General features: G+C 62.3%; 94 protein-coding genes and 2 tRNA genes (2 of these 96 running past the window's edge). 52 read left to right on the top strand and 44 right to left on the bottom strand.

The window, feature by feature from the left end; genetic code table 11:
• From nusG to FPL22_RS14085, 9 genes are all read right to left on the bottom strand, one after another.
• Positions 1-431: the 5' portion of a transcription termination/antitermination protein NusG gene (gene nusG, locus FPL22_RS14125; protein WP_144353631.1), read on the bottom strand. The gene continues 145 nt to the left of window position 1, outside the view; the window shows 431 of its 576 coding nt (coding positions 1-431); its start codon is at positions 429-431; the stop codon falls past the left edge of the window.
• Between the two features lie 20 nt (positions 432-451).
• The gene (gene secE, locus FPL22_RS14120; protein ID WP_144353630.1) at positions 452-655 is read right to left on the bottom strand and encodes a preprotein translocase subunit SecE; all 204 of its coding nucleotides are present in this window, start codon (positions 653-655) and stop codon (positions 452-454) included.
• 10 nt (positions 656-665) lie between these two features.
• Positions 666-741, bottom strand: a tRNA-Trp gene (locus FPL22_RS14115).
• Positions 742-822: 81 nt separating this feature from the next.
• Positions 823-2,013 (bottom strand): elongation factor Tu, encoded by a 1,191-nt coding sequence (tuf, locus tag FPL22_RS14110; RefSeq protein ID WP_144353629.1) that lies wholly within the window; start codon positions 2,011-2,013, stop codon positions 823-825.
• Between the two features lie 61 nt (positions 2,014-2,074).
• Positions 2,075-2,150 (bottom strand) — tRNA-Thr (locus tag FPL22_RS14105).
• A gap of 96 nt (positions 2,151-2,246) precedes the next feature.
• Positions 2,247-2,966, bottom strand: coding sequence for a hypothetical protein (locus tag FPL22_RS14100; RefSeq protein ID WP_144353628.1), 720 nt, complete (start codon positions 2,964-2,966; stop codon positions 2,247-2,249).
• Between the two features lie 4 nt (positions 2,967-2,970).
• Positions 2,971-3,315 (bottom strand): ExbD/TolR family protein, encoded by a 345-nt coding sequence (locus FPL22_RS14095; protein ID WP_238991424.1) that lies wholly within the window; start codon positions 3,313-3,315, stop codon positions 2,971-2,973.
• A gap of 80 nt (positions 3,316-3,395) precedes the next feature.
• Complete coding sequence (locus FPL22_RS14090; protein WP_144353626.1) at positions 3,396-4,073, bottom strand: MotA/TolQ/ExbB proton channel family protein; 678 nt, start codon at positions 4,071-4,073, stop codon at positions 3,396-3,398.
• Between the two features lie 61 nt (positions 4,074-4,134).
• Positions 4,135-6,804, bottom strand: coding sequence for a tetratricopeptide repeat protein (locus FPL22_RS14085; RefSeq protein WP_144353625.1), 2,670 nt, complete (start codon positions 6,802-6,804; stop codon positions 4,135-4,137).
• A 121-nt stretch (positions 6,805-6,925) separates the two neighbouring features.
• On the opposite strand from FPL22_RS14085, the gene FPL22_RS14080 reads away from it, so the two are divergent.
• From FPL22_RS14080 to FPL22_RS14050, 7 genes are all read left to right on the top strand, one after another.
• Positions 6,926-7,522: a LemA family protein gene (locus FPL22_RS14080; protein ID WP_203235160.1), complete on the top strand. Its 597-nt coding sequence runs from the start codon at positions 6,926-6,928 to the stop codon at positions 7,520-7,522.
• Positions 7,523-7,545: 23 nt separating this feature from the next.
• On the top strand, positions 7,546-9,501 hold the full coding sequence (locus FPL22_RS14075) for a M48 family metallopeptidase (protein ID WP_144353624.1): 1,956 nt from the start codon (positions 7,546-7,548) through the stop codon (positions 9,499-9,501).
• Positions 9,502-9,508: 7 nt separating this feature from the next.
• Positions 9,509-10,393 carry a nuclease-related domain-containing protein gene (locus FPL22_RS14070; RefSeq protein ID WP_144353623.1) on the top strand — a complete coding sequence of 295 codons (885 nt, stop codon included), beginning with the start codon at positions 9,509-9,511 and terminating at the stop codon, positions 10,391-10,393.
• A 181-nt stretch (positions 10,394-10,574) separates the two neighbouring features.
• Entirely contained in the window at positions 10,575-11,993 is a 1,419-nt protein-coding gene (locus FPL22_RS14065) for a type IV pilus twitching motility protein PilT (RefSeq protein WP_144353622.1), read from the top strand.
• 30 nt (positions 11,994-12,023) lie between these two features.
• Entirely contained in the window at positions 12,024-13,103 is a 1,080-nt protein-coding gene (locus FPL22_RS14060) for a type IV pilus twitching motility protein PilT (RefSeq protein WP_144353621.1), read from the top strand.
• 11 nt (positions 13,104-13,114) lie between these two features.
• A complete protein-coding gene (locus FPL22_RS14055) occupies positions 13,115-13,525 on the top strand; it encodes a SufE family protein (RefSeq protein WP_144353620.1) in 411 nt (136 codons plus the stop codon).
• Between the two features lie 11 nt (positions 13,526-13,536).
• On the top strand, positions 13,537-14,430 hold the full coding sequence (locus FPL22_RS14050) for a TatD family hydrolase (protein WP_144353619.1): 894 nt from the start codon (positions 13,537-13,539) through the stop codon (positions 14,428-14,430).
• Here FPL22_RS14050 and FPL22_RS14045 read toward each other — a convergent pair.
• From FPL22_RS14045 to msrA, 6 genes are all read right to left on the bottom strand, one after another.
• Complete coding sequence (locus tag FPL22_RS14045; RefSeq protein ID WP_144353618.1) at positions 14,387-15,196, bottom strand: tRNA threonylcarbamoyladenosine dehydratase; 810 nt, start codon at positions 15,194-15,196, stop codon at positions 14,387-14,389. The two genes, FPL22_RS14050 and FPL22_RS14045, sit on opposite strands and share 44 nt — an antisense overlap.
• Entirely contained in the window at positions 15,193-15,996 is an 804-nt protein-coding gene (locus tag FPL22_RS14040) for an Hsp33 family molecular chaperone HslO (RefSeq protein WP_144353617.1), read from the bottom strand. Before FPL22_RS14040 ends, FPL22_RS14045 begins: the two co-directional genes overlap by 4 nt.
• Positions 15,997-16,048: 52 nt before the next feature.
• Entirely contained in the window at positions 16,049-17,611 is a 1,563-nt protein-coding gene (locus FPL22_RS14035; RefSeq protein ID WP_144353616.1) for an exosortase/archaeosortase family protein, read from the bottom strand.
• Complete coding sequence (locus tag FPL22_RS14030) at positions 17,611-19,431, bottom strand: hypothetical protein (RefSeq protein WP_144353615.1); 1,821 nt, start codon at positions 19,429-19,431, stop codon at positions 17,611-17,613. Before FPL22_RS14030 ends, FPL22_RS14035 begins: the two co-directional genes overlap by 1 nt.
• 104 nt (positions 19,432-19,535) lie before the next feature.
• The gene (locus FPL22_RS14025; RefSeq protein WP_144353614.1) at positions 19,536-20,267 is read right to left on the bottom strand and encodes a hypothetical protein; all 732 of its coding nucleotides are present in this window, start codon (positions 20,265-20,267) and stop codon (positions 19,536-19,538) included.
• A 105-nt stretch (positions 20,268-20,372) separates the two neighbouring features.
• On the bottom strand, positions 20,373-20,903 hold the full coding sequence (gene msrA, locus FPL22_RS14020; protein WP_144353613.1) for a peptide-methionine (S)-S-oxide reductase MsrA: 531 nt from the start codon (positions 20,901-20,903) through the stop codon (positions 20,373-20,375).
• 161 nt (positions 20,904-21,064) lie between these two features.
• On the opposite strand from msrA, the gene FPL22_RS14015 reads away from it, so the two are divergent.
• Positions 21,065-21,925 carry a CHASE3 domain-containing protein gene (locus FPL22_RS14015; RefSeq protein ID WP_162525318.1) on the top strand — a complete coding sequence of 287 codons (861 nt, stop codon included), beginning with the start codon at positions 21,065-21,067 and terminating at the stop codon, positions 21,923-21,925.
• Here FPL22_RS14015 and ettA read toward each other — a convergent pair.
• The 6 genes from ettA to FPL22_RS13985 are packed head-to-tail and all read right to left on the bottom strand — an operon-like array spanning position 21,912 to position 28,746.
• Complete coding sequence (gene ettA / locus FPL22_RS14010; protein WP_144353611.1) at positions 21,912-23,600, bottom strand: energy-dependent translational throttle protein EttA; 1,689 nt, start codon at positions 23,598-23,600, stop codon at positions 21,912-21,914. The two genes, FPL22_RS14015 and ettA, sit on opposite strands and share 14 nt — an antisense overlap.
• A gap of 41 nt (positions 23,601-23,641) precedes the next feature.
• Complete coding sequence (locus FPL22_RS14005) at positions 23,642-23,917, bottom strand: YkgJ family cysteine cluster protein (RefSeq protein WP_144353610.1); 276 nt, start codon at positions 23,915-23,917, stop codon at positions 23,642-23,644.
• A gap of 9 nt (positions 23,918-23,926) precedes the next feature.
• Positions 23,927-27,094: a DUF748 domain-containing protein gene (locus FPL22_RS14000; protein WP_144353609.1), complete on the bottom strand. Its 3,168-nt coding sequence runs from the start codon at positions 27,092-27,094 to the stop codon at positions 23,927-23,929.
• A 57-nt stretch (positions 27,095-27,151) separates the two neighbouring features.
• Complete coding sequence (locus FPL22_RS13995) at positions 27,152-27,625, bottom strand: peroxiredoxin (RefSeq protein WP_144353608.1); 474 nt, start codon at positions 27,623-27,625, stop codon at positions 27,152-27,154.
• Between the two features lie 16 nt (positions 27,626-27,641).
• Positions 27,642-28,013, bottom strand: coding sequence for a dUTPase (locus FPL22_RS13990; RefSeq protein WP_144353968.1), 372 nt, complete (start codon positions 28,011-28,013; stop codon positions 27,642-27,644).
• Between the two features lie 55 nt (positions 28,014-28,068).
• The gene (locus FPL22_RS13985) at positions 28,069-28,746 is read right to left on the bottom strand and encodes a hypothetical protein (protein ID WP_144353607.1); all 678 of its coding nucleotides are present in this window, start codon (positions 28,744-28,746) and stop codon (positions 28,069-28,071) included.
• 301 nt (positions 28,747-29,047) lie between these two features.
• Here FPL22_RS13985 and FPL22_RS17725 point away from each other — a divergent pair, with 301 nt between their 5' ends.
• From FPL22_RS17725 to FPL22_RS13955, 5 genes are all read left to right on the top strand, one after another.
• Positions 29,048-30,310 (top strand): hypothetical protein, encoded by a 1,263-nt coding sequence (locus FPL22_RS17725; RefSeq protein WP_162525317.1) that lies wholly within the window; start codon positions 29,048-29,050, stop codon positions 30,308-30,310.
• Positions 30,311-30,441: 131 nt separating this feature from the next.
• On the top strand, positions 30,442-31,731 hold the full coding sequence (locus tag FPL22_RS13970) for a UDP-N-acetylglucosamine 1-carboxyvinyltransferase (RefSeq protein WP_144353604.1): 1,290 nt from the start codon (positions 30,442-30,444) through the stop codon (positions 31,729-31,731).
• Between the two features lie 78 nt (positions 31,732-31,809).
• Positions 31,810-32,850 carry a Holliday junction branch migration DNA helicase RuvB gene (gene ruvB, locus FPL22_RS13965; protein WP_144353603.1) on the top strand — a complete coding sequence of 347 codons (1,041 nt, stop codon included), beginning with the start codon at positions 31,810-31,812 and terminating at the stop codon, positions 32,848-32,850.
• A gap of 104 nt (positions 32,851-32,954) precedes the next feature.
• Positions 32,955-35,372, top strand: coding sequence for a PAS domain-containing sensor histidine kinase (locus FPL22_RS13960; protein WP_144353602.1), 2,418 nt, complete (start codon positions 32,955-32,957; stop codon positions 35,370-35,372).
• Complete coding sequence (locus tag FPL22_RS13955; protein WP_144353601.1) at positions 35,369-35,818, top strand: response regulator; 450 nt, start codon at positions 35,369-35,371, stop codon at positions 35,816-35,818. The genes FPL22_RS13960 and FPL22_RS13955 overlap by 4 nt, the downstream gene beginning before the upstream one ends.
• 77 nt (positions 35,819-35,895) lie before the next feature.
• On the opposite strand, the gene FPL22_RS13950 is transcribed toward FPL22_RS13955, so the two are convergent.
• The 3 genes from FPL22_RS13950 to FPL22_RS13940 all read right to left on the bottom strand — a co-directional run bounded on the left by FPL22_RS13950 (position 35,896) and on the right by FPL22_RS13940 (position 37,558).
• On the bottom strand, positions 35,896-36,075 hold the full coding sequence (locus FPL22_RS13950; RefSeq protein ID WP_144353600.1) for a CsbD family protein: 180 nt from the start codon (positions 36,073-36,075) through the stop codon (positions 35,896-35,898).
• Positions 36,076-36,122: 47 nt separating this feature from the next.
• Positions 36,123-36,257, bottom strand: coding sequence for an entericidin A/B family lipoprotein (locus FPL22_RS13945; RefSeq protein WP_144353599.1), 135 nt, complete (start codon positions 36,255-36,257; stop codon positions 36,123-36,125).
• A gap of 200 nt (positions 36,258-36,457) precedes the next feature.
• Entirely contained in the window at positions 36,458-37,558 is a 1,101-nt protein-coding gene (locus FPL22_RS13940; RefSeq protein ID WP_144353598.1) for a serine hydrolase domain-containing protein, read from the bottom strand.
• A gap of 117 nt (positions 37,559-37,675) precedes the next feature.
• Between FPL22_RS13940 and FPL22_RS13935 the strand changes: the two genes are divergently transcribed.
• The 6 genes from FPL22_RS13935 (at position 37,676) to FPL22_RS13910 (ending at position 44,698) form a co-directional block, all read left to right on the top strand.
• Positions 37,676-38,557, top strand: a complete 882-nt coding sequence (locus tag FPL22_RS13935; RefSeq protein ID WP_144353597.1) for an MYG1 family protein — start codon at positions 37,676-37,678, stop codon at positions 38,555-38,557.
• Between the two features lie 31 nt (positions 38,558-38,588).
• Entirely contained in the window at positions 38,589-39,536 is a 948-nt protein-coding gene (locus FPL22_RS13930; protein ID WP_144353596.1) for an alpha/beta fold hydrolase, read from the top strand.
• A gap of 158 nt (positions 39,537-39,694) precedes the next feature.
• A complete protein-coding gene (locus FPL22_RS13925; protein WP_144353595.1) occupies positions 39,695-41,032 on the top strand; it encodes a glycosyltransferase family 4 protein in 1,338 nt (445 codons plus the stop codon).
• 21 nt (positions 41,033-41,053) lie between these two features.
• Complete coding sequence (locus FPL22_RS13920; protein ID WP_144353594.1) at positions 41,054-43,147, top strand: HAD-IIB family hydrolase; 2,094 nt, start codon at positions 41,054-41,056, stop codon at positions 43,145-43,147.
• Positions 43,148-43,204: 57 nt separating this feature from the next.
• Positions 43,205-44,113, top strand: coding sequence for a PfkB family carbohydrate kinase (locus tag FPL22_RS13915; protein WP_144353593.1), 909 nt, complete (start codon positions 43,205-43,207; stop codon positions 44,111-44,113).
• 3 nt (positions 44,114-44,116) lie between these two features.
• Positions 44,117-44,698 carry a mechanosensitive ion channel family protein gene (locus FPL22_RS13910; RefSeq protein ID WP_144353592.1) on the top strand — a complete coding sequence of 194 codons (582 nt, stop codon included), beginning with the start codon at positions 44,117-44,119 and terminating at the stop codon, positions 44,696-44,698.
• A gap of 75 nt (positions 44,699-44,773) precedes the next feature.
• On the opposite strand, the gene FPL22_RS13905 is transcribed toward FPL22_RS13910, so the two are convergent.
• From FPL22_RS13905 to FPL22_RS13890, 4 genes are all read right to left on the bottom strand, one after another.
• Positions 44,774-45,037, bottom strand: coding sequence for a hypothetical protein (locus tag FPL22_RS13905; protein WP_144353591.1), 264 nt, complete (start codon positions 45,035-45,037; stop codon positions 44,774-44,776).
• Positions 45,038-45,203: 166 nt separating this feature from the next.
• Positions 45,204-45,917 carry an SDR family oxidoreductase gene (locus tag FPL22_RS13900; protein ID WP_144353590.1) on the bottom strand — a complete coding sequence of 238 codons (714 nt, stop codon included), beginning with the start codon at positions 45,915-45,917 and terminating at the stop codon, positions 45,204-45,206.
• An 11-nt stretch (positions 45,918-45,928) separates the two neighbouring features.
• Positions 45,929-46,912, bottom strand: coding sequence for a GTP cyclohydrolase FolE2 (gene folE2 / locus FPL22_RS13895; RefSeq protein WP_144353589.1), 984 nt, complete (start codon positions 46,910-46,912; stop codon positions 45,929-45,931).
• A gap of 98 nt (positions 46,913-47,010) precedes the next feature.
• Positions 47,011-47,436 (bottom strand): 6-pyruvoyl trahydropterin synthase family protein, encoded by a 426-nt coding sequence (locus FPL22_RS13890; protein ID WP_415663372.1) that lies wholly within the window; start codon positions 47,434-47,436, stop codon positions 47,011-47,013.
• A gap of 187 nt (positions 47,437-47,623) precedes the next feature.
• On the opposite strand from FPL22_RS13890, the gene FPL22_RS13885 reads away from it, so the two are divergent.
• Entirely contained in the window at positions 47,624-48,415 is a 792-nt protein-coding gene (locus FPL22_RS13885; protein ID WP_238991421.1) for an MBL fold metallo-hydrolase, read from the top strand.
• 95 nt (positions 48,416-48,510) lie between these two features.
• Entirely contained in the window at positions 48,511-49,938 is a 1,428-nt protein-coding gene (gene pyk, locus FPL22_RS13880; RefSeq protein ID WP_144353587.1) for a pyruvate kinase, read from the top strand.
• Positions 49,939-50,002: 64 nt separating this feature from the next.
• Here pyk and FPL22_RS13875 read toward each other — a convergent pair whose 3' ends face one another.
• Positions 50,003-50,437: a Fur family transcriptional regulator gene (locus FPL22_RS13875; protein WP_144353586.1), complete on the bottom strand. Its 435-nt coding sequence runs from the start codon at positions 50,435-50,437 to the stop codon at positions 50,003-50,005.
• A gap of 144 nt (positions 50,438-50,581) precedes the next feature.
• Between FPL22_RS13875 and FPL22_RS13870 the strand changes: the two genes are divergently transcribed.
• The 14 genes from FPL22_RS13870 (at position 50,582) to FPL22_RS13805 (ending at position 76,421) form a co-directional block, all read left to right on the top strand.
• Positions 50,582-51,409 carry a DUF4465 domain-containing protein gene (locus FPL22_RS13870; protein WP_144353966.1) on the top strand — a complete coding sequence of 276 codons (828 nt, stop codon included), beginning with the start codon at positions 50,582-50,584 and terminating at the stop codon, positions 51,407-51,409.
• A complete protein-coding gene (locus FPL22_RS13865) occupies positions 51,406-52,227 on the top strand; it encodes a hypothetical protein (protein ID WP_144353585.1) in 822 nt (273 codons plus the stop codon). The genes FPL22_RS13870 and FPL22_RS13865 overlap by 4 nt, the downstream gene beginning before the upstream one ends.
• Complete coding sequence (locus FPL22_RS13860; RefSeq protein WP_144353584.1) at positions 52,224-52,997, top strand: prepilin-type N-terminal cleavage/methylation domain-containing protein; 774 nt, start codon at positions 52,224-52,226, stop codon at positions 52,995-52,997. Before FPL22_RS13865 ends, FPL22_RS13860 begins: the two co-directional genes overlap by 4 nt.
• A gap of 57 nt (positions 52,998-53,054) precedes the next feature.
• Positions 53,055-53,534, top strand: coding sequence for a hypothetical protein (locus tag FPL22_RS13855; RefSeq protein WP_144353583.1), 480 nt, complete (start codon positions 53,055-53,057; stop codon positions 53,532-53,534).
• Between the two features lie 77 nt (positions 53,535-53,611).
• Complete coding sequence (locus tag FPL22_RS18125) at positions 53,612-55,066, top strand: CobW family GTP-binding protein (protein WP_144353582.1); 1,455 nt, start codon at positions 53,612-53,614, stop codon at positions 55,064-55,066.
• A gap of 200 nt (positions 55,067-55,266) precedes the next feature.
• Positions 55,267-56,850 (top strand): cell envelope integrity TolA family protein, encoded by a 1,584-nt coding sequence (locus tag FPL22_RS13845; protein WP_144353581.1) that lies wholly within the window; start codon positions 55,267-55,269, stop codon positions 56,848-56,850.
• The gene (locus FPL22_RS13840; protein ID WP_144353580.1) at positions 56,847-57,908 is read left to right on the top strand and encodes an AAA family ATPase; all 1,062 of its coding nucleotides are present in this window, start codon (positions 56,847-56,849) and stop codon (positions 57,906-57,908) included. Before FPL22_RS13845 ends, FPL22_RS13840 begins: the two co-directional genes overlap by 4 nt.
• A gap of 29 nt (positions 57,909-57,937) precedes the next feature.
• A complete protein-coding gene (locus FPL22_RS13835) occupies positions 57,938-58,837 on the top strand; it encodes a DUF58 domain-containing protein (protein ID WP_144353579.1) in 900 nt (299 codons plus the stop codon).
• Positions 58,834-60,519 carry a vWA domain-containing protein gene (locus tag FPL22_RS13830; RefSeq protein WP_144353578.1) on the top strand — a complete coding sequence of 562 codons (1,686 nt, stop codon included), beginning with the start codon at positions 58,834-58,836 and terminating at the stop codon, positions 60,517-60,519. The genes FPL22_RS13835 and FPL22_RS13830 overlap by 4 nt, the downstream gene beginning before the upstream one ends.
• Entirely contained in the window at positions 60,516-63,098 is a 2,583-nt protein-coding gene (locus FPL22_RS13825; protein ID WP_144353577.1) for a VWA domain-containing protein, read from the top strand. Before FPL22_RS13830 ends, FPL22_RS13825 begins: the two co-directional genes overlap by 4 nt.
• Before the next feature lie 13 nt (positions 63,099-63,111).
• Positions 63,112-70,731, top strand: coding sequence for a tetratricopeptide repeat protein (locus FPL22_RS13820; RefSeq protein WP_144353576.1), 7,620 nt, complete (start codon positions 63,112-63,114; stop codon positions 70,729-70,731).
• A gap of 217 nt (positions 70,732-70,948) precedes the next feature.
• Positions 70,949-72,796 (top strand): 7TM diverse intracellular signaling domain-containing protein, encoded by a 1,848-nt coding sequence (locus tag FPL22_RS13815; RefSeq protein WP_144353575.1) that lies wholly within the window; start codon positions 70,949-70,951, stop codon positions 72,794-72,796.
• Positions 72,797-72,802: 6 nt separating this feature from the next.
• Complete coding sequence (locus tag FPL22_RS13810) at positions 72,803-73,537, top strand: LytR/AlgR family response regulator transcription factor (RefSeq protein ID WP_144353574.1); 735 nt, start codon at positions 72,803-72,805, stop codon at positions 73,535-73,537.
• Between the two features lie 160 nt (positions 73,538-73,697).
• Positions 73,698-76,421 carry a beta strand repeat-containing protein gene (locus FPL22_RS13805; RefSeq protein ID WP_144353573.1) on the top strand — a complete coding sequence of 908 codons (2,724 nt, stop codon included), beginning with the start codon at positions 73,698-73,700 and terminating at the stop codon, positions 76,419-76,421.
• 23 nt (positions 76,422-76,444) lie between these two features.
• Here FPL22_RS13805 and FPL22_RS13800 read toward each other — a convergent pair whose 3' ends face one another.
• Together FPL22_RS13800 and FPL22_RS13795 are read right to left on the bottom strand one after the other, a co-directional pair.
• The gene (locus tag FPL22_RS13800; protein WP_144353572.1) at positions 76,445-77,101 is read right to left on the bottom strand and encodes a response regulator; all 657 of its coding nucleotides are present in this window, start codon (positions 77,099-77,101) and stop codon (positions 76,445-76,447) included.
• Between the two features lie 11 nt (positions 77,102-77,112).
• Positions 77,113-79,113: a sensor histidine kinase gene (locus tag FPL22_RS13795; RefSeq protein ID WP_238991420.1), complete on the bottom strand. Its 2,001-nt coding sequence runs from the start codon at positions 79,111-79,113 to the stop codon at positions 77,113-77,115.
• Positions 79,114-79,245: 132 nt separating this feature from the next.
• Between FPL22_RS13795 and FPL22_RS13790 the strand changes: the two genes are divergently transcribed.
• Positions 79,246-81,183: a beta strand repeat-containing protein gene (locus FPL22_RS13790; protein WP_162525316.1), complete on the top strand. Its 1,938-nt coding sequence runs from the start codon at positions 79,246-79,248 to the stop codon at positions 81,181-81,183.
• A 12-nt stretch (positions 81,184-81,195) separates the two neighbouring features.
• Here FPL22_RS13790 and FPL22_RS13785 read toward each other — a convergent pair whose 3' ends face one another.
• The 5 genes from FPL22_RS13785 to FPL22_RS13765 form a co-directional block, all read right to left on the bottom strand.
• Entirely contained in the window at positions 81,196-83,460 is a 2,265-nt protein-coding gene (locus FPL22_RS13785; RefSeq protein ID WP_144230988.1) for a TonB-dependent receptor, read from the bottom strand.
• 126 nt (positions 83,461-83,586) lie between these two features.
• Entirely contained in the window at positions 83,587-84,471 is an 885-nt protein-coding gene (locus FPL22_RS13780; RefSeq protein WP_144230987.1) for a hypothetical protein, read from the bottom strand.
• A 12-nt stretch (positions 84,472-84,483) separates the two neighbouring features.
• Entirely contained in the window at positions 84,484-85,389 is a 906-nt protein-coding gene (locus FPL22_RS13775; RefSeq protein WP_144230986.1) for a hypothetical protein, read from the bottom strand.
• 52 nt (positions 85,390-85,441) lie between these two features.
• Positions 85,442-88,012, bottom strand: coding sequence for a hypothetical protein (locus FPL22_RS17720; RefSeq protein WP_162525315.1), 2,571 nt, complete (start codon positions 88,010-88,012; stop codon positions 85,442-85,444).
• Complete coding sequence (locus FPL22_RS13765; protein WP_144230985.1) at positions 88,009-89,781, bottom strand: hypothetical protein; 1,773 nt, start codon at positions 89,779-89,781, stop codon at positions 88,009-88,011. Before FPL22_RS13765 ends, FPL22_RS17720 begins: the two co-directional genes overlap by 4 nt.
• Before the next feature lie 166 nt (positions 89,782-89,947).
• Between FPL22_RS13765 and FPL22_RS13760 the strand changes: the two genes are divergently transcribed.
• A complete protein-coding gene (locus FPL22_RS13760; protein WP_144230984.1) occupies positions 89,948-91,078 on the top strand; it encodes a response regulator transcription factor in 1,131 nt (376 codons plus the stop codon).
• A gap of 90 nt (positions 91,079-91,168) precedes the next feature.
• Here the strand turns inward: FPL22_RS13760 and FPL22_RS13755 are convergent, their stop codons facing one another.
• The gene (locus FPL22_RS13755; RefSeq protein ID WP_144230983.1) at positions 91,169-94,000 is read right to left on the bottom strand and encodes a hybrid sensor histidine kinase/response regulator; all 2,832 of its coding nucleotides are present in this window, start codon (positions 93,998-94,000) and stop codon (positions 91,169-91,171) included.
• Between the two features lie 263 nt (positions 94,001-94,263).
• Here FPL22_RS13755 and FPL22_RS13750 point away from each other — a divergent pair, with 263 nt between their 5' ends.
• The gene (locus FPL22_RS13750) at positions 94,264-95,277 is read left to right on the top strand and encodes a WD40 repeat domain-containing protein (protein WP_144230982.1); all 1,014 of its coding nucleotides are present in this window, start codon (positions 94,264-94,266) and stop codon (positions 95,275-95,277) included.
• Entirely contained in the window at positions 95,277-95,564 is a 288-nt protein-coding gene (locus FPL22_RS13745; protein ID WP_144230981.1) for a GNAT family N-acetyltransferase, read from the top strand. Before FPL22_RS13750 ends, FPL22_RS13745 begins: the two co-directional genes overlap by 1 nt.
• Positions 95,565-95,587: 23 nt before the next feature.
• Here the strand turns inward: FPL22_RS13745 and FPL22_RS13740 are convergent, their stop codons facing one another.
• Genes FPL22_RS13740 through FPL22_RS13725 form a run of 4 tightly spaced genes read right to left on the bottom strand, consistent with a single transcriptional unit; the run spans position 95,588 to position 100,296 of the window.
• A complete protein-coding gene (locus FPL22_RS13740) occupies positions 95,588-96,670 on the bottom strand; it encodes a DUF481 domain-containing protein (RefSeq protein ID WP_144230980.1) in 1,083 nt (360 codons plus the stop codon).
• Positions 96,671-97,840, bottom strand: coding sequence for a GTP-binding protein (locus FPL22_RS13735; RefSeq protein WP_144230979.1), 1,170 nt, complete (start codon positions 97,838-97,840; stop codon positions 96,671-96,673). It abuts the gene before it with no gap.
• Entirely contained in the window at positions 97,831-98,916 is a 1,086-nt protein-coding gene (locus FPL22_RS13730; protein ID WP_144230978.1) for an alpha-hydroxy acid oxidase, read from the bottom strand. The genes FPL22_RS13735 and FPL22_RS13730 overlap by 10 nt, the downstream gene beginning before the upstream one ends.
• A gap of 24 nt (positions 98,917-98,940) precedes the next feature.
• The gene (locus tag FPL22_RS13725; protein ID WP_144230977.1) at positions 98,941-100,296 is read right to left on the bottom strand and encodes a tetratricopeptide repeat protein; all 1,356 of its coding nucleotides are present in this window, start codon (positions 100,294-100,296) and stop codon (positions 98,941-98,943) included.
• A gap of 198 nt (positions 100,297-100,494) precedes the next feature.
• Here FPL22_RS13725 and FPL22_RS13720 point away from each other — a divergent pair, with 198 nt between their 5' ends.
• From FPL22_RS13720 to FPL22_RS13685, 8 genes are all read left to right on the top strand, one after another.
• A complete protein-coding gene (locus FPL22_RS13720; RefSeq protein ID WP_144230976.1) occupies positions 100,495-102,852 on the top strand; it encodes a TonB-dependent receptor domain-containing protein in 2,358 nt (785 codons plus the stop codon).
• 63 nt (positions 102,853-102,915) lie between these two features.
• Complete coding sequence (locus FPL22_RS13715; protein ID WP_144230975.1) at positions 102,916-103,596, top strand: Fe2+-dependent dioxygenase; 681 nt, start codon at positions 102,916-102,918, stop codon at positions 103,594-103,596.
• Between the two features lie 119 nt (positions 103,597-103,715).
• Positions 103,716-104,555, top strand: a complete 840-nt coding sequence (locus FPL22_RS13710) for a helix-turn-helix domain-containing protein (protein ID WP_144230974.1) — start codon at positions 103,716-103,718, stop codon at positions 104,553-104,555.
• Between the two features lie 294 nt (positions 104,556-104,849).
• On the top strand, positions 104,850-105,314 hold the full coding sequence (locus FPL22_RS13705; RefSeq protein ID WP_144230973.1) for a flavodoxin domain-containing protein: 465 nt from the start codon (positions 104,850-104,852) through the stop codon (positions 105,312-105,314).
• Between the two features lie 310 nt (positions 105,315-105,624).
• Positions 105,625-105,840: a hypothetical protein gene (locus FPL22_RS13700; protein WP_144230972.1), complete on the top strand. Its 216-nt coding sequence runs from the start codon at positions 105,625-105,627 to the stop codon at positions 105,838-105,840.
• A 137-nt stretch (positions 105,841-105,977) separates the two neighbouring features.
• Positions 105,978-106,364 (top strand): hypothetical protein, encoded by a 387-nt coding sequence (locus FPL22_RS13695; protein ID WP_144230971.1) that lies wholly within the window; start codon positions 105,978-105,980, stop codon positions 106,362-106,364.
• A 9-nt stretch (positions 106,365-106,373) separates the two neighbouring features.
• On the top strand, positions 106,374-106,865 hold the full coding sequence (locus tag FPL22_RS13690; protein ID WP_144230970.1) for a Fur family transcriptional regulator: 492 nt from the start codon (positions 106,374-106,376) through the stop codon (positions 106,863-106,865).
• Positions 106,866-106,932: 67 nt separating this feature from the next.
• The gene (locus tag FPL22_RS13685; protein WP_144230969.1) at positions 106,933-108,342 is read left to right on the top strand and encodes a PepSY-associated TM helix domain-containing protein; all 1,410 of its coding nucleotides are present in this window, start codon (positions 106,933-106,935) and stop codon (positions 108,340-108,342) included.
• 142 nt (positions 108,343-108,484) lie between these two features.
• Here the strand turns inward: FPL22_RS13685 and FPL22_RS13680 are convergent, their stop codons facing one another.
• Together FPL22_RS13680 and FPL22_RS13675 are read right to left on the bottom strand one after the other, a co-directional pair.
• Positions 108,485-108,865 (bottom strand): hypothetical protein, encoded by a 381-nt coding sequence (locus FPL22_RS13680; RefSeq protein ID WP_144230968.1) that lies wholly within the window; start codon positions 108,863-108,865, stop codon positions 108,485-108,487.
• 94 nt (positions 108,866-108,959) lie between these two features.
• Positions 108,960-109,640 carry a YoaK family protein gene (locus FPL22_RS13675; protein WP_203235159.1) on the bottom strand — a complete coding sequence of 227 codons (681 nt, stop codon included), beginning with the start codon at positions 109,638-109,640 and terminating at the stop codon, positions 108,960-108,962.
• Positions 109,641-109,761: 121 nt separating this feature from the next.
• Between FPL22_RS13675 and FPL22_RS13670 the strand changes: the two genes are divergently transcribed.
• The 5 genes from FPL22_RS13670 (at position 109,762) to FPL22_RS13650 (ending at position 115,001) form a co-directional block, all read left to right on the top strand.
• Complete coding sequence (locus tag FPL22_RS13670; protein ID WP_162525314.1) at positions 109,762-110,901, top strand: copper-binding protein; 1,140 nt, start codon at positions 109,762-109,764, stop codon at positions 110,899-110,901.
• A gap of 46 nt (positions 110,902-110,947) precedes the next feature.
• The gene (locus tag FPL22_RS13665) at positions 110,948-111,298 is read left to right on the top strand and encodes a hypothetical protein (protein ID WP_144230965.1); all 351 of its coding nucleotides are present in this window, start codon (positions 110,948-110,950) and stop codon (positions 111,296-111,298) included.
• Between the two features lie 113 nt (positions 111,299-111,411).
• Positions 111,412-113,505: a TonB-dependent receptor gene (locus FPL22_RS13660; RefSeq protein WP_144230964.1), complete on the top strand. Its 2,094-nt coding sequence runs from the start codon at positions 111,412-111,414 to the stop codon at positions 113,503-113,505.
• A 148-nt stretch (positions 113,506-113,653) separates the two neighbouring features.
• The gene (locus FPL22_RS13655) at positions 113,654-113,887 is read left to right on the top strand and encodes a hypothetical protein (RefSeq protein WP_144230963.1); all 234 of its coding nucleotides are present in this window, start codon (positions 113,654-113,656) and stop codon (positions 113,885-113,887) included.
• Positions 113,888-113,999: 112 nt separating this feature from the next.
• A complete protein-coding gene (locus FPL22_RS13650; RefSeq protein ID WP_162525313.1) occupies positions 114,000-115,001 on the top strand; it encodes a threonine ammonia-lyase in 1,002 nt (333 codons plus the stop codon).
• A gap of 11 nt (positions 115,002-115,012) precedes the next feature.
• Here the strand turns inward: FPL22_RS13650 and FPL22_RS13645 are convergent, their stop codons facing one another.
• Positions 115,013-115,343, bottom strand: the 3' portion of a protein-coding gene (locus FPL22_RS13645; RefSeq protein WP_162525312.1) for a right-handed parallel beta-helix repeat-containing protein. The gene runs 1,946 nt beyond the window's last position; only the last 331 of its 2,277 coding nucleotides appear in the window; its start codon lies off the right edge, out of view; the stop codon is at positions 115,013-115,015.

The following is a 115,343-nucleotide window of genomic DNA, read 5'->3' as shown; positions in this document are numbered from 1 at the left end:
ATCTTAACTTCTTCGCCGAGCTCGTAGGACACCTTGGGCACTTCTTTGCCGTTGGCTTCAGCGATGCGGGCCTTGATTTCGTCGATCTCGGATTGACGCAAAGCGGCTGGGTTTTCACCGCCGACGAAATTGATAACACCGGCAACTTCCTTGACGAAATACCACGGCTTGTTGATCAGGCGCTTTTCTTCGAAGAGGCGCATCTGAATGAAGACGTAGCCCGGATACAACTTACGAGTCTTCGTGCTCTTCTTACCATTCTTGACCTCCGAAACGACTTCGGTCGGCAAGAGGACATCGAAAATATAGTCTTCGAGTTCTTCGGCCTTTTTGAACTTCTCAATGTAAGCCTTCACCTTGTTCTCCTGGCCGGAGAGGGTGTGGAGGGCGAACCATTGGGCGCCTACGGGCGTGGTCGTTTCAGTGGACATTGGCTGCAAAAGAGGCGGGGTTAGCTAACCCAGGAGGTGAAAAGATCGACGACCTGATAAAGGGCGAAGTCGCTGATGCTGGTGAACACGCCGAGGATGACCGCGGCCACAATGACCACGATAGTCGAATCCCGCAGTTCGGTCTTGGTCGGCCAGCTGGCTTTTTTAAGCTCATCGACCATTTCACCGAAAAACAAACGGGTGCTGCGGAACGGGTTCTTCATTTAATAAAAGTGGCAGGCGCGGAGGGAATCGAACCCCCAACCAACGGTTTTGGAGACCGCTACTCTACCAATTGAGCTACACGCCTGTGGGTTGGTTTTTAGACGACGCAGCCGAGGCCCCTTTTACGAGGCCTCGGCGGGCGTGTTCTAAACAGTGAACAATTAACTTATTCGATGATCTCGGTGACGCGGCCGGCACCGATGGTGCGACCACCTTCGCGGATGGCGAAGCGCTGGGTCGTCTCCATCGCGATAGGAACGATGAGGTCGATCTCGACGGCGATGTTGTCGCCGGGCATGATCATCTCAACGCCCTTGGGCAGGTTGACGATACCAGTGACGTCCGTGGTGCGGAAGTAGAACTGGGGACGGTAACCGTTGAAGAACGGGGTGTGGCGGCCGCCCTCTTCCTTGGAGAGAACGTAGATCTCAGCCTTGGCTTTCTTGTGGGGAGTGATGGACTTCTTGGCAGCCAAAACCTGGCCGCGCTCGATGCCTTCCTTGTCGATACCGCGGAGGAGGATACCAACGTTGTCGCCAGCCTGACCGGAGTCGAGGAGCTTGCGGAACATTTCGATACCGGTAACGACAGTCTCTTTGGTGTCCTTGAGACCGACGATTTCAACGTTGTCGTTGACCTTGACGATACCGCGCTCGATACGACCGGTGGCGACGGTGCCGCGGCCGGTGATCGAGAAGACGTCTTCAACAGACATCAGGAAAGGCTTGTCCATCTCGCGAGCGGGCTCGGGGATGTCCTTGTCGATCGCAGCCATGAGGGCGGTGATCGCGTCGTTGCCCTCGGGCTTGTTGTCGAGAGCGGCGGTGGCGGAACCACGGACGATCGTGGCGGCGTCGCCATCGAACTTGTATTTGCTGAGGAGCTCGCGGATTTCCATCTCGACGAGTTCGAGGAGCTCAGGGTCATCGATGAGGTCAACCTTGTTGAGCCAGACAACGATCTTCGGAACGCCCACCTGACGGGCAAGGAGGATGTGCTCGCGGGTCTGGGGCATCGGGCCGTCAGCAGCGGAGACCACGAGGATCGCGCCGTCCATCTGGGCGGCACCGGTGATCATGTTCTTCACGAAGTCAGCGTGGCCGGGGCAATCGACGTGAGCATAGTGGCGGTTTTCGGTCTGATACTCAACGTGAGCGACCGAGATCGTGACGATCTTGGAGGCGTCACGGACGGTGCCGCCCTTAGCGATGTCCGCGTAGGTCTTGACCTCGGCGAGACCCTTACGAGCCTGAACGGCAAGAATGGCGGTCGTCGTGGTGGTTTTTCCGTGGTCAACGTGGCCGATAGTGCCGACGTTAACGTGGGGTTTGGTGCGTTCGAATGTGCCTTTAGCCATGGTGAAATGTGATGAATTTTAAGGAGCCTGTCTGAAAATGTGACTTTAAACGTAAGTGACCTGGAGCCCAGAATCGGACTCGAACCGACGACCTCGTCCTTACCAAGGACGTGCTCTACCAATTGAGCTATCTGGGCAAACTAGGAAATGGTCAAAAAACGAGAAAAGGAGTGTGGACCGTGACGAGCCGTTTTTAGGCCGTCAACTGCAATCTTGGCTTTTTTAGCGGACCGTTACGGCCCCACTCTAAACGCGTAGAATCCCTCCGAAAGTCGCTCCCCAATGCGCACGTTTCGCTTCAGATGGGAACGAAAATATTCATCTATTTCATCAGAGCCCGAACTACTGGTGACAACCAGCTCACCCACCAAGCCGGCCCGCGAAACAGAGGCCAACAACTCGAGAGGCTGCCAATCACCGATTGGGAACGCGGCCACCGCAGCTAAATCCAAGGTCAGCACCACGCGACCCGTATCGACGGCGATTGTCTCAAGCTGTCCGAGGCGCGCCGGCAACGCGCGTCCAACCTCATCCGCACGCGCCATCACTAACGGCGCATAGGGTCTCTCCGTCAGCCGCAGGCCTTGGGCAGGACTGCTCGGCACGGGCACCGGGGCTGTAAATTTCAAAGAGCCTGATCGCGTGAGTTCCGCAGGTAGTGCCGCAAAGGGTCCGCCAACCCCCGGAGTGCTTTCCTCGGGCAACGCCGGCTCGTTGCTGCTCATCCGCGTGGGGATAAACATTGGCGTGGGATCATAGGCTGCCAGTTGCTCGGCGAGTAATTCAGCCGACATAGCCCGGCCGGTCTGCGCCAACCCCAACACAGGCAGCTTCGAGCCGTCAGTCGATTGATTCGCATCCGATGGAATCTGCAACCACGCCACTGCCGCGACCACAATGAAAGCCACCGCTCCACTGACCATCACCCAAGGGAATCGTTGTTTCGCGGGCATGCGCTTAACGAATAGGTTCGGCCGCGACCTGCACAAAAGCGAAGCCTGCCGCACGCGCCATATCGTAAACCTCGGTCAAATCCCGCGTGGTGAGCGTGGCATCCGCCTGCACGAGCAAACGCAATCCGGGCCGCCCCGCCGCACGGTTGATGAGATACTGGCGCAGCCCTGCGAAGTTAACCTTGGCACCCTCCACAAAAGCCAGGTCCGCACCTTTGATGGCAATGACCACATCGGTGGCGACCGCCCCTTCCAGCGCGTTGGCCATCGCAGGCACTTCAAACGCCACGCCCAGTCCCGGCGACAACACGAAGCGAGAACCGAACAGGATGAAAAACAGCGCGATCAAGCCTCCGTTAATATAAAACAAAAACTCGAATCCACGCGGGGGCCGGCGCAAGCGCGAAGAGAGATCCAGCGGTCGCGTGATCATGATTCGATCGAGATAGACGGATCACCGGCCGTGGACTCGCCGGCACCTTCACCCTTGCGATAATCCACCAGTAGATAGCGCATGATGTCGTTGCCCGCCCACTCGATGTCGCGCACCAGCGACCGCACGCGACCATGCAAAAAATGGTAGGCCAGGTGCGCCGGAATCGCCAGCACGAGACTGCCTGCGGTTGCCAGCAACGCCTGCCACATGCCCAGCGACAAGGCCTGCGCCGTCGCATATTGGCCACCTTGCATGAACGCATGAAACGTCGTGGCCATGCCCAGCACCGTGCCGAGCAACCCCACCATCGGCGCGATCTGCGCGATGGCAGCAATCGAGCCCAGACGACGCTCCAACGAGGGCAACTCCACGACCGCCGCTTCTTGCACCGCATAACGCATCCGCGTCTCGTCGTCGTGCGCGTGAATGAGCGCGGCTTTCACTACCGCCGCCACCGGCCCGGGAGTCTCCTCGCACAGCGTCAGGGCTTCCACGATGCGGCGCTTTGCGAGGGTGTTTTTGATGCCATCCACAAACGTCGTGGATTTGATCTGCCCGCGATGCAGGTAAAACGTGCGCTCGATAAACAGAACGAGAGTGATGACTCCCATCAGCAACAGCACCCACATCATGGGGCCGCCGCTGGTCAGAATACTGGGATCAGGTGACATGGTCGGAAAGGATCAGAATGAAGATTGCAAAAAGAGAAAGGGGCAAACGTCGAAACACGGCTCAGGGCTGGGGCTTGCCGCCAGCGCGGGTGTATACTTCACGCGCCAGCTTGGCGAAGGGCAGGTTCTTGCGAAGAATGATTTCGTAGGCGTTGCGGGCCTCCTCCAAATCACCGCGGTCGCGGCGCAAATCACCGAGTCGCAGCAAGGCCCGCGAGAGCCAGTAACGCCCCTTCGGTCCCAGTTTGGCTGCTTGCGTATCATCGAGCAAAAAGGTCGTGACCAGCGTCCACCAAACCGCTCCCGCCCGATCGAGATCCGGCGATTTCCCGTTGGTCGCCAGTAAATCACCGAGCTGGAATCCCGCTTCCACGCGCAGATCGATCGGCGCGGCCGGCAGGTCCTGCAGTCGCTCCAGAATCGTGAGCGCACTCTCGTAGTGGGAGACATCGGATGGCGTGATCTGGGCTCGATGGCAGGCGGCCAGAGCCAGCTCAGCCGAGAGCACTCCCGGATAGTCCACCGAGTTGTAGTTGTTTATCAGATACTCGTAGGTCAGGCGGGCGCGCGGAAAATCATTAAGTCGGCGGGCAAGATCACCCTGCTTGAGTCGCGCATAAAAAATGAGCTTCGAATCCTCGTAATCTTTCGTCGTCACCAACCGCTCCAGGATGCGATAGGCTTCCTTGTAGAACTCGTCCTGTCCGCGTTGCTCGGCGGTGAGGGCGGCACGATACAGCGCATAAGGCGCGTAACGATGCTGCTTGAACGTGTCGGCCAGTTCGATGAGCCGGCCTTGCGCCTCCACGAAGCGTCCGTTTTCAGCGTAATAATCCGCCTCGTCCAGATAGGAGTAAACCGCCGCATCCGCCTGCGGGAAATCAACGCGTAAAGCCGCCAAGGTCTTTAACGCCTCGTCGGGTTTTCCGAGGCGAAACTGCGCCTTCGCCTGCAATAAACGCGTGGCGGCCTCCACCTCGGAACGTTGCACCGGCTCGAGCCCTTGAATCAACCCCGGGAGTGCCGCGGCCAACGTCACGGTCTTCTGCGGTTCGTCGGCATCCAGTGAAAGCCTCGCTTGCAACCAGGCCATGCGTGCCCGCAACGACAGCGGCAACCCGTCCTGTGCGCTGCCGCTCGCGAGCAGAACGCGATTCACCCGCAGGTAAGCATCGGCATCGCGACCGGCCACTAGTAGCGCCGACGCCAGCGTCCACTCCGCCTGCCAGCGTTCGATCAAACCCAGTCGCGAGTCGGCCGCATATACGTCGAGCAAACGCGCCGCGTCATCCAGTTTCTTCGCTTCGATTTTCGATAACACGCGCTGCGCCATCAGCAGTCCGGCCGACACATTGGCCGGCACTTCGTTTAGCGCCACGGCATAAGCCTCGTCGGCCGCACCAAAATCCTCCGCGCGGAAATACGCCTCCGCCACCATCACGCCGAGGGACGCGCGCACTTCATCACCCACGGGCAACTCCACCCTCGCCTGCCCCGCGAAATCCGCCGCGGTGCGATAACGCAATTGCTCCCAAAACAAATCCGCCAGCAACCCAAGCGCCGCCGGCTTCAGATCCGACCCGGGAAATGCCGCCAGCAATGCCTTCGCATCCAGCTCGGCTTGATCCTGATTGGCTTGCACCAGAGATTTTGAAGACTCCGGTTTATTCAACACCGGCACGCGCTTTTCGGCCAGCCCGAGCTGAGCGCGCACCAGCAGCAGATCCGCCTGAATCGGCGACTGGGGCGTGGCCGTGATCAGTGAATTCAACTTCGCAAAAAACGCCGCATCCGCCGCGTCCCGCGCGAGCAATTGCAACGCGACCCGCTGCAGTGTCGCATCATTTGCGCCGGTGAGCAGCCCTTCGAGAGCATTGCGTCCTTCACTGCGTTGAGCTCCCGCGATCACCCCGAGCAGCAGGCGGAAATCATCCCGTGCCGCACGTTCGGCCGCCGGCAACGACTGCAGTTGTTTACCCAGATAATCCACCGCTTCCGTCGTGCGACCGCGCGCCGCCAGCAACACCGCATACTGACGGGCATAGGCGTAACCCACGCTCTTGCCCTTGTATTTATCCGCGCTCTGACGCGCCGCATTCAGCTGCGATTCGGTCGCCTCACCCATCGCCAGTCGCGAGCGTTCCCGAGCCAGCACGAAATGCGCGCGTTGGATATCAGACACCGCAACTTCCCCCGCACGCTGATAAGCATCGCGAGCCTTCGCCAAATCGCCACCCGCATCCGCCACCTGTCCTTGCAAAAAATACGCCCAGCCGCGGTCCGCCGCGACGAGGTCTTCCACTTTGATCGACGCCACCGCGGCCTTGGCCATATCCGTCCGCTTGCGACCCATCGCGATCAAACCCGCTCGTAACTGATAAGCCGCGTTTGGGGCGCCCGTGTAAAGTTGCAGGGCTTTTTCCGCTTCATCGGCACGGCCTTCGTCCAGACGCGCCGTCACCAATTCCAACACGAGCACGTTGCGCTCGGCACCCGGTGTCTTCAGCGAACTCAGCAGTTGCGTGTAAAGTCCCGCCGCTACCGAGGGGAAACCCAGTTCGAGCGCACGGCGTGCCGCGACGAACGATCGCAGTTCTCCACCGGGCAGGAGCGGCGTCTGCGCGACTGAAATCAGCGGCGCCACTTCGACGGGTGAATCATCGGCGCGCGACACCGCAGGTAGTGAAACCGCGGCGGCCATCATCACAAAAATCAGGGTTCGGAGCGACATGCGAAGACCTCAAGTTGCTCATCGTGCTGGAAACAATCAACCGCGTTGTAAATAGTTCCCGCTCGCACCTCGGCGCGCTCCACACACAGTGGGCGGCTCCACCTTAACCATAACTATCATCATGACCGCACTCATCGTTCTCGGCGTCCTGCTTCTCTTCGTGGTTATTCTCGGCCTCTGGGCCGTCGGCATCTACAACGGCCTCGTCGCCCTTCGTAATCGCTTTAAAAACGCCTTCGCCCAGATCGATGTGCAGCTGAAGCGCCGCTACGATCTGATTCCCAATCTCGTCGAGACGGCCAAGGCCTACATGAAGCACGAGAGCTCCACGCTCGAGGCGGTCATTAAAGCCCGTAACATCGCCGCCTCCGCCGCGCAAAGCGCCGCCGCCAATCCCGCCGATGCGAACGCCATGCGCAGTCTCGCCTCCGCCGAAGCCGGTCTCGGCGGCGCCCTTTCCCGCCTCATGGTCGTCTCCGAGCAATACCCCGACCTCAAGGCCAACCAGAACATGATGCAGCTCAACGAGGAGCTCACCTCGACCGAGAACAAGGTCTCCTTTGCCCGCCAGGCCTACAACGACAGCGTGATGAACTATAACACCAAGCGTGAAACGTTTCCCACCGTCATTCTCGCCGGCGCCCTCGGCTTCCAGCCCGCCGAGCTTTTCAAGATCGAGGATCCCACCGAGCGCAACGCTCCCAAGGTCCAGTTCTAACGACAGCCGCAGCTTGAGTTCGCATGGACTTCTTTGAAGCCCAGGCCCGCGCGAAGAAACACACGACTCGTCTCGTCGTGCTCTTCGTGCTGGCAGTGCTCGGCATCATCACCGCCGGCTATTTCGCCACGGTCACGCTGCTAGGGCAGGTCAACGGACGCGTTAATCCCCACGACTCCTACCCGGAGGCTTACGATCAGGTCGCGCAGTCCGGAAGCTGGTGGCAGCCGCAGATTCTTGCCACTGTCACGCTGATCACTGTCGCCGTCGTCGGCCTCGCCTCTCTCTATAAATGGTTTCAACTGCGCGCCGGCGGCACCGCCATCGCCGAGATGGTTGGCGGCACGGTCATTGATCCGCGCACGACCGATCCGAAGCAGCGCCAGCTGCTCAATATCGTCGAAGAAATGTCCATCGCCTCGGGCCTTCCCATGCCTGCGGTTTACGTGCTGCCCGACGAACAGGGCATCAACGCCTTCGCCGCCGGACTCACCACCAGCGACGCCGTCGTCGCGGTCACCCGAGGCACGCTGGAAAAACTCAACCGCGACGAACTTCAAGGCGTCGTCGCCCACGAGTTCAGCCATATCCTCAATGGCGACATGCGCCTCAACGTGAAGCTAACCGCCATCGTTTTTGGCATTCTCGTCATCGGCCTGATCGGCCGCGGCGTGCTTGCCGGCCTCGCCCGCGGACGCGTTCGCTCCTCCGGAAACGGAAAAAACTCCGGTGGTGGCCTGGCCTTCGTGATCGCCGTCGGCGTGGTCATGATGGCTCTCGGCTACATCGGTTACTTTTTCGGCCGGCTCATCCAGGCCGCTGTTTCGCGTCAGCGCGAATTCCTCGCCGACGCCTCAGCCGTCCAGTTCACCCGCAATCCGTCCGGCATCACCGGCGCTCTCAAAAAAATTGGTGGCTACGCGCTCGGCTCGAATCTCCAGTCCACCAAAAGCGAGCAAATCGGGCACTTCTTCTTTGCCCAGGGATTCCGCTCCATGCTCGGCGGCGCTTGGGCCACGCACCCGCCGCTCGACGTGCGCATCCGCGCCATTGATGCGTCCTTCGATGGCCGCTACTTCGAGCCGCCCACTGTTGTCGATGTCACTCGTCAAACTTGGAGCGATCAACGCTCCGCCACCCGCCCCGCCTCAGCGCAAAAAACCGCCCGGCCCGCGATCAACCCCGTCACGCTCATCGCCTCCATCGGTGCACTCGACGCGACACATACTTCCCGCGCCCAGACACTGGCCGACAACATCCCATCGCTTCTTCGAGACGCCGTGCGAATCCCGTCGGGAGCCGCCGCGCTCGTGTGCGGATTGCTTCTGGATGATAAAGACGAGGCCGTTCGCACGCGTCAGCATGAACTCATTCGCCGCCATGCCGGCGAAGAGATTGCCACCGCACTTACCCCGCTGGAAGCTGATCTGCGCACCCTTCCCCACGCCGTGCGGCTTCCCTTGCTCCTGCTCACGCCACCCGCGTTGCGCCAGCTTTCGCCAGCAGGTCTGGCCGGCTTCATCGAAGCGCTCGATGAACTCGTCCACGCTGACGGACAGGTCAGCCTCTTCGAATTCGCGCTGCAAAAAGTCCTCACGCATCACCTCGATTTAGCCGCCCATCCTTCCGGCAGCCGTGAAAGTTATTCGCCCTCCGACGTTTCGCCCGAGATCTCGGTGGTCTTGTCATTCGGTGCCCGCCTCCGTGCCGCCGATGAGAACGAAACCGCTCTCGCGTTCAGTGCCGGCGCCTCCGGCTTTTCCGGCCTGCATCCGCCGCTGGCCCTTCGCATCGCCACTCTCGACGATCTTGATGCGGCATTGAACAAACTCGCCCTGGCCTACGGCCCCGTGAAAAAACGCCTGCTCACCGCCCTCGCCGCCACCGTCTCCAGCGACGGACAAGTGGACCCCGAGGAAGCCGAACTGCTCCGCGCCCTCGCCTCCACGCTCGACTGCCCCATGCCTCTCGCGATTTAAGCGAGGCATGCAATGGGTATTCATCGGCGGTTACTTCGTGGTTTTTTTCGCACTGCTGATCGGCGGTGCACTCTGGCGCAAGAAAAGCCGGAAGACCCGCGCGCCCTTCCCTGACAATGCCAAGCTCCTGCGCGGCCCCGGTGAAACCTTGCGCCGCAAACTCGCCGAACTCGAAGAGCGTGAACTCAACGCCTTCATCCTGGCGTTCGCCATTCCGCTGGCGGTCGGCGCCTCGCTCGCGTGGATCGCCACACACCTCGACGGAGCCTATCAAATCACCGGACTGATCACCGCGGTCTCCGGGCTTCTCGTCAGTCTCATCTTCCTCACTCGCCGCCTCATCGGGGGCATCGACCGGTGGCGTAACACCTGGCTCGGCTACTTCGGAGAACGCGTCGTCGCCGAATCCCTCGAACCGCTCAAAGCCGCCGGCTTCCAAATCTTCCACGACGTCCCCGCCGGTGACGCGAAATCCCTTTTCAACATCGATCACGTCATCATCGGCCCGTCCGGCGTGTTCGCCATTGAAACGAAAACCCGCCGCAAGGGCCGCGCGCGCGCCGGTTTCGCCGAGCACCAAATCATCTACGACGGGCAAGTGCTCGCCTACCCGTGGGGTGAAGACCGCCACGGTCTCGATCAAGCTCTCCGCCAAGCCCGCTGGCTCGAAGACCACTTGGCCCAACTCATCGGCCTGCGCACGCCTGTGCAGGCGATTCTCACCTTTCCAGGCTGGATGGTCATCTCCCGCGCCCGGGGTGAAGTCGCCGTCCTCAACCCCAAGCAAATCCCCGCCGCAGTCACTTTGCACGCAGACCCGATACTCGACGCTCACCAGCTCGATCTCATTGGGCGCCAACTCGACGCACGCTGCCGTGACGTGGAATTTTAACTGTCCGCAAACCGCCTCGCCAGCGGCGGACGGGAACCATTTGCCGTCGTGTAGTTCCATGCCACTACACCCCCCGCCCGCCCTTACTGCGGCCAAGGTAAAAATCGTCCGCTCACGTTTTGGCTTTTCTACCGTGTGCGTATCGTTTCCCTCGTTCGCTCTACCCTGTTGATACCCTTTTATGAATAATGAAGTTCCCTGGATCGCTTCGCTGTGCGTGCAAGAACGTGTCATCGACGCCAAACTGGCCGGCCAGATCGTCGACTCCATGCCTGCCAACGCAGATGCGATGGTCTTTGCTCAAGCCGTCATCGACCGGGCCGGCATCACCGACATCGAGTTGATGACCCGCCTCGCCACCGAGGCCCAGGAACTCTCCGCGTCCGGCACCCAGCCGCCTTCCTTTCTCCCCAAGCCCGCTGTCAAAGCACCGGCGCCCTCGGCAGCCGCGACTGCAGCACCCGCACCCGTCGCAGTCCGCTCTTTGCCGCGGATGGATTTTTCCACCGTAAAATCGCTTCCCGACAACGCCCTGAAGCCGTTCATGCTCGAGCTCCTCGGCGCCGCCGACTCGGTCGGAGCCAGCGATCTTCATCTCTCTGCGGGTTCACCGCCCTACATCCGCAACCAGCGTGCAATCGAGTTTCTCTCCGACGTCACCCTCACGGCCGCGGATACGCTTCGCCTCAACACCAGTCTCCTCGGCGACGATCAGAAAAAGCTCTTCAGCACGCATCACGACTACGACTACGCGCTCGCGATGGAAGGCGGCCGTCGTATCCGCGTGAACCTTATGGAGCACAAGGAAGGCGTCAAAGGCACCTACCGCATCGTCCCCGAGACCATCCGCACTCCCGCCCAGCTCGGCTTCAAAAACCTCGCGGTCATCAAGCGCCTCCTGAGCTACCACAACGGCCTCATCCTGGTCACGGGCCCCGTCGGCGCCGGCAAGACCACCACGCTCAACTCCCTCATCGACGAGCTCAACCGCACGCGCGAAGACCACATCATCACCGTCGAGGATCCGATCGAATACCTCCACACCAGTCAGGGCTGCAACGTCACCCAGCGTCAGGTCGGCCAGCACACGTTGTCGTTTGCCAACGCCCTCAAGAGCGCCCTCCGCGAAGACCCCGACGTCATCGTCATCGGCGAACTCCGCGACCTGCCCACCATCGAGATGGCGATCTCCGCCTCCGAGACCGGCCACTTGGTCATCGGCACGATGCACACCAGCGATTCTGGCAGCACGCTGAACCGCCTGCTCGACGTTTTCCCGCCCAGCCAGCAGCCGCAGATCCGCGCGATGGTGGCGCAAAGCCTCCGCGGCATCCTTTGCCAACGTCTCCTGCCCGCTCGCGACGGCGGCGTCGCCCTCGCCTGCGAAGTTCTGGTCAACACCACCGCAATCTCCGCCATGGTCCGCGACTCCAAGACACAGGGCATCCCGAGCGCCATCGATACCGGCCGTCGCGAAGGCATGATCTCCATGGACAACGCCGTTCTGGAACTCTGGCAGGAAAAGAAAATCACCGACGAGGTCGCGGCCAACAACATCCTGAATCGCGTCATCCGCCAGCAGATCCCCGGCGCCCGCTAAGCCCCACCCCAACCTCAATTCCCTTTACCGATGCCTGCTGCGATTGACCAAATCCTCCGCGCCGTTCGCGCCCACGATGGCTCCGACCTTCACCTCATGGTCGGCCTTCCTCCCCGTGCCCGCGTCTCCGGCACCCTGATCACACTGACCGAATTCCCCGCCGTCACCGCCGAGCACATGGAGAAACTTCTCCACGAAATCTGTCCGCCCGTCCGCTGGGAGTTTTTCCAGAAGAACCACGACCTCGACTTCGCCTACGAAATCGCCGGCCTCGCCCGCTTCCGCGTCAACTACCTCCAAAACGCTTGGGGCATGGGTGCCGTTTTCCGCCAGATTCCATCGAAGATCCTGTCCTTCGACGATCTCCAGCTGCCCGAATCCATCAAGAAGCTCTGCACGCTTCGCGAGGGTCTCGTGCTCGTCACCGGACCGACCGGCTCCGGCAAGTCCACCACGCTCGCCGCGATGATTGACTACATCAACTCCACCTCGCGGCGGAACATCGTCACCATCGAGGAGCCGATCGAGTTCGTTCACACGAACAAACAATCGATCATCGCCCACCGCGAAGTCGGCGAACACACCGAAAGCTTCGCCGCCGCCATCCGTGGCGCGATGCGTTCCGACCCCGACATCCTCCTCGTCGGTGAAATGCGCCAGCTCGACACCATGCGTCTCGCCCTCGGTTGCGCCGCGATGGGCATCCTCGTCTTCGCCACGCTGCACACCAACAACGCACCGAAGACCATCGACCGCATCATCGATGCCTTCCCCGCCGACGAACAAAATCAAGCCCGCGTGCTCCTCGCCGGCGGCTTGCGCGGCATCGTCTCCCAGCTCCTCTGCAAAAAAATCAGCGGCGGCCGCGTGGCCGTCCACGAGATTCTCCTCCCCCACGACGCCCTTGGCGGCACCATTCGCAGCGGCAACATCGCCGCCATCCGCAACATCATCGAAGGCTCCCAAAACGAGGGCATGATCTCGATGGACGTTTCGCTCCGCAAACAATTCGAAGCCGGCGTCATCACCGCCCGCGAAGCCTACATGAAGGCTACGGACAAGACGCTCTTCGAACGCCACCTCGGCCCCGACACCACCGTTCACAATTGAGTGCAGGCACGATGAGCGTATCCGAAAAACAAGCACAGCTCATCGAGGACCTGTCCTTTATCGAAGACCGGCAGGAACGTCTCGCCGCCGTCGTTGACCGCGCCCGCCGCCGGCCGGTCTTCTCCGCCGACCTTAAAACCGAAGCCAATCGCGTCAACGGGTGCATCTCGCAGGTCTGGGTCACCGGTGAACTTGGCGACGGCGTGCTGCACTTCCAGTTCGATGCCGATTCGCCGCTGGTGAAGGGCTTGGTCGCCCTGCTCGTCGATCTCTACGAAGGCGGCACCCCGGCCGATATCGTCGCCACCGAGCCCGTTCTCTTCGAACAACTCGGCCTGTCGCGCGACCTCACGCCCACCCGCCAAAACGGACTCACCGCGGTCCGCGCCCACATCAAGGCCATCGCGCAGCGACACACCTGAGACCGGCTTTCATGTATTACGACGCGCACAACCACCTGCAGGACGAGTGGCTCGCGCCTCACCTTGATCGCATCGCGATCGCCGCCACCGATCTCCCGATTCGCACGATGGTCGTTAATGGCACCTGCGAAGCCGACTGGCCCCGCGTCTCCGCACTCGCTCAACGATTTCCTTTTGTTCGTGCGAGCTACGGCCTGCATCCGTGGGATGCAGGCAATCGTTCGCCCGACTGGCTCGACGCCCTTCGTGCCCGCCTGGCCGCTGAGCCGTCTGCTGCAGTGGGCGAAATCGGTTTGGATCGCTGGATGACCGACAGCGCCCGTGCCGACGATCCACGCCTCGCCGGTCTGCGTCGCGCCTCGCTCGTCGAGCAAACCGAAGTCTTCCTCTCCCAACTCGCTCTGGCCACGGCAGAAAACCGCCCCGTCACCATCCATTGTCTGCAAGCCTTCGGCGCGCTCGACGAATTACTCCACGCCCACCCCGTTCCATCGCGAGGTTTCCTGCTCCACGCCTACGGCGGCCCCGCGGAAATGGTGCCACGCTTCGCCCAACTCGGAGCCTACTTCTCTTTCAACGGCTACTTCCTCAAAGACACGCCAACCCCCATCACCTCGGCCAATCTAAATTGTAACTTATTAAGTTACAAACCTCCTAAAGCCTCTCGCTTGGAAATATTTAAAATCATCCCGATTGATCGCTTATTGGTCGAAACGGATGCACCTGCGATGCCGTTACCGCAGACGTGGCGCACGCATAAACTTCCGCCGGCCGCCGATGGTTCATCCGTAAATCATCCGGGCAATCTCGACGCCGCTTACGCCGCTCTCGCGTCGTTGCGCGGTCTGACGCTCGCCGAACTCACTGCGCAGGTTGAGCAGAATTTTCGCCGCCTTTTCGGATGATCAGCCCGACGGCCTCCTGCGCCGCCGCGAGGCCGAACGCCCCGGTCACCCACACCGCCGTTCCAAAACCGCTCGCACAATCGAGCTTCAGATTCGTCCCCGGCTCGGGCTCGGTCCCGCACGTGCCATCAGCCCACGGATAAACTGGCTTCTCCGTCGAATACACGCAGCGCACGCCGTAACGATGCCCTTCGCCTTTCGCGAAGCCATGATCACCACGCAGTTTTTTGCGCACGAGCCGCAGCAAGTCATCGCCGCCAGATTCACCGAGATCGCCCGTGCGAATCTGAGTCGCGTCACGCTTACCGCCTGCGCCGCCCACGGCCACGCAAGGCAGTCCGCGCTTCACACTTTCGGCAATGAGCAACGCCTTGTTGCCCACACGATCGATCGCATCGATCACGCAATCGAACTTCACCGCACCCAACATCGCCTCTGCCGTCGATGCCGTAAAAAACTCCGCCACCTCCGTCACCCGACACGCCGGGTTGATCAACTTAACCCGCTCGGCCAGCACGGTGATTTTTGGTCGCCCGATCTGTCCATCGAGCGCCGGCAACTGACGGTTCACATTGGTCACGCACACGTCGTCGAGATCGATCAACGTGAGCGCACCCACCCCGCTGCGTGCCAGACCTTCGACTGTCCACGAGCCCACGCCACCGACACCGACCACGCACACATGCGCCGCCTGGAGACGCTCGAGCGCATCGCGCCCCAGCAATCGTCCCACGCCGCCAAAACGCTCCGCCTGCCCGACGCTCATTTTTTATCGGCCACAAACGCCTCGAGCGCCTCACGCGTCACGGTATGACGCGCCGCGCAACGCGGGCAGCGGATCTCGATTTTAGCATCGCTCTCAAAAAGTGCGTCCGCGTCCTGGCGGAACAACGGCGCCAGCACTTCCAACATGCGGTGCTGATTGCATCCGCAGTGCCAGCGATAAACGCGCTTCTCCAGTTCGCCCAACTGCTCCGTCTTGGCCATGTCCGCGACCTGTTCCTTGGTGAGCGCTTCAAACCAGGCTTCGTCGTAATCGGGATGCGCCGCGACGAGCGCGAACTCTTCCTCGCCCGTCTGGAAAAACCGCGCCGGCCGCTGCTCGCTCTGACGGTAATACTTTTCCACGGCATCCAGCGGATCGCCGCCGGTGAACTCCACCGAGCTGCGACGCTTGGGTTGTTTGTCACGGATCACGTCGGTGAAAAATAGATTCGTCGGCATCACTTTGACGTTCTCATTGAACACGCGGCCCGTCACCGAACCATCCGCATTGTCGCCCGTCAAAAACAGGTTCACCAGCGGTTGCTGAAAATTGATCGTCCACGCCGTAAGTTCATTCCACGGACGGGAAACCGCGTGCAAAACATAGCCCGCGAGCGCCCGCTTGAACAAGGCGTCATGCTCCGGCGTCACCTTGATCGCCTGATCGGAAAGATGCAGGTAGTAATCGACGTAGAGCTGGCTGAAATCGACCTTGGTGAACAGCGCGTTGCGACTGCGCACAAACCACGTGGTCACTTCCAGACCGGAATTCGAGGGATTGATGGGCGTTGACTCAGGCATGCCCACACCTTTGCCCGTAACCCGCACTTGTAAAGCGGGCAACGCACTCCGGTCAGCGTCTGTCCGGCACCACGATCCGCGCGATTTCCTCACGAAAGAGTCGCTCGGCTTCCGCCTGATCCGACGCCCCCGCGATGGAAAACGCCATCACCTGGGCCCGCACGGTGATATTACGCCCGGTCACAATTTTCCACTGTTGGCCGAACCATTCCCAACGGCTCTTCGGCTCGACCGGCGGGATCGGTGAACGTCCTTCATCCGGATTCCAGACCACACGAAAAATATGCAGCAACCGTCCGCGCCGGCTGAATTCATAAGACTCGAACGGCAGTTCCAATTGTCCCACCTGCACGTTCACCGCAGCACCGCGGGCGACCAGCAAACCACCGGTCATCGGCATGCATATTTCCGGACTGTGAATAAAGGGAGCATTGCGTGCGCTCAAACCTCCGTCCCAGCCAATATAGTAGCCTGAACGGTCACCCAAACCCCTCGCACGCCACGACGCGGACTCGAATGAATCGGGCTTCAACATTTCCTGCGCGTAGGCATCGATCGGATACCGCTTGAATGCCTCCGCACTTTCCGGCCATTGCACGACCCAGCCGTGCGGAGGCGGCACAGGTTTATCCGCGCTGGCATACCAGCCGCGAACCCCCGCCTCAACCACCACGCACACGGTCAAAGCCAGCAGCGCCCCGCGCGCCTGCTTCCACGATAAAACCGGCCACTGCATAGGCGAACTGTTCACGACGACATCTTTCGAACGCCACGCCCAACCCAACACCGCAACAACGACCAACGTGCACACCAGCGCGATATAACCCGCCGGATCATGCCACGCATGCAACCGCTCCATGCCACCCGAATCGGTCACCCAGGTGAGCACCAGCGCCCGGAGAAAATTTCCCGTGATCGCCGCCAGGACGGCCATCACCAAAAGAACCCCGCGCCGCACCCAGCGCATCCGCGCCACTTCACCCACAAACCACGCAATCATGAGCGAGGTCTGCAACGAACGCAGTCCGCCACACGCTTCATCCACACCGACCGGACCACTTCCGATATGGATCGTCGCGCCGTCGGAATAAGCAGGCACGTTAACGAAGTTCAGCACCTCGGCGACGCCGGTGGCCAGCAACTCACGCAACGGCAGGATCACGGTGTTTTCCACGAACCCCGGCCACGGCACCACGGTGAAAACCAACGCCAGCGGACCCGCCGCGACGCGCATCCACGGGTTGCCGCCCGCCGCCCGCGCAGCCAGCAGCAAAAATACGTAGAGCAGTCCGGCCAGCACCCACAACAGAACCGGCCACAGAGGAAACGGCTCGAGAAGCAAACGCACCAACGCATAGCCGCCAATCGCTGCGCCGATTAACGGCCGGCGCCACGCTGCAGGCGGCACGAGTCCCGGCGCAGCCGCATTAGTGGACAACCGTTCCCACAACAACCAGCCCATCAGCCACGGCAGCGCCCAACCGTGACCCAGATCCGGAGCCAGCGTCCAAGCCTGGCCAAGGCTGCGACCGGCGATTGCCACGGTGAGCACGATGCCCGCCACATACAGGGCAGACGGCAGCCACGCCCGTGAGCTGATCGAGCCGACCGACATTACGGAGTCGCTTCCTTCGTCACCGGCGCCGCACCGGGCGGCTTCGGCTTGCCACGCGTGAGTCGCTCGATCTCCTGCGCCTTCAAATCGAGTTGGGCCACGATGACCTTGGCCTGCGTTACCAACGCCATCTCTTCGTTGAGCAACGCTTCAGGGCGAACCAACGCGAGTTGCTCACGCGCCGCGGCGGATTGCCCGCCCTTGGCGTAGATGAACGCGAGATAATGCGCACGCGCCTGATCACGACGCTCGGCGGGTTTGAGTTTCGCTATCAGCACGAGCGCATCCTGCGATTTATCTGTCAGCGCATAGACGAGCGCGCACGTGGTCGTGTAATTGGGATTGGACGGTTCGCTTTGCGAAAGACCCTCGATCGACAACTTCACCTTCGGGGCGACCGTCGACCCGAGCACGAGCAAATCCATCAACGCGGCATCGTGCTTCAACCGGTTTACACCGGGCGATTGCTGACTCCAAAGACCAAATATCCGCTGCAGCCCCGGACCATTTTTTTGGACGGAATAAACGCGCACCAAAGCTTCATGCGCCCAAGTCTGGCCGGGAAATCCACCGGCAATCGTAAGGAGCGTTTCCTCAACCTCCCTCGCCCACTTCCACGTCACGCCCACTTGGTAAAGCACGCGAAGCCCGAAGATATTATTGCGCGTTTGATCGAGAGCTTTTTTCCAATGTGTAAACCGCGCCTCTTCGCCGTGCAACTCACCGACGGTGCGGGATTCCAGAGCCAGACGCATCGCTCCTTCGGGCACGGGTCCAAGTGCGCCTTGATAAATCAGCTCACCCATTCCAGGCCAGTCCTGCAGCGCGGCGGCCAGATCCACGCGCACCGCCTTCATGGCAAAATTATCCTTCACATCAGCCGGCTGCGCATCGACCAAGCTCCGCGCCCGTTCAAATTGCCCCTGACTCAACAACCAACGCACCAGATCCGCCGTGCTGGCGGCGTTGCCCGTGGATTTCTCAACCAACGGAGGCAGCACTTTGTCCAAAGGCTTCTTCTCGGTCGCCATCAAGAGCGTCTGCAAGACGAGGTGATCGTTAAACTGCGCATTCGGCAGGCTCACCAATCGCTCGGACCAGGCGCGAGCCACGCCCAGATCGTTGCGACGGATGGAATCCTGCATCAGCTCCCGCAATGCCGCTGCTGCGAGCGCAGGTGTCTCCACCATGCCCGCAAGCTCCTGCCGCGCGCTTTGCGCCACCACCGGATCAGGATGCGACATCCGCACCGTCGCGTGCATCAACCGCACGTTGTCGCTCGAATCGGTTCGCATCAACGAAGCCAGCACTTGATCAGCCGTGCTGCCATTTCCCTCGATAATGGCGAACAACGCCACCGCCCGACGATAGCCTGTCGTATCGCGGAAGCTGACCGGCACAGCCGACAAGGCATCACGAGCCGTAAAAACATCCCCGAACTTCATCGCAGTGAGCGCGAGAGCAATCAGGGCTTCATGGTCGCCGGGGCGCAAAGAGACGACTTGCTGGCGCTGCTGGATCGATTCACGCCGGCCCAAAGCCTCGCTCATCTCAGCAATGGTCTTCCACACCTCGGGATCCTGCCGGTCGTTCCGAATCGCGACCTGCAACGCGACCACCGCCTTCGCCGGCTCGCCGGCCGCGAAAAACACCTTCGCCTGCCGGAGCGCCGTTACTGATTTGTAAGCTTTATAGCGCTGCTTGGCTTCCCGATAAACCGGGGGCAGCGCAAAGCCCACGGCAATCAAAACGCCCAAAATCAAAATCTTGCTGGCGACGCGTTTTTTGCGGCTTTTGCGCCGTTTGAGCTGAAGTAGCATTTAATTTTATATCACGCGCCAAGCAGGTGAAATCAAAGCACAAAAAAGCCACGCTGAACTTCCATAAGTTGCACAGCGTGGCTGAAACAGGAAACGAACGCGCTTTAGGCGGTCGCAACGGGAGCGGAGGCCGCACCCTTTTTGCCGTAGCGGCGCCAGACGAACAGGCCGGTGACGAACAGCGCACCAATGATCGCGCCATTGACGGCAGGCTCAGGCACGGTGGGCGAAAGAACATCGGATTCAAAGCTCACCCAGAACGCGAAGTCGGTAGAACCGAGATCAAAAAAGGTCGAACCGTTGCCCGAAACGAAGGCCGAACCGCCGGCATACGCGATACCGGGAGACAGCGGATTGTAGTTGGCCGAACCCACTTGGGCGATACCCGACGTTCCGGCATCGGTGCGATGGATCACCAACGCATAAACCTGTCCGGCATCCAATGCCGTGGAACCAATGCCGGGATTGGTAATGACATTGGCGCCAACAGGACTGAAACCAGAGTCGTTCGTGTAGGCGAACGAGGCAGAGGTGAAATCAACCAGCGTGCCCAAGGTCGTGCCGGTCCAAGTATAGATGGACGTCGTGAAAGAAGGCGTGGCGCCATTCAATACGTTAAACTGGATATTATAGGCAAAGACAGCGGCGGTGGTGGGCGCGATAAATGTCTGCGCATACCAATTCCCAGCGGCGATATCGGTGCCAGCACCGCTCCAATTACCATTCCAAGGGCTGCCGGGATAAGTGGATTGGCCGTAGTTGGTGATAATCTGGGCGTGCGCGGAAACGCTCAACAGAGCGGCGAAAGCGAGACTGGAAAGTTTCAAGAGTTTCATGGCCTTAAATCGATGTGTTGGAGATGTGCATCACACCCAGCCCATGGTCAATCAAATATAGGGTATATACCCTACAAATACTATTCATGGGTTATTTACGTTCGACTAAGAGTCTCTCAGACCAAGGTGTTTCACCACTTTATCGATCTTCGGTCGGATCACCATCTGGCAGTAACCTGCGTGCGGATTACGACGGAAGTAATCCTGATGATACGCTTCGGCCTCATAAAATTTCTCCAAGGGCGCGATTTGCGTCACGATTTTTCCGCCCCAACCGGGGTTTGCGCGTGCCACTGAAGCCTCGGCCGCCGCTTTCTGGCCTTCATCCGTGTAGAAAATCACCGAGCGATACTGCGTGCCCGCATCAGCACCCTGGCGGTTCAACGTGGTCGGATCGTGGATCTTCCAGAAGTGATCCAGCAACGCATCCAAGGTGATCCGCTCGGGATCGTAATCGATTCGCACGACCTCCGCGTGGCCCGATACCCCCGCGCACACTTGCTCATAAGTCGGGTTCGGCCGTGGTCCTCCCGCGTATCCACTCACCACGGCTTCGACACCGGGTAGAATCTCATATGCCGCCTCGGTGCACCAAAAACAACCGCCGCCAACAATCAGTGATTTAAGCGATGACATGAGATCAACGTGCGCGATTTACCTCCTGACGCCACCGTTTAAGCAGGATAAAAAACCGTAAAATCCGAATTTCGAATAAACCAGCGGCGAACCTGATGCGTGTTACTGATGTCCATGCCGCGAGCCCCTTCACGGCCTCTGCACAGATTTATTTCAATCCCATGAAAAACTCACGCCCCGTATTATTATCCCGCCCCGTGGTGATCATCGGCTTGATCATAGGTGTGACGCTCGCAGCGGGCACGGCGATTCTCTCGACAGTCTCCACACGTGAAATGGCTGCAGCCAGTATCCGCGTAACCCATACGCAAGCCACACTGCTCGAGATCAACCAGCTGCTGTCCTCACTTATCGATACCGAAACCGGCCAGCGCGGCTACATTCTTACCGGTCTCGAAAGCTACCTTGAACCCTACACGCGAGCAGCCGATGGCCTCGACAAACAACTCGACGGACTCCGCCAGCGTTTCGCGAACTCTCCGGAGCAACTGGCCACGCTTGATCGCATCAGCCAGCTGGTCGCCGACAAGAAAGCCGAGACGAGCCGCACCATCGAACTGCGTCGCGCCAATGCCATCGGCCCCGCCCTCCACATCGTCGACTCAGGCGCAGGCCTCAAAAACATGAACGCCCTGCGCATGGCCGTGCACGATTTGGAACAACGTGAACTCATGGATCTTTCGCTCAATTCGGCCTCGGTCAGCCGGCGCGCGGATTTCTTTCAAATCATCGGCCTCATCATGCTCGTCGCCGCCTGCGCGATGGGCGGAACCGGTGGCTGGCTGCTCATGCGTCGTGTGCACGAACTCGAAACCATGATCACGGTCTGCGCCTGGACGCGCCGCGTGAAATTCAACGGCCAATGGGTGAGCTTCGAGGACTACCTGCGAGCCCGCTTCAACCTGCAGTTCACCCACGGCATCTCCGAGGAGGCCTCCCGAAAACTAAAGATGGAGGCCATCGAACTCGTCGAAGCCGAGGCGCTGAAATACAAGGGGGCGCCCGTCGTCAGGCCCGCGTGAGCGGACGATACTTGATGCGGTGTGGCTGGTCGGCGTCCTTGCCCTTGCGCTTCTTGAAATCCTCCAGATAGGCCGAGTAGTTGCCCGCATACCAGTGGACATGGCTGTCGCCCTCGAACGCCATGATGTGCGTCGCCACACGATCGAGGAACCAGCGGTCGTGCGACACGATCACCGCGCAGCCGGCGAACATCTCCAAGCCTTCCTCAAGCGCGCGAATCGAGTTCACGTCGAGGTCGTTGGTCGGTTCGTCCAACAGAATCAGATTGGCACCGCTTTTGAGCAACCGTGCCAGATGAACACGGTTGCGCTCACCGCCGGAAAGCACGCCGACCTTCTTCTGCTGATCCGCACCGGTGAAACCAAACTGAGCGCAATACGCGCGGGCATTCATCTCACGAGGACCGAGCTTCAAGTTTTCCTCACCGCCGCTGATCGCCTCGTAAATGGTCTGCTCACCGGGCAACGAATCGCGCGATTGATCGACATGGGCGATCGTCACCGTCGGCCCCACGCGCAGTGAACCGCCATCGGCTGCCTCCACGCCGGTGATCAGTTTGAAGAGCGTGGTCTTGCCCGCTCCGTTTGGTCCGATCACGCCGACGATGCCGCCGGGTGGCAGCGAAAAATTCACGTCTTCAAACAGCACCTTTTCTCCGTAGGCCTTGCTGAGTTTCTGCGCCTCGACGACCAGCGAACCAAGACGCGGGCCGGCGGGGATGATGATTTCAAACTCACGTTCCTGCTCGGCGACGTTTTCCTTGAGCATCGATTCGTAGGCGTTGATGCGCGCCTGCCCTTTGGCCTGCCGGGCTTTCGCGCCGGAACGAATCCACTCGAGTTCGCGCGCCATCGCCTTCTGTCGGCGATCCTCGGTCTTTTGCTGCACCGTTGCGCGCGCATGCTTTTGCTCCAGCCAGCCGGAATAGTTGCCCTTCCACGGAATGCCGTGGCCGTGATCGAGCTCGAGGATCCACTTGGCGACATTGTCGAGGAAGTAGCGGTCGTGCGTCACCGCGATGATCGTGCCCGCGTAACGCGAGAGATGTTGCTCGAGCCAGTGCACGCTCTCGGCGTCGAGATGGTTCGTCGGCTCGTCGAGCAGCAGAATGTCCGGTTTCTTCAGAAGCAGACGCGCCAGCGCGATACGGCGTTTTTCACCACCCGAGAGGTGATCGACGACCTGATCGGCCGGCGGACAACGCAACGCATCCATCGCCATCTCGACCTGCGGGCCGACATCCCAGGCGCCGAGCGCGTCGATCTTTTCCTGGAGTTCGCCTTGTTTCGTGGTGATCGCATCGCGCTCGGTATCATCGGCCGCGGCGTCGATTTCATCCCACGTCGCATCGTAGGCGGCGGTCAGATCGGTCAAGTGTTTCACGCCTTCCTCCACGCACTCGCGCACGGTCTTGCCGGCCGTGAGCTGCGGCTCCTGCTCCAAAAGGCCGACGGTATATCCCGGCTCGAAATGCACCTCGCCGTCGAAGTCCGTGTCGCGCCCCGCCAGAATGCGCATGAGCGAGGACTTGCCAGAGCCGTTAAATCCGAGGACGCCGATCTTCGCGCCGTAATAAAACGACAGCGAGATGTCGCGGAGGATTTCCTTGCGCTCGATTTTCTTCGAGACGCGCATCATCGAAAAAATAATCTTCGGTTCTTCGGGCTTGGCCATGCGGCGATGCAACCGCCGCGGCGTGCGGGGTCAAGGTGCTCTCACGGTTTCGTAGCGAGTTCGAGCAAGGTCAGACCATCAAACGCCTCGCGGTTGCTGAAGCCGCACATCTCCTGCGTGGGACGCAGGCTGGCGCAAAACGCCGGGCGCTCCGGCCGCCCAAAAATCGCGCAGCGCATATCCGGCAGCAATTGCACGCAGGGCACACCCGCCGGTTTGCCGTGTGGCATGCCGGGGATAGGCGACGTAATCGACGGAGCGATGCAACACGCCCCGCACTGCGGCCGGCAGTTCATGGCCGTGTTTTGAACTGCCATAAGCCGGAATTAGCGAAGCTGTAGGAACACCTTGGCGCCTTTGCCTGCGGGTGCAGGAGCTGTCAGGAAGAGACGGCCGGCATCGATCTCACCGCCTTCGAGCAATTCGTCGCGCACGTGCTGGGCGCGAGCCTCGGCCAGAGCACGGAGATCCTCTTCGGACACGACGATACCCGAGGCCAGCGCACGGCGGGCATCCGCGAGCGTGAGCGGCGTGCTGCCATCGGCTGAAGCCGTGGCCACGACTTCGCCCGATGAGATGATCACCACGGTTTTAACCGCCGGCGTTTTCGCCACGGGCTTCGGCGTCGCGGCTCCACTATATATGCGGCGCGGGGCGGGTGTCGGCGCAGGAGGCGCGGCAACCACTGCTTGCGGCTGCGTCACAGAAGCACCCGCGGTATCAACGCCGGGCGCAGGCAATCCGTCCGGATAACGCTCGGACACCATGAGGCCGATGATACGGGTCTCGTCCTCGGGGGCCACGGTGAGCTCGGAGGGCGGAGGCGTATCCGCATTCTTGACACGCAACTCTTCCCACAGGCGCTGGCGCACTTGTTTGGCGAGCGTCTGATCGCGCACGGCGGCAAGATCCGCGGTCGCATCGTAACTGCCGTTGATATCCAGATTGAGCGCCGGACGTCCTTTGAGCGCCTTGCGCAGGGTTTCGATTTTTTTGATTTCGGCCTCGAGCGGGGTCGTCGCTCCAGGCGAGAAATCCTGATAGGCAAGTTCGTCGCCACCGCCGCCAAACGCAGCCCCGATGAGCGAGAATGGCGAAGTCGCGGCTTTCACCAACAAGTTCACGATCACGCGCAACACGACGCGGCCGATCTTGAAACTGGGATCGTCGAGACTGCCTTTCACGGGCACATCGATGACGATGTTGCCCGAGGTGTCTTTCAAGAGCGCCACGCCGAGTCGCACGGGAAGCTTGGTCGCATCGGGACTGTTGGTCGCGGGACCGAAGGTGAATTGCTTGAGCGTGATGACATTACTGGTGTCGAGTTTACGCTGTGAAAGGCGGGCCTTCACATCCACCGACAAACCGCTGCGGGCCAGTTCATAGCCGGCGTAAGTGCCGACGTAAGGTGAAATCGGCGAGAGATCGACGCCCTTCACGTCCACCAAGATTTCAGTCAGGGCACCGGGCGTGAGCGTCGCGGCCTTTGCATCGAGTTTCCCCGTGAAGGAAACTTCACCGGAGCCGTTCACCTTGCCACGGATGTTCACATCGGCGCGTTGCAGATCGGCCGACGACAGGCCGGTGATCGCACCTGAAAAATGATCGAGCGACATGCGCACCGCCGGCTTGATCGAGTTGTCCGCCAGCAAGACCGAACCATTGGTCAGCGTAAACTTGCCGAGCGACCAGATCGGCGCAGGCAAAGTCGAACTGCTCGCCAGGCCCTTCGCGGGCGCGGCGGGCGGCAGCTTCACCTCAACGGGTTCAGACTCTGCGGCCGGTGCCGTTTCGGTGCGCAGGATCGCGGCGAGATTGGTGGTCTTGTCGGCATTGACGGTCACGCGCGCGGACGGATCCGTGATGCTGATTTCGCCGATGCGTGCGGTCAGCGGGTCAGAAATCGCATCAATGCCGCGAATAGCGAATTGGGTGAAGGTCACAAAATCTTCCGCCTTGGCGCCGTCCACCGTGGCAAATTTATCCACGACAACGTCGCCTTGGAATGAAGCGACCGTGCCGCGCAGGCTGGCCTGTCCATCCACCGAAACCGCGCCGCCCGCGATACGCACATTGAGCATCGGCTCTATGTAAGGCGTGCCGCCGGCGAGCGGGATTGAAGTCACTTTGATCTTAAGATCCGCGGCGAGCGGTTCGCGCACCGCCGAACCTTCGACGTTGATCGTGCCCGACGGCAGCGTTGCAACGGAAAGCGCCAGCAGAACGGGCACCGCGGGCTCGGCCAGGGAAATATTTTTAACAGAAACGTCGAGGCGACCGATGCTGTTTTTCGCGGGCGTGAGCGTGGTGCGATCCTCGATATCAATGGCGAGGCCGGTGAGGGAAAACTCCGTGAGTTTCACATCGGGCAACGCGGGCATCGCAGCGGCGGGAGTCGCGCCCGCGGCAACGGTGACGGGGGTCACGCCGGCCGATGCGACCGCCGGCACCGTGAGAAGATTCAACAGGTTGATCGAACCGTCTTTCTCGCGGACCACGGTGAGGCGTCCGCCATCGAGCGCGACACGGCGGATGACGGCGGAGGTCTTGAGTCCGTCGGCATGGAGGCCGTCGATAACCAGCGACGGCAAATCGATGACCGCCGTGGTGGAACCACGGGGAGCGACTTGGAGATTCGAGAGCTTGATCGTGGCATCGCCCAAGGTGAGTTGGCGCGAGCCTTCGGAGAGATCGACGGCGTAACTCGCCGAGAAATCGAGCGCGCCGCTGAGCAGATCGGCATTGATGCGGTCGGCATAGTAAGGCGCGTATTTTTTGAGCGCGATACCGCCGATGCTAAACCGGCCGGCCGAGCGCGCCGGAATAAGTGAAAGCGTGCCCTTCCAATCAAACGTCTCGCCGGCCTCGGTGATGGCGGAGAACTCATAAGGAGCTTTCGGATCACCCGCGGTGTGAAAGTTTTTAAGCGTGAAACCGAGCGGACCGACAGTCGTGGCAAAAGGTGCCGCGCGGCTGGAATCAACGAAGTTCAAGGCCGCCGAAGTAACCGAGAGACTCGCAATGCGCAGGGGGCGGGGCTTTTTCGCGGGCGTGGCGGGTGCCTCGGCGGGCGCGGGAATGAGATCGGCAAAGTTAAAAACGCCGTCTTTCGCGATCACCACACGTTGAGAAAACCCATCGATGTAAATCTCTTGAAAACGCCATTCGCCGGTGAAGAGGGAGAATGAATCGAAGTTCACATACAACCGGCGCCAGCCGGTGAACTCGGCACCGTCACGGTCTTTAATCGCGAGTCCGTCGATGGTGATCGACAGCACCAGCGGATTGACGCGTATCCGTTCGATGGAGACTTCGCGATGAAGCTCGGCGGACAGATGCTTGATTGCCTGGGCTTTGATAATCGGCGGCAGGCCGAAGAATCCGAAGAGCAGCAAGCCCGTTACCACGCTGCCCGTGACGAGCCAGCGGCGACGACTGCGGCGTGAGCGTTTGTCCTGGGCGACGATCGAAGCGGCGGAAGGTTGGAGCGACATGGAAATTGAAAAGTTATAGCAGACAAAAAAGCCCCGGGCGTGCGGGGCGGAGACGAATCAGAGAGTGGCCAGCGCGGCCTTTATTTGAGCCGAATGATCCTTGGTGTCCACCTTCTCTATCACCCGCAGCACTTTGCCTTGGGTGTTGATGATGTAAGCGGCACGGACCGGACCTTGGAACGTGCGGCCATACATCGATTTTTCCACGAGGGAATCCGTGGCTCGGGCGAACGCATCGCTCGGATCGCTGGCGAGCGTGTAAGTGATGTTTTTCTTGGCCGCGTATTTGAGATGCGAGCCGCACGTGTCGCGGCTCAGCGCAATCAGGCGGTAGCCCGCTTTGGCAAATTCCGAGGCGTGGGCGACGAGCGAATCGTTCTGCTTATCGCACGAACCGGTGTTGTTTTTCATGTAGACCGAGACGATCACCGGCTTCGTCAACAAATCACGGAACACCACCTCGCGAACTTCACCGTCCTGCACGACCTTCAAGGTGAAGGCCGTGTCGATTGTTTGCCCGGCGGCGATCATGCCCGAGGAGGCAAACTCAGATGTGCTTGGAGTCGTCGGCGTCTTTTTGAACGTAACCGGACTCCTGGCGCTGATGGTTGACGGCGTTCTTTTTCAAATACGCCGCATAAACATCCTCGGCGGTCATGCCGAGCGTCTGCGCGAGCGAGACGAGAAAATGAAACAGGTCCACGACTTCGACCTTGGCGTTCTGCTCATCGAATTTTTGGTATTTGGCCCACCACTTCCAGGGAACGCTGTCGATCAGCTCGGCCGTTTCCTGCTGCATGGCACGCGTGTAATTAAGGATCCACTTGGTCTTTTCCTCTTCGCTGGGGGGCGGGAGGGTGACGCCAATACGCGCATTGAGCGCTTCTTGCATGCGGAAGATTTCTTCGAGCTTGTCCATGGGCGCGAGGCTTGGCGGACGCACGCCGCGGATCAAGTGGCAAGTGTCCGCAACCTCAGCCGCGCGCCGCCTCGGCCCAATCCCACTCGGGAATGTAGTGGAAATCCGGGGCATGCAGACGGGTCGTCGCGGACGTCACCGGACGCTTGCGGCCGGGCTGATAATCATAGCGGCTGAACGAAAACCTGAATCGCCGCGATCCGTCGTCGCGCGGTTCATCGAGCACCAAAGCCAGCTTGATCCGCATGACGGCCTCCCATTGCGTGCGGGTGTCGTTGACGCGGGCGGCGCTTTCAAAACGGCTGTCGGCGACCGCCCAGTGCGTATGTTTACGACGCTCCAAAAAAGCTTCCCGACTGGGGAAAAACAGCTGCAGGCGCACGTTGTCCGGCGTCACATGAAACTCATAATACGCGGGACGGCCCTCCGCATGGAAAAAGAGTTCCAATGCGTCGCCCATTATCCATGTGGCGTCATTTAACTGCGTAGCCCGATTCGACGGTTGATCATCTTCGAGCACCGCATACGCCACCAAGTCGTCGCCTTGAATCCCGAGCCAGACGCGGCCCGGTTTAAAGTCCGCCTCCAGTTGAGGAAACCATGACTGCGCGAAATCGAGGCCGGCTCCGCCCGCTTTCATGACCCGCGCCGTCGCCTCCCAATCACCCAAGGCAAAGCCTTGCACGGCAGGGATCATCAGACATTCAGCTTCACCAGTTCGGACGAGGGACATGGATTATAAAACGAGTTACAGGGCTGCATTTCGTTCCCTAAACTGCCTCCGACCGCAAGCCGCCGCCCGCAATCGAGTCTTAAGCCTGCTCCATTCAAGCACATCCAACTTAAATCGTAGCGAGAGCCGCTGTTTCACCTCCGACCGTGGGAGCTAAATTAACAGTTGCTCCACAAGCGCAAACCCGCGACTTTTTGGCCTTGTTGCCTGCGTCGAGCGCACCCGCGCCCCGCGGCAACATCTCCCTCGCAGCCCCGCCCTACGCGGTGAGCGCGAGTTTAACCCACAGATAACAAACGACATGTCAGATACATCCACGTCCGGCAGCACGCCTCCTGAAGGCCCTGCCGCGACCGCCGGTGCGCCCACAGCGCCCGCCAGCGATTGGGGTGCCGCTTCCGGCACCAATCGTGGCTCGGGCCTCGCGCGCGGCAAACGAGTCAGCACTCCGGCCTCCTCGGCCCCCGTCAGCAACAACGCCGCCTCCGGCACCTACCAACCCTCCTCCATTCAAGTTCTGAAGGCGGAGTCGGAATACCAAAACCCGTTCGCTTCGGCGGACGTTGCCCCGTCCACCCCGGCCCCCGTCGTCGCTCCGGCTCCTGTCGCCGCGACCCCGGTTGCCCCGGTTGTTGTTGCTCCCCCCGCGGAGGCCCCGGCCCCCGCTTCGATCGCACCCGTCGCTCCCGCCGCCAAGGCCGAGCTTAACATCCTCCCTCCCACGGAAGCCAAGCGTCCCGCCCAGAGCTGGGAGACGCCTGCGTTCCCGTATGAGGCCGGCACTCAAAACGCCCCCAAGGCCGCGACTGCCGTGTCCTTGGAAGGCGAACGTCCGGTGTTCCGCCCTGTGCGCCGCAGCGAGGTCCCGATGCTCGAGTCCGCTCCCAACGCGAGCGGCAAGAGCCCCGGCATCCCGCAGCCCCCGAAATACGGCGGTCAGCGCACCCAGCGAGGCAACGGCGGCGGCAACCGCCAGCAGCAGCGCCAGGGTCGTCCCCAACAGCAACGCAACCGCGACGGCAACCGTCCGGCCGGCGCGCAACCGGGCAACCAAGGCCCGTCTGCTCCCCACGCTCCTGTTTCCGGTGGACAACAGCCCGCCTCCAAGAAACCCGCCGGCCTCTTCGGCTGGGTCAAGGGTCTCTTCGGCACCGCTGCCCCCGAACCCGGCAAACCGGCCCAGCCCGGTGCCCAGCCCCAGCCGTTTGTCGGCGGCGCGGGTGAACCTCGCACCGAGGGCGGCCCCCGCCGTCGTCGTCGTCGCGGTGGTCGCGGTCGCTCCGGCGGCGGCGGTCAGGGCAACCCGCAAGGCGGTCCGTCCGGTGGTCCCCAGACCCCCGGCGCTCCTCACGCCCAAAGCCACGGCCAGGGACATCCGTCCCACGGCCACGGTGGCGGCGAACATCGCCCCCAGGGTCAGGGCGGCGGCGGCAATCGCCGTCGTCGTGGCGGTCGCGGTCGCTCCGGCGGCGGTGGCGGCCAACCCGGTCAGGGTGGCCAGGGCGGTCAGGGCGGCGGCCATCGTCATGATGGCGGCGGCTCAGGCATCCCGCCCTCCGCTTAATCCGAGTTAAACCTTGCCAAGGGCTTCACCGCCCCGCGCATTTCAAAGGCGTTCGTTTCACCACGAACGCCTTTTTTTGCGCCCTCTTTCCGAGCTCTCCACTCTCAGTTCCCAACTCTCCACTTCTTCAGATGTCCGATCTCATCGTCCACGGCGGCAAACCCCTCACCGGCACCATCACGCCGTCGGGCAACAAGAACTCCGTCCTGCCGATTTTCTGCGCGACGCTCCTCACCGACGAGGCCGTCACCCTGCGCAACGTCCCCGACATCACCGACCTCAACAAACTGGTCGCCTTCTTCCAATCGCAGGGCTCCGAAATCTCCTGGAACCGCGACACCGCCGAGATGCGCGTCTGCCACGCCGGATTTAAGAGCACCCTCGAAAACGACGAGCTCCCGCAGGACATGCGCTCCACCGTCCTGCTCTATCCGGCGCTCCTCAACCGCCTTCGCCAGATCGCCATTCAGGCCAACACCAAGGGCTGCTCCCTCGGCGTCCGCGAGATCGACCCCCACCTCGAAATCCTCTCCGTCCTCGGCGCCATCGTGAACGAGGGCGACCCGCTCGTCATCGCCCTGCCCCACGGCTTCAAAGGCGCCCGCCACTGGTGTGACTACATGTCCGTCACCGTCACCGAAAACTTCGCGATGGCCGCCGCCCTCGCCGAGGGCGAATCCACCCTCATCAACGCCGCCAGCGAACCCCACGTGCAAGATCTCTGCGCCGCCCTCGTCGCCATGGGCGCCAAGATCGAAGGACTCGGCACCTCGATGCTCAAGATCACCGGCGTCGAAAAACTCCACGGTGCCGACATCACCATCAATTCCGACTACCACGAGATCGTCACTTTCCTCGCCCTCGGCGCGATCACCGGCGGCGAAGTGCGCGTCAACAAAGCCCTCCCGCACCACTTCGACTTGATCGCCCGCGCCTTCAAAAAACTCGGCGTCATCATCGAGCACGAAGGTGACACCGTGATCGTCCGTCGCGGACAAAAGCTCGTCATCGAAACCCCATTCACGACCAACCTCCTCCCCAAAATCGAAGCCGCCCCCTGGCCCTATTTCTCCGTCGATCTGCTCCCACTGATGATCGCGCTCAGCGTCCGCTGCGAAGGCACGATTCATTTCTGGAACAAGGTTTACGAAAACGGTTTCTCCTGGATTCCCGAGCTCGCGAAATTCGGCGCGCACGCGCTCGTGAGCGACCCGCACCGCCTGGTCGTCTTCGGTAACCGCCCGCTGCGTCCCGCTGTAGTTGATTCTCCTTACATCATCCGCGCCGCCGTCGCACTCTACATGGTCGCCGCCGCGATTCCGGGACAGTCCGTCGTCCGCCACGCCGAGATCATCAAACGCGCCCACCCCCGCTTCGTCGAAAACCTCCGCACCCTCGGCGCCGAAGTGGAATGGAAATAATTCAACACAGGGCACGCAGAGATCTCAGTTCCGTTCGTTCTTCGCGCCCTCCGTGTCCTCTGTGTTAAAAAATTCACCATGTCCGCATCCGACAACAAAGGCCTAGGCTACATCACCAGCACGCTCGCCACGCCCGTCACCTCCGCCGAGGCCGCGCTCCGCCCGCTGTCCTTCGCCGATTTCACCGGACAACCCAAGACCGTCGAACGCCTTCAAGTCATGGTCGGCGCCGCCAAACGTCGCGGCGATCCACTCAACCACATCCTTCTCAGCGGACCTCCCGGCCTCGGAAAAACCACGCTCAGCTTCATCCTCGGCCACGAGATGGGCCGCAACGTCCGCGTCACCTCCGGCCCCGTCATCGAAAAAGCCTCCGACCTCGCCGGCCTGCTCACGTCCCTCGAAGAAGGCGACCTGCTCTTCATCGACGAGATCCATCGCATCTCCAAAACCGTCGAGGAATATCTCTACTCCGCGATGGAGGACTTCCGCCTCGATATCATGATAGACCAGGGCCCCAACGCCCGCAGCGTCCGCCTCTCGATTCCTCGTTTCACTTTGATCGGAGCCACCACCCGCGCCGGCCTGCTCACGGCACCGCTTCGCTCGCGTTTCACGCTCCAGACGCGCCTCGATTATTACGACATCCCAACGCTCATCGGCATCGTCACGCGCAGCTGCGGTCTGCTCAATGTCGCCATCGACGCCGGCGGCGCCAAGGAAATCGCCACCCGTTCCCGCGGCACGCCCCGCATCGCGAATAACCTGATCAACTTCTGCCGCGACTACGCGCAAGAACGCGCCAAAGGCAAAATCACCCAGCCCACCGCCGCCGCCGCACTCGAGCTGCTTGAGATCGACGCCGCCGGCTTGGACGAGATGGACAAACGCGTCCTCCGCATCATGGCGGAAAACTACAAAGGCGGCCCCGTCGGCCTGGGCACCATCGCCATCGCCGTCGGCGAAGAAACCGAGACGCTCGAAGAAGTTCACGAGCCGTTCCTCATCCAGGAAGGTTACCTCATGCGCACCCCGCAGGGTCGCATGCTCACCGCAAAGGGCTACCATGCGATCGGCCTCAAAGCCTCCCTCGGCGGCAATCAAGGCTCCTTGCTTTAAGGCACCGCGCAGCCTGCGCCAGCATAGGGATTTTTCCCGAACGATGCACTCCGGTCTTCTCCCGTATTGCATCCTTAACCACTTCTTAATCCCCTGACCTGTAGATGCCCAGCCCAGACGATCAACAACGCAGGCAGATGGAGGCCGAGTTACACGATGCCAGCACGCGGCTCGAAGCCATTCTGGGCGCTGCGGAAATCGGCACGTGGACTTGGGATATTGTTAGCGACCTCGTCGTCGCCGATCGCAACCTCAACCGGATCTTTGGCATTACCGATTCCCGCGATGGCCTCCCGGTGGATGATTTTTTCAAGTCCATCCATCCCGAGGATCTGCCGCATGTGAAAGCGACTGTTCAACGCTCGGTGAGTGCTGGCGGCGGCAACTTCGAGGACGACTACCGCGTAATCCAATCCAGCGGCGGCATCCGCTGGATCACCGCCCGCGGCACGTTTCAACGCGATGAAAAGGGCCGCGCAGTCAGCATGTCGGGCGTGCTCATCGACATCACCGGCCGCAAAAAAGCCGAGGCCGAACGCGACCTTCTTTTAGAGCGTGAACGCGCGGCGCGGCGTGAAGCCGACTCCCTTAACGAGCGCCTGAACTTCTCACTCTCCGCCCTCGATCTGGGTTATTGGAACTGGGACGCCGTCACGGACATTATGACGGTCTCGGAGCGCACGGCGGACATTTACGGAATTCGCGCCGACTCGGTCGGCACGCGTGAGGCGATGCGCTCCGTTCTCCATGACGAGGATCGCGACCGTGCGCGCACCACCGCGATCGAGGCGGTCGCCAGCCGCTCTGATTATTCCATCGAATACCGGGTCAACCATCCTGTGCACGGACTCCGCTGGGTCGCCGCCCGCGGCCGGCCTGTTCTCGGTTCCGACGGCTCCGTGACCGGGATGATGGGCGTGGTGCAGGATATCACCGAGCGACGCGCGCAGGAGCAGGCGGTCGCCGAATTATCCCGCAAACTCCGTGCGCAAACCGCTCACTTTGAAACCACGCTCTCCAACGTGGCCGACTTCGTTTACTCCTTCGATCGCGAAGGTCGTTTCACCTACGTCAACCGCGGCCTCCTTGATCTTTGGGGACTCACCCTCGACCAGGCCGTTGGCAAAAACTTCACGCAGCTGGCCTACCCGCGAGAGATGGCCGATCAACTGATGCGCGAACTTGCGCAAGTCGTCACCACCCGCCGCCCCTTCACGGGCGAGACCCCTTACACCAACCACGCGGGAAAACTCGGCTACTACGAATACATCTTCACCCCCATCTTCGACGAACACGGGGAAGTCACCGCCCTGGCCGGCACCACGCGCGACATCACCGAACGACGCGTCCAGGAGCAATCCGTGATCGAACTATCACGCAAGTTGCGCGCCCAAACCGAGCACTTCGAAACCACGCTCTCCAACCTCGACGACTTCGTTTACTCGTTCGACCGCGAGGGCCGCGTCACCTACGCCAACCGTTCGTTGCTCGCACTCTGGCAGGAAACACCTGAATCCGTCATCGGCAAAAGCTTCAAGGAGCTCGGCTACCCCGACGATCTGGCCAACCGCCACCTCTCCGAAATCGCGCAGGTCATCGCCACCCGTAAACCGCATGTCGGCGAAACGCCCTACCTCACACCCGAAGGCGAATGGGTGTTTTTCCAATATATCTTCAGCCCCATCTTCGACGAACAGGGCAACGTGTCCGCCATCGCCGGCACCACGCGCAACACCACCGAGCGCAAAAAAACCGAACTCGCCCTGTCCTCCGCGCGCGAGGAATTGCAACGCCACGCCGAAATCCTGGAGGCCACCGTCGCCGAGCGCACCGCGCGTCTTCAGGAAACCATCGGCGAGCTCGAAGCGTTTTCCTACAGCGTCTCCCACGACATGCGCGCTCCGCTTCGCGCCATGCAGGGCTACGCTGATGCGTTGCTGGACGACTACGCGCCGCAGCTCGACGAGATCGCCAACCGCCACCTCACGCGCATCCGCAAAAATGCCGAACGCCTCGAACTGCTCGTGCGTGACATCCTCACCTACAGCCGCGTCGCCAAGGAAAACATCGAGCTCACGCCCATTCCCTTGCAGGCCTTCCTCGACAATCTGCTGCCGCAACTTCCGAACCTCCAGCCACCCGTCGCCCATGTGCGTTTCCAACGCCCGCTGCCGACTGTAATCGGTCACGAAGCCTACTTGTCGCAGATCTTCACCAACCTGCTGGGCAATGCCGTGAAGTTTGTCGCCCCCGGCGTCATCCCTGTCATCGACATCCTCACCGAAGATCAGGGCGACTCCGTGAAAATCATCGTTAAGGATAACGGCCTGGGCATCGCCCCGGAGCACTTTACGCGCATTTTCAATATCTTCGGCCGCGTGCATCCCGACAAACAATACGAAGGCACCGGCATCGGTCTCTCCATCGTCAAGAAAGCCGTGCAGCGCATGGGCGGCGTCATCGGACTGGAGTCCAAGCTTGGCGAAGGCAGTCTCTTTTGGTTTACCTTGGCGAAAGCATGAGCAGCCACACCATCTTATTGGTTGAGGACAACGAGGACGATGTGTTCCTGATGAAGCGCGCCTTGCGTGCCGCCGGCATCGAGAACCCCCTGCAAATCGCCGAGGACGGACAGGCCGCCATCGATTATCTCTCCGGCACCGGTGCCTATGCAGACCGCACGCTGAACCCTCTGCCGATGATCGTTTTTCTCGATCTGAAACTTCCCTACAAGTCCGGTCACGAGGTGCTCGATTGGATCCGCCAGCAGCCACACTTCGAAACGTTGGTGGTCATCATCCTCACTTCGTCCAACGAGCAGGTCGACCTTGAGCGCGCCTACAAATCCGGTGCCAACTCCTTCGTGGTAAAACCACCGACCACCGTGCTGCTCCAAAAGCTGGCCGACTCGTTCAAGCTTTGGTGGCTCAACCAAAACCAGACCATCGCGATCACCGCCAAGAGCTGACGCGTTCGCCTCACGGGAAAGCGCGGCGGAGAAAACTTCCGCCGCGCCTGCGCCTGGCTGCTAGCTATCACGAACGATCACCGGCCGACTGCTTTTTTCAGCGAACCCACTTTACGCTGAACCTTGCCCACGGCTTGGTCGGCAACACCTTCACCTTGAAGGCGCGTATTCTTGGTCAGCTTACCGGCCGCTTCTTTGACTTTACCGGAAGCCTGTAAAGCTCCGCCTTCGATACGATCACGAGTGCTTGATTTCATATTGGGGTGGGGATGGAGGATTTGTTTTTAGTTTAAGAAAACGCCGTTTACTTGGCGGCGTCCTGAAGATTTTGACCGCCCTTTTCGATGTCCTTGCCCGCGCCTTCCATGGTGTTGCAGCCCGAGAAACAAAGCGCAGCCAGCAGAAGGGTGATGATTGAAGTGATTTTAATTGTTTTCATACGCCTGCTCATTCGCATCGCACATGCCAGCAAACCTTCACGCACTTCAAGCCACTGATATACAGATTATTATAAACAAATATCTGGCACGCCACTCCTGAATCTCAGCGCAACTTGCACCGTGCCGTCACCTCCGATCATGCAAGTTGCAAGTGCCGCGGGTGATTTTAGCTCAGCTCAATTCTAGATCGATTTTGGCCTTACTCAGTCAAATGCCTGCGCACGCACTCCATCAAGAGCCGCGCCGTATTCACCCCGCTCGGATCACGCAGCCGGTTGCGCGCAAAACCCACGGCCAGTCCGTGATCAAGATCGGCAAACCCCACCGTGCCTCCATGTCCGCCATGTCCAAAGCACACCGGACGATCTCCCATCACCGATCCCACACCGCCCAATCCATAACCGAGTCCACACGGTCCCATCGTCGTGGGAATAAGCGGATCCACTTCCTCGATGGCTTTCGCCACACGCCCGGCGGGCAACAGCTCCACGCCGTCCACACCACTCGGACATAACGCCGCGTAATGCCGGGCCAGATCATGCGCGGTCATGATGCCATTCGACGCAGGGATGCAGGCCTGACGCACATCCGATCGATTCATCCACGCATAGAGTGGCTGCACCCAGTTGGGGATCGACTGCGGAATATCCACCTCGGGGAATTCCTGCGCCGGCCCGACTTCCTCCAGCACCGCCACGCGTGGCTCCACCGCAGCGGAAATTCCGATGAACATGTTTTTCAATCCCAATGGAGCCCGGATCTCCTCTTCAAGTAGTTGCTCAAACGTCCGGCCGGTCGCCCGGCACGCCGCTTCGCCCAGAATCCATCCCTGTGTGATCGCGTGATATTCCCGTCGCGAACCCGGCTCCCACGCCGGCTTCATGGCCGCCATCTCGCTGCACATCGCCGCCCAATCACACGCTTTCGAGCGGTCCCGCGTCGGCTCCAGCAGATGAAGGCCCGCCGTATGATTGAGAACCTGCTTCAAGGTCACGCCCGCCTTGCCGTTGACCGCAAATTCCGGCCACACGCTCGCAATCGGCAGATCATAGGCGAGCACACCACGCTCCACCAACCGGTGTATCAGCGTCGCGGTGACACCTTTCCCGCAGGAAAAAATCGGGAACAACGTATCGCTTGTCACCCGCGTGCCACGCGCGGAATCAGCCAGACCCGCGAAAGCATCGACCACGAGTTCGCCGCGCAGATACACCGCCGCCTGCAAGCCACGCTCTTCGTTCGCGGCGACAAGGTCATCGAACAATTGTTGCACTTCAGCCTGCAGGTCGGGTCGCTTCATGGGGAGGCTTCGTTTTGCACGACGGCTTCAGTGTCGTCCACCGCGATCTGAAAACTCCGCGGCGTGCAGCCTTGCGAGGTTGCGGCGACTGCACATGCGGTTACGTTCGCTCCCTAGATGTCTTCCTTCACTCCGTTTTCCACGATTCTCACGCACCCTGGCGGCGCCCATAAAGACGAGTTCCTCGCCTGCTGCGTGCTGCTCGCCGAGCAACCCGTGCCCATCGTGCGTCGCGAGCCTGCACCCGCCGATCTCGCCGATTCCACCATCGCGGTGATCGATGTCGGCCACAGCCACGATCCCGCGCTTAATAATTTCGATCACCACCAACTCCCTCGCGACCACGTTCCGACGTGCTCGCTCTCACTCGTGCTTCGCCACCTGGGGCTCTACGAGGATGCCCGCCAGTTTTGCGACTGGCTCGAACCCGCCGAGTGGTTCGACTGCCGCGGTCCCATGGACACCGCGCGTTGGCTCGGTGTGGAGCGCAACGTCATCGGCAAGCTCAACTCCCCCATCGACGGCACCCTCCTGCGCCGCTTTGCCCAGACCACCCGTCTGCAGCCCGGCGAACCGCTCTGGGAAATGATGCGCCTGATCGGCGAGGATATTCTCACTTACGTGCGTTCACTCCGTGAGCGTCTCGATTTCATCGCCCGCACGGCCCAACTGTGGACCCTCGACGATGTCCCCGGATCACCCGCCGTTCTTTTTCTCCCGCGCACCGACCCGATGCCCGAAGATCCCTCGGCCGCCATCGAGCGTTACGTCGAAAGCCGCGGCTTGGGTGATCGCGTGATCGGCCTGATTTCGCCCGATCGTCGCAACACCGGTTACGGGCTCGCCCGTCATCGTGACAACGCGCGCCTCGATTTCACGCGCATCGCCAACGAGTCCGATGTCCACTTCGCCCACGCCCGCGGCTTCGTCGCCAAGACGTCCGCCACCGAGCCCGACCGCCTGCGCGAACTCATGCTGCGCGCACTGCACAGCAATTAACATCGAAGGTTTTTCGCCGCGTCATTCAATCATGCTTACGTCGATCCGCAGCATTTACCGGCTCATCATTACCGGCTGCGTGTTCGCCGTCTTCTTGTCGTCCGGTCTGCATGCGCAATCCGTGACCAAGCTCACGTGGCCCACCCGCAATGCCGCGCCGCCCGCCTCGGCCACGCCCGAAGTGGCTCCATATCTGCCCATGCTGCGCGCCAGTGTCGGCCGCCTCCCGGAATCGGCCTTGGTGAATCTCGCATTGTCGCAGTCCTCCGTTTTCGGAATGTCGGGTGCCGATGCCGATAAACTCAGCGAACTCGTCGCTCGTCGTTACGCCGCGATCGCCGCCAGTCCGGTTTTTAAAAACGTTCCCTCCACCCTCGATTACTGCCTGTCCGAGACGCGCCCGCGCCAGGGCCTCGCGCTGCTTTACCAGCCGCGTCAAAGCAACGCCCAGACGCCCGTCATTCTTTTTCTCCACGGCTACGGCGGCAGTTTTATCTGGTATCAACACCAGCTCGCCGAGTGGTTCCCCGACCACATCATCCTCTGCCCGTCCTACGGCATCGATCCCTCCGAAATCTCCGCCGCCTATTTACGCGAATGCCTCGCCGCCGCCGCCGTCCGCTTTAAACATCCGCTGGCCAAGCCCTCGCTCGTCGGGCTCTCCGCCGGAGGTTTCGGGGCCACGCGCGTCTACGCCGCCAATCCCGCCGGATACCAACAACTCGTCGTGATGGCCGCGTATCCGCCGGACGACGCCTACCGCGCCTGGCCGAAAACCGCACGCGCCGGTTTTCTCGTGGGCGCACAGGAATACTACGTCAAGGACGGTGGCTTCGCCGCGTATTCAAAATCACTCACCGCCCGCTCCGCGCGTTATCAGGGCGTGGTCATCGCCGGCGCCGACCATTTTTTTCTGCTGACGCATCCCGCCGATTCCAAAAAAACGCTGCGAACCTGGCTCGCCCCGGCCGTCAATTGAGGCTTCTCGCCAGGCTTTTTTAAATTTGGGGGAATCCCCCAAAACCAATTTCCTCCGGTGGTAAAAAACCGCGATTTGTAGTTTTATTTCAACTACAAATTACCGGCTGCTTTCATCGTGACTTGCACATCCCGCCGTGGGTTTAAAAACTCGAACTCATGGCTACGTTACATACCGATAAAAAACGTCCGCGCATCGCCATGGTTTCAACCCATGGTTATGTCGCGGCCAATCCTCCTCTCGGCGCGGCAGATACCGGCGGTCAAGTCGTCTATGTCATCGAGCTCGCAAAAAAACTGGCCCAGCTCGGCCACGAGGTCGACATCTGGACCCGTCGCTTCGAGGGCCAGCCCGAGATCGACATCGTCAACTCACGCGTCCGCGTCATCCGCGCCAATTGCGGAGGCTATGAATTCATCCCCAAGGAATACCTTCATCGCCATCTGATGGAGTGGTGCGAAAACGCCCTGCGTTTCATCAAAAAGAACCGGCTCACCTACCAGTTCATCAACTCCCATTACTGGGATGCCGGTGTCGCCGGCCAGCGTCTCTCCGAGGCGCTGAGCATCCCGCACGTGCACACTCCTCATTCGCTCGGTCTCTGGAAAAAACAACAGATGGAGACCGACTACCCGGAAAAAGCCGCGTCGTTTGAGAAGGAGTTCAACTTCAGCGAGCGCATCCAACATGAGACGATTCTCTACCGCACCTGCGATCTCGTTGTCGCCACCACTCCGCCGCAGCTCGACATGGTCACCACCGACTACGGTATTCCCACCGAGCGCGTGCACATGATCCCACCGGGTTACGACGACAACCGCTTCTATCCCGTGAGCGAAGCCTCGCGGCAAATGATCCGGCGCCGGCTCAAATTCAACAAGCCCACCATCCTCGCTCTCGGCCGGCTTGCGACCAACAAGGGCTACGATCTCCTCATCAAAGCATTCGCGGTCGTCGCCAAACGATCGCCCGAGATCATCCTCCACCTGGCAGTCGGCGGCACACGCATGGACGCTCAGGAAAAACGCATCCTGGCCGATCTCAAGGCTCTCACCAAAAAACTCGGCCTCACCAAGCGCGTGAAGTTCGCCGGTCACATCGCCAACGAAGATCTCGCCGACTACTACCGCGCCGCCGATCTCTTCGTGTTGAGCAGTCGTTACGAACCGTTTGGCATGACCGCCATCGAATCGATGGCCTGCGGTTGCCCAACCGTTGTCACGATTCACGGCGGACTTTTCCGCGCCGTCACCTTCGGCCGCCACGCGCTCTTCGGCGACCCGTTCGACAAGGAAGACCTCGGCATCATGATGCTGAAACCGTTCTGTCATCCCAAAATCTGGAACCGCCTTTCACGCATGGGCGCGCACAAGGCCCGCAGCCTGTTCACCTGGACCGGCATCGCGCAGCAACTCATCAGCCTCGTCGAGGGCCGGCCGATGCCGAAGGCCCTCAACGACACCGAATGGGAAGAACCGTGGAACGACGGCGATTAATCCAAGTCCCCTGATAAAACCATGAGCACTGAATCCATCCGTCTTTTCTGCAGCGACATCGACAACACCCTGCTCGGCAACTCCGAGTCGGCCCGTCGTTTTGCCACCGCGTGGAAATCCCTGTCCGCCGAAAAACGCCCGCTGTTGGTTTATAACAGCGGTCGCCTCGTCGCCGACATGCAGCAACTCGTCGCCGACGGAAAACTCCCCGCGCCCGATTACTACATCGGCGGAGTCGGCACGCGCATCCAGCAAACCCGCGCCAAGAAATCCATGGAGGAATTCTCCGCGCACATCCGCCACGGTTGGGATCTCTCTCGCGCCATCGAGATCGTCGCCCGCACGCCGGGCATACGTCCTCAACCCGCCGACTTCCAGGAGGAGTTCAAATCCAGCTGGTATCTCGACAGCGCCACGCCGGAAACCCTTCGCAGCATCGATCAACATCTCTCCGCCGCCGGAATCGAGGCCTGCATCGTGTATTCAAGTAATCGTGACCTGGACATCCTGCCGCGTCGCGCCACCAAGGGCGGCGCACTCCAGTGGCTCGCGGGACATCTTGCCATCCCGCTCGCCCAAGTGGCCGTCGCCGGCGACACCGGCAACGACAGCAGCATGTTCCGCCTGCCCGGCATCAAAGGCATCATCGTGGAAAACGCATTGCCTGAACTCTTCGAGGCCACGGTCGATGTTCCCGCCTACTGTTCGCGTCTCGTCATGGCTGACGGCGTGCTCGACGGCTTGCGTCATTACGGAGTGATCGCCGAGTTGCCCTCCAGCCAGACCACGCCGCAACCCGGTCATGAAACCACCCCCGGTTTCCGCATGCTGTTCACCGGCACGCGTCTCGGCTCCCTCGATAACAGCGAGAAGGACTTCTTGAAGACCGCCTACGAAAAGGCGCTTATCGCCCTTCGAAAAAACATCACGCCGATCGGTTTCTCCGCCTGTTCGCTGGAAGACAACACCGTGACCGGCACCGATGCGAATTATCGCAGCGTCTGGGCCCGCGACGGCGCGATCACAGTCATCAACACCCTTGATCTCGACGATGCCGACATCCGCGAATGCCAGCGCCGCACGCTCGACACGTTGCTCAACGCGGCCTCACCCACCGGACAAATCCCCGCCAACGTTCGCATCGACGATGGCATCCCCGACTACTCGGGCGTCGGCAGCATTTGCTCCATCGACAGCGGACTGTGGGTGATCATCGCGTTTTATAATTTCGTAACCACGACCGGCGACCACGACTTCCTGCGCCACCACGCCGAGCGTCTTCAGCTCGCCATGAACTGGCTCAGCGCGCACGACAGCAACAACGACGGCCTTCTCGAAATCCCCGAAGCCGGTGATTGGACCGATCTCTTCGGCCGCAGTTACAACGTCCTTTACGACGAGGTGCTCTGGTATCGCGCCAACGTCTGCTACGGCCGCATGCTAGAATTCCTCGGCGACTACGAACGCGCCACTGATTATCTCCGCTGGTCGCAGAACATTCGCGGCCGCGTGCTGGATCTTTTCTGGCCGAGCACGGCTCCCAGCGCCGCCGACAAAGCTCCGAATCGTTTCGCTTCACGCCAGTTTGGCATGGGCGACACCCAATACCTCATCGCCGAGATCACGCCGTTTGCCTTCAACTGGCGCTGCGATGTTTACGCCAACATCCTCGCCTACCTGATGAACCTTCTGGATGCGGACCGCGCCCGCACCGCATTTCGTTTCATGTGGGGCGTCGGCGTCAATGAGCCTCACCCCGGCGCCAACCTTTACCCGGTCGTGCAAGCCGGCGATCCCGACTGGCGTGCCTACTACACGGTCAATCTTCTCAACCTGCCGCATCACTATCACAACGGCGGCATCTGGCCGTTTATCGGCGGCATGTGGGTGCGCTTCATTCATCGGCTCGGCTTCCACGAGGTCGCCTGCCGTGAACTGGTGCGCCTCGCCAAACTCAACCAGCTCGGCCGCGACCAGGAATGGGAATTCAACGAGTGGGCCCACGGCCAGACCGGCCGCCCCATGGGCAAGGCCTACCAGGCGTGGTCCGCCGCGTGCTTCATCCGCGCCTGCCAGGAAATCGAAGCCGACCCCGCCCACCTCACCAACGACTAACTCCGTCCGTCCCCCGTATTCCGTCTGTATTCTGTCCTCCGTCTTCCGTCCTCCGCCATGCCGTCATCCGTCCCTCCGCGCATCCTCTGCTTCGGTGAAATCCTTTGGGATTTCCTCCCCGCCGGTCTCTTCGCCGGCGGAGCACCGTTTAACGTGGGCTATCACCTCAAACAGCACGGTGCCGATGTCCGCCTCGTCTCCGCCATCGGCCGCGACTTGCTCGGCGAGGAACTTCTGCTGCGCCTGCGCAACTGGGATTTGGATACGGAGCTCATCACCCGTCACAGCGGCCTGCCCACCGGTTACGTGCGCGCCGTGCTTGGTGACAATGGCGATGCGCGTTACGACATCACGACCAGCGTTGCCTGGGATCAGATTTTCATGACTCAGGACGTCGCCCAGGCCGCCGTCGGGGCGCAGGCACTCGTATTCGGTTCACTCGCCCAACGCTCGCCGTTTAACCGCACGGTTCTCAACCGCATCTTCGACGTGCTGCCCGGCCGCGACCAGGCGTGGCGTGTGTTTGATGTGAACCTCCGCGCTCCGCACGACGACTTGGAGCTCGTGCGCGGACTCGCCCCGCGTGCGACTCTCTTAAAACTCAACGCCGAGGAAGCCGCCCGCCTTTGCGGCGAATGGGAGGAGATCCCCGGCAAAGAAGAAACCCACGCGCGCAGCCTTCATCACATCGCCGGATGCCCGATCATCTGCATCACGGCAGGTTCACGCGGCGCAGGGCTTCTTCGCGACGGTGTGTGGCACTGGGAGCCCGGCCGGCCCGTCGAGGTCGTCGATACGGTCGGTGCCGGCGACTCTTTTCTAGCCTCGTTACTCACTCATCTTCTCCAGCGCCGGCTCTCCGACGAAGAGAGCCTCGCCCGCGCCTGCCGCACGGGTGAATGGGTCGCGTCCCAGCGCGGCGCGACTCCGGCCTACCCTTCGTCATCAACCCACCTGAAACACTGATTAATGGATAACATCCTCCCGCAACTCCAACTCGCCCTCGCCCGCGTCATCACCAGCCTGCCCGCCGCAATCGCCATCATCATCGGCGCATTCATCCTGCATTTCGTCCTCAACCGCGGACTCAAGCTCCTCGCCGACCGCACCCGCCTCGAACACCGCGATGTCGCCCCGTTCCTCAAGATCGGCGACTGGATCATCACCGGCGCCACGCTCGTGCTGCTGCTCGGTGTATTCGGATTCAATTTGGGCGGACTCTGGACGATGCTTACCACCGTGCTCGCCATGGTTGCCATCGGTTTCATCGCCGTGTGGAGCGTCCTGTCCAACTGGTTGTGCACGCTGGTGATTTTGATCACGCGCCCGTTTGATATCGGCGACGAGGTGGAATTTGTCGGCGAGGAAGTCCGCGGCCGCGTGGTCAATTTGAACTTCATCTTCACCACGCTTCAAACCGAGGACTCCGGCGTCATGCAGATCCCGAACAATCTGTTTTTTCAACGCGTCATGAAGCGGCGTGCGCCCACCCTACGCTCCGCTCATTCGCTGGCCGAACAACTCAACAAGACCGATCACGCACGAATTTAAACCCTCGTAATTACAAAAAGCCCCGCAGCACCAAAGGCTGCGGGGCTTTTTCGCCTCATTAAAAGACCGGCCAGGTTACACCGTGGCTTGATCGCCCTCGGGCACACTGCGCGTTCCGGTGGAGGTCCGGCTCGGCAACAAGGCCAGCATTGGCGTGACCATACGGGGAATCAGCCACACGCAGGACGCTTGGGCCAGATACACACCGCCGGTGAGCATGAGCACTACGCCCATAAGCATGAGCCACATTTCGCGCACACCGGTGACCTCAGGAAGAAAATGCAGGGCCTCCGCCAGTAGCCCAGTGATGATGAATGCAAATGCGTTCGACGTGTTCATGCACTCACTATCGCCGGATGCGTGCCAGCCTAGGTGCCAAAATATAACACTCCCATTTCAAACACCTTACTTCCGCGCTCGGTTTGTTCCGAGGAAAGTCCTCTTGCAAATCGCAATACCCACCCTGCACCCGCCTTGCAGCGTGCAGTCCTGCGGCGACGCCAAATTACAGGTCCCCCAATTGCGGACGCAGCACGATTTCCTCGATCACCGTATTACGGCTGAGCCGGTAAATATCGAAAAACGCCCGCGCCACATCCTCGGCCGGCATGATGCGATCCTCGGGCACGCCGCTCGACGACCACGACGGTGACCATGTCGCACCGGGATGCACGCAACACACGCGCACGCCATGCTCGCGCGTCTCGGCACGCAACACTTTCGCCAGCCCGGTAACCCCGAATTTTGCCGCGCAATACGCCGCGCTGTTCGGATACGCTTCGAGACCGGCGATCGAACTCATGAAAAACACGTCGCCGTGTTTCTTGGCGATCATCGCCGGCACGAACACCTGCGTAACCAAAAACGCACTACGCAGGTTCGCCGCCAGGATGCGGTCAAACGTCGCCACCTTGGTCTTCGTAAATGCAGCCGCTTCAAAAACACCCGCATTATTGATGAGCACATCGACCACGCCAAAACGTTTCACCACTGCCGCCGCCATCGCCGACACCGCCTCTTCGTCGGTCACATCGCAGGCAAACACTTCGACGGTTGCCCCGGCTTTCGCACAGGCGCGCGCCACGGTCGACAGGTTGCGGGCGTTGCGAGCCACGAGCGCGAGCCGCGCCCCTTTGCCCATCTCCTTGGCAAACACTTTGGCGATGGCTGCCCCGATGCCCTGCGACGCGCCGGTGATGAGAATGACGGGAGATTTCATAAAGTGCGGAATCAGCAACGCAGCAGACCAAACTCGGTGAAGTCCGCCGCCAGTCCGCCGGGCACGCCTTTGCAGATGACGCTCACCGCGTCATGCGAGTGCAGCGACTCCTGATGCGAGCAGGCGATCTGGAAGTCCGCGATGCGTTTGTCCTTGGCGAGTTCCGCGTAGAGCAGGCGCGCGGCATCCTCGACAAACTTGAGGTGCGCGCCGTTGAGCTCGGCGAACGCCTGCTCGTCTTCACGTTTCACCATCACCTGCGTCTCGGTCCGCAGCGCGCGCACGCACAGCGCATGGATGTCCTCGATCCAGATTTTTTTGCCTTCGACTTCCTCGATGAGCAGCCGCGCCTTGCTACGCTGCGAATGCGGCACGGTGTAGGCACCGCGCTGATCTCGCGCATGTTCCGACAACTCTGCCGAGCACGGGCAGGCCGACGAATACACAAAATCAAACTGGATGAACCGGCGGTAACGTCCGTCGGCCGTCATCACGCCTTCGAAAGCGACGTCGTAAAACTGAAAGCCGTCCAAGCCGCTGCGCAGGCTGGTCTGCGTCATCGGATACGAGAAACGAATCTTCAAGCGCGCGGCCTTGCTCTCGACCTTGCGCAAGTAGCTTTTGAGAATCTTGCCCATCCACTCGCCGGTGGTGACCTCGTCCTTGTGATCGTAGAAGGAGCGCATGATCCGGCTCATGTTGATGCCCTTCAACTCGGCTTGCAGCGAAACCGTTCCCGTGACGCTTGTCTCGAGGGTGAGCGTCTTGCCGTCCTTCGTCCGGTATTTGAGCGGCAGTTTAAAATTTGAGATGCCGACCTGCTGGATCGGCACATGCGCGCCGGGGATCGCCTCGGCCGTCTCCATCATGTCGGGCAGCGACGCGCGATACGCGGGCGTGACTTTGAACTTCGTATCATAACCGCGCTGGATGCGCGGGGCCGCACCGTCGGCGGTGCGATGCAGATACATGGGCTTTTTCTTGGAAGACGGCATATTCGTTTTTGTTTTTTGCTGCGTCCGGCGGGTGACGATAACCGCTCGCAAACGCTGAAAGTTGAAAAAAGCGCGGGGTGGACGCGCCCGCTTAGTGATTAAGAAACATCCGGACCGTGGTATTCGGCAAAGTTGCGCGGGGTTTCGTAAAGCTTCACGCAATACAGGCGGCCGGCGGGAATGTGCGGCTGGAGTTCATTCCAGAAGGCGATGACCAGATTTTCGGTCGAGGGAATGATACCGCGCAGGAAATCGACCTGGTCGTTAAGGTTGCGATGATCGCACTTGTCCACGACGTGCGTGTTCAAGAGATCTTTGAGATCGCCGAGATCCATGATGCAACCGGTGTCGGGATCGGGCTGCCCGCGCAGGGAAACCTCCAGCACATAGTTGTGACCGTGCCAGTGCGGATTCGTGCAAAGACCAAACTGTTTCTCGTTCCACGCCTGGCTCTTGGTAGGATTCCAGAGACGGTGCGCCGAGTTGAAATGCACCTGGCGAGTGATCGTGACCACGCCTTTCATCGGGCGCAGGACAGGAGCGGCAGGTTTGGATTTGGCGGCTTTCTTCGGCATGTGGAGCAAACAGGACATACGCAAAAACGCTTCGCGGTCAATTCACGCGCAGGCAGATACGCAGTCTGCACGCGCCGGATGCAAAAACCCCCTTGCGCGTCCGCCCCGCGCAGCCTTCATCGGTGACTACATGGCGATGCGTTTCAGAATCCTGGGCAGTGGCAGTGCGGGCAATTGCGCCGTGCTGCGCACCGATCAGGCGCGCGTGCTGATCGACGCCGGCTTCACCCAACGCAAACTTCGCCAGCTCCTCCACGACGCGGGCGAGGCGCTGGAGCAGATCGACGCGGTGTTTATCACGCATGAACATGGCGATCATTGCGCCGGTATCGAGGGATTGAAAAAGTTTCCGCATATCAAGGTCTTCGCCAACGCCGCCACCGCCCGCGCCGTGCAGGCCAAGGTCGATCACAAGGTGGAATGGCAGATCTTCGAAACCGGTTCGCGTTTCCATTTTCGCGACTTGGAGATCGAGAGTTTTCATGTGCCGCACGACGCGCAGGAACCGGTGGGCTTTACCTTTTCGCACGGGCACGAGGCGGATCTGTTCACCCCGCGCCGCCGGATCGCGTGGCTGACGGACCTCGGTCACGCACCGCAACACATCCATGAACGCATCCGCGACGTCGATGTGGTTGTCGTCGAAAGCAACCACTGCCCGCGCCTGCTCGAAGCCGATGTGAAACGCCCCTGGCCGACCAAGCAGCGCATCTCCGGCCGCCACGGTCATCTGTCCAACCAAGCCATGTGCGACTTGCTCGGTGCCGTCGCGAGCCCGCGCTGGAGCCAGATTTTCCTCACGCACTTGTCACGCGATTGCAACAGCCACGAGGCCATCGACAAGGCGCTTATAGACCTGCGTGCACGGCTGACCTGCCAGTTCAACATCGTCGCCTCGGGGGGGGGAACGGCCGTCTGCGAGCTGTAATTCGCATTTAATACAATTTAGGGCAGCTCTTTAAGCGCACGGCCTGCTTAGAAAGATTGACCATCGGTGAGCCGAACGGCCTGAATCCTCTGTTTATGCATACGTCCACGTCCCTTCGTCGCACCAAGATCATCTTCACGCTCGGCCCTGCCACTCAAAGCGAGGAAATGCTGGAGAAGCTCATCTTGGGAGGCGCCGACATCGCCCGCCTCAACATGGCCCACGGCAACCACGAATGGACCCGCGCCGTGATCCGCCGCATCCGCGCCGTTTCCAAGAAGATCGGCCGCGAGATCGCCATCATGATGGACATCAAAGGTCCTGAAATCCGCACCGGCGACGTCGAGGCCCCCATCGAGCTCAAGGTCGGCGAGACCTTCGACTTCACCGTCAAACCCAGCGACCGCGAGGGCGAAGAAATCCGCTCCGTGAACGTCAACTATCAGGACATCGTCAACGACATCCACGTCGGTGACATCGTTCTGGTCGACAGCGGTCTCATGCGCTTCGAGGTCCTCGCCAAGGATCACAATCACATCCGCTGCAAAGTCCTCACCCCCGGCGCCCTCAGCTCCCGCCGCCACATCAATCTCCCCGGCGTGAAGGTGAACCTTCCCTCCTTCACCGAGAAGGACCGTCTCGACACCCTCATGGGCATCGAGGAAGGCATCGACTTCGTCGCCTTGTCCTTCGTCCGCGAAGCCAAGGACATCGTCCAGCTCCGCGAGTTCATCGCCAACAACGGCTCCAAGGCGAAGATCATCGCCAAGATCGAGGATCAGACCGCCATCGCCAACCTCGATGAAATCATCAAGGCCACCGACTCCCTGATGGTCGCCCGCGGTGACCTCGGCATCGAGTGCCCGCTCGAGGATCTCCCCGTCATCCAGCGCCGCGCCGTCAAGGCCTGCTTCCATCACGGCAAGCCCGTGATCATCGCGACGCACACGCTCGAATCGATGATCAGTTCGCCGGTCCCCACCCGCGCCGAGATCACCGACGTCGCCAACGCCGTTTACGAAAAAGCCGACTGCGTCATGCTCTCCGGCGAGACCACCGTCGGCAAATACCCGATGGAATGCGTGCAGACCCTCGACAAGATCGCCCGCCGCATCGAGCTCGAAGGCCCGTTCCCGTTCGCCGAGCCCGAGCATGTCTCCGGCGATAAGATCAAGCTCCTCAAATCCGCCGTGTTGCTCGCGCACCAGTTCCCCGGCTCGGCCATCCTGACCTTCACCCGCCACGGTAACATGGCCGGCGGTCTCGCCGCTCTCCGCCCCGCGCACGCCACGATCTACGCGATGACCAACACCATCGAGACGCTTCGCCAGCTTCGCATCATGCGCAGCGTCGAGCCGTTCATCCTCGAGCTCGAAAGCGATCCCAACGCGACCATCGAAAACGCCATCGCCCTCCTCGTTCGCGAGGGCCGCGTGCAGGTCGGTGACAAGCTGATCGTCGCCACCGACATCCTCACCGAGGACCGCCTCGTCGACAGCGTGCAGCTCCGCACCGTTCGCTGATTTCAGAAACGGTCGGCCTCACCGTCCGCCCTATCAAGCGCGCCCTTCAACGGGCGCGCTTTTTTTATGCCTGCTTCGCGCGAGCCGCACGCGGTGCGGTCTTCTCAGACCGGCAGTCCGCGCAATAACCAAACAGCGTCACCTCGCTGCCCACCGCCTCGAACCCGGCTGGCAGTTCGCATTGCGCACGCACATCCGGCGTCTCGCCCGGCAGATCGAAGACCCCCGTGCATTTCAAACACACGAAATGCGGATGGTGCCGCGGCGAAGGTTTTTCGTAGCGCGGCGGCTGTCCTGGAAACACCACGCGCAGCAACGCCTGCTCGTCCACCTGTTCCTGCAAATTCCGAAACACCGTGCGCAAACCCAGCCCCGGCTTCGCTTTCTTCGCGAGCACCCACACTTCCTCCGCAGTCAGCGGACCTTTCGCACCGTCCAGCGCCGCGTTGATCGCGACCCGCTGTCGCGTGGCATGAATCCGTTTGGCTGGGGTGGGCATATCCACCGATAAACCCGTGTCCGGCAGTCACGTCAACCTGCCTCAATCTCCGCTTCACACGCTCTGCAACAATACTTAATTTGGCATCGCACTGCCATTTTGTATTTGCACAACCCTGCTCTGCGCGTTCATCAACGCCCGCTCATGAACGTCATCCGTCTGCTTTTCAGTTCTGTATTCCTAGCTGCCGCCACTTCGCTTTCGGCGCTCACCATCGACTTTTTCGATGTGAACACCTCGACCGAATCCGGTCCCGCCCAGTCCTACGAGGGCCCCGGCAACGGCGTATATTACTACGGCTCCGATTCGGCCGGTGGCTTCACGAGCGGCGGCGCGCAGTTCGTCAACTACTACAACAGCGACTGGGGCTCCTGGTCCGGCTGGGCTTACTCGACCACCGCCGATTCCGTCACCGCGGGCATGGCCAACCAATACAGTGCGTTCCCCGGAGCTCTAACCACCGGCACTCCCTACGGCATCGCCTACGTCTCCAGCTACGACGGGCCCACTACGATCACACTTCCCGCCGGTATCGACACCCCGCTGTCGCTCACGCTCACCAATACCACCTACGCCTACGACTCGATGCTCAACGGCGACAGCTTCGCCAAAAAATTCGGCGGCGTCTCCGGCAACGATGCCGACTGGTTCCTGCTCACCATCACTGGCAAGGATGCGTTCAACGCCACCCTCGGCTCGGTCGAATTTTACCTCGCCGACTTCCGCTTCGCTGACAACGAACTCGACTACATCATCACCGACTGGACGGACGTTGATCTCACCGGACTCGGCACCGGCGTGCACACCCTGGAATTCACACTAACCTCCAGCGATAGCGGCGACTACGGCATGAACACCCCCAGCTACTTCGCGCTCGGCGGAGTGACCGCTGTGCCCGAGCCCTCCGCCTACGCCGCTCTCGTCGGCGCGTTCACTCTCGTCCTCGCACTCACCCGCCGCCGCCGCTCATGAAACTCGCCGTAATCATTTCGTTTCTCGCCCTCGCTCCACTCGCGCACGGTGGCCCTTACTCGGGTCCGGCCGGCACCGAAGGCTCCGAGGCCATTCACATGAACGACTCCGCGTTCACCGCTTGGGCGACCGGCGTATCCGAGCTCGTGCGCGGTCCCGTTAACATCGCCAACCCCGGTCTCGGCAACGCGTCTTTCGGCACCGGAAACTCCGCGCTCGGTTCGCCCGGCGGCGATGGCGAAGACGACGTGTATGAAGTCGTCAGCCTTGGCGACGGCGGCTGGATCACCCTCACTTTCGACAAACCCATCACCAACGGCGCGGGCTGGGATTTCGCCGTTTTCGAAAACGGTTTCAGCAATACCTTCCTCGAACTCGCCTTCGTCGAGGTCAGTTCCAACGGCATTGATTTTTTCCGTTTCGAATCGGTCTCGCTCACACCCGTCACCACGCAAATCGGCGGCTTCGGCTCGGTGGACACCACCAACCTTCACAACCTCGCCGGCAAATACCGCACCGGCTGGGGAACCGGTTTCGATCTCTCCGAGCTTTCCATCATCGGCTCACTCCTCGACATCAACGCGATCACTCACGTGCGCATCGTGGATGTCGTCGGCACCATCGATCCCGCCCACGCGAGTTACGATTCCTTGGGCAACATCATCAACGATCCCTACTCCACGCCGTTCAACACCGGCGGCTTCGACCTCGACGCGATCGGTGTTCGCTACGAGGCCATTCCTGAACCGGCGTCTCTCGCGCTGCTCGCCGGTTTCGCATCCGTGTGCTTCATCGGGACGCGCCGCCGCCGTTCGTGAAAAACTCCCGCCAAGGCTTCACGCTCATCGAGCTGCTCATGGTGGTGGTCATCATCGGCATACTCGCCGTGATAATCATCCCCTTGACCAGTCGCCTTCGCGGATCCGCGCAAAGCATCACCGGTCTCAGTAATCTTCGCCAGCTCGCGCAGGCCAACCTCGGTTACGCTTCCGACCACGGTGGACAATTCGTGCCCGCCACTTCGGTCAACAACCGCAAACGCTGGCACGGCGAACGCGAGAGCAGCAGCAAACCGTTCGATCCTTCAAAAGGTTATCTCGCGCCCTACCTCGGCGAAAGCGGCCGCGTCAAAAACTGCCCGCGTTTCGATCTGCTGCAAAAATCAACGACCTCCTTCGAACTCGGCACCGGCGGCTACGGTTACAACTCCGCCTACATAGGCGGCACTCCGCAGGACTGGACCAAACCGACCTACGTCAACCGCCTCCCGCGTCCCGCACGCACCGTGATGTTTGCCAGCACCGCTTTCGCCGTCGCGACCGGACCGCAGGAATACGCCTTCACCGAGCCTTACGAATCGCTCGCGCCTTCGGGCCAGCCCAACGGCGCGCTCCAGCCCAGCACCCACTTCCGCCACGACGGCAAAGCCCACATCGCCTGGTGCGACGGCCACGTGACCGCCGAGTTGCCCAACTCCACCGCCGAGACCGCCAACTACTACGGCGGTGACAGTCGCGCCCTCGCCATCGGCTGGTTCGGCCCCGCCGACCACAACGGCTACTGGAATCCCAACTACCCCGAATGGTAACAGCGTAGTTTGCTCTTCAACGATCTGCGGACATTCGTCATGGGTCATTCATTGCCCATGTCCTACTCCGACGAACCCACTCTTGTAGCCCCCACCCGTCGCTGGTCGATCAAGGCGCTTCTCGCCATCACTCTCGTCGCGTTGGTCGTCGGTGGCATCCTGTTCATCCCGGTTTACCAGCATAACCTCGACGAAGAAGCTCACGACGCCCGTCGCGGCGTCACCCAAGGCGCGCTCTACGACATCAAGATCGCCGGTGCTCCCGCCACCATCGAGCTCGGCTGGGTCGCCCCCGCTATTTCGGCCACCATTTCCCCCGCGCCCGCCGCCGACACCACCCTCGAAATCTCCGGCGACTTCGGCAACGAAACGCTTGCCTGGGATGCCGCCGCCAGCCGCTTCGGTCCGGGCAAACTCCGCGTCGATCCCTACGCTCACTCCAAGGTGAAACTCATCCTCCGTCAGGGCGACCGCGTGCTCTGGCGCGATACGCTCTGGGCCTACGGCATCCACGACACCCACGGCCACAGCCATTGAACACGGCGCCGCGCAAATCGCGTCCCAGTTTGCGCTTCAATCGTCTGTTGGGTTAAGTCATCACTTCTCCTTTAATCATGTCCCCGACCACTTCCGCGTCCGCTGCTCCCGCCCCCATTCCCGTCACCGTCCTCACCGGCTTTCTCGGCGCCGGCAAGACCACGCTCCTCAACCGTATTCTCACGGAGCAGCACGGAAAAAAACTCGCCGTCATCGAAAACGAATTCGGCGAGGTCGGCGTGGACAACCAGCTCGTCATCCAGAGCGACGAAGAGATTTTCGAGATGAACAACGGCTGTATCTGCTGCAGCGTGCGTGGCGATTTGATCCGCATCCTCGGCCGACTGATGAAGCGTAAAGACCGTCTCGACGGCATCATCATCGAGACCACCGGCCTCGCCGACCCCGGCCCCGTTGCGCAGACGTTTTTCACCGACGACGAGATGAAGGCGGCCTTCCGCCTCGACAGCATCATCACCCTCGTTGACGCGAAACACGTCCTCCAACACATCGACGATTCTCCCGAGGTGAAGAAGCAGATCGGTTTCGCCGACGTCATCATCCTCAACAAAACCGACCTCGTCTCCCCCGCCGATCTCGATGCGCTCGAAGCCCGCATCCACAAGATGAACGGCGCCGCCAAAATCCACCGCGCCCAAAACGCCGACATCCCACTTTCCTCCGTCCTCAACGTCGGCGGCTTCCAACTCTCCCGCGCCACCGAGCTTGATCCCAAGTTCATGGAGCCGTCCTACCCGTTCGAATGGGCCGGCGTTTACGCGATCCCCAAGGGCAACCACCAACTGATCATCGGCCACAGCGACGACGACTGCTGCGGCCACGACCACTCCCACGAAGGCCACGATCACGGTGACCACGACCACGGCGCCGACGGCCATCATCACCACCACGGCCCCGACGGCACTCTCGACATCGTCGTCATGCCCGTGAAGTCCTTCGCCGAAGCCGACCTCGTCGCCGCCCGCGATGCCGCCGTGCTCGTATTCTCCGACTGGGAAAACCAGGTGAAACCTGGCAACGCCATCGTCCCCGGCGGCACCCTCCAGCGCCTCCAGATCGGCGAGAAATCCCACGCGCACTTCGGCCTCACCATCGCCGAGCCCGGTTTGTTCATGGTCTTCGAAGCCTGCGGACACCATCCGCTCCACATCGAAGTCATGGGCGAAACCGTAAAGCCCGGCTGGCAGCAAGACTACGACCACACCCACAGCCACGACGACGATGTGACCAGCGTCGGTATCACCACGACCGGCGACCTCGACGGCAAACGCCTCAATGCGTGGATCAGCGAACTCCTCAAAGTGAAGGGTAACGACATCTACCGCTGCAAAGGCGTCCTCTCCGTGAAGGGTTCGCCCAACCGCCTCGTTTTCCAAGGCGTGCACATGCTCTTCGACGCCAAGATGGACAAGCCCTGGGCCGGCGCCCCGCGCACCAACACCCTCGTCTTCATCGGCAAAAACCTCGACCGCGAAGCCCTCAACGAAGGCTTTAAATCCTGCCTCGTCTGATTCATCGCTCGGGCGGCCTTGGTTCCATCACCGAAGCCCCCTTGCTTTGGGGATAAGCGTCCTGCCTTACGCCAAGGCATGACATTAATTTTACATGCCCTGACACGGTAAGGATTGATCTGCACCTTTTTTGCGTTCGATCTCTTTTCGCCCGACGGTCCTACGCAACCTCGCATAGATCAACCGGGTCCGATTACCCCATGTCGCCCCCCGATCACCCCGATTCCGCCGCCCTTGAACAGGCGTGGACGTCCCTGATCGCCCGCGCCGAATCCCGTATCCGTCTGGCCCGCGCCCGCTCCGGCCTAGTCTCGGGAGCTTTCTGCGCCGTCCCGCTCGCCGCCCTCGCGGCCGGCTCCGCTGCGACCGGGCTCAACTCCGATTTCTCTCTTTCTCTGATCACCGCCGCCGTCGCCGCACCGGCCGCCGGTTGGCTCGTCGGTCACCTTCGTCCGCTCTCACCCGCCGTCATCCACGCCCGCATCGACCGCCAGTTCGGTCTCGCCGATGAAGCTCTGGCCGCGCGTGAGCTCGCCGATCGCACCTCCCCCGCCTGGCGCGCCGCCATTCTCCGTCAGGCGGTCGCCCACACGTCCTCCGCCGATTGGAACATCGCCTGGCCCGTCCGCTGGCCGCGTCGCACCGGTTTTGCCACCGGCTCCGCCATCCTCGCCGCCCTGCTCGCGCTCGTCTTGTTACCCCGCTCCGTCCCCGTCAGCCCTGATCCCGCCGCCGCCCTCCGCGCCGAACAACACACCGCCTTGGCCGAACTCGCCAAAACCTGGGAGAAAACCGCCGATGACTTGAAGGGCAAGGAGTGGGATGCCTTCCGCGAAACGCTCACCGAACTCCAAACCAAACTCGCCGAGCAAAACCTCTCAGAACGCGAACTCCTCGTCGCTCTTGCCCGAGTTGAATCCAAACTCGCCGAGGCCACCGCCGCCGTCGCCGAGAGTGGCATCTCCAACCATGCCGAGGATCTCGCCGACGCGCTCGCCGGCATCGAGGGCATGGAAGCCGCCGCCAAGGCGCTCAAGGAGCGTGACCTTGCCGCCGCAGCTTCCGCACTCGACAAAGCCGCCGCTTCCCTCGCCTCGGCTGACACCAAACTCGCCTTCAAAGACGGCACCGGCGCCGAGGCCGCCAAACGCCTCGCCCAGCTGTCCGAAAAAGCCGCCAAAAAGGGCGACGCCAAACTCGCCGACACCGCCAAGAAACTCAGCGAAGCCGCCAAGACTGGAGACAAAAAATCCGCCGGCGAGGGTTCCGCATCGCTAGCAGAACAATCCCGCGAAGCCGCCGCCAAAGACGTCGCGCGCGCCTCCCTCGCCTCCGTTTCCCGCTCCCTTTCCGAAGCCCGTCTCGCGCTCGCCGAGGGCAAGAAGCCCGGTGAATCCACCGAACCCATGTCGCTCGCAATGCAGGGTGACAAACCCGGGCGTGGCCCGGGCGGCGGTCAGTCCGGCAAGGGCATCGGCGACGCCGCGGGCGACCACTCGCTTGGCGCGGAGAACGCCCTCGATCCCGCCTCCCGCAAGGAGTCACTCACCGGCACCGTCAACGCCGACGGTGAGAGCACCAAACGCACCATCAAGGCCTCCGAGGCCGCACCGGCCCTAGCCGCCAATGCCACCGAGGCCGAGATCGCCGAATTCACCCGCCTATCCCGCGAGGCCGTCGAGGACGAGTCCCTCCCGCTCGAGCACCGCCGCTCGATCCACCGCTATTTCCAGCTCATCCGCCCTTCCCAGGAAACACCGTCTCCCGTATCCAAAACTCCATGACCGATCCGCTTCTTCCGCCGCCCGCGTCACACCCCGATCCCGTCGTCCCCGCGCCCGACCTCGACCCCGCCACCGAGGCCGAGCTGGCCCGCTTCCGCGACGCCTTCAAACTTCTCAAGGAAACCCTCGGCCAGGTCATCGTCGGACAACATGCGATCATCGACCACTGCCTCACCGCCATGGTCGCCGGCGGCCACGTTCTCCTCGAGGGCGTGCCCGGTCTCGGCAAGACACTCCTCGTCAAAACCATCGCCGACGCCCTTCACCTCAAGTTCGGTCGTGTCCAGTTCACCCCCGATCTCATGCCCGCCGATCTCGTCGGCACGCGCATCTTCATCGACGATGGCAAGGGCGCCGCCCGCTTCGAATTCTCCCGCGGTCCCCTTTTCTGCAACCTCCTCCTCGGTGACGAAATCAACCGCGCCACCCCCAAGACCCAATCCGCCCTGCTCGAGGCCATGCAGGAAAAATCCGTCACCACGGGCGGCGAAACCCACCGCCTCGAAGCGCCTTTCTTCGTCCTCGCGACCCAGAATCCACTCGAACAGGAGGGCACCTACCCGCTTCCCGAAGCCCAGCTCGACCGCTTCTTTTTCCGTCTCGTCGTCCCCTACCCGAGTTTCGCCGAATTCGAAAACATCCTCGCCCGCACCACCGGCGCCACCACCGCTCGCGTGCAGCCGGTCTTCGACGGCGCCGAGCTCGTCCGCATGGGTCAGCTCGCCCGCCGCGTCCCCATTCCGGACACCGTCCGCCGCCGCACGGTGGAACTCGTCATGGGCACGCATCCGGAAACCGAATACGCCTCGCCCGGCCTCAAACGCTACGCCCGCTACGGCGCCAGCCCGCGCGCCGGCCAGGCCTGTCTCCTCGCCGCCCAAGTCCGCGCCGTGCTGGCCGGCCGCTACCATGTCGCCACCGAGGATGTGATCGCAGTCGCCCCCGCCGTGCTCAATCACCGCGTCATCCTCAACTTCGAAGCCCAGGCCGACGGCGTGAACATTGACCAGCTCCTCGCCGAGCTCATCAAGACCCGCCAGGCCGCCTGGAGCGTCTGATCTCCGGCCTCCGTCCCGCCCATCGCTCAATGCCCGCCGCACCGGACCCGCTCTTCGACGAGGATTTTCTTCGCCGTCTGGAAGGCCTCGCCTTGCTCGCGCGCCAGCTCGTCAACTCGCGCCAGCGCGCCGAGCGGCGTTCCGTCCAGCGCGGCGCCAGCATTGAGTTCGCCGAATACCGCCCCTTCGGCCCGGGTGACGACTGGCGCCACATCGACTGGAACGCCTACGCCCGCTGGCGCACGCTCGTCCTCAAGCTCTACTCCGAGGAACAGGACTTGCCCGTGCATCTCCTGCTCGACGCCACCGCGTCCATGGACTTCGGCACGCCGAAAAAATTCGACCACGCGCGTCGCGTCATCGCCGGTCTCGCCTACATCGCGCTCTGCAACCAAGACCGCCTCGGTCTCGTTTCCCTCGACGGCGCCTCACCCGCCACACTCCCGCCGGGTCGCGGTCGTTCCCGTTTCCAGGGAGTTCTCCGTTTCCTCTCCGACCGCACCGCGACCAACACTCCCGCCTCGCTCGAAGACGCCGCCCGCCGCTGGATCGCCGCGCGTCCCCATCGCGGGCTCGCCGTCTGGGTCACCGATCTCTGGGGCTCCGATCCCGGTGACGCCATCCGTGCCCTAGACCGTCTCCGTTACGCGCGCCACGAACTCGCCGTCATCCACATCGCCGATCCCACCGAGGGCGACCCCGGCGAGCCTGGCGAATACCGACTCACCGACCGCGAAACCGGCGCCCTTCGCAACGTGGTCGTAGACGAGTCCCTACGCCGCGCCTACCGCGAGCGCTACACCGCCTACCTTGACGAGATCGGCCGTCATTGCCGCCGCCACCAGATCCCGCTTCTGAAAGCCGAAACCTCCGAGGACGTAATCGCCCTCCTCACCCGCAGTCTCCGCGAGAAAGGGTTCGTGCAATGAACTTCCTCGCCCCCGGCGCCTGGTGGCTCGCCCTGCTCGCTTTTGTCCCGCTCTTGCTGCTCTACCTCGTCCGCCAGCGTCCGCGTCCTCGCATCGTCAGCACTCTTCTCTTTTGGGACGCCCTCACGCCGCAGCTCCGCGCCCACCCGCTCTGGCAACGTCTCCGCCGCTGGCTCTCTTACCTTCTTCAACTTCTCTGTCTGCTCCTCCTGATCGCCGTGCTCGCCCGGCCCGCACGCGAGGGACAATCCTCCGGAGCCACCGCCACCGTTCTCATTCTTGATGCTTCCGCGAGTCTGCAGGCGGCCGACCCCGATGGCACCCGCACCTGGGATCATCTCCTCACCGCCGCCCGCGAGAATCTCTCCTTCCTGCGCGCCTCCGACCGCGTCGCCATCATCCGCGCCGGCACCGCACCCGAAATCGCCCGCTCGTGGACCGGCAACCGCCGCCGCGCCCTCGAAGCGCTCGCTCCGCTCGTCCCCGGCGACACACCGTCCGATCCCGTCGCCGCGCTCCGCCTCGCTCGCGAACTCGCCTCCACCGCCGCAGGCAGCCGCATCGTCTTCCTCACCGACAAGATCTGGGCTGTCCCTCCGTCCGCCGAACTTCTTGAAGGGGTCACCGTCGTCAACCTGTCACACCCCGGCCCCAACGCCGGCATCTCCCGCTTCGACGCCCGCCGCTCCTACTCTTCCCCCGGTGCCGCCACGCTCACCGCCGAGGTGGTCGTTTCCCCGCATGCACCGTGGCGCGGCGAAGCCCTCCTCCACCGTGATGGTAAACTCATCGACGCCCGCGAAATCGATCTGCCCGCCGGCGGAACCTGGACCTACGCGTGGACCGAAAACAATCGCGCCTCCGCAACCTACCAACTCGTCCTCGACAAAACCGCCGGACACCGCCTCGCCCTCGACAAATCTGCCTCGCTCACCGTTCCCGCGCTCCCTCACCCCGTGGTCCGCATCGTCGGTGCCCGCCAGCCGTTTCTCGAAGCCGCCCTCACGTCCCTCTCCGAGGTGGACTTCGCCTTCGTCGATCCTTCCGCACTCGCCACGTCCTCACCTGCTTCGCTCTGGATTTTCTCCGGCGTCACCCCGCCTGAAAATTTCCAGCTCTCCCGTCACGTCCTGATCCTTGATCCGCCCGCATCAATCGGTTTCTGGGGCAAAACCGCCGTCGACGCCGGGCGCGCCGACACTCCTCTCGTCACCGACTGGCAACGCGCCCACCCGCTTTTCCGCCATGTCGATTTTTCCAGCGTCCGCCCCGGCTCCACCCGTATTTTTCAACCGTCGGCCGACGCCGAAATTTTCGCCGCGAGTTTCGGCACTCCCATTCTCTTCGGTCGTTGGGACGATCGTTCGCACTGGCTCGTCGCCCCGTTCGATCTCGCCGGCGGCAACCTCGTTTTCCGCACCGCTTTCCCGATTTTCCTAAGCAACCTTCTGCAAGACGCACCCGCCGATGGCGGCATCGCCTCCGCGCCGCTCCCCGGCCCAGTGGTCAGTCGCCTCGCTTCGGCCAAGACCGCCGGTAGTGATTCAACCACTACGCCGGTCACCGCATCTCCCGCCCGCTCCTGGCTGCCTCCGCTCGAACCCTGGCGCATCCTCGTTTCCATCGCCCTGCTCTGGACCCTGATCGAGTGGCGTCTCTATTCCCGCCGCGTGACCGAATGATACCGCTCGAATTCATGCACCCTTGGGCGCTCGCCCTCGCCCCGCTCGCCGCTTTCCTCGTCTGGCAATCCCACCGCACGCTCGCCCCGCTCTCGCCGCGTCGCCGCCGCGCGAGCCTCGCCGCGCGTCTCGTCCTTTTTTCACTGCTGCTGTTCGCGCTGGCCGACCCGCGCTGGCTGGGCACCACCCGTCAACAATCCGTCGCGTTTCTCGTCGACGCCAGCGACAGCGTGCGTGCCTCCGCCCTCGCCGCCGCGACCAAGGCCTCCGCCGCGCTTCCGCCCGCATTCACGTCCACCGACTCGTCTCGCGACCCCGACTCCGCCCGTTGGCTCGCCTTTGCCGGCTCCACTCAAGTCATCGCCGGTCCCGCTGCGCTCACCGAACTCGACCGGCGTCCGCTCGTTCCTTCGCGCACCGATCTGGCTTCGGCCCTTCGCCTCGCCCAAGCCTCTCTTCCCGCCGACCGCGTCCGCAGCATTGTCGTTTTCACCGACGGCGTCTCGGAACCCGCCGCATGGGATTCGCTGGTCGCCTCGCTCGCCGCCGACGACATCCGCGTGATTCCCGTCTCCGTCGCCCCGCCCGACGATCCGGAGACTCTTGTCCGCTCCCTGCGCGCCCCCGCCCGCGTCCGGCAGCGTGAACCGTTCCGCATTCAGACCGACATCACCAGCAACCGCGCCCAACCCGCCACGCTGCGCGTCTTCCGCAACGGCGTGCTGGTCGATACTTCGCCGGTGCAACTCTCCGTCGGTTCCAACCGCTTCGAGTTCACGCAGGTCATCGAGTCCGACGCCCTCGCCGAATACATCGTCCGCGTCGAAGCGCGCGACGATACATTTGCCGACAACAACGAGCTCACCGCGCTGGTTCGCGCCGAGGGCGAACCACGCGTCTTGCTGCTCACCGACACGCCTTCGCAAGCCCGCTATCTCGACCACGCGCTCAAACAGGAGGGCATCCGCCTCGACATCCGTCCCGCCCGCGGCGCACCGCTTTCTCTCGGCGACCTCCAAAACTACGCGCTGCTCATTCTCGACAACGTCTCCGCCGTCGAGCTCGGCGCACCTCAACTGAAACTTTACGCCTCCTACGTCACGGATTTCGGCGGCGGTCTGCTCATGCTCGGTGGCGACCAAAGCTTCGGTCTCGGCGGTTACCACCGCACGCCGATCGACGAGGTTCTTCCGCTCCGCAGTGAATTCCAGGCCGACGAAGAAGCTCCCGCCCTCGGCCTCGTCCTCATCATCGACAAGAGCGGCTCCATGGGGGGCGAACGCATCGCCATGGCCCGCGCCGCCGCCGCCGGCGCCATCGACCTGCTCACACCCAAAGACTACGCCGGCGTCGTCGTGTTCGACGGTGACGCCTCCTGGGCCGCCGAGATTCAGACCGTCGTTGATCGCAATGACTTTCGCCGTCGCATCGCCTCCATCGAGGCCGACGGCGGCACCAATCTGTCGCCCGCCATGGACCTCGCCTACCGCGGACTCGCCCCGATTCCGGCCAAGCTGAAACACGTCATCATTCTCTCCGACGGCCAATCTTCGCCCGGCAACATTCTGGAGATCGCCATGCAGATGGCCCAGGCCGGCATGACCGTTTCCACCGTCGGTCTCGGTGACGGCATCGATGTCGAGATGCTTCAGGAAATCGCCCGCCGCGGCAACGGCCGCTACTATTTCACCGCCAACAGCCAGGACGTCCCCCAAATCCTCGCCAAGGAAACCGTCACCGCCGCCAAGTCCGCCCTCCAGGAATTTCCCTTCGCCCCGCGCCGGGTCCGCTCCGCCGATTTCCTCAACGACATCGACTTCGCGTCCGCACCGTTTCTCTACGGTTACGTCCGCACCGAACTCCGGCCCACGGCCGAGCTCTGGCTCTCCACCGAACGCGGCGAACCGCTCCTCGCCACGTGGCGCCACGGCCTCGGTCGCGCCGGCGCTTTCACCTCCGACGCCCGCGCCCGCTGGGCCGTCGAATGGCTTCGCTGGGACGGCTACGGTCGCTTCTGGGCGCAAACCGTCCGCCATCTCATGCGCACCGATGCCGCCGCGCCGTTCGCCATGAACGTCACCCCCGAGCCCGGCGCCGACGGCGATGGTTTCCGCATCACGCTCGACGCCCTTGATCCCGCCGGCGAATTCGTCACCCAGGCCTCCGGCCGCGTCCTCGTTCTCGATCCCACTGGCGAACGCCGCTCGCTCGATCTCGCGCCCGCCGGCCCCGGTCGCTTCACCGTGCGCGTCCCCGCACCCGCCCGCGGCAACCACCACTTCGACATCCGTCTCGAATCCCCGGCCTTTCCCGACGGCGCCGTCCGTGCCTACGCCGCCGCCGCCCCGTCCTTCCCCGACGAATACAAGCTCGCCCCTCCCGACCTCGACCTTCTCAAGCGTCTCGCCACGTCCACCGGCGGACAATTCAACCCAGCCAACCTCGCCGCTCTCCTTGCAGCCGACCCGCGTAGCGCCCGCCACGAACACCCGCTCTGGCCCTGGCTCACCGCCGCGGCCCTTTTCACTTTCCTCATCGACGTCGCCCTCAAACGCCTCCCGTCACCCCTTCGCTCCTAACACTTTTCGCCCCATGTCTCCCTCCCGCATTCTTCTCCTCGCCCTCGCCGGCCTCTCCCCCATCCCGCTCCTCCGCGCCCAACCCGCTCCCGCCGGCGCTACGTCCGCCGAGCCGCCCGAAAAAATCGTCCGTTTTGAGCAGATGCTCGTCCGCTCACCCGGTCCCGGCCGCGCCTTCGACGAGGTTTTCTCCCACTACTTCTCCACCGAGGGCGCCGCCGCCCTCGCCGCCCGCTGGACCGCCGCCCGCGACGCATCCCCCGCCGGTTCCGCCGAAGCCTCGGCCTACGGCCTGCTCCTCGGACAACTCGCCGAACGTATCGGAGATTTTACTACCGCTCGCATCCGTTACACCGAGGCCGCCACCGCCGCGCCCAAGGATTTCCGCCCGCTCCACCGCCTCGGCCGCCTCGAATTGCGCGAGGCAAAACTCCCCGCCGCCCTCTCCGCTTTCGAGAAGGCCCTCGTCCTTGATATGGGTCCGGCCGACGCCCAGGACGTCCTCCGCGATCTCGCCCGCACCCGTTCCCGCGCCTTCGACGAAGCCGGCGCCCTCACCGCGTGGAAAGACCTTGCCGCCCGTTTCCCCGACGACGCCCTCGTCCTCGAGGAGGTCGGTCAGGCCCAGCTCGACGCCGCCGCCTACGATGATGCCGCCGCGACCTTCACGTCTCTCGAAAAAGCTGCCTCCGGCGATGCCTACCGCGCCGTCCTCGCCCGTCTTCGCCTCGGCGAGGTCGCCGCCAAAAAAGGCGACAAAGAAGCCGCGCTAGCCCGTTTTTCCGCCGCCCTCGACGGCACCCACCGCGACAGCTGGCTCCACCGCGAGGCCCAGAACCGCGTCGACTCCCTCTTCCGCGACCGTGGCGATTACGACGGCCTTATTGCGTTTCACGAGGGCCGCCTCTCCGGTGCCTCGCGCGATCCGGCCGCGGCCCGCCGTCTCGCCGAACTGCTCATCGAACTGGATCGCACCGACAAAGCCCTCGAATGGTTCGACAAGGCCACCGGCTGGGCCCCCGACGACCACGCTCTCCGCTTCGCCCAAATCCGCGCCCTCATCACCGCCAAACGAGACGCCGACGCGCTTCCTCTCCTTGAGACGCTCGTCAAACGCTACCCCAAGGAATCTTCCTACCGCGACACCCTCGGTCAGCTCCACTGGGACCGTATAAAAACCGCCGCCGATGCCGCCGCCGCTTCTTCCGAACGCGCCCTCGCACTCGAAACGTGGGCCGGTCTCGCCCCCAAGGACGCACCCGTTACCGATCTCCTCGCGCTCGCCGAAATCTACCGCACACACGATCTTGCCGAGGAAACCCGCGCCACGCTCGCCCGCGCGGTCGCCGTCGAACCCGCCTCCTACGATCTGCGCGAACGCCTCGCCCTCCAACTCCTCTCCATGAAACGCGACGACGAGGCTTGGACGCTCGCCCGCGGTGGCCCCAAGGGTCTCGCCGATGCCGGCCAATACCGCCGCCTCGCCTCCCTCGAAAAACGCAACGCCCTCTTCGCCGAGTCCCTCGTTTCCATCGACCGTGGCCTCACCCTTGCCCCCGACAACTACGAGTTGCTTGAACTCCGCTGGCAGGTTCTCGCCGAGCTCCTCCGCTGGGACGACGCCCTCGCGCTTTTCCCGCGCCTCCTCGCGCAGGCTCCGGGCGATTTTGCCCGCGACACCATCGAGAGCCGCCATCTCCAGGCGCTTCGTTCCGCCGGCAAACTCGACTCGACCCTCGCCGACTTGGCCAAACGCGTCGCCGACTCCGACCCCGCACTCACCGAGGCCGACCATCGTCTCCACATCCGTCTCGTCCTCGCCCAACAACTCCCGGTGCCGGCCGACGTGACCGCCGCCTTCGCCGCCGCACGCAAAAATTTCCCCGACTCCTTCTCCATCGCCCAGCTCGAAGCCGATTATCTCGACCGCTCCGCTCCGCTCGCCGAACGCATCACCGCCCTTCGCCGCCTCGGCACACTCCGACCCGAACGCTCCGCCGAATGGCTCCGCCGTCTCGTCGGCACGTATCGTTTTGAGGGCGACACCGAAGGCGCCCGCAAGGCCGTCGCCGAACTCATCGCGCTCGCCCCCGCCGACGCCCAGAATCACGTCCTCGCCGCCGATCTCGAATTCGACTCCGGCAAACCCGATGCCGGCATCACCGCCCTCCAGCGCGCCATCCGTCTCGCCTCCGATCCCGCACCGGTCCGCTCCCGTCTCGCCCGCGCCTACCTCGAACAAAACCGTCCCGCCGCCGCCCTCGCCATCTACGAGGAGGCTTTTTATGCCGCTGCCGACGACAACGCCCGCCGCGCTTTCCTCGCGCCCATGACCGAGTCCGCCGTCATCGCCGGCGACCTCGACGGCCTGCTCATCCGCTTCGCCGAGCGCAACCGCCCGCGCCGCGACTCCGCCGCCTACCACATCGAGCTCGGCGAGATTTATTTCAACGCCCGCGACTACGCCCGCGCCCAGGAATCCTGGAACCGGGCCCTCGAACTCAAACGCGACGACCCGCGTCTCATCGCCCGCCTCCTCGATCTCGCCCGCCAAAACGGCGACAGCACGTCGGTCGTCAAACTCGCCCGCCTCCGCTACGAGCGCGAAGCCACTCCCGTCAACGGGATCGAGCTCGGCGAAGCCCTCCTTGCCACCAACGCCGCGCCCGAGGCCGTCGAACTTTTTCTGGCGAATGCTTCGTATTTTTATTCGGATACAACTCTCCTCGGCCGCGTCCTGCCCGTCCTCGCTGCCCAGGATCTTTCGGAACCACTTATCGCCCGCCTGCGCGCGGAATCAGCAGCCGCCGTCGACCCATCCGACCGCGACCTCGTCCTCGCCACCGCGTTCATCACCCTCCGCGATTTCGCCAACGCCGAGCGCCTGCTCTGGGATGTTTACCGCCGTCCGCCCGCGGCCCCCGCCGCCACTCCCGCCGCCGCGCCGGCCAAGCCCGTGCCCACCACTTCGCTCATGGCCGTCAACCGGGCGCCCCAGCCGTTCATGATCGCGCAGCAGTCCCTCCAGACCACCGCCCAATCCTATCAGGGCGCCCTGCAGCTTCTTCAAAACCAGTCAGGCGGTCGCTATTACCGAAGCGGCAGCCGCAGTTACGGCGGTTACGGGATGAATCTCCCGCCGAGCCTCACCGGCAATCAGGACACCGCCCTCGGCTATCTGGGCGCCCTCGCCGTCAATCAAAACAAACCCGCCGAGTTCCTCGCCCGTCTCAAAACCGAGCTGAACTCCCGCAACCTGTCCGCTTCCGAACGCTTCATCGAGTATGCCAAGGTCCAGGCCCGCGAAGCCGCCCTCGCCGAATTCGACGCCGTGCTCGCCGAGCCCGCACCTTCGGTCGCCGCGCTTTATATCGCTCAAAACCTCATCCCCGATCGCCCGAATTCCTACAACGGCATCCGCCCCGAACCCTCTCCCGAACTCACCGCCAAGCTCAAGCTGCTCAGCGAAGCCCTCGCCAAACTCACGCCCCCAGGCAGCCAGTTCCAGCAGCGCGTCCAACAGCTCTATCAATTGCTCAGCTCCAAAAAAATCGACGAGGCCATCGCCGGCCTAAACGAGCTCAAAGCCAGCCCGGGGCTTTCCGAAAACGAGCGCCGCCAGCTTCAATCGCTCGCACTCCAGTTCTCCCTTCAGGCCAAACATTGGGACGAGTTCCTTAAACTTTTGGCGCGATGCATCGCCGACGATCCAAATTTCCAAGGGAATACCATCCTGCACTATGTCGGGACTTATCTGAACCGCGAAGCCGATGCCGACGGCAAAACTCCCGCCGTATCCGAAGCCGATTACACTACGCTCGCGAATCTCATTCTCGATGCCAGCGCCAAGCCCGTTCCCGCCGGGCTCAATCAACAATACTATGCCCAGATGAGTTCGCATCGTGGCATGGGCACCAGCTCCGCCCTCCAGCAGGAACTGCAAACAATCTTCCAGCAAGGCGCCCCCCTCGGCGGACAGGCCACGGGCATGAACTACCAGTTCAAGCATTACGCCACCGTCTTTGCCCAGCATCGCGTGCCGCTCGTCACCCGCCTGCTCGCTCTCGCCGAAAAGCGTGGTGCTGCCGCGCTCACCTCCGCCCGTTTGCTTGCCCTGCAGTTCGCCTTCGCCGCCGACGACTCCACTCAGGCCGAAACGCTGTCGGCCACGCTCCTCGCGGACAAACCCGAGCCAGCCCTCCTCTTCAACCTCGCCGAACTCTCCTTCCGCGCCGAAAAGCTCGACATCGCCAAGGCCCGCTACTCCGCCATCCCCGCCAACGCCGGTGCGATCACCATGGCCGCCGAGTGCCGCCTCCTCGAACTCGCATTGCTTGCCGATGACACCGAGGCAGCCAAAGCCTCCGCCACCCGCCTCGTCCGCCTCCGTCCCCCGTCCTACCTCCCCAACCTCGATCTCAACTCCATTCTCCGCGAACTCGGCCTCGAGAAAACGCTCAAGCCCGCCATCGCCGTAAACGCCGCCGTGCGCCCGCAGCGCAACGCCCAGCAAAACCGCTACGAAGAAATTAACCGTCTCAACAACGAACTCAGCGAGCTCCTCAATAAGAAGGACTTCCCCGCGGCCGAACGCATCGCCAACCGCCTGCTCGCCAATGCCTCGTTGGCCGATGCCCGCCAGGGCAACGACTACGGCCGCCGCAGCGCCCTCTCCGCCTACATCCGCATCGGACTCATGGACGCCTATGTCGCTGATCTCGATGCCCAGCTCGCCCGCAATCCCGACTCCGCACTCGTCATTGAACTGCTCTCCGAGGCCCACAGCGTCATCCGTCAGAACGCCGGAAACTCCTCCTCGGGCAATCTCGTTTCGGTCGCGGCTTCCTCCGCTCCACTGCCGCTTCCGCTCCGTCTTCGCCTCGTCCGCAAAGGCGATACCTACACCGCCAGCTACGCCCCGGTCGTCGTCCCCGCGCCGGCCGATCCCGCCCTTCCCGCGGTGACTGCATCCGACACCCCTTCGCCCGCTCCCGTTTGGACCGATCTCGGCGCCGTCACCCTCGCCGATTTTGATTCGCCTCCCGCCGGTCTGGCCGGGCGTAATCAAAACTTCGGTAAATTCACCGCCGGACTCTTCAACGACATCCGCTTCTCCGGCCAGCCCGTTCCCGCCGACGATTTCAAAAAGCGCGATAACATCCGCGTCGGTGACCAGTCGGTGGTCTTTTATCCGTTCGCCTCCCCGCTCGAAGACGGCGCCTCGATTGAGGTCGTCCTCGACGCACCCGACTCACCCAAGATCCGCGTGCCCGCCGTGCGCGGTCTCGTCCTGCGTGACTCCACCGATAAATTCCCCCGCGTGAGCCTCCTTCGAGGCGAGGATGGCACCCTCTCCTTCAATGCCCGCCGCTACACCGGGCGCCTCGCACAGGGCTACCTCGCCAAACTCGTTTCCCTCCGCCCCCGCGACGAACAACTGCGCAATCGCTACATCAACACCCTGTTCGAAAGCGGCCGCGCCGACGACGCACTCGCTTTTCTCGCCCGCCCTGAAAACCAGGACCAGCTCCTGCGCTTCGCGTCCAACAGCCAGGTGATCGAAGCCCACCGCAAGGCGGGCACGCTAACAGTTTTTGCCGATGACGTCACCCGCCGCGCCATCACCGCCGGCACCCGCCCCGGCCAGTATCCACAAATCGATTACCAAGTTCTCGAACTCGCCCGCAATCTGCACCGATCGGGGGACACCACCGCAGCCATCGTGATCTGGGAAAAGATCCTCCCCGTCCTCCGCGACGACCAGTCCTCCACCGTGCGCAGCGAACTCGTCGCCGCCCTACTCGACGCCGACACGGCGGAAAACCGCACCCGTTCCATCCCCATCATTCGCGACTACTTCATCAGCCGTCCGGTCACCGAAGAAAAACCCGCGCCCGTCTTCAACGACTTCGCGCAGCGCTACTACCAGCAACCGTGGTATTCCAATTTCAGCTCCTCCGGCAGCCGACTCATCTCTCCGGCCTTCAACCTGCTCGACAACATCGACGATCCCGAATTCCTCCGCGCACTGATCTCCGAAAACACCCCTCGACTCGCCGCACCCGACGTCGGCTGGGAACCCCGTTGCTACGATCTCGCCCTCAAGATCCGCGCCGGTGACCCCGGTGCCGGTGCCGCCTTCGCCACGCTTTGGAACGACGCCGTCGCCCAGGCCAAACTCCCCCCCGCTCAACGCCAGGGCTATCAGTCTCAATTCAACCCGCTTAACGGCTTCCTCCCGGCTTGCTTCGAACGCGTTTCCGGTCTGCCCGACCCCGACAAACGCATCGCCGACACCTTCCGCTCCGCCTTCCTGCTCTTCCCGAAACGCAGCGGCATGAACGTTATCTCGACTCCCTCCACCATCCAATCGGCGTTCCTCAACAACCCGTGGGCCGAGTTCGGTGTGCGTTTCGCCTGGGGCGATTATCTCCTGACCCACGGCGACACCGCCGGCAGCCGTCAGGTCCTCCTCGATCTGAACCAATCCGCCAGCCGTCAGGATCCGCGTCAGATGAACTCAAGCCTGCCCAGCCAAATCCTCGGCCGCCTCCTCGCGCTCGGTGATGTCACCGAAGCCCGCCGCGTGCACGACACGACTCTCGTCCGCGTCCAACGCCGCCAAGGTAACCGCAATTCCACCGACACCCGCGCCAAGCGTCTCGTTGAATTTCTCGATGCCCTCGAAGGCAAGGGCGACGCGCCCGCACCCGCGCTCGCCGCCTGGATCATACCCTCTGCGAATGGCACGGCCGAGCTTCACTGGGAAGTCGCCGCCCGCCTCGCCTCCGATAAAAACAACGACGCCAAATCCCTCCCGCGCGTCTTCGGTCTCCCGCGCGCCTCTACCACCGACGGCACCTACGACCTGCTCGTCGAATTCGTCGCCGACACCAACTCCAAGTCCGAACCTCTCGCCAAACTGGATCTTCCTTCAGTCGCTTCACGTGGACGCCACCGGCTCGACTCCCCGCCTTCCAACGGTTTCTTCCGTGCAACGCTCCATCCCCGTGATGGCGGCGAAGACATCGTGCTCGCACCGCAAATCTACTCCACACTGCCCAACCTCCTCACCAACCCCGAGGCCCGGGCCGATACACGAGCTCCCGCACAGATCCCCGGATGGAACATGCCTATCCGCCCGCTCAATTATTCCGGAGGACCCTCGGTTGGAGGCACGGTCACCTTCATCGCGACCCCGATCAACAATAACAACAACGAGCGCATCACCCGGACCGCACCCATCCCCGTCGATCCCAATAAAACCTACTTGATCAGCGCCTGGGCAAACTCGCTCCCCGAAGAATACGCCCAGATCGGCATCGAATTTCTCGATGCCAAAGGCAACGCCCTCGGCAACAACCGTCCCGCTCAAGGCACTGATAACAGTGACTTCCGCTGGCAGCGGATCCTGTTCACTCTCGCACCCGACCGGCGTCTCGACATGAACAACCGCCAGAAAATCCCCGCCGAAGCCGTCGCCCTCCGCATCTGGGTAAGCGGACAACCCGGCCTGCGCATCTCCGACCTCTCTATCCAGGAAATGCCCGCACCCAGTCCCGCTCCCTCGATCCCCAAACCCGTGCCCTCCATTCCCAAACCCGCCCCCGTCAGCCCCCCGCTGCAAATGTAGGCCTGGCTGCGGCTCAGGCTTCGCTCCGCGCTCTATTTTCTACAAGAAGCCTTGCCTTTATTACCGGACTTCTCGCCCTCGTCCGCCACCCTCCGTCGCCGTCGGCGAAAGTAACCTATTGGGCTACCTTCGCCGGTGCCGGGGAGGCGACACGTTCACTCACGCGCATCCAGATGATGCTTGCCGCGCACCGACCGGACCGGCAATTCGGCAAGCCATGACGCGCATGCGCTTCGCCTCCTGGTTGCCCGTTGCCGCCGTGCTCACGCTGGCAGCTTTCGGCATCGCCGGGCTCATCCTCGGCATCGCCGGCGACCGCAAAGGCATGCAGGCGCTCCCCGATGCGCACGGCTCCACGGTGGACGTGCTTCACGATCCGGTTGGCACCCTGACGCGTGATGATGTTCTCTCCCGTCACGATTCCGACTGGCTCCGTTGGGACGGCCACGGCTACATCCGCGCTCTCTTCGGCGAGGCCGTGTGGGTTCGCTTCGTTCTTAAAAATCCGTCCAACCATTCCGCGCGCGGTGTGCTGGCCGACGCCGAATATTATACCGACCGTATCGACCTTTGGACATCCGACGACAGCTACCCCGATGGCTTGCGGCATCAGGTTTCCGGCGAATGGATACCCGCCCACGAGAAATCGCTTTGGGGACGCGACTCGGCTTTTTTTGTCGAAGTGCCCGCCCGCGGCGAACGCGTCGTTTACCTGCGCCTGCAAGACTACTTCGGCGTGTGGCTGCGCCCCGTCTGGTGGAGCGAAGAACGCGCGTTTCTCTCTTCGCAGATCCGCGACATCGTCTCCGAAGCCTGCTACTTCGGAGTGCTCCTCGCCCTGCTCGTTTACAACTGCGTCATCTGGGCGAGACTGAAGCACCGTGATCTCGGCTACTACCTGTGCTACCTTTGCGCGCTCGGCCTGTTCATGTTCTTTTCCCGCTCGGCCCATCAGGTCGTCGGTCTGTCCATAGGCTCGCCCACGATGGAGACCATCCTGACCACCGCACTGGCGGCAGGCGGTTTTTTCCTCGTCGAGTTCGCCCGCGTGTTTCTCGACCTCGCCCGACTCACACCGCGCATGGACTGGGCCGCGCGGGTGATGCGGATCATCATGGGCACGCTGCTCGTCGCCCTTACCTTGCCGTGGAGCAATAATACCCTGCTTCTCCACATCACGGTGGGAGCATTCTCTGTCACCCACATCGTGCTCTTTGCCGCGGCGGTGCAGGCGTGGCGCGCGGGTTCCTACTACGCCCGCTACTTCGTGCTCTCGTTCGGCGTTCTACTCGGCGGCGTGCTGCCCACCGCGGCGATCTGGTTGCTCGCCATCCCGCTCGGCATGTCCGCCCAGGCACTGCGCATGGGCTCCGCACTGGAAATGCTGCTGCTTTCACTCGCCCTCTCGGACCGCTTCGCGCGTCTCCAAAGCGACAGCCTCGCCTCCAAACTCGCCGAGGAGAGCGCGCGCCTGGAAACGCTCCGCTATCAACTCAACCCGCACTTCCTCTACAACGTCCTCGGCTCGATCCGTTCACTCGTGCACACGCGCCCCGCAGCCGCCGACGAGATGACCATCCAGCTCGCCGATTTTTGCCGGCAGACGCTCACCCGTGACGCCGCCACGACCGGCACACTCGGCGATGAACTCAAGTTGATCTCCACGTATCTCGACATGGAACGCACGCGTTGGCGCGAACGCCTGCAAACCCGCATAGACGCCGAGCCCGCCACACTCGTCGTGCAGGTCCCGCCCTTCCTGCTCCTGCCGCTCGTCGAGAACGCCATCAAATACGGCACGCGCACCAGCGAAGAAACCGTGGAGGTGGTCATCACCGTTCTCCTCGTCGATGCGCATAATCTCGTCATCGAAGTCGCCAACACCGGCCACTGGGTCGGCACACCCGCCCTGGGCGAACCCACGTCCACCGGCATAGGTTTGACCAATCTTCGCCAGCGCCTCGCCCGCTACTATCCGGACCGCCACCAGTTCACCACCGGAGAAAGCAACGGCTGGGTGCGCGTCAGCCTGCGACTGACCCAACCCGCACCATCCGTAACCTGATCCACCATGATCCGAGCCCTTTTAATTGAAGACGAAGCACCCGCCCGCGAAGATTTTCGCCGTCTTCTCGCCGCACACCCCGAGGTCGTGATCGTCGGCGATGCCGCCTCGGTTGCCACTGCCCGCACGCGTCTCGCGACGTCCGACTACGACCTCGTTTTTCTCGATATCCAACTCATTGGCGGCAACGGCTTCGATCTCGTGCCTCACGTCCGGCCCGAGGCCCGCATCATCTTCGTCACCGCCTATGATCAACACGCCCTGCGCGCCTTCGAGGTCAACGCACTCGACTACCTCCTGAAACCCGTCGCCCCGGCACGAATCGCGCAAGCCCTCGCCCGCCTCGGCGCACCTGCGCAACAGCCCGTCAACCGGCCCCCGACACTCACAATCGACGATCGCCTACTCCTGAAACTCGGCTCGGGCAACGACCGTTTCGTGCGCCTGGCAGACATCCAGCAGATTGTATCCTGCGAAAACTACAGCGAAGTTCACTTGGCGGGCGGCGAACATGTGCTCGTGCGTAAAACACTCGCTACGTGGGAAGCCGAACTGCCGTCAGAGCAATTCGGGCGCGTGCATCGCACGACCATCGTCAACGTCGCGCACGTCACCCGCATCGAGCGCGTCACCGAAGCGACCAGCCACGTCTTCCTCGACGGGGCGACCGAACCTGTGACCGCGAGCTACCGCTACCTTCCAACTCTGCGCGAGACACTCGCGCGCCATCGCCGACGGTAGACCGACGGTAAGCCGACGGCAGGACGCGGGCGTCGCACGTTTTGCGCGGGCGTATCCGTGCGGTTGTCACCGACATGCCTGCGGTTGTCACGGGAGATTTGCGCGACGTCATCATCCGCCCTGCGGTTCGTGGGCGGGAACCTCTGTGCCCACACCGACCATGAAATCTTCGTCCACCATTTCCCGCCGCCGCAGCGTTGCCACGCTTTTTATTCTACTGACGACGCTTTCGCCTCATCTCAGTGCCCAAGCCAGCATCTTCCAGTCGGTGGACGGCAACAGTTGGTTCGACGACGACAACTGGTATTCCGGACAACTTCCGACCGCGGACGACGACGTATTCATCTACAACGACCACTCCGCCGTTGTCGCCTCTACGGGAGCCGTCGCACACTCCCTATTAATCGGCTTTGCCAACTCCGGCTCGCTCACCGTCGAAAACGGCGGCACTGGCTCCAGCAGCCAGATCCAGCTGAACTCGGACGGTCGCTTCCTCGTTACCGGCATCGGTTCATCCTGGACCGTCACCGAGGCCGTGTCGCTCAACGCCAACAGCGATGCCAACCACATCACCGTGTCTGCGGGAGGCGGATTAACGGCCAGCAGCTTCACCGTTGGCAGCGCTGATAATGGCACTGTAAATCAAGGTAACATTCTCGTCACCGGTGCGGGTTCGCATTTGGTCGATACCGCGACCGGCGGATACTGGGGCCTCACACTCGGCTCCGGCGATTACTCTACTCGCGGCATCGGCAGCGGCACGCTCACCATCAGCGACGGTGCCTCCGCCATTAATAGCATCGTCGCCGTCGGTTATTGGGGAAGCGGCGCGGTGCTCGTATCCGGTGCCGGGTCCACTTGGGAAGTCGGCAGGCTGCAAATGGCCTACGACGGCGGCAGTCATGGATCGGTCACGGTTGAACAAGGTGCCACGGTCTCCGTTGGTTTCATCAATGTAGGTTACGCCGGTGCCAGCCCCGCGGTCGGCGCCCACTCTGCCGGCACCGGATCAATCACCGTGCGCGACACCGGCTCGCAATTCACCCTCGCCGACACCTATTTCCCTATCGCTACCGGCAACAGCATTACGGTGGCCGATGGCGGCACCCTTAGAATCGGTAGCGCCGGCGACGGAAGCCTCTATTTTGATCCCGGCGCCACCCTGACGATCGGCACCGGCGGCACCGCCGGCATGATAGCCGCAGGCATGGTCAACAACCGGGGCGCCATGATCTTTAACTTCACAGACAATCTCATCTTCAACACACCGATCACCCAGTATTACGGCGACGCCACGGACGTCGGCACGCTCACCAAAACCGGCGCCGGCACGCTCATCCTCACCGCAGACAATACCTACACCGGCGGCACTTTCATCAACGCCGGCACCGTTCAGATCGGCAACGGCAGCGGCGACGGCTCGATCACCGGCAACGTCGCCATCGCCACTGGAGCCGCCCTCGCCTTTAACCGCTCCAACAACCTCGCCTTTGCCGGTATCATTTCCGGCGACGGCTCCGTCGTCCAAACCGGCTCGAACACGCTCACGCTTTCTGCGGACAATACCTACACCGGCGGCACTCGCATCAACAGCGGAACGCTCTCCGTCAGCAACAACACGAACTTGGGAAATGCTTCCGGCAGCGTCACTCTCGCCGGCGGCAATCTACGTCTCGCCAACAACGCCGCGACGACCTTCAACCGCGCCGTCACCGTCACCGCCAATTCCACGCTCACGCCATCCCGCGCCAGCAGCAGCGGCAACGGCATCACTCATGTCCTCGGCACGCTTTCTCTCGGAAGCCATACCTTGACCATCGCCCGCGGTTCTAACTTCAGCACCAACCAGACTGGCTCCGTCACCTTCGGCTCAACTTCGCTGACGGGTAACGCCACACTTGACCTCACCAACGTCAACGGCTCCGGCATCGGTGTTACCACACTCGGTGCGCTCAACGACCACGGCACCGCGCGTTCACTCACCAAAAAAGGCACCGGCACTCTCACCCTCGCCTCGGCCGCCACCAGTCTGGTCAACGGCACAGCCATCAACCTCGAAGCCGGCGTCACCAATCTCAACAACGCCACCGCACTTGGCTCGCTCGCCAACGTCACGCTCTCCTCAGGAGCCACGCTCGCCATTGCCTCGGTCCCGACACTGGGTGCGCTCAACGGCACCGGCGGCACCGTCACGCTCGGCAGCAATACGCTCACCATCGGCAACACCAACAACAACCTGAACTCATCCTTCGGTGGCGTTATCAGCGGAACCAACGGCAAACTCACCAAGGCGGGTTCCGGCACGCTCACACTCTCCGGCACCAACACCTACACCGGGGCGACGTCCGTCGATGCCGGCAAACTTTTCGTCAACGGTTCGATCGCCAACACGGCCGTCACCGTGAAGCTCAACTCCACCCTCGGTGGAACGGGCAGTATTGGCGGATTAACTACCGTCCAGTCCGGAGCCCGCCTCGCTCCCGGCGTTTCCTCGGGCACGCTCACGTTTGCCAACGGTCTCTCGCTCAACACTGGGGCGATCCTCGATTTCGATCTCGGCACGGCCAGCGACCTGATCCGCGTTTCCAGCGGCACGCTAACCGGCTCCGCGGTCGCCGGTGGTATCACGATCAATCTCGCCGACTCCGGTGGTTTTGTCACCGGCACCTACACACTCGTTAACTTCTCCAACGCCACCCTGAGCAGTTTCGATCTCTCCGACTTCGTCCTGGGCTCCACGCTTTCCGGCTATAATTACGCGCTGGCGTTCTCCGGCAGCACGCTGGTGCTCACCGCCTCCGTCATCCCCGAGTCCACCACGGTCGCCCAGCTTTTCGGTGCAGCCACTCTTGTCTTCGCCGCCGTCCGACGCCGCCGTCGCTGAATACGGTTTCTATCCGCAATTTTTCAGCCCAGCTCCATACGTCGCGCGTTGACGAGGAGCTCGGCGACGTTGGCCGCACCCAGTTTCGCCATGAGGTTGGCACGATGAAACTCCACCGTGCGCGCGCTCAAACCAACCACCTCGCCCGTCTCACGGCTCGTGCGGCCGGCCAGCACATGCGTCAGCACTTCCTGCTCGCGACGTGACAAAATCTTCCCCACCGCCAGCGACTTCGCGCCTTCGCGAGCAAGCGTCTCATTGAATCGCGCCGAGTAGAACAACCGTCCGTCCGCCACCGCGCCAAACGCTTCGGCCAGTTGCTCCGGCGTAGCATCCTTCTCGATGTAGCCTTCCACGCCGCTCTCGCGCACGCGCGTCAGCGCCAGCGGATCCACCAGCGACGACAACACCAGCGCCCGCACCTGCGGCCGTATCTGCCGCGCCGCCCGCACAAACTCCAGCCCGCCCATCCCGGGCAGCTGCAGATCGACAATCAAAACATCCGGCTGCACCGCGCTCATCAGCGCCAGCGCATCCTCTCCCGAACCCGCCACGCCCACGACCGCGTAGCGTCCCCAGCCCGCGATCAAATCAGTCAGCAACGCACGGAACATCCCCATGTCCTCGACCACCAGCACGCGCACCGGCGCGGAGGTCAGCGCATCCATTCGTGTATTCATAATAGGGCGACTTATTTTAATTTATCCGGAGCAGCCAGCAGCGTGAACGAGAATTCCGTCCCGCCTCCTTCGACCGGCTTTGCGCTCAGCCCCGCGTCCAGCGCACGCGCGATCTCCAGGCACAGTCGCAACCCCAGTCCGTTGCCCGCCCAGTCCGGCACGTCCGCATCGGATGCCAGCCGCGCCGCCACCACCGGCGGCAACCCCGGACCGTCGTCACGCACCGTGATCCGCACCCCGTCCGGCACGCCGGTCGCGGTCACGTGCACCCGCGATCGCGCATAACGCAGCGCATTGGCCACGAGGTTGCGGATCAACGTCTGGGCAAGCACCAGATCGGTCGTCGCCTTCAAACCGTCCGGCACGTCCACCATGCGCAGCTCCAGCCCTGCGAGATCCGCCTGCGAACGATACAACGCCAGCACCGGCGAGACCAAGCCCGTCACCGGTTGCGCCACGAGAAACTTCGAGCCCGCGCGCAAACGCGCCCACAGCACCAGATCCTCGATCAGCAACAATACCTGCCTCCCCAGCTGCGCCGCGTCGCCGATGAAGCGCCCCTGCGGCGTCTGCCCCGTTTCGCCCGCGCCCAGGTGTTCCGCCGTGCGGGTGAGCGCGGTCAACGGACTGCGCAGGTCGTGGCCGATCACCGCGATCATCCGGTCCTTATCGGCGTTGGCCTCGACCAGCTCGCGCGTGCGTTCACGCACTTCGACTTCGAGTTCATCCGCGTAGGCTTCCTGGATGGCGCGGCGTTGTTCAGTCTCGTCGATCAACTTCGTCTGCGCTTCCGCACGTTCACGCTGGATGCGTGCAAACCGGTCGGCCACCGCGAACGAGAGCACCAACATCTCCAGCGTCGAACCGGCCAGCAGGCACATCGCCGCCCAGGAAAGGATATCCTGGTTCAGCCAGGTCACCACCGCCGGGGCCGCTCCGGCCAGCAACAACCCGAAGGCCGCCACAAAGAAGCGCGCATGACTCACGCCCGCCCGCCAGCCGGCCACCGCCACCGCCAGCAAAACGAGATGCGTCGCGCTCACCGCAATCACCACGGCTCCGAGCCAATGCAGACCGGACATCCACGGCATCATCGCCACCCCGGCCAGCAACACCGCCAGCAACCAACGCAGTCCGCGCAACACGCGATCCGTTCCGGGCACCCGCGCGGCGGTTCCCAAAAACACCCGGGCAAACTGCACCAGAAAAAGTCCGCTCGCCGACAACAACCCCGTCACCAGCATTTCCTTCCAGGGCGATCCCACTGCGAAGCCCAGCAGCGCCGCTCCACCGTTGGATATAAAATTAAACCCCGCCATCGTCCCCGCGTAGAGCACATACCACCCGGTGTCGGGAAACCGCAGCCGCGCCCACAACACTCCGTTGTAGAGCAACAGCGCCAGCACCCCGCCGTAGCAAATCGCCTCCGCCAGCGTATCGCGCACTTGCTCCGCGAAAAACTCCCCGACCTCCGGCCACCACCGCGGCCGCAGATACACGTTAAAATAATCCTCCGCCCTCAGGTAGGCCACCCGTTCGCCGCCCGCCGGCACCGTCAGCGTAAACGCCGCCGTGCGTCCCCAGAGCGGTTTCACTTTCGAGTCCGCCGCCTCGCCCGAACGCATCGGCTGCCAAGCTCCCGCGTCGTCCTGTATCCAAAAATCAATCTGGTCGGGGAAATACTCGGTGTCCGCGAGCACGCCCTGCAACGCCCGCCCACCCGGATTGCGCACCGTCGCACGAACCCACACCGCATCGCCCTGCACCGCGCGAAGGTAGTCCAAGCCATCCCACGCACGCCATTCCGCCGGTGAGGTGGCGACCACTTCCTCAAAGCTCAGTCGTGCCCCCGGATCGTTCATCCACTCAACGGTGGACCCGGCCTTATTCGGCAGGATTTCCATGCCGTCGCGATGGCCCGCCACGCCAAACACCAGCCAGCCGAGCCCCGCCATCACGCACACCAGTCCCGCGAAAAGACCAAGTCGGGAGCTAAGTTGTGGAAAATTCACTCTCGTCAATCCACCCCACGTCCCCCCGCCACCGCAAGCCCCCTCTCCCACTCAAAGCTGGTAGAACTACGAGGTTTGCCCCGTTGCCCGTTCCGCCACCCCGCACCGGACTACCCGCAACGATCCTCCGTCATGCGCCCATCCCGCTTCCTCCCACTCGCACTCCTGCCCTTGGCCGCATTGTCACTGCGGTCCCAGACCACGGTCACGCTCGACGACCAGCAGACGAACTCCACCGCCTACGACACCTCCTCGCCGAACTCGCCGCTCACCTTCGGCATCGTCACGGGTTCAGCCACGCAAAGCGGCGTCCTCAGCGGCACCGGCTCCGTCGTAAAAGACGGCGACGGCAAACTCACCCTCACCGCGACCAACACCTACTCCGGCGGCACCGTGCTGAATGCCGGCACCCTCGGCCTCGGCGCCGACAACGCCCTCGGCTCCGGCACCCTCACCATCAACGGCGGCACCGTCCGTGCCGAAGGTGCCGGTCGCACCCTTTCAAATGACGTCATCCTCAACGGTGACTTCACTCTCGGCCGCTACACCAATCTCTCCGGCGCGGTCATCCTCTCCGGCGACATCACGATCACCTCCGCCAATCCGGATTCCAGTCCCCGGGCCAACTCGACGATTTCCGGCATCATCAGCGGTGCGCACGCCCTCACCTTTGACGAAGGTGCCAATCCCATCGGCGACATCATCCTCGCCGGGGCAAACACTTACTCCGGCGCCACCACCCTTCTTTCCGGCACCGTGTGGATCGCCGACACCGGCAGCATCGCCTCCTCCGAAAGCGTGAACATCGCCGCCGGCGCCACGCTCCGCGTCTTCGGCTTCGAGCAGACCCTTCGCAACCTTTCGGGTGCAGGCTCCCTCGTTTTCGGCAATCAGGCCATCACCCTCACGATAGACAATGACCGAGACACCACTTTCGCAGGCTCGATCACCAATTATGGCAGCATCTGGAAAGCAGGCTCCGGCATCCTTACGCTCACCGGCACCAGCAACTACACCGGCGGCACCGTCATCGATGGCGGCGGCGGCCTGATCCTGCGCGACGGGGGATCGATGAGTGCGGTGTTCGCCCAGATCAGCGCGAGCACGGTAGCGGTGACCGGTGCCGGCTCGACTTGGTCCCATTCCGAAGAGATTGCCCTCGGTGACTTCGCCAGTGCGCGCGACAGCATCCTGACCGTTTCCGACGGCGCCTTGATCCGCGCCAGCAAAGTGGTTCTCGGCACTTACTACGGTTCGACCGGCACACTCAACATCGGTGCCACCGCCACCGCACCGGCGGCCGCGGGCGGCGTGCTCGACACCGACAAGATAACGACCGGACTCGACGGCACCGGCACCGTTCAACTCAACACCACGGCGACGGCCGCATCACCCTTCCACCTGACGCGGGACGGCACTGCCGATGGCACCGGTGTGCTGATTAAAGGCAATGCCACGGTCATCAACACCGCCGGCTACAATGTCCTCACCGCCGCGAGCACCTTCACCCACGGCACGATCATCAACGGCGGCACCCTCGCCGCCCGCGGAGCCTTCGCCGGTTCCTCCTCGCTCGGCACCGGTCAGGTCACCGTCAACAGCGGCGGAACCCTCGCGGGCAATGACTTGATCAGCGGCCTCACCACCGTCCACACCGGAGGCACGCTCGCTCCCGATGCCGGCGGGGTGCTCTCGTTCAGCAACGGCCTCATCCTCCACACAGACGCCATCCTCTCCTACTCCCTCGGTTCTCAGATTAATACCCTCATCGTCTCCGGCGGCACGCTCACCGGCCCCGGCTCCGGAGCCATCACCGTAAACCTCACCGACTCCGGAGGCTTCACGGCCGGCACCTACACCCTGATCGACGCCACCGGCGCCACGCTATCCAGCATCGGTGCAACGTCCTTCGAACTCGGCACCGTCATCGCCGGCTACAGATACACGTTCTCGCAGGCCGGAAATCAATTCCTCCTCACCGCCTCCGCCGTCCCCGAGCCCTCCACCTGCGCGCTGCTTGCGGGTATGATCATCCTCACCTTCGCGGTGATCCGCCGCCGTCACCGCTAGTCCTTGGAGCGATCAGAACCGCATTGTCGCCTTCATTCCGACGGTGCGCGGCGCGGCTGGAATGAAGGTCGGGATTCCATACGCGCCGCCGATATTCCCGGCATCCAACAGGTATTGTTTTTCAAATACGTTATTCATGTAGCCGACCACTTCCCAGCGCTGCGTGCGCGAACGGTAGCCGACACGCAGATTCACCAGCGCGAATCCACCCTGCCGCAGAATGCCGCCGTTCTGGGCATTGTCGTCCTCGAAGTAATAAGCCGAGCGATACATCAGCAGCGGCGTGAAAAACACCGTGCCTTTGTCCACGAACGGCAGCGAAAGCGTGCCACCCAGCGACACCACATGTTCAGAGGTCATGCGGAACGAGTTTCCCGCAAACGCCTGAGGCTGTCCGTTTTCGCCCTGTGCGGAAAACTTCGCATCCGTGAACCCATAGGCCGCAAACAGCGTCAGCTCCCGCGCCACATCGGCCGCCACCGTGGTCTCGAAACCTTGTCCGCGCGCGCGTCCGCCGTCGAAGGGCGCGATCACTCCGGGCGACACCACCCGCTGCGTCTGGAAGTGATCGAAGTAATACTGAAACACCGAGGCATCATAACGGATCCGCCGGCCCGCACTCGCGCCCTTGATGCCCACTTCATAATTCCACACCGACTCCTCGGCGCCTTGGCGCGGGGCGAGCGTCATTTCATTAAAATCCACCACGGTCGGCCGGCGGCCCCGCGACACGGAGGCATACGTCGCGAATCTTGGCGTGAACGCATACCGCGCATCGAGCTGCCCTGCCCACGATTGCTCGTCCGCGGAATTCGTGAGTTCTCCTGCTGTGTTTTGGAAAAAGTTATTCGAGCCACCCGAGGTCGGCAGTCCGCCCACGAGATTACCCGGAACCGGCGCGGCGAAAGATTGATAGCGCGATACGATGCGTTCCTGCGTGACGCGCAAGCCGCCGCCGACATTGAGTTTGTCGGTCAGCTTGTAATCCACGCGTCCGAAAACATCCCCCGAAGTCGTCTCGGCTTCATGGGTGTGACGCTCCATGTAGCGCGGATTGAGCCCCGGCGCAGGCGGATTACCCAAAAATAAATTGAGGAGATTTTCGTTGGTGCGAACGAGCACTTCCTGGTCATCCCGAGACCACGCGACCTGCACACCGGTCGAAGCGGTGAAGCGGCCGCCGCGATCATAGTCGAGCCGCAGCTCCTGGCTGAGTTGTTGGCCATCGAAACGCTCACCGACTTCGAGCAAATAAAGAAAGGAACCATCGGCATCAAATTCATCGCGGTTGTCCACTTGGCGCCACGCACTGGTCGAGGTGAGCGTCCAGGTTTCGTTGACCTCATGCCGCACGATGCCGGTGAGTCCGGTGACGTCGCGCACGATGCCGAGTTCGGAACCACGGTTAAGATTGGCCGGCGTGTAAGGATTGGTGTCGATGAATGCCGGCGGCACTCCGATCACGCCGCTCTTAAAGGCTGTGCCGGACGTATCATCGTGTTGATAGTTCAGAATCAAATCTACGGTGGTCGCCGCCGTCGGTTGCCAGCGCAGACTGGTGCGGAACCCCACCGTGCCGTCACCTTGCAGATCGGAACCGTCCGCGAGATTCTTCACGTAGCCGTCACGTTCTTCGACCATCACCGCGACTCGGATAAAAAGCTTATCCGCCACCACCGGCCGGTTGATGGCGGCTTCGGCGAGACGCGTGTTAAAGTCACCAAAACCGACCGTGAGATGACCGCTCGATTCGTTACGCGCGCGATTACTGGTGATCGAAACCGCGCCGGTCTCCACGCCTTCGCCGAAGCGCGTCGGCTGCGGGCCCTTGAACACGGACACGCTATCCAGATCAAACCAGGCGACATTATTGCCGTGGATATTGTTCAGACCGATGCCGTCCTGGAAAACCGACACCCGCGGCTGCACGCGGGGATCACTGGAATCGGACGTCAGGCCGCGAAGGTTGAGCGAGACGTTGTCGACCGATTGGTTGGTCGCAAAAAACCCCGGCACCAGCGGCGCCAGTTGTTCGTAATCGTTGATACCGTTGGCCACCAAAAAACTGCCATCATAAGCGGTCACCGCACCCGGCACGGCCAACCGCGACGCTTCCGCGCTTTGCGCCGTGACCTCGACCGATTGTAGCGTCACCGGATCTTCGTCCGCCCGCAAAACCACACTCGAAACCAAGGTTAGCACGACCAGCCCCGTGCATAGGAATAGACGGATCGGCGCGCGGAGGCCGGCGCGGTAAAAAGCCCAAGGTGAAGTCATTGAGGTAAATCGCGAACCATGGGATTCGCGAAACTCATACGAAACACCGCCTCAAATCAAGAGTGGCATAGGACTCCCGACACCTTCTAGGGCATTCTCCTCATACGACCTCAAGGGCCATTCGTTCTAGCGCCTGCGCCGCACCAGAACGGCCATCAATGCCACGGCGCCCGCCAACGCAGACCCCGTCGCCGGCTCGGGAATGGCGGCATTTTCAAAGCCCTCGATGTAGTCCGCCCCCGAAAGACTCGTGATCGTGAACCCGCTGACCGCTTCGTCATCCTCCGTGAATATCTCGTCGATTCCCTCGACGTAAGCCGTGTGGCCGAACTCGGCGCGCGACAGCGCCCAGACATTCGCAACGTTCAAAGTTCCTTGCGCATAGGTATCCACCTTCAACTGCCCCTCCAACAAAAACGGCGTGCCAAAGATAAACGATATCTCCACCTCCATCAGCCCGGGCAGGTCTCCCGACGTGGCGAATCCATCGCCTTCGAAATTCCGTCGATAGTCGCCGCTAAGATTCGTGTAGTAGCTGCCGTTTCCACCCAGCAAAGCGGAGAACTTGGTTTCAACATAGCCGGTATAGATCGTCCCGTTGTAGCTAGCATCGCCCAGCAACACGCCGCTCACGCGCATCCGCGCGGTGAAATAACCCGTCATGCCGGTGAGCCCCGCCGCATTGATCGTCAACGTGTCCTGGAAACCCGCCAGTGCCAGCGTGCCGGTATTCCATTCACCACGGATCTCCGACTCGGCAAACACGCCGAGATGCCCGATGCGCGCCACGCCCTCGGCCTGATTGAACCGGTAGTTCTTAAGGTCCTCGCTCACCTCCGCATGCGAATACTCGAGCGAGGCCACCGTCGCACCCGTTTGCTGCGGCAGGTTGTGCGTCTGCACGTAAACTTGAGCGGACGCTTCCGCCGTAAATAGCGCGGACACCACCAGCAAACCGCCGAGCGCGGGCAGGCATCGGCATAAAATCCGGGAATTAAAATGGAGATTCATAAAAAGAGCGGACTACCAGTTCCAAAACAGGCGGGCGAAGAGCGTGGCCGTGAAGGCTTCGAACTCGGACGTGCCCACATTGGACGCGGAATCCGTGTAGCTGCCGACCGCGTCGACCGCGAAGAACGTCAGCGGCGACCAGCTCGTGGTCAGCGTAGGCGTCCAGGCCTTATCCGTGCGACTGCTCTTACGGAAATCCTCGTAGCTGTATTGCACCGAGGGGATGACGTAGAAGCGCTTCCCTTGAAACGGAATCAAGGTCACGCCGAGGTTGAAGTCGTGTTTGTTTTTACCCGAGCCCGTCTTGGGATCGGACAAAAAGTAGTTGTAGGAAAACGTGGGAAACACGCGGCTGTTGGGAAACCACGAGAACTCCACACCGCTGGAATAGGTCCAGGTTTGCGCAAGCGGATCGCCGCCGCCGGTGCGGTAAACTTCCGAGTATTGCCACGAGAGCGGAATGCCCACGGACGCCTTGTTGTTCAGAATAAATGTCTCGTAAGTAAGCTGCTGGCGAAACGTGCTCGTATCGAAATCATTTCCGCTGTTCGCGTCCTTGTTGTGACGAAAAAAAGCGGCGTCATAGCTGCTGTTGAGTTTGAGCGCGTCGTTAAACGTCACGCGAAGATTGGCACCGAGAAACTCGGCCAGCTGGCTGTCGGACTCCCGGTTGTTGGGCGTATTGAAGATATTATCCGACGCGAAGAGCATGGTGTTGGCACGCACCTGTCCGCTCAGTTTGTCCGTGATCTGTTGAAGGCGGGAGACGGTGTTCTCCTGCTCGCGCAACATGCCGATGCGGTGAAATGTGCCGCTTCCCGTGGGGTCCTGACGACCGATCGCTTCAAGCGCGGCCGGTGACGGCTGCGCCACGGCGCACAACGGGAGGGCTAACAGGAGAACAGACAGATATTTCATAGGGTCGAAAAAAGGAGTGAAGAAAGTGCGCGTCGAATGAAGGAACGAGGGGTCATTGGGTGTTTTCGCGGATCTGGCCGCTCACATCGATTCGGTCCACCTGCACCGCCGGTGCCTGGACTCCGTTGATGCGCGTGCCGCCCGTCGGCGCGGGGCCGGGAGCGAGTCCGGGCACAGGGCTGTTGGGATCTTGCGGCGGTGCGGGTGCCGTCGTGTCGGTCGGTCCCGCCGCGCCGCCGTTACCGCGCAGATGAAGCTCTTTCAGATCGCGATCGGTGACGGCCATGCCGCCCGTTTTGTTCGGGTTCGGATTTGTAACGCCGCCGCCGGTTTTCATGCCGATCAGGCGAGCCGCGTTGGCCTCTTCTTCGGGCGTCATCAAAGTCGGGGTTGTGTTCACACCATCGGGATTCGGCCCGCCGGCGCCACCGCCGGAACCCGCGAGTTGCAGCGCACGTTGTTGGCGCCGTGCTTCGGCACCGCCCAGGCGACCGCCGGTTTTTTCCGAGAGCGCCATGGGGTTCCGACCGCCGTCGTCGAGCGGATTGATGGTGGTGGAACCGATGGTTTTCGCCGCTTCATCGGGGTTCGTTTCAAAAGTCATGCCATCGCCGCTGAGATCGATGTTGTCCTTGTCGTGGCTGTCGGTGGAGCCGGTGCCGCCGTCACTATCGCCACCGCCTTCGCCGTCTTTTTTATCATCGCTCTTACCCGAGCCGCCGCCGCCCTCGCCACCACCACCACCGCCTCCTCCAGCTCCGCCGCCGCCACCTGCACCACCGCCGCCTCCGCCTTCACCCGTGCCGGAGCCTGAACCCGAGCCCGCGCCGGCACCACCGCCATTGCCACCACCGTTACCACCGGAACCGGCACCACTGCCGGAGCTGCCGGGGGCGCCACCCGGCTTGGCGGCATCATTGCCGACGCCATGTCCATCGCCGCGTAATTTGCCCCCAGACGAAGCGACTTGGGACGCCTTCGGGTTTCGCCCAAATGTCGATTCAAGCCCTGCGCTCACTCCACCACCATCACCGCCGGTAACCGTAAAATTACCCGCCTGCGCCACATTGCCCGCGACGGAGCGCGCTTGGGAAGCGTTGGCCGCACCCGCTTGCGCCCTCGAATTGACCGCACCCGCCCGCACCACGGATTTATCCAAATTCGCCTGGCGCTTCAGTCGCTCCACTTCGACTTTCTGATCCGCAGCAATGCGATCGAGACGCGCGCCAAAACCCTCGCCAACCTTCGCGGGCGAGAACCCCTGGCGATCCAGCACTTTCTGACCGGCACCCTCAAAAATGGCGCGGGTTTCTTCACGCGTAGTGACCCCTTTCGCCGCACCTTCTTTAACCGCTTCGATCACTTCCGGATCGTCCTGCGAAGCGCCGATGGTTTCCAAACCCGAGCGGAGATCGGCGAGGTTTTGAAACACCTCGCGAAACTTGCCGCGTTTGTCGACGGGCACCAAAGCCGCCACGTCTTTTCCGAACACTTCCTCGGTCGCGGCCTCGCCCACTTTCTCGTTGGCGGTGGCAGTCGGATCGGCGCTGCGACTGACTTCGTCGATAATCTTCCGGCGAGTCGCCTCGGGAACCGAGACGAGTTGCAGATCGGAGGAGGTGTTGGCGAGTTCTTCCACGCGGACACGGGTAGCCGGGGCTTTGTCCGGATCGACAAAATCATCGGCCAGTTTTTTCGCGACTTCCGGTGCGACCTCCAGATCGGCCAGGCCATCGCGCACGATGTCCTTCGTTAAGCGGATTTCGTCAGCCGCCGTCGGAGCGGGAGCGGCCGCTGCAACCTCGGGGACACGCACGGAGCGCGCGGCCTCTTCGCGAGCTTTACGATCAGCGATCGGATTACGCGGCTCTCCCGTCACGGTTAAATCGGGCGTCTTTTTGTCATCGCCGCCCTTCGTCTCGGGCGCGGGCTGATTAAGCAGGCGAATGCGCGTCACATCCGTCGCAGCGGTCGGAACCGTCGCGGTGGAAGAAATTTTCGCGGCGTTCTGCGAGGCTTTGCGCGCGGCGTCCGCCTGGGCGGTCGCCGTGTTGATGGTGGTTAATTTTTCAACCGCAGCCTGGCGCACGGCCGCCTTTTCGGTCGCTGCCGTTGACGCAGCTTTATCGGATGCTTTGCGGGCAGCCTCCGCTTTGGCCGCGGCTTTTTGAGCGGCGTCTGCCTGAGCGGAGCTTTTTTGCGCAGCCGCTGCTTTATCAGCCGACTTCTGAGCGGCCGCCGCCTTGTCCGCAACGACACTGGCGGCTTCCGCTTTGTCGGCGGATTTTTGCGCTTTGGCACTCAGCTTTTGGGCTGCCTCGGCCTTCTCGGCCGCGGCACTCGCAGCGGCGGCTTTATCCGATGACTTTTTGACTGCGTCCGCTTTGGCGGCTGCAGCGGACGCCTTTTCGGCCGAAGCGCTGGCAGCGGCTGCTTTTTCAGAAGCCTTCTTCGCCGCCTCGGCTTTTTCAGACGCTTTTTGCGCGGCCTCGGCATTCTTCACGGCAGCATCAGACGGAGGTTGCTTGGGGATGTTGGGCACCTGCGCAAAGGCGGCATCGAGTGGCCAAGTGAGCGCTCCCACCGTGCACAGAATGGAAAAAAAGCGGCGTCGGGTTTTCATTTTTTATCGCTGGAATCGTCTGAGGAGGAAGACGTCGAAGTTTGCGTGGAGTCTGACGCCGCCGGCTCGGTCGAACTCGACGAAGAGCCCGGAGCGCGCAGCTGTTGGTCGGGACCGGGGCCGGTGTTAAAAACATCGCCGGGGTTTTGTTCGATGCCGCCCGTGGTGATCACCGTATCACCACCGGGATTAATCGCGCCCGCACCGTTTGAACCCGTGAACACGTTGCCCGCGCGACCGCCTTGATCATTCAGATTTCCGCCGCCCACGGGCTGGCCGAGCCGGCCGACGCCCTGGCCTTCGATCACCTGCAAGGTCGCGGCGCGCGACGCCTCAGAGGTCGTATTGGTTTCGCCGTTGCGATCGGGATTGGTGACGCCCTCTCCCTTGCCGAGCTTGGATTGGCGGAGCTGCGCCGTGGCCGTCGAGGTGTTGACGATATCGTATTTGAGCGGCGTGACGGGCTCGGCCGGACGACCGGCCGAGGGCGTGGACGCTGGCGTGGACGGAGGCTCGATGACTCCCACCTTCTTACCATCCACATAAACGTTTTTCGTGCCGTCCGCATCGGTTACCACGACATTGCGACCATCGGAAGACGACGTGGTGGCCGGGCCCTTGGGCGGAGCCGGTTCAACGCCGGCGGCGGGACCGGCGGGCGCGGGCGTTCCCTTTCCATCGATTTCGTTGATGGCTTGGTTGAGCGCGGCGCCATTGTTGGTGGTCTGGCCGCTCAATGACGACTGGCCGGTGAAGACACCCGCGAGTTTTTGCCAAAAACTCTTGGAGCTCCCCGGAGGTGCCTTGGTGACGGCCTCGACATCTCCGGATTGATTCACCGTCGCTCCCGATGAGGAGCCGAGCGCGCCATCGCTGATCGCACCGCGTCCCTGCTCGGCGATGCTGGTCACTCCGTCATCCTTGCGGGCGGAGTCCGCCACACCGCCGCGCAATCCGCCGCCGGTGAGACTGCCCATGGGGTTGGACGCGTCTTTGACATCGTTGACCTGATCTTGGGTGAACGTGGGCTTGTCGCCAAAACCTTGGTCAAACGCGGGACGTCGCGTGCGGTCGTCTTGCAGTGCGCCGGTCGCGGCATTTGCGGCGGCCTGCTCGTTGCTCGTGGTGTCGTTAAACCGATCCGCGAGCGTGGCGTTCCGGTCTTTCGAACCAGCCACCACCGCACTGAGGCTGTCGGATTTCTTGGCAGCGGCGTCGCGATCAATCCCGGGGATATCCGCCTTGGGCCCTTTGCCCGGTTCGCGCGGCGCGTTGTCGGCGCGGGCGTTGATGATGTCCTGATTGATCAATTTTACCGCCGGCACCTCGACCTTGGCGGCGACTGGAATCTTCGGAGTAACCACCACGCGCTCCACGGCAGGCGGCGGCGTCACCGGCACCTTCACGTCTTTGACTTTCACTTCCTTGGGCGGAGCCTGGATGGTGCGCTGAGCGGCTTCAGCAGCGGCCGCCGCTCTCTGCGCAGCCGCGGCCTTCGCAGCCGCTTTCGACGCTTCATCCGCTTTGTCGGCGGCTTTCTTGGCCACCTCGGCTTTGTCAGAGGCGGCGCTCGCGGCGGCGGCTTTATCGGCAGCCTTCTTGGCGGCTTCCGCTTTCTCGGCGGATTTTTGAGCGGCCTCGGCCTTCTTCACGGCAGCATCCGACGGAGGTTGCTTGGGAATATTCGGTGCCTGCGCGAAGGCCACGCCAGCCATGGCCACTGCTCCCAGTGCGAACAAAAACGAAAAGGCTCTGCGGGTAGGTTTCATAGAGAAAATTTTGCGGTTACAGAGAACGCCGCCGGGCGGGGAGGGACGAGAAAGCCGGCATCATAGCGATTGTTACCGGCACCGCATATCGTCGGATCCGACGATATTGCTTTGAGTTTGCGTCGATCACGGCGTGCTCCGTGCTGAAAGCCACCACCCTCGCCGCATGCCGTATTCAGAAAACACCCACACCGCCCTCATCGCTTTGCAACGCGCCCTCACGCCCGAGGAGTTGTGGCAGGCAGCCAATCAACTGCTGCGGTCGGCAATGCCTGTCTATCACGTGCTCATCGGGTTACCTTGCCTCGGCACCATGCCGGTTTTCCTGCGCACCACCCTGCCGGTGCCTGATCCCGACACTTACTTTGTGCGGCTGAATGCCGTCGCACCCCTCGCCGACCACCTCGCCCGCAACCCCGGCGTCACCACTCTGCGCATGAGCGACGGCCTGCCGCTTGCAGCGCTACCCGGCCTCCCTTTTTACGAAGAATTCATGAAGCCCGAAGGATGGTTGTATTCGGCAGGCATGATCTTCTGGTCGTCGTCAGGCGAGTTCATCGGCCAGCTGTCACTCATCCGCACCGAAGCGCAGGGCGATATTACCGATGAGGAGATGGGCGTGCTACGTCTGCTTCATCCCTTGGCTAACGCCGCGGTCGAGCGTTTGCTCGCCTCCGAAAAACGTGCCGCCGCGCACACGTCGCTCGAACACACCGTGCATTCCCTGCCCATTCCCATGCTCGGGGTGGATTGGGATCTCGCTATTAACTACTCCAATGTCGCGGCCCGCGAAACCATATCCGCATGGCGTCACGGTTTGCAGTCATCCCGTGTGTTCAAGACGGATGTTTCCAAGAAACTCCCCGCCGATTTGCTGGCCGCGTGCAATGAACTCAAGACCGCCTGGCAGGGCGCCGTGCAGACCCACACGCTCGCCAGTCTGCAACACATCCGGCTTCTGAATCATGACACGGAAACCGGTTTTCAGGCCACCGTGCAATTGATCGAGCCCGTGCCAGGCCGTTCTCTGCAGCCGTCCTTTGTCATCCAATTTTCACCGCCTCCCTCCGATACGCCCGAGGCCGGTCGTGTGCTCGAAAAACTCTCCAAGCTCACCACCAGCGAGCGTGAAGTCGCCCGCCTCGCCGCCGCCGGTGACAACAACGCCGAGATCGTGCGCAAGCTCAGCGTGAGCGAAAGCACCGTGCGCACTCATCTGCGCAACATTTTCCGCAAGCTCGGCATTACCAGCCGCGGCAAACTCGCCCCGCTCTACCGCTCACTCGAAGCCTCGTAATGCGTGGCGCGGCTGCGCGCGGTGCGTGGCACGTGTCGCTACACGGGTCGCACGACGCGGGACGAAACGCAGAATACACCGCGCCCTCGCCTAACCGCCTTGCGGGATCACCGAGGCGATGCGTTCGCGGAGTTGTTTGCGATTAAAAGGCTTGGCCAGCACGCCCGCCGGATGGATCGCCTCGGGCGGCAGATGTTCGAGTTTTTCCGAGAAGCCACTCATCAGAATCACGGGCACCGAGGGATTGATTCGATGCATCTCCGCGTGCGCCGCGAACCCGTCCATCACCGGCATGGTGAGGTCGAGTAACACACCGGCCAGATGAGCTGAATGCTGGCCAAACACCTCGACCGCCTCGCGGCCATCGCCCGCCGTCAGCGTGGCAAAACCAAAGCTCCGCAGAATATGCGCGGTGACCTCGCTGATGATGTGATCGTCGTCCACCACGAGAATCGTGCCGGTGCCTTTCCACGTATCGGGTAACGCTTCGTAACGGATGATCACCGGTGCCGATTTTTTGGCCAGCGAGGGGAAGGCCACGCGGAAGATCGTCCCTGCGCCGGGTGAACTGCGCACCGCAATCGCACCACGGTGCGACTTCACCACACCGGCTACAGCCGCGAGGCCCAGGCCTTGACCCGTGAATTTCGTGGTAAAAAACGGCTCAAAAATCCGCGCACGCGTCTCGACCGACATACCGCAACCCGTGTCTTCCACTTCGAGCACGACATACGCACCCGCCGCCGCCATGTGTCCCGGAAACTGCCGTCCCAGCTCCGCCTCGCTCAACTCGAAATCACCCGTCCGCACCGTCACGCGGCCTTCGTTGCCCGTGCCGATCGCCTCGGCCGCGTTGAGCACGAGGTTCATCACCACTTGCTGCATCTGCGTGCCCGCCGCGAGAATCGGCGACAAGGGCTTCGCGAGATCGAGACGCACGTCAACTTTCCCACCGATGTTCGGACCGAGCAACCCGCTCGCCTCGTCGACGAGCTGGTTGAGATCAATCTCTGAAAACGACACCGGATTCCGTCCCGCATAAGCCAGCATCTGCTGGCAAAGCGCGGCCGCGCACGTGGCCGCTTGCTCGATCTTCGCGAGATGCATCAAGGCCGGTGCCCCCGGCGGAAGTTCAACCGTAGCGAGATTCGCATGCCCCATCACCGAGGTGAGCAGGTTGTTGAAATCATGCGCGATGCCGCCAGCCATGACGCCGAGGCTTTCGGCTTTCTGCAGCTGGAGCAGTTCGCGGTCGCGTTGGCGGCGTTCAGTTTCCGCCCTCCGCTGATCGGAGAGATCACGCATGACCACGGAAAAGCTGAACGAATCATCCTCTTCGTCACGATGCGCGAGCACGACTTGCGACGTGGGAATCGAACGTCCCGCCGCGTCCACGATCGTCGCCTCGCCATGCCAGCTGCCCGCGGCCAGCGCCGCGGGAAACGCCTCGCCCAGTAAACGCGTCGCCGCCTCGCCCGCGAGGAGATCGCGCAGGTTTTTGCCCGCACCCTCCCGGTCGCACTGGCCACAGACTTTGAGCAACGCCTCGTTCATGTAGATCACGCGGCCTTGCGCATCCGCGGTCACGATGAGATCGGGCGTCGCTTCGATGATGCGGAGCAGGCGCCCCACTTCGGCCTGCACGCGACGGCGGGCGGTGATGTCGACTTGCGTGCCGGAAACTTGCAGCGGCATGCCGGACGCACTCCGCTTCACAATCGAACCGCGCGAATGCAACCAGCACCAATGCCCGTCTTTTTTGCGCAAGCGAAACTCCACCTCAAATAACTCCGAGCGTCCTTCGAGGTGCGTCATCATCGCGTTTTCCACGCGCAGGCGGTCCTCGGCATGAATGAACTCCGGCCAGCGTTCGCGAAACGGAAACAGCTCCGCCGCCTCATATCCGATCATGTCTGCATACCGCTCGTTGATCTCCACCGCACCGGTCACCAGATTCAGATCCCACAGGCCGAGTTGCGCGCCGGAAATAACCCGGTCCATTTTCGCGCCGGCGGCGGCGAGCTTGCGCTCCGCCTCGTTGCGCCGCGTCACCATCGTGCCCAGCCCGAGCCCCACGCTCGATACCGCCAGTTCAAACAAAAGAAACACGTGGGCAAATCCCACCGTCGTCTCCGCCATCCGCATGCTCACCAAGCCCACCATCATGATAAGCAGCGTGGCCAGCGTGGCTCCGGGCAGACCGTGGTGCACGCAGATCCAAATCAGCGGTAGAAAACAAATGTAGAAAGCGTCATGATCGCGCAGGACCGGCAACCCCACCACGATCGCGATCGTGCCCATGAGCACCAACGCACGTGCCACCGCTGCAGTGATCGTCCGCGCATTCATCCGCCGCAGATCGACCGCCGGTTTCTCCCCCGCCAGCCACGGAGCCACGAAGACCATGATCACCGGCACCACCGTAAGAATACCGCTCGTGTCGCCGATCCACCAACTCATCACCGAGGGCCAGAAGTCCGCACCGAACGGAGCCTGCCCCAAGCTGGACTTCACATAATACACCGCCGTGCCGATCACCGCGACGACCAACGGAGCCAAGCCGGCCACGAGCACAAAGCCCAGCGTTTCCCTTGGCGTGCCGGGCAGCAGTTTTCCGCCCAAATGCCGGCGCACCAGCACGCCCGCCGCACCATAACCCAAGGTGATCAGCAGCGGAAAAAACCACACCATCCACCACGCGACCGTCGTCGGAAGCCACGCTGTCACGAAATTTGCCGCAAATACCAGCGGCATATAACGCGGCCCAAGTAACGTCACCAAGGCCAGCGCCAGCCCGCCCGGCACATACCAGAGCGAAATTCCCGGCGACACCTCAAACCACTGCGCCGACAGATGCGCGACCACATGCAACACGACATAAGCCGCCGCTACGCACCACGATTTGTAGCCGCAGGATTTCACGCGCGCGAAACCAAGGCCTGCACAACACACCGCGCGACATTCAACAGATAGAGCGTAACCGAGCCGGCGCCTGTCGGGGTTTCCATATGCAAATTGAAGGACGGTCCCTCTCCCATGGCGAAATAAAATCCACTCCCTCTTCTGGTTTTCACCTCAAACACACTAGGCAGTGGACCTTGCCGAGCGCTTCTGTGCGAAAAGCACGTGACGCCGCGTATACTTTCACTTGTGCGCAACGCCTGGCCGCGCTCACTTGTCCTCTCATGCAACTCACCAAGCACTGGGCCGCACAGCTCGAAGACTACGTGATCGACCTCGGCTGGTCGGCCGATGGCTCCCGCCTCGCCGCCGCCGCATCCTCCGGCCCGCTTTCTCTTTTCGCGACCGCCGACGGCGCGCGCACCGATCTCCCCGGCCATGACGACGGCGCCAACTGCCTCGCCTGGCATCCATCGCAACTCCTCCTCGCCTCCGGCGGACAGGACGCGAAGGTCAAATTCTGGGACGCCTCCACCGCCCAGCACACCGGCTCCGCCGAGGTCGGCGGCTCTTGGATCGAACACCTCGCCTGGCGCCCCGCCTCGTCTGGTCCGTCCTCAGTTCTCGCCGCTGCCGCCGGACGTCACCTCGCGTTTCTCAACGCCGATGGTTCGACGAAGCACACCTTCAAGCCCGCCCCCAAAACCATCAGCGCGATCGCCTGGCAACCCGCCGGCGGTTGTCTCGCCTCCGCCTATTTCGGCGGCGTTTGCCTCTGGGATGCGGATGATTTTTTCGCCCAAAAAGAATTTGCCTACGCCAACGGTATTCACGCGCTCGTGTGGTCGCCCGACAACCGCTGGCTCGTCTCCGGCAACCAGGACCCGAGCGTCCACCTCTGGCTCCCCGACACCACCGACGAGTTCCATATGAGCGGCTACGAATCCAAAGTGAAGGAGCTCTCCTTCGACCGAGATTCCCACTGGCTCGCCACCGGTGGCGGACAAGACGCCTGTCTCTGGGACTGCACCGGCGGCGGCCCCGAGGGTCGCGAACCCATCATGCTCCCGCACGAAGCCCGCGTCTGCGCCGTCGCCTTTCAGCACAAGCACGGCATCCTCGCCACCGCGTCGCAAGATGGCGTCGTGCAGCTCTGGAGCCCCGAGCGTCCCAAGCCCCTTCGCGCCACCGTGAAGATGCCCGTCCCCGCGACGAAACTGGCTTGGTCGCCCGATGATCAATTCCTCGCCGTCGGCAGCGAAAAGGGCGTCGTCTACGTCCTTAAGTGCGAGGCCTGATGTCCGCGCATTCGCCAGTCAACGTGGTCCACGACGAAGCGAATACGCGCTTCGCCGCCGAGATCGACGGACACCTCGCCCACGCCGACTACACGCTCGACGGCACGCGCATGATCTTCACGCACACCTTCGTCCCGCCCGAGTTGCGCGGACGCGGAGTTGCCGAACAACTTGTGCGCCCTGCCCTCGCCTACGCTCGCGCGCATCACTTCCGCGTCGTCCCCGCCTGCTCCTACGTCGCCACGTTTATCCAGCGCCACACTGAGTTTGCCGACTTATTGGCCTGACTGTGAACGCGGTCGTGCACCGCTTAGAAGTCGAAGCCGATCAAAAACCGCAGCAGTGAGTAATCCTGCGAACGCACATCAGGATCGTTGTAACGCACCTCGTGGCGCAGACCGAGACTGAGCGTGTCGGTAAGTTTTTTGGTAATCTCAAATTGGTTCTCGAAACCATCATTTCCGGTTTTGATCGCGTAGTAATAAACCGCGCGCTCCGTGACGATGATCCGCCAGGGCAACTTGAGATCCGCCTCCGCAAACAACGATTCAACCTGCGCACTGGTATGGCCGCCCGCCGAGGTATCCCACGCGTCGAAAAAATTTTCCGCCACACCCACGCGCACCTTCCAGTTCTCCGTATCCACCGCTCTCACGCCCAGACCGACTTCCTGCTGTAGCAGGATATAATCACGATTTACCCCGTCGTCCTTGTAGGCGCGATTCCATTCATAGGCCGGACGATACACGGTGAACAAACGCTTGGGCAGCGTGCGGCGCCACAGCCCGTTACCCTTGATGATATCCGTCGTTACGATGTCATTGGTCTTGCTGTAATCGTAGCGGATCGAGCCGGAGACTTCGTCCTTCGTCCATTTACGTTTAAGCCGGGCTTCGGTCATGAAGTCCGCGCGGTCGCTGGTATCGCTGATCACCTGCGACGACAGCGCGAACCGGCCGTGCCACGGACCAAAAAAATTGCGGAATAAATTCGTGAGTTCATCCGGCGAACTGCTCGCCAGCGGCGGCACCGGCGCAACCGCGTCCTTGGCCGGCGCAGGCGTCGCCGCTACGACCACAGTCGTCCCCGCATTCTCGATCCGGGCATCCGCGGTCGACACGCGTAATTCGCCAAAACGAACTGACTTAAAAATCAGAAACTCATCTTCGCGACGGATCAGTCGTCCCTGCACGCGATCCCCATCGCGATAGACCAGCACATCGGGCACCGGCAGCACCTCCGCGTCGCCTTGCGCACGCGCGGAAACACCAATCGCCAGCATCATGCTCGCGACCCTCGTCAGCTTTTTAAAAACAACCGGCACGCGGACTTTGACGCGACCGACCGCGCATTGTTTCAGATTTTTTCTGCGGACAAAAAACACTGCCGCCATTCACGCCCCATCGAGGCATGCGTCAAGCGCCGCGCGCATTTTGATTTCATCCAGATTCACACCGATAAACACCAGTTCCTGCCGCCGGTCGCCGTGCGGTTCGGCCCACAAAGCGCGAATCGCCTCGGGCCGGTCTTCGAGCCGCGCCTTGCCGTTTTCGATCATCGCTGCCCACCAATAATTAAGCGTGTCGTAGCGCACCGCGCCGCCCGCCACCGAGAGGAACGCCATCTCGTCCGGCTGCTCACGGGTCCAAAAAAATCCCTTCGCTCGCAACATCCCCGGCAGCCCGCTCTCGATCAGTTGATAAAACTTCGCGCGCACCAAGGGTCGGCGCGCCTGATACACGAACGAGGTGATTCCGTATTTCGTTTCATGCGCGGGCTGCTTCGGCGCAACCGGGCGCATGACCAGACCGCCCGTCGCCGGCGCCACCGCATTTAATGCCCGCACCCAGCGCGCCGCACCTGGAGTTTCCAGTGCGTCAAAGCGCACACGACCCAGCAAAAATTCACTCGCGACCTGCCCTTGTTCCGTCCGCAGCAGTTCCGCGCGGGCATTCAACCCGCGAAGAATCGTCTCCACTTGCACGGCCTGTTGCTCGCTCACGAGATCGCATTTATTCAGCAGGATCACGTCGGCGCATTCCACCTGTTCCAGCATCAACTCGAATACCGGACGCGTGCCGCCGGCCAACGTCTCACGCGCCACCGCACGCGTTTGGTAGCGCGCCCACTCACGAAGAAACATCGCCGCGTCGATCACGCTCACCAACGCGGAGAGCGTGGCGAATTCGCCCAGCGTCCGGCCAAACGGATTCTTGCGCGTGAACAGATTAGCGATCCCGCGCGGCTCAGCCACGCCGGTCGTTTCCACGAGAATGTGCTCGTAGTTCCCCGATGCGGCGAGCTCCGCCACGGTCTCGGCCAGTTCATCTTTTGACGAGCAACACACGCAGCCGTTGCCGAGCTCGACCACGTCACGGGTCGCGGCGGTCTCCGCGCCCGCGCGCACCACCGCCGCATCGATATTGATCGCGGCCACGTCGTTCACCACCGCGGCCCAACGCCGGCCTTCGGCCTGTCGCAACAGGTGGTTGAGCAGCGTGGTTTTCCCCGCGCCAAGAAACCCGCACAACACCGTGACCGGCGGTTGGGTGTTCACTCCCATAGGACGGACCGGTCGATATCCGCCGGTGTCGCGCAACCGGTGAGTGCCATCGCCACTTCCAACTCGGCGCGCAGAATACGCACCACATGGGCGACGCCCGGCGCACCCGCCGCCGCGAGACCGTAAATATACGGACGCCCCACGAGCACCGCGGTCGCGCCCAAGGCCATCGCTTTTAATACATCGGTGCCACGTCGCACACCGCTATCCAACAACACCGGCAACCGTCCACCGACCGCATCGACAATGAGCGGCAACACCTCGATGGTCGCGGGTAACGTGTCCAGCGTGCGACCGCCGTGATTAGACACCACGATACCATCAACACCCGCCTCGATCGCACGCGCGACATCGCCGGCATCCATGATGCCTTTTAGAATGATCGGCAACCGGGTGAGCGAGCGCAGCCAGGCGAGATCACTCCACGTCGGCGCGAGAGCCATGAGTCCGCCACACAGTCCCGCAGCGGGCATTTCCGCCGGGCGGCAGCCGCGCAGGTTCACCATCTCGACTCCGGGCGGCTGACGGAATTGCGCACGTTGTTCACGGTTGCGCATGCCGTTCACCGGAGCATCCACCGTGACGACGAGTGCCTCATAACCGGCCGCTTCGGCCCGCCGCACCAAGGCCTCGGTAAACGCGCGATCCGGTTGGATATAAAGTTGAAACCACAACGGCGCGCCCTCGGCGCCGCGCGCCACGTCCTCCAACGCCACGCCTGCCTGTGTGCTTACGATCATCGTCGCCTGGGTCGCCGCCGCGCCGAGCACCGTGGCACGTTCGCCGTCCGGATGCACCAGCGTGTGCAGCGCCACTGGGGCAAGCAGGATCGGGTGCTCGCAGGTGCGCCCGAACAGGGAGAGGCGCGTGTGTCCGCCACCGGTGAATCCGCCCAGCACGCGACTCCGCAAACGGATGCGATCAAACGCCTCGCGGTTCCATCGCAACGTGAGTTCATCGGCGCCGCCACCGGAGATATACGCCCAGGCTTCGGGTGTCATCCGCTCACGTGCGAGCGCTTCGTAATCAGCCACCGCCACGACATCGGCAGGAATGGTTGTCAGCAGCGGTTGCATAAAAACGAGTCGTGTCCGCGTCGATCAGACGACGGCCTTGCGTTCCTTCACACGCGCTTCGACTTCGCTGAGTGACTGCAAAACATCCAGCACGCGTTCCATGCCGCCGTGGCTCGGGTCGTTAAAATTGCGCTGCACGAGTGCCTGACGCGCCGCTTGCACCGATGCCTCCGCGATCTGCGTGCGAACCGGATCGTCGCCGAGATGCTCCAGCAAAAACTCACCAAGAAACTGCGGTTGCTGCGTGCGATAAAGCCACGCGCCAAACTCATAGAGCCGTGCACCCGCCGCCATCATGCCCACGGTGGTTTCACTTCGCGCCATCAACTGCGCGAGTCCGTCCTCGACCAGATCGCCCGCTTCTTCGAGACGCGCCGCTCGATCCGGGTCCTGCGTCTGAACACGTCCGGCCGCCAGCAGCCCGCCGAGCACCACACACACCGCGTGACGTGCGCGCAAGGCCAGCTCCGCCGCTTGCAGGTCCGCCGCATCCACGCTGTCGGCCAGCACGATGGCTTCGCGTCCCGCCGCCAGCGCCTCGATCGTATGACCGCCTTCACCACTGGCCTGACCGTAATTAAACAAACGCGCCGCGAGTTCAAACGCACCGGGCGATCCCGTCTGCGCGGCGATGGGGCGGAATAATTCCACGGCCTGTCGGTGTGCGACCTCCGCAGCTTCGGTGTTTTTACGCCGTGTGTGCAACATGCCGAGATTAGCCCACGTCGAGGCGAGGTTGCGTTGTGCGGCGACCTGCGTGGACGCCAGCGGTTGCAACACTTCGACCGCACGTTCCAGAGAACGCACCGCCTCAGCCAGACGCGTCTCGATCGATTCCGGCGAGTCCTTCACGTGATCGAGGTGCATCAAACCCACCCCGCGGTTCATGAACGCCGCACCGAGTGCGTTGCGTGCGTTGTCGGGTGCGCGCTCCAACAACTCGATCGCCTTTTCATAACAACGCACGGCCTCCGCCAGCGCCTCGTGCGAGCCCAGCCGGAACAACCCGCTCCCGCGATTCATCCACGCAATGGACAGCGACTCCTCGGCATTGCCCGCCAGAACGAGCCGCGCGATGGCTTGATCGAGACTTTGCAGGCCCTTCACCACTAAATCGGGGTTGTCCGCCGCCACTAAAAAACGCCCGCGCCACAACCACGCCAATGCGCGCTCAGTCGCCAATACATCAGTGGGATCCGGTGCTCCTGACTCCGGGACGGTTTTCTCTGGAGGCATGGCTTTCAGCACCTGTTCACACGCTTGCAACGCCGCGGTGATCTGGGCCGCGTCCTGAGACATCCACGCAGCAGACGACGCATGGATCATCGCACGCGCTTCGGCTTGCACCTGCTCAATACTTAGGGGCTGCGAATCATCCATAATTTAGGGAATTTCTTTGATCGTCTCATCTAGCTCCGGCAAGACCGAATCCCCGTCATAACATCTAACCAATTAACATTTAATTTGATACGAATCATTCACCATTTACCCACGATCACTCAGCTTAATGAAATTGAGACCTAGTATTAAATAGTGCTTGCCAGCATGAGATGGAGTCTCATTAACAGCGCCCATCCGATGAATCCCTCATCTTTTTCCTCTTCCCGCGATCTCCCTTCCACTGCCGCCAGCGATTGCCCCATGGGCTTTGGCTCATTCGCCAAGACTCTGGCGTTTATGTCCCCGCTGATGATGATCGGTTCACTCGGCGCCCAAGAGGCCGCTCCGGCCCCCGCTAACACGGACGCGCAAAAGAACACCAAGCCTTCTGACGTGGTCGAACTCCCCGCCGTCACGGTCGAGGCCACCGCAGCCCCCAAACTGTCTTCACCGAAGTTCACGCAACCCCTCCTGGACACCCCCCAGACGGTCGTCGTCGTGCCCAAGGAAATCTTCAACCAGCAGGGCGCCACCACCCTCAGCGACGTCTTGCGCAACACGCCCGGCATCACCTTCACCGCCGGCGAAAACGGCAACGTTGCCTCCGGTGATACCTTCACCATGCGCGGCTTCGACTCCTCCGGCAGCATTTTCGTCGATGGCACGCGCGACACCGGCGCCTTCAGCCGCGATGTCTTCAACATCGAACAGGTTGAAATCGCCAAGGGTCCCGCCGGTGCCGACAACGGCCGCGGCGGCAGCTCGGGTTACGTCAATCTCGCGACCAAATCCCCTTCGCTTCAAAACTTCACCACCGCAGCCCTTAGCTACGGATTGTCCGAGGGTGGCGGTGATCCCCAAAGCCGCGCCGCCATCGACACCAACATCGCGCTCGATAAGAGCCCGGTCCCCGGCACCGCCTTCCGCCTCAATCTCATGGCGCAGGACAGCGGCGTCCCCGGTCGCGATTACGTCGAGAACACCAGCACCGGCGTCGCGCCGTCGTTCGCTTTCGGACTCGGCACACCCACGCGCCTGATCCTCTCCGGTTCTTATGTGAAGCAGGACAACCGCCCCGACTCCGGCCTTCCCGCCGCCTTCCTCCCGGGCAATCCCCTCGGCGCCACGCTTCCTTCCGGCCCAGTTGATCAAAGCAACTTTTACGGCACCAAGGCCGACTATGAAGATGTCACCAGCCTCGGTTTCACCGCCCGCATCGAACACGACTTAACGCCCGACAACCGCATCACCAACCAGACGCGTTACGCCAAGACCGATCGCAAGGCGATGACCACCTACATCGGCCCGAATCCCTACACCGCCCCCAACGTCTTCGCGCGCCGCATCATCAACGAGTCGGAAAACAAAATCTTCTCCAACCAGACGAACTTCACCACGAAGTTTGAGACCGGTTTCCTCACCCACGATGTCTCCACCGGACTCGATGCCACCCGCGAGGACCAATACACGCCGAGCTACCAGAGCGTTCTCGCCTCCGGCACGGCATTCCCGGGTAGCAGCATCCTGGATCCCAACCTCATCACGGACGCCTACAACCCCGATCCCAACCGCCCCATCGTGGTCCCCGGTCGGGTCGCCAACGGCGCTTTCTCCGAAGCCGAAATCGACACCGTCGCGGTTTATCTCTTCGACACGATTCATATCACTGAACGCTTCCTCATCAACGGCAGCATGCGCGCCGAGCGCTATTGGATAACGGGCACCAGCCTCGCCACGCCCAGCACCACCACCCCCGTTCCCGTCCTCAGCCGCGTCAAGACCTCCGACGACCTCTATAGCTGGAAGGTCGGCGCCGCCTACAAGCCCCTTCCCAACGGGACCATTTACGCCGCTTACGGTAATTCGCAGACCCCTCCCGGCACCAACTTCGCGTTCTCCGCCACGGCGGGCAACGCCAACGATCCCGGCGTCGAACCCCAGGAAGCCCAAAATTACGAAATCGGCACCAAGTGGGAATTCTTCCAAGGCCGCCTGTCCACCAACCTCGCTGCATTCCGGTCCCTCAACACCAATGTAGCCACCAACATCGGCACCACCGCCATCCCCGTCATCGTCTATGACGCGGAGCAACAGGTCGACGGCATCGAGCTCGGCATCTCCGGCAAGATTACCAAAGAGTGGCTCGTCTTCGGCGGCTTCTCCTGGCTCGACACCACCAACACCACATCCGCCGGTGCTCCGCCCGCCGCCGGATCAGGTGCCGAACTCCGTTTCACTCCCAAGTATTCCGGCAACCTCTGGACCACCTACGCGCTGCCCTTCCACCTCACCATCGGTGGCGGCGTTCAGTATTCCGAATCGGTCGCACGCAGCACCAGCACCACCGCCGTGCCCACCGCATCCACCATCACGGGCGTCCCGTCCTACTGGTTGGTCAACGCCCTCGTCGCCTACGAGGTGAGCAAAAATCTCACCGTCCGCCTCAACGTTAACAACCTGCTCGACGAGCAATACTACCGCGTCAACAACGGCGGCGCGCGTTACTACCCCGGCGCCACCCGCAATTACGTCCTCAGCGCCGACTTTAAGTTCTAAGCTCCTCGGCCACCACCGTCCCGTTTCCTTGCGAAACGGGACGGCTTTGTCTTTTCAATCCGCATGATCCTCGACATCCCAAACGTCCTCAATCCCGACCAACTCGCTGAAGCCCGCGCGCTTCTCGACGCCGCCGACTGGACCGACGGGAAGGCCACCGCGGGCCATCAGGCTGCCAAGGTGAAGGATAACATGCAGATCCCCGCCGATCATCCCGCCGCCAAACAGGTCGGCCAGATGATCGTCCGCGCCCTCGGGCAAAACCCGTTGTTCATGTCCGCCGCCCTGCCGTTGCACATCCTGCCCCCGATGTTCAACCGCTACACCGGCGGACAAAACTACGGCAACCACGTGGACGGCTCCATCCGCCAGATTCCCGGCACCGCCCAGCGCCTGCGCACCGATCTCTCCGCCACGCTCTTCTTCGCCAACCCCGAAGACTACGACGGCGGCGAACTCATCATCGAAGACACCTATGGCGCGAAATCCGTAAAACTCCCCGCCGGCCACATGGTGCTCTACCCCGGCACCAGCCTGCACCGCGTCACCCCCGTCACGCGCGGGACGCGCCTGTGTTCGTTTTTTTGGATACAAAGCATGATCCGCCACGACTCTCACCGCGGACTGCTCTTCGAGCTGGATCAAGCCACCCAGCGTGTCGGTGCCGAGCAACCCGGAAGCCCCGCCGCCGTGCAGCTCGCCGGCGTCTATCACAACCTCATCCGCGAATGGGCTGAGGTATAATTCACTTTCGTCCGGTTCTTGGTCGTTCTGGACGACGTCAGGTTAGTCGGGTCAGAGTCAAACAAGGTCAAAAGCCGCCGGACTTGGTCGTCCGGCGGCTGATTTATTTTATCAACATCATGCTCCCGCCGGACACCCGCACGCTCTCCGGCGAAGTCGCTTCATCCCAGCACCTCGCCGAAATCCGCCTCCCCGCGGACGGCCTCGTGTTGCCCCATGCCTCGTCCGCCCAGCCCGAACACCTGCTTCTGCTCTGCCTGAAAGGCCCCGTAACGTGCACCCACGCCGATCGCTCCTGGATCTTGGAAACAAACCAGTTCGCCTGGCTCTCCCCGCTCGGCGCCACCGTGCTCCGCTCCGCTTCCAAAAACGCCGCCGAACTGCTCGTATGGCATTTCCAGCCGGCCGCGCTACCCACCGAGATGCATTCCTTGCTGGCCGCCCCGGGAGCGGCGCCCGCCCACGGCCCTGCTCCGCTCACTCCGTCGATGCAGACGCTGATCCTCGCCCTGCGCAGTTGTCCTGTCTCTCCCGTGCTCCGCGCGCTTTGGGGCACCGGAAAACTCATCGAACTGCTCACGCTGATCATTCCGCCTCCGGCCGATTCACCCCACTCCCGCAACACTTCGCGCGTGCTGCACCCGGCACTGCGCGCCGTGCTGGATTTCATGGCGGCGCACCTCTCCGAACCCATCGGGCTGACCGATCTCGCCGAGGCCGCGCACAGCAGCCCCTCGCATCTCAGCCGTCTGTTCACCGCCGAATTCGGCTATGGCCCGACCGTGCATCTGCGCCGCCTGCGTCTCGATCACGCCGCCGGACTTCTCCGCTCCGGACAGGCCAACGTCACTGAAGCCGCCTTTGCCGCCGGCTACCAAAGCCTGGGCCAATTCTCCCGGGCTTTCACCGAACACCACGGCAAATCGCCCAGTGCCCTGCTCCCTCGCAACAACGGGTAAACACTCAGCAAGGACCGGTAAGCATTCCGCCATTCAGGCATGCTAAAGTAGCTCCACGATTTGTTCGGTTTACCAGCAAGTCGCGTTCTTTGGTCAGAGTCGTTAAGGTCAAAATTGGTCGCCGCCGGGTTTGGTCGCCTGGCGGCCTTTTTGTGTCCGCACATCGCGTTCCGGCAAATGGAAAACCGACGGCAAGGATCGGTAAAAGTTAAGCAAGAATCGGTAAGCTTTGTTGCCGCCCGACCTGATAATTTTGTCCGCTGACATCCGTCTCCCGGCACACTTCATTTTCCCATGAGCAAACCCATCCTCGCGATTTACTACGCAACCGAAACCGGCAACTCCGAAACGCTGGCCCGCCAGGCACACGAGCGCGCGGTCGCCGAAGGTCAGGCCGATGCCATCGTGGCGAACATCTCCACGCTCAAGCCCGCCGATCTCGTTTCCAAGCAGCTGGCCCTGTTCGTCGTCAGCACCTGGGGCGATGGCGAACCCCCGAGCGATGGCTGCGACTTCTTCTACGATTTGGAGAAGGCCCAGCTCGATCTCTCCGGTCTGCGTTACTCCGTCCTCGGCCTCGGTGACCGCGACTACTCCGACTTCAACGGCTTCGCCCGCAAGCTCGACGAACGCCTCACCGCTCTCGGTGCCAAGGCCCTTCTCCCGCGCGCCGAAGCCGACCTCGACTACGAAGACACCTACAACGAGTGGATCGGCCAAGCCCTCCCCCTCATCAGCGAAGCCGTCACCGCTTCCTGAATACAATGAAGGCGGCGAAATCCCACGACGCGATCGACACGTGGAAGTTCTCTCTCTCCATCGTCTGCGCCGTCGTCGGACTCGCCGCCTTCCTGCTACTACTTCATTGATCGCGCCCCCTTTCCTTTTCACCAAGTGCTCGGTCGTTCCTGTTGATTGCAGATCAAACAGGTAAAGATCGCCGGATTTGGTCCCCGCCGATCACTCAGTTGCGACTGAATGTCAGCCACAAGAACGCCCGCCGCGGCCTCTTACCTTGTGCCAGCAGGCCTGTCGTGGGATAGAGTTGGATACAAACCAACCACTTCCCATGAGCACTCTCGCCAAAACCAAAAAAGCCTCCGTCACCGCCGCCGCCCAATGCAAGTCCTGCACTTACTGGGAGGCCAAGACCAACACTTTGGGCGAATGCCGTCGCCACGCCCCGCAGACCATCGCCTTCAACGTCGATGACGATGTTAAGTTTGAATCCCGCTTTCCTGTCACCAAAGCCGCCGACTGGTGCGGCGATTATTCCAAGGCCTGATCATTTGGCGCCGATTACGCGCAAAAATCACAATTGTGGCGTTAACTGCCACAACCTAACTCACGGAGGCCAAAAAGCCTCCGTTTTTCTTCGGTTTTTTAGTTGAGCCTGATTCTCAGTCTCATCAATTTCGCCGCGTGCAACTTAACCACGCATTCGATCCGGTGCTCGCGCCCTTGGCTGAGCCGTTCTGCCGTCAGGCAGACACCCTGCTCGACCTGCGCGCCTGCGCCTCCAGCAAGACCCGTCCCGGTCGCTGCGTCGCCTGCTACTTTGCCCTTCAGACGGCCGCCGCTGCACGCGTGATCGCCAAGCTCTGCCCGCTGCGCAACTGGCTCGAAACCCACATCGAAGTCGTCGCCTCCGACGAATCCTCCCGCCCCCTCGAAGCGTTTCCGCTCCAACTTTCCGAGTCCGAAGATCTGGAGACCTACTGCCGTCGCACGATGGCCGAATTTCACGAAAACCGCGCCTACGGATCTACCGGCATCAATCTCGCCTTCCGCTACAAGCAGGCGGCTTGAGTTCGTATTATGGCAACGCGCCCCCCGGAAGATATCGAGGCGTTCGTGCAGCGCGCGCAGGATCATTGGAGTAAGGACGGCAGCCGTCGCACCCAAGTCCGCGATGTGCTTTCCCGCGTTGTTGCCGCGCAAGCCGCACCCTTCTCCGCCGACGAACTTCGCACGCAGGCCCGTCTGATTGATCGCGGCATTTCCTACGCCTCCATCTACCGCACACTGGGCAGCCTCGTCGAAGCCGGCCTGCTGCGAGAGATCACCGGCCCGAACGATCTGCGTTGCTACACCCTCATCGACTCCAAGCACACCGGCGTGAGCAACATCGTCTGCACCGATTGCGAGCAAGTCATCCCGATGAATGACGATTGCCTGCCGCTACGTGAAGGGTTCCTCGCCAAACAACTCGGCTTCAACCCACAGAAAATGAGCCTGCGCATCGAAGCCTCTTGCGAAGAACTCCGCCAGTGCGGCTCCTGCGCGCGACGCAAACGCAAAGGCGCGTAACTCTTCGCTGTCCCCGCCGTCATTCGCGACCTGCCGACCGGCGTTTCTCCCTTTCCTCTTCGTTTCAATGAACCTTCGTAAAATCTTTTTTTGGACGCACCTCGTCTCCGGCCTGACCGCCGGCCTCGTGATCGCCCTGCTCGCCCTCAGCGGCCTCACGCTCTCCTTCGAGCCCCAGATCATCGACTTCGTCGAGCGTGACGTCCGCCGCATCCCGGCCGCCGCAGCCGACGCCGAAAAGACCAGCATCGAGGAGTTGATGAAGTTCATCCGCGAAGAACACCCCGATGCACGACCCGCCGGTTTCACCGTCTACGCAGATCCCACCGCTGCCATCGTCATCCCCGCCGGCCGCGGTCTCACGTTCTACGTTGATCCCCACACCACCGCCATCAAGGAAGCCGGCTCCGCAAAGCTCCGCGCCTTCTTCAACTTCACCCTTAGTCTGCACCGCTACCTCGCACTCTCCGGCGACCAACGCCCCATCGCCAGCCAGATCATCGGTATCGCCACCTTCATCTTCCTCGGTCTCTCTGTCACGGGCCTGATCATCTGGTGGCCGCGCAAGTGGAACTGGCGCTCCATGAAACCCTCAGTCTGGTTCATCGGTGCCAAAGGCAAACTGCGCGATTGGAACTGGCACAACGTCATCGGCCTGTGGACCACGCCCCTGCTCATCCTCATCTGCATCACCGGCCTGATGATGACCTACCGCTGGGCCGGCAACCTCGCCTACATCCTCACCGGCAATCCCGTGCCCGCCGCCCGCGCCCAAGGTGCTCCCGAAGGTGGCCCCGGCGAAAATACACCGCCCGCCACAACTCCCGCCCCCGCTGCGAACACCACTGCGCTCGCTCCTGCGGCACCGGCCCCTGTAACCACACCCGACGGCCTTCCTCCGGTGGTTGTCCCCACGCCTCCTCGTGGCACCCGCGCCCTCGCCTACGACCCGCTCCTCGCCAAGGTCCGCGAAACCTACCCGAACTGGACCCAGATCACCCTCCGTCCCGCCGGTGGAAATCAACGGCAGCAACGCCGCCCCGCCGGCGATACTCCGGCTGCTCCCGCCGCCAAGACGGAAGCCCCGAGTGAAACCGCCAGCGCCGGCGAACGTCCGGCCCGCGCTGCCGAAGGTGGCGGCGCTGCCCGCACGCCCCGCGCACCGCAGGCGGTCGTCCTGACGGTGCGCACGTCCGACATGTGGTTTTCCACCTCAAGCCTCACCCTTTCGCTCGATCCCTACACCGGTGACATCCTGCGCACCCAGAACTTCGGCGATCAAAACCTGGGCCGCCGCCTTCGCGCCCTCGCCAAACCCGTTCACATGGGAACCATTGCCGGCTGGCCCACTCAGCTCATCGCGGCCATCGCCTCGATCGGTGCGCTCTTCCTCGTTTACACCGGCTTCGCCCTCAGCTGGCGCCGCTTCTTCGGCAAAAACGGTCGAAAGAAAACCAAGCCCGCACCCACCTCCTGATGCCGTAGGGGCGCACCTTGTGTGCGCCCGCTCCGAAAGCATTCCCACTGGGAAGCCTCACCTCATCACATCGCATCAGTCACAAAAAAGCCGCCGTCCCCTCGCAGGGCGGCGGCTTTTTATTTAACAAATCCGAACCGGATTACTTGGCGGCTTCAGCGGCCTCGCGAGCGGCGGCGCGTTCTTTCATCTGCGCTTCCAGCTTCGCCAGCTGCTCGGCGGTGAGCACCGCCTTCACCTTCACTTGGAAAGCGGTGCGCAAGGTTTTCATCTCTTCGCGCTGCACCTTGGGCTCCAGCTTCTTTTCCTTCAGAGCCGTGATCGCCGCAGCTTCTTCGACGTAAACCGCTTCGACTTTCTTGGCCTGTTCTTCGCTCAAGCCGAGCGCTTCTTCGAGACGGTTGGCGCGAGCTTCAGGCGTGTTGCCGCCCGCGCTGTGGTCGCCATGGGCCTGCACGGCAGGCACCGCCAAAACCAAAGAAACTGCACCGAGGATCACCGATAACGAGGATTTGATGTTCATAATAATAAGATACTGAGACTTGTTCTCAATGAAGAGCTGGCAAGCCGAGAATATCGTTTTCCAAAAAATGCTGATTTTTCTACTCTAGTGCTGGTTAAGATTCAGCCATGCCCCGGCGCGCAAAGTATTTGTATGCAAAATAACCACCGCCCGCCACGCCGGTCAGCGCCGCGGGAAACAACAGGGTATCAAACCCTAGCAGCGTGTAGCCCCAGCTGCCCAGAATTCCGCCGGTGAAAAACCCTGCGAGCAATACCAGCAGCAATCCCGTCCTGCGCTTTTCAATCGGCTCCCCCGTGAATTTCAACCCCACCGCAATTCCCAGATCGGTGATGATTCCCGTCACATGCGTCGTGCGAATAATCGCGCCACTGTAATGCGTCGCCATCGCATTTTGCAGACCGCACGCCATCGCCGCCAGACACTCTCCCATGTAATCACCATGCGCGAGCAGCCGGCTCGCCACGATCAGCAACACCGATTCCAGCATCAGCGCCACCCCGTAACGGCGCCCGAGTTTGAGCGCGCTTTGGCGAATGATCACCGCGCTCAACACACTGCCCGTAAAAAAAGCCAGCACCACCATGACCGCATACCACGCCAGCGAAAATTGGCCCGTCGCCAATTCATTGCTCAGCACCGTGACGGTTCCCGACATGTGCGAGATCGCCTGATGGTGCATCCCCAGAAAACCCACTGCATTGATGCTCCCCGCCGCGCAGGTGAGCACAAAACCACCAGCAAGAATCCAAGGCGGAATCGGTTTCGAGAGCACGATTTCGAGCTTAACACCCGCTAGACGAGCAGCAAGTCCACTGGCGCCAACTCCTGTTCGCTTGCTCGAAAACCCTGCGCACGGCTTGTCTCCAGCCTGTTCCGGTTGCATACCTAGACCTGTGCAATCGCGCCCCCTGTTTTTACTCCTTGGTTTGCTGACGGCTGCCTCCGGGGTGCGTGCCGCCACGGACTCTCCGACGTTTGTTGTGCACAACCAGCTCGTCGCGGTGCCCGCATCAACCTCCGCATCCACGCGCACCGAAACAGATGCCCGCGCCCGCGTTACGTTGACCGATGGTCGTGAACTCACCGTCTGGCTGGCCGGCGAAGAACTCCTTTTTGATCTGACCAAGGGCGCTTCGTATGTGCTCGATCCGCATGCCACCGCCGGTTGCCCGCCTGTCTTGGTCGCGTTTGCCGACAACTCCGCGCTGCTCGTCTGGCGCGGTCGTGGCGAAGGCGACACTCGTGATTTGCGCACCGCCCGTTTCGCAGACGGCGCCTGGCAACCGGCCACCACGCTCAATCAAGACGACTGGCGCACACTGGATGATCCCGTCGGCGAGGGTCCGGCCATCGACAGCCGCGGGTCCCATGTCGCGGTCGCCTGGTTCACCGCCGCCGAAGGTCCGCGCATCAATGTGGCCACCTCCAGCAACGCCGGCAGCCAATGGCTTATTCCCCTCCGCGTTGACGACATCGCCCCCATCGGCCGCGTTTCCATCGTCCTCCTTGATGATGGCGCGCAACTCGTCTCCTGGGTGGAACGCCTCGAAACCGACTACGTCATTCTGCTTCGCCGCATCTCACCCCAAGGCACGCTGAGCGTGCCGGTGCAACTCGCCCGTCTCGCCCCCGATCCCGGCCACCCGCGACTCACTCGTATCAAAGATGGCGATACCACGCCCGCCCAACTGCGCCTCGCCTATACCGTTTCAGGCCAACCCGTCGCCCGCCTGATTACGTTGCCCGATGCCTCCTTGCTGGCCGAAGCCGACACCTGCGGCTGCGATCCGCGTCCCGAAGACCAACGCGGTTACGCGCTGAAGGGCCGCATCACCGACATCAATCCAAAGGCCGGCACGATCACGCTCAGCCATGACGACATTCCCGGCCTCCTGAAAGCCACGACCACGATTTTCAAAGCCGCGCCCGACATGATCACTGCGGCAAAACCCAACTCGCGCGTCTTTGCCCGCACCGAGCGCATCGGTCCCGACTTGTGGTTGTTTAATGTGCGCACGCTGGTCACGCCCTGAAAACGAGCGCGCCCCTTGACGCATCTGCTATTACTCTAAGCCAGTCATGTCATCCCCTCGCCTAGCTCCCACTCTCAGCCGCACCCAGAGTGCGCTCACGTGGTTGCTTGCAGGCTTGGTGTTCGCTCTGGGCCTGCTGGCGGTCTCCCCCTCGGCGCACGCCCATCTGCACGATTCGTCGTCAGCCCACCATCATGACGCTCCGTTCGCAACGGACGACGCCGGTTGCGCAATCACTCTTTTTGGCCACGGAATCACCACGCCGATCGACCTGCCGCGTATCACCACGCCGCGTATTACCTGGACCGCGAATGTGCCGCCTGCGCGGGACACACTCGCGGTCTCCGCTCCGCGCCACTTGCTTTGGCCGGCGCGCGGACCGCCCTACATCGGATAAAGTTCAGCTGATCTTCCGGCGGCTTCCTGCGCGAAGCCCCGTGCTTATTCCTGTTCGCACCCCCGCGCCTTCATTGTGCGCGGATACATCCCTTTGCAGTCGTTCGTATCATCATGCACTTTTCCGTCCGTCTTCCCCTCTTACTCGCCGTCGCCACCAGTCTGGCGCACGCGCAAACCGTCCCGCCGGCAACGCCGCCCGACGATTCCGTCAGCCTCGAAAATGTCGTGGTCACCGCCTCGCCCTACGCCCGTAGCCAGGCCGAGTTGACCTCCGCCACCACCGTCCTCGGCGGTCGCGAACTGCTCCTGCGCCAGCAACCCACCCTCGGTGAAACCCTCGCCGGCCAGCCGGGCGTGAGTTCAAGCTACTTCGGCCCCGGCGCGAGCCGTCCCGTGATCCGCGGCCTCGACGCCAACCGTGTCCGTGTGCTCCAGAACGGCACCGACACCATCGACGCCTCCTCGACCAGCCCCGATCACGCCGTGAGCGTCGAACCGTTTCTCGTGAAACGCATCGAGATCGTGCGCGGCCCCGCCTCGTTGCTTTACGGCGGCGCGGCCGTCGGCGGCGTGGTCAACGTCATCGATCACCGCATCGAAAGCGAACTGCCGGAAAATACCTTCTCCGGCACCATCGATTCGCGCTACGACACCAACACCAACGGCTACGCCACCGGTGGCTCGCTCGACGTGGCCCTCGCCCCGAATCGCGAAACAAAATCCGGCTTCGTTCTCCACCTCGACGGTTTCCGCCGCGAGGCCGACGACGTGGAAGTCCCCGGCTTCGCCGATCCGTCCAACCCTGCCAGTCGCGGACACATTCCAAATACCCAACTCGACGCGGACGGCGGTTCCATCGGGCTTTCCTATGTGAATCCCGACTTCAACGCCGGCCTCAACTACAACGGGTTCAACACCACCTACGGCGTGCCCAACGAGCCGTCCGTCGAGATCGAGCTGCGTCAGCGTCGCTATGATTTCTCCGCAGATTACAACCGTGACTTCGGCATCTTCACCGGCGCCCGCGCCAAGTTCGGCGTCGCCGATTACCAGCACACCGAATTCGAGGGTGGCGTCTCCGGCACCGTGTTCACCAACAAGGGCTACAACGGTCGCGTCGAACTCCTCCACGGCCCGCTCGCCGGCTTCACCGGTGCGTTCGGTGCCGAGGTCGGCTTCAGTGATTTCAGCGCGGTCGGCGCGGAGGCTTACCTGCCGACCAGCGACACGCAGAATCTCGCGCTCTTTGTTTTTGAAGAAGCAAAAACCGGCGCGTTCACCTGGCAGGCGGGCGCCCGCTACGAACACCGCGCCATCGATGCAGATGCCTTCGACAGCGTCCTCTTCCTGAACGGCCTGGACCCTACGCGCACCTACGCCGCACGTTCCGACGACCGGGACACTCTCAGCCTTTCCAGCGGCGTCATCTACACGCTCAACCCCGATTACAGCCTCGCCTTCAGCCTCACGCACACCACCCGCGCACCCAACGCGCAGGAACTCTATGCCGACGGCCCGCACATCGGCACCGACGCCTACGAAGTCGGCAACGCCTCCTTCGACAACGAGACCGCGCTCGGCGCCGAGCTCAGTCTGCGCAAAACCCGCGGCTTCGTGACCGGTGCGCTCACCGTCTTCGCGAATCGATTTGATGGATACATCTTCCTTCAGGACACCGCGACGCCCGTGGTCTTCGAGGATCCGGATGGCATCCCCGGCAGCGGCGACGAGGAAACGCTCCCCGAATTTCGCTTCGTGCAACGCGACGCGCTCTTCTACGGCGTGGAGCTGGAAACGGTTTTCCATCTGCACGACGAACCCGGCCATACGCTCGATCTGCGCTTTAACATCGACCACACCCGCGCCAGCGAAATCGATGGTCCCGACCTGCCCCGCATTCCACCTGTGAAAGGACTGGTCGCCCTCGACTGGGGTTTCGCCGCCTGGCGCGCCGGCATCGACGTCCAATACGCCGCCGAGCAACGCAACCGCGCTCCCGGCGAAACGCCCACCGATGGCTACGCCCTTCTCGGCGTCTCTGCCGGCTATCGTTGGCAGACGAATCCCGTGACCTACGATTTCTTCGTGCGCGGCAGCAACCTCACCGACGAGTCCGCGCGCAACGCCAGCTCCTTTGCCAACATCAAGGACATCGCCCCGCTCCCCGGCCGCGCAATTACCTTCGGTGTGCGCGCCAGCTTCTGATCAGATCAGGCCCGCTATAAACAGAAAGTCGCCGTCAGCTCTGAGCTGGCGGCGACTATTCTACGTCTTCGGGTTCAGACCCGAATACCGCGGCTATGGCGGTTATCTTCGTCTTACTATCTGGCGGAGTCAGTGACCTCTCGGTCACGTGATTAATCTACTCATCTTTGCCAAAAAATCATCCGGAGTTGAAAGATTTTTTGAATTATTTTTGAGAGGGAACGCACGGCTCCCGCAGGACCGCGGCCTTGCTTTCACCACCAATTTCCGCATGGTTCGTAATCGCTTCACCGCAATGACCTCCCGCAACACCAACGCCCGCGCCATGATTATTGGCATGATTATTATCAGCCGCCGGCCCGGGCATGGACGCATCGCGTGAACGCATCATCACACTTTTAAACGCGAATTTCCATCAGCCCCGGGCCTCACAGCCCGGGGCTTTTTGTTGTCTGTATTTTCCGACCTTTCTCCGCTTTTCAGATTTTTTCTCGATGAACACATCCCTGCTCACCCTCGACGACGTCCTCCACGCGCAAACGCGCCTGGCAGGCGGCGTCCGCGTCACTCCTTGCGCGCCCTCGGCGCGCCTTAGCGATCTGGCGGGCATGGAGATCATCGCCAAACACGACTACCTCCAGGCCACGGGTTCGTTCAAGGAACGCGGGGCACGCAATGCCCTCGCCTCGCTCACACCCGCTCAACGCGCCCGCGGCGTCATCGCCGCCTCCGCCGGAAACCACGCGCTCGGCCTCGCGTTTCACGGACGCGAACTTGGCGTGCCCGTCACCGTCGTCATGCCCCGCAACGCCCCGCGCGTAAAAGCCACGCGCTGCCATACGCTCGGCGCCCGTGTCGTGCTCCACGGAGACACCTATGACGAGGCCTCCGTTCATGCCCACGCTCTCGCCGTGGAGCAGGGACTCGCCTACGTCCATCCCTTCGACGACCTGTCGGTCATAGCCGGCCAAGGCACGCTTGCCCTCGAAGCGTTGCTCGCCGAACCCGACGTGGATGCATTTGTGGTTCCCGTCGGCGGCGGCGGACTGCTCGCCGGTGTCGCGACCGTTGTGAAGGCGTTGCGCCCCGAGGTGCAGGTGATCGGCGTGGAGCCCGCGCATGCCGCCGGACTCGTCGCCGCGCGTCAGGCCGGCCGTCCCGTGCGCACCGCCACGCTCCCCTCGCTTGCCGACGGACTCGCCGTCGCGCAAACCGGCGCCCACACCTTCGCCCATGCGCACGCCTTCGTGGATGACGTGGTGACCGTGAGCGAAGACGACCTCGCCCTCGCGTTGCTCGCCGCGCACGAAGCCCACGGCGTCACGCTGGAGGGCGCCGGTGCCACCGCGCTCGCCGCGTGTTTAAGCGGACGCCTGTCCTCACTCGCCGGCAAACGGGTCTTGGTCGCGTTGACCGGCGCCAACATCGACCCCGCCAACCACGCCCGCGCCCTGCGCCGCGCCCGCGTTCTGCGCGCGGAACAGATCGCGGCGTAAACCTGCTCAACCTATGGCCCCGTCACCACCGCGTTGAAACTTTGACCGAACCGCAGTTCATCCCACTCGCAGGACTGGGTATGGTTGCCGAACGGCCCGTGCTTGATGCTCACCGTGTTGAACGTAAACCCGGGATCGCTGAGTGTCACCGCCGCCGTGGTTGTCGAAGGCTCCCCCGATGCGACCACCGGATCGACCCAGACATAAACGGTGTCGCCCGAGACCGTCGCATCCACGCGAACCACGATCAGATGCAGGCCCGCGTAGTTGGAGCCGGTGATATCCGTAAAACTCGTCGAAGACGTCTTCACCTGCCAGTTGCCGCTGGAGGCCTTGAAACTA

The sequence above is a fragment of the Rariglobus hedericola genome (assembly GCF_007559335.1).
Lineage (GTDB): Bacteria > Verrucomicrobiota > Verrucomicrobiia > Opitutales > Opitutaceae > Rariglobus > Rariglobus hedericola.
Note: the sequence above shows the minus strand (reverse complement) of the source record. Positions and strands in the feature narration are given on the sequence as shown.

Bases quoted from the DNA above. Each gene is read 5' to 3' on its own strand.
- FPL22_RS13935 (WP_144353597.1), top strand. From the start codon at position 37,676: ATGTCTTCCTTCACTCCGTTTTCCACGATTCTCACGCACCCTGGCGGC.
- FPL22_RS14100 (WP_144353628.1), bottom strand. From the start codon at position 2,966: ATGCCCGCGAAACAACGATTCCCTTGGGTGATGGTCAGTGGAGCGGTG.
- FPL22_RS13750 (WP_144230982.1), top strand. From the start codon at position 94,264: ATGCAACTCACCAAGCACTGGGCCGCACAGCTCGAAGACTACGTGATC.
- FPL22_RS14035 (WP_144353616.1), bottom strand. From the start codon at position 17,611: ATGTCGGTCGGCTCGATCAGCTCACGGGCGTGGCTGCCGTCTGCCCTG.
- FPL22_RS13885 (WP_238991421.1), top strand. From the start codon at position 47,624: ATGCGTTTCAGAATCCTGGGCAGTGGCAGTGCGGGCAATTGCGCCGTG.
- FPL22_RS13730 (WP_144230978.1), bottom strand. From the start codon at position 98,916: ATGCAACCGCTGCTGACAACCATTCCTGCCGATGTCGTGGCGGTGGCT.
- FPL22_RS13720 (WP_144230976.1), top strand. From the start codon at position 100,495: ATGAATCCCTCATCTTTTTCCTCTTCCCGCGATCTCCCTTCCACTGCC.
- FPL22_RS13810 (WP_144353574.1), top strand. From the start codon at position 72,803: ATGATCCGAGCCCTTTTAATTGAAGACGAAGCACCCGCCCGCGAAGAT.
- FPL22_RS13760 (WP_144230984.1), top strand. From the start codon at position 89,948: ATGCCGTATTCAGAAAACACCCACACCGCCCTCATCGCTTTGCAACGC.
- FPL22_RS13900 (WP_144353590.1), bottom strand. From the start codon at position 45,917: ATGAAATCTCCCGTCATTCTCATCACCGGCGCGTCGCAGGGCATCGGG.
- FPL22_RS13705 (WP_144230973.1), top strand. From the start codon at position 104,850: ATGAGCAAACCCATCCTCGCGATTTACTACGCAACCGAAACCGGCAAC.
- FPL22_RS13700 (WP_144230972.1), top strand. From the start codon at position 105,625: ATGAGCACTCTCGCCAAAACCAAAAAAGCCTCCGTCACCGCCGCCGCC.
- FPL22_RS13910 (WP_144353592.1), top strand. From the start codon at position 44,117: ATGGATAACATCCTCCCGCAACTCCAACTCGCCCTCGCCCGCGTCATC.
- FPL22_RS13945 (WP_144353599.1), bottom strand. From the start codon at position 36,257: ATGAAAACAATTAAAATCACTTCAATCATCACCCTTCTGCTGGCTGCG.
- FPL22_RS13825 (WP_144353577.1), top strand. From the start codon at position 60,516: ATGATACCGCTCGAATTCATGCACCCTTGGGCGCTCGCCCTCGCCCCG.
- FPL22_RS13920 (WP_144353594.1), top strand. From the start codon at position 41,054: ATGAGCACTGAATCCATCCGTCTTTTCTGCAGCGACATCGACAACACC.
- FPL22_RS18125 (WP_144353582.1), top strand. From the start codon at position 53,612: ATGTCCCCGACCACTTCCGCGTCCGCTGCTCCCGCCCCCATTCCCGTC.
- FPL22_RS13800 (WP_144353572.1), bottom strand. From the start codon at position 77,101: ATGAATACACGAATGGATGCGCTGACCTCCGCGCCGGTGCGCGTGCTG.
- pyk (WP_144353587.1), top strand. From the start codon at position 48,511: ATGCATACGTCCACGTCCCTTCGTCGCACCAAGATCATCTTCACGCTC.
- FPL22_RS13940 (WP_144353598.1), bottom strand. From the start codon at position 37,558: ATGAAGCGACCCGACCTGCAGGCTGAAGTGCAACAATTGTTCGATGAC.
- FPL22_RS14005 (WP_144353610.1), bottom strand. From the start codon at position 23,917: ATGGCAGTTCAAAACACGGCCATGAACTGCCGGCCGCAGTGCGGGGCG.
- FPL22_RS13905 (WP_144353591.1), bottom strand. From the start codon at position 45,037: ATGAACACGTCGAACGCATTTGCATTCATCATCACTGGGCTACTGGCG.
- FPL22_RS13815 (WP_144353575.1), top strand. From the start codon at position 70,949: ATGACGCGCATGCGCTTCGCCTCCTGGTTGCCCGTTGCCGCCGTGCTC.
- FPL22_RS13775 (WP_144230986.1), bottom strand. From the start codon at position 85,389: ATGAAATATCTGTCTGTTCTCCTGTTAGCCCTCCCGTTGTGCGCCGTG.
- msrA (WP_144353613.1), bottom strand. From the start codon at position 20,903: ATGTCATCGCTTAAATCACTGATTGTTGGCGGCGGTTGTTTTTGGTGC.
- FPL22_RS13925 (WP_144353595.1), top strand. From the start codon at position 39,695: ATGGCTACGTTACATACCGATAAAAAACGTCCGCGCATCGCCATGGTT.
- FPL22_RS17725 (WP_162525317.1), top strand. From the start codon at position 29,048: ATGTCAGATACATCCACGTCCGGCAGCACGCCTCCTGAAGGCCCTGCC.
- FPL22_RS14085 (WP_144353625.1), bottom strand. From the start codon at position 6,804: ATGTCGCTCCGAACCCTGATTTTTGTGATGATGGCCGCCGCGGTTTCA.
- FPL22_RS13870 (WP_144353966.1), top strand. From the start codon at position 50,582: ATGAACGTCATCCGTCTGCTTTTCAGTTCTGTATTCCTAGCTGCCGCC.
- FPL22_RS13840 (WP_144353580.1), top strand. From the start codon at position 56,847: ATGACCGATCCGCTTCTTCCGCCGCCCGCGTCACACCCCGATCCCGTC.
- FPL22_RS17720 (WP_162525315.1), bottom strand. From the start codon at position 88,012: ATGAAAACCCGACGCCGCTTTTTTTCCATTCTGTGCACGGTGGGAGCG.
- FPL22_RS13805 (WP_144353573.1), top strand. From the start codon at position 73,698: ATGAAATCTTCGTCCACCATTTCCCGCCGCCGCAGCGTTGCCACGCTT.
- FPL22_RS13995 (WP_144353608.1), bottom strand. From the start codon at position 27,625: ATGATCGCCGCCGGGCAAACAATCGACACGGCCTTCACCTTGAAGGTC.
- FPL22_RS13740 (WP_144230980.1), bottom strand. From the start codon at position 96,670: ATGGCGGCAGTGTTTTTTGTCCGCAGAAAAAATCTGAAACAATGCGCG.
- FPL22_RS13865 (WP_144353585.1), top strand. From the start codon at position 51,406: ATGAAACTCGCCGTAATCATTTCGTTTCTCGCCCTCGCTCCACTCGCG.
- FPL22_RS13680 (WP_144230968.1), bottom strand. From the start codon at position 108,865: ATGAACATCAAATCCTCGTTATCGGTGATCCTCGGTGCAGTTTCTTTG.
- FPL22_RS14080 (WP_203235160.1), top strand. From the start codon at position 6,926: ATGACCGCACTCATCGTTCTCGGCGTCCTGCTTCTCTTCGTGGTTATT.
- FPL22_RS13745 (WP_144230981.1), top strand. From the start codon at position 95,277: ATGTCCGCGCATTCGCCAGTCAACGTGGTCCACGACGAAGCGAATACG.
- FPL22_RS13765 (WP_144230985.1), bottom strand. From the start codon at position 89,781: ATGAAACCTACCCGCAGAGCCTTTTCGTTTTTGTTCGCACTGGGAGCA.
- FPL22_RS14050 (WP_144353619.1), top strand. From the start codon at position 13,537: ATGTATTACGACGCGCACAACCACCTGCAGGACGAGTGGCTCGCGCCT.
- FPL22_RS13715 (WP_144230975.1), top strand. From the start codon at position 102,916: ATGATCCTCGACATCCCAAACGTCCTCAATCCCGACCAACTCGCTGAA.
- FPL22_RS14000 (WP_144353609.1), bottom strand. From the start codon at position 27,094: ATGTCGCTCCAACCTTCCGCCGCTTCGATCGTCGCCCAGGACAAACGC.
- FPL22_RS14015 (WP_162525318.1), top strand. From the start codon at position 21,065: ATGAAAAACTCACGCCCCGTATTATTATCCCGCCCCGTGGTGATCATC.
- FPL22_RS13780 (WP_144230987.1), bottom strand. From the start codon at position 84,471: ATGAATCTCCATTTTAATTCCCGGATTTTATGCCGATGCCTGCCCGCG.
- FPL22_RS13985 (WP_144353607.1), bottom strand. From the start codon at position 28,746: ATGTCCCTCGTCCGAACTGGTGAAGCTGAATGTCTGATGATCCCTGCC.
- ettA (WP_144353611.1), bottom strand. From the start codon at position 23,600: ATGGCCAAGCCCGAAGAACCGAAGATTATTTTTTCGATGATGCGCGTC.
- FPL22_RS13990 (WP_144353968.1), bottom strand. From the start codon at position 28,013: ATGGACAAGCTCGAAGAAATCTTCCGCATGCAAGAAGCGCTCAATGCG.
- FPL22_RS13820 (WP_144353576.1), top strand. From the start codon at position 63,112: ATGTCTCCCTCCCGCATTCTTCTCCTCGCCCTCGCCGGCCTCTCCCCC.
- FPL22_RS13710 (WP_144230974.1), top strand. From the start codon at position 103,716: ATGCTCCCGCCGGACACCCGCACGCTCTCCGGCGAAGTCGCTTCATCC.
- FPL22_RS14070 (WP_144353623.1), top strand. From the start codon at position 9,509: ATGCAATGGGTATTCATCGGCGGTTACTTCGTGGTTTTTTTCGCACTG.
- FPL22_RS13955 (WP_144353601.1), top strand. From the start codon at position 35,369: ATGAGCAGCCACACCATCTTATTGGTTGAGGACAACGAGGACGATGTG.
- FPL22_RS13660 (WP_144230964.1), top strand. From the start codon at position 111,412: ATGCACTTTTCCGTCCGTCTTCCCCTCTTACTCGCCGTCGCCACCAGT.
- FPL22_RS13650 (WP_162525313.1), top strand. From the start codon at position 114,000: ATGAACACATCCCTGCTCACCCTCGACGACGTCCTCCACGCGCAAACG.
- FPL22_RS14025 (WP_144353614.1), bottom strand. From the start codon at position 20,267: ATGAAACTCTTGAAACTTTCCAGTCTCGCTTTCGCCGCTCTGTTGAGC.
- FPL22_RS14055 (WP_144353620.1), top strand. From the start codon at position 13,115: ATGAGCGTATCCGAAAAACAAGCACAGCTCATCGAGGACCTGTCCTTT.
- FPL22_RS13915 (WP_144353593.1), top strand. From the start codon at position 43,205: ATGCCGTCATCCGTCCCTCCGCGCATCCTCTGCTTCGGTGAAATCCTT.
- FPL22_RS13790 (WP_162525316.1), top strand. From the start codon at position 79,246: ATGCGCCCATCCCGCTTCCTCCCACTCGCACTCCTGCCCTTGGCCGCA.
- FPL22_RS13950 (WP_144353600.1), bottom strand. From the start codon at position 36,075: ATGAAATCAAGCACTCGTGATCGTATCGAAGGCGGAGCTTTACAGGCT.
- FPL22_RS13830 (WP_144353578.1), top strand. From the start codon at position 58,834: ATGAACTTCCTCGCCCCCGGCGCCTGGTGGCTCGCCCTGCTCGCTTTT.
- FPL22_RS13890 (WP_415663372.1), bottom strand. From the start codon at position 47,436: ATGAAAGGCGTGGTCACGATCACTCGCCAGGTGCATTTCAACTCGGCG.
- FPL22_RS13665 (WP_144230965.1), top strand. From the start codon at position 110,948: ATGTCATCCCCTCGCCTAGCTCCCACTCTCAGCCGCACCCAGAGTGCG.
- FPL22_RS14045 (WP_144353618.1), bottom strand. From the start codon at position 15,196: ATGAGCGTCGGGCAGGCGGAGCGTTTTGGCGGCGTGGGACGATTGCTG.
- FPL22_RS13725 (WP_144230977.1), bottom strand. From the start codon at position 100,296: ATGGATGATTCGCAGCCCCTAAGTATTGAGCAGGTGCAAGCCGAAGCG.
- FPL22_RS14065 (WP_144353622.1), top strand. From the start codon at position 10,575: ATGAATAATGAAGTTCCCTGGATCGCTTCGCTGTGCGTGCAAGAACGT.
- FPL22_RS14075 (WP_144353624.1), top strand. From the start codon at position 7,546: ATGGACTTCTTTGAAGCCCAGGCCCGCGCGAAGAAACACACGACTCGT.
- FPL22_RS13960 (WP_144353602.1), top strand. From the start codon at position 32,955: ATGCCCAGCCCAGACGATCAACAACGCAGGCAGATGGAGGCCGAGTTA.
- FPL22_RS13930 (WP_144353596.1), top strand. From the start codon at position 38,589: ATGCTTACGTCGATCCGCAGCATTTACCGGCTCATCATTACCGGCTGC.
- FPL22_RS13845 (WP_144353581.1), top strand. From the start codon at position 55,267: ATGTCGCCCCCCGATCACCCCGATTCCGCCGCCCTTGAACAGGCGTGG.
- secE (WP_144353630.1), bottom strand. From the start codon at position 655: ATGAAGAACCCGTTCCGCAGCACCCGTTTGTTTTTCGGTGAAATGGTC.
- FPL22_RS13690 (WP_144230970.1), top strand. From the start codon at position 106,374: ATGGCAACGCGCCCCCCGGAAGATATCGAGGCGTTCGTGCAGCGCGCG.
- folE2 (WP_144353589.1), bottom strand. From the start codon at position 46,912: ATGCCGTCTTCCAAGAAAAAGCCCATGTATCTGCATCGCACCGCCGAC.
- ruvB (WP_144353603.1), top strand. From the start codon at position 31,810: ATGTCCGCATCCGACAACAAAGGCCTAGGCTACATCACCAGCACGCTC.
- tuf (WP_144353629.1), bottom strand. From the start codon at position 2,013: ATGGCTAAAGGCACATTCGAACGCACCAAACCCCACGTTAACGTCGGC.
- FPL22_RS14060 (WP_144353621.1), top strand. From the start codon at position 12,024: ATGCCTGCTGCGATTGACCAAATCCTCCGCGCCGTTCGCGCCCACGAT.
- FPL22_RS13835 (WP_144353579.1), top strand. From the start codon at position 57,938: ATGCCCGCCGCACCGGACCCGCTCTTCGACGAGGATTTTCTTCGCCGT.
- FPL22_RS14090 (WP_144353626.1), bottom strand. From the start codon at position 4,073: ATGTCACCTGATCCCAGTATTCTGACCAGCGGCGGCCCCATGATGTGG.
- FPL22_RS13970 (WP_144353604.1), top strand. From the start codon at position 30,442: ATGTCCGATCTCATCGTCCACGGCGGCAAACCCCTCACCGGCACCATC.
- FPL22_RS14030 (WP_144353615.1), bottom strand. From the start codon at position 19,431: ATGCTACTTCAGCTCAAACGGCGCAAAAGCCGCAAAAAACGCGTCGCC.
- FPL22_RS14040 (WP_144353617.1), bottom strand. From the start codon at position 15,996: ATGCCTGAGTCAACGCCCATCAATCCCTCGAATTCCGGTCTGGAAGTG.
- FPL22_RS13855 (WP_144353583.1), top strand. From the start codon at position 53,055: ATGTCCTACTCCGACGAACCCACTCTTGTAGCCCCCACCCGTCGCTGG.
- FPL22_RS13785 (WP_144230988.1), bottom strand. From the start codon at position 83,460: ATGACTTCACCTTGGGCTTTTTACCGCGCCGGCCTCCGCGCGCCGATC.
- FPL22_RS13735 (WP_144230979.1), bottom strand. From the start codon at position 97,840: ATGGGAGTGAACACCCAACCGCCGGTCACGGTGTTGTGCGGGTTTCTT.
- FPL22_RS13685 (WP_144230969.1), top strand. From the start codon at position 106,933: ATGAACCTTCGTAAAATCTTTTTTTGGACGCACCTCGTCTCCGGCCTG.
- FPL22_RS13875 (WP_144353586.1), bottom strand. From the start codon at position 50,437: ATGCCCACCCCAGCCAAACGGATTCATGCCACGCGACAGCGGGTCGCG.